Source organism: Paraburkholderia sp. BCC1884 (assembly GCF_900996225.1).
Taxonomy (GTDB): domain Bacteria; phylum Pseudomonadota; class Gammaproteobacteria; order Burkholderiales; family Burkholderiaceae; genus Paraburkholderia.
On sequence record NZ_CAAJGL010000156.1, the window covers coordinates 115,343 to 230,685 of the forward strand.

Genomic DNA, 115,343 nt, shown 5'->3' on the forward strand with positions numbered 1-115,343 from the left:
GCATGGCCCGCTCGACCGTCTCACCGTCGCCGTGCGCCGACATGAACACAACGGGGATCGCCCGATGCTCCGCATTCAATTGCCGTTGCACATCGAGGCCTTGCATGCCGCGCATCCGGATGTCGAGCAACACGCACAGCGCATCGTCGATCTCGGGCGAAGCAAGAAACTCTTCGCCCGAAGAAAAGGTCATGGTTGTGTAACCCACGGCCTTGAGAAGGTTGCCGACGCCACTTCTTACCGAGGCGTCATCGTCGACGATGCACACAAAACTCATAGCTGCCATTACTCCAATTGCGCCGGCCACTTAACAGAGAAAAAAATCCGGCGCGATATTTACTGCGTCCGCAGACTCATCGCGTTCGACGAATCAACTCCCACATCTTCGCCAGTTCGATCAGCGTTTTGGCCTGCATCTTGCTCATTACGCGACGCTTGTGAACTTTCACGGTCACTTCCTGCGTGCCCAGTTCATGGGCGATCTGCTTGATCATCTTGCCTTCCACCGCCAGCTCGCCCACTTCCATTTCGCGCGGCGTGAGCAAGGCAGCGCGCCGCACCACCGCCGCGTTGAACTCGCGCTCGGCGAGGTTGGCTTTGTCCTGCGCGAGCGCTCGGCTGACGGCGGCGAGCAGTTCTTCGTCGTCGGACGGCTTGGTCAGGAATTCCTGCGCACCTGCCTTGATTGCCCGCACCGACATCGGGATGGAGCCATGACCGGTCAGGAAAATGATCGGCACCTGCACCCCTTTCTGCGCCAACTGATCCTGTACGGCAAAACCATTCGTGGATTGCAGGTTCATGTCGAGCACGATACACATCGGCACATTGGGCAATTCCTGGGACAACACTTCCGCCGGCGACGCGAACCCCTGCGCCTCGAAACCGGCTGAACGCAGCAGACGCACAAGCGCATGACGCACGCTTTCTTCATCGTCAATCACATACACCATCGGTTCGATTTCCGAAGGACCGGGCATTGCAGTTTCCAGAAAAAATGGGGAGTCTTGGGTGCCGTCATGGTACCTGATGCCCACCTCTGGATTCTCGTTCCAGCCCGTAATCCACGCCTTTTCTTATTGGGAAGCGAACGCTTCGACTGCCGTCTGGGCGGCGAGTCCGGCGAGCCTGAAAGTGCGTCCAGGCCCGGCTTGCCCCGACGCATCCAGGACAGCCTTTCTCGCCAGGACCTCGTCGGCGTCGTCCGACTCGTAAAGCCTGCGCAAGGCGTATTCCCGGCATGTCTCCAGCAGAAAATACTCCTTCGTCCTGCTATCGCAGGTCGTCATGATGAAGGACTTGGACGCCAGCCCGACGATCGCCTCGGTGACCTCGTTGCGCGACAACTGATCCGAGGTGGCGACCGCGCACACCGCCTCGAGCGAGAAGCGCGTGGGGAAAACACCTAGCCTGTGCAGCACCGTTTTTTCCGACTCGTTGAGAAGCGCATAGCCCCAGTCGAGCGACGCCTCCAGGGTCTGCTGACGGCGCGGCGCGGTACGGCGCCCGCCGGTCAAAAACTGGAACCGGTCGTCGAGTTCCGAGACCAGCTTGCGGATGCCGAAGACCGCGGCGCGCGCGGCCGCCAGTTCGATGGCAAGCGGCACGCCGTCGAGGCGGCGGCAGATCGTCGCGATCATGTCGAGGCCGGCACGATCGATGGTGGCCGTGGCATTCAGCGCGTTGAGCTGGTCAAGGAACAACTCGACCGAGCCGCAGGCGAGAATCTCCTGCGAGCCGGCACCCGCTGCGGGGACGTCGAGCGCGTTGACCCAGTACGATTTTTCGCCGCGGGTTCGCAGCGGTTCGCGGCTGGTGACCAGGATCCGCAGCTCCGCGCTCGCCTGCAGCAGCGCATCGCAGACGGTCGCCGCGGACTCGATCACGTGCTCGCAATTGTCCAGCAGAACGAGCAGCTTGCGCCCGTGGATCGCCGCAGCGATGGACCTGAGTTCGACGTCGCTCGTGCCTTCGCCACGCGTGACACCCAACGCGTCGGCCACGGCGCCGACAATGCTTTGCTCGCGCGCGACCGATGCCAGGGTGATAAAGCACACTTGCATACCGGACGCATTCGCAATCGAACGCGCGATCGCAATGCCGAGTTGCGTTTTGCCGATGCCGCCCGGGCCGAGAAGCGTGACGATGGAGGTGTCGTCCAACGCCCGCGCAACTTCGGCAATCGTGTCGTCACGCCCGATCAGCGGCGCGTGGCACACCGGCAAGCCATTCGGGCCGCCGCCAGCATACGGAACAGGCGCGGGCGCCCGCGCGACGACCGGCGTACCAGCGGCCGATGTACCGGCTGCAGGCGTATCGGCTGCAAGCATCGCGGCCGGATCGACCGACTCGGGCGCCAAGGTCAGCCGGTAGCCACGTCCGGAAATCGTGCGAATGGCCTGCGCGCCGTCACCGAAAATCTTGCGCAACGCGGACAGCTGCACGTGGATATTGTTTTCTCCAACCACCGAATCAGGCCAGACATGGCGGAAGATCTCGTCCTTCGTCACCGTCTTGCCCCCGGCTCCGATCAGCAGTTCGAGAATGCCGAACGCGCGCGACCCAAGCTGGAGCAACTGTCCGCCCTCGTACACCTCGCGCATCTCCAGCGACACTGTGATTCGACCGATCTTTATCATGCTGGACTCACGCCTGGTTGATTAGCGGGACGGGCGAGTTCATCGACTTCGCGCCCTGTTCACTAACGCAGCCAGTACGAGGCTAGCGTCTAACAGGCATGGTAGAGGGGAACGTCATCTGAAACTATTATCCATAGGGATACGTCGATCATCGCTTCGGCAAGCGGCGGGCGCGACCGCATGAGCCCCCGTCCGGCGTGGCGGGGCAGGCGCATCACACTTTGGTATGAAACCGTCATGCCGGCGGATGGTCGACCGCCCGCGTGCAAATCGGCAATCGAACGTGCAACGGCGAAAGCTCCTTTCTCCCAAGACCGCGATACTGTCTTCGACAATCCGTTTTGCAGGTGTCCCATGGTCGATCAAACGCACTCGCCTGAAGCGCGTCACAATGCTGTTCTTGCCGACCCGAGGATCTGGCGCTGGTATGCCGATCTGATGGGGAATCGCCGACTCGTTTGCGAGCATGACGGCGCCAGCTGGATCGTCGCCGTGGACGGCCGACTGCTCGCGGCCGAAAGCGCCTTCGAGTCGGCAGTGCTCGCCGCCTACGCCATGACGCGTGCGCTCGTCGCACTCGATCCGACGCGCACGGTCTGACGCCGCGCGGCGCGCGGCAGCTGCGTCGCGGCAGCTACTCTTCTTCCGGATACACGCCGGCGGACACCAGGCAAACGAACGCGGTCGCCTTCAACACGCACTCCACCGAAGACAGCAGAAATCCCAGCGGAAACACGCGAAATTCCGCCGGCAGCGCAAACGCCACCGCCATCAGGCCGATCGTGCAAAGAAAGCCGTAGGCCACCCGCGCAACGCGACTGCCCGCCAGGGCGAAACACACGAGCGCGATCCACAGCAGTTTGCCGAGGATGCAGGCCGCCATTTCCCGAGGCGTCCGGCTGATCCAGATCTCGAAGGGCAACTCGCACGCCGACCAGATGGCGGTCGCGACGATCACCCGGCGCGTCCATGGCCCGAGTGCCGTCTCACTGGGCGCGGCAAACTCCGGCGCGTCCCATTCCGCGCGTTCGAGCGTGCGGACCACTTGAGCGTCGGACAAAAAGCCCAGATCGCTGTTGCCCACGTTACGCAGTGAGTCGTCGAGATATCGCATGATGCTCCTCCAGATGTCGCCGCAAGGTGGTTGCGGTGGCCGCGGCCAGGCCGTTCCAGAGTTCCAGACGCGCGGCCGGGTTGAACGCATTATTCGGCGCGCGGCCGCGCCGGTCTTTTCAGATCGCCGCCGGGGTTTAGAAAACGCACGGTGCGATCGAGCGTCTGCGCAACCCGCGACGCGGACCGCCCATGCCGAGATCGACGTGCGAATATGAAACGGACGGGCTTTTGAACAACTGACGTCCTACGCAGCACGCCATGCTTCGCCATGCCCTCAACAAATTGGTGGGAAATGGACATGGCTAAAGAAAAAGTAATCCGGATCTACAGCGAACCCGCAGGTGGCTGGGGCGCGCTCAAGGCAACCGGCGAAGCGCTCGCATTACAGGGCATCACCGTCTCCGGCGCGAAGACCCTGTTGCGGATGAACCAGCCGGACGGCTTCGATTGCCCCGGCTGCGCGTGGCCCGATGCGAAGCACACCTCGTCGTTCGAATTCTGCGAGAACGGGGCCAAAGCCGTCGCGTGGGAAGCCACCGTCAATCGCTGCACGCCGGAATTCTTCGCCGCGCATAGCGTCACGGAGTTGACCGCCTGGGACGACTACGATCTGGAGATGGTGGGCCGCCTGACCCATCCGATGGCCTACGACGCCGCCTCCGATCGTTACCTGCCGATCGCCTGGGACGACGCGTTCGCGCTCGTCGCAAAACATCTGAACGATCTCGACCACCCCGATCAGGCGGACTTCTATACCTCGGGACGCGCCTCCAACGAGGCGGCCTTTCTCTACCAGATCTTCGTACGCGAATTCGGCACCAACAACTTCCCCGACTGCTCGAACATGTGTCACGAGGCGACCAGTGTCGGTCTGCCCGAATCGATTGGCGTCGGCAAGGGCACGGTGCTGCTGGAGGACTTCGAGCACGCCGACGCGATCTTCATCTTCGGCCAGAATCCGGGCACCAACAGCCCGCGCATGATGAGCGATCTGCACAGCGCCTCCCGGCGCGGCGCGAAGATCGTCTCGTTCAATCCGTTCCGCGAACGGGCGCTGGAGCGCTTCGCCTCGCCGCAAAATCCGCTGGAAATGGCGACGCTCGGCTTCACGCAGATCAGTACGTTTTTCTATCAGCTGCGGGTGGGCGGCGACGTCGCCGTGCTCAAGGGCATGATGAAAGCCCTGATCGAGGCCGACGACGCCGCGCTCGCCGCCGACCAACCCCGCATCCTCGATACCGGGTTCATCGAAGGACACACGCACGGCCTGGACGATCTGCTCGCCGATCTGCGCGCCACCCAATGGGATGCGATCGTCAGCCAGAGCGGCTTGTCGCGCGACGAGATCCAGAACGCCGCCAATATCTATATGCAGGCGAAAAGCGTAATCCTCGTGTACGGCATGGGGCTCACGCAGCATCATCGCGGCACCGAGACAGTTCAGCAGGTCGCCAATCTCGCCCTGCTGCGCGGCAATGTCGGCCGGCCCGGCGCGGGCGTGTGCCCGGTGCGCGGCCATTCGAACGTACAGGGCAATCGCACGGTCGGGATCACGGAGAAACCTTCGGCGGCGCTGATCGACGGCATTGAACGGGCCTTCGGTTTCCGGCCGCCCGCCGCGCACGGCCATGACGTGATCGCCTCGATCGATTCGATGATGCGCGGCGACGCCAGGGTCTTCATGGGGCTCGGGGGCAATTTTGCCGCGGCCGTGCCGGACTGGGTCCGCGTGCAAGCCGCCATGCGCAAGCTGGACCTGACGGTCTACATCGCCACCAAACTCAATCGCAGCCACCTCGTGCACGGCAAGCAGGCGTTGATCCTGCCCTGCCTGGGCCGCACCGAGATCGATATCCAGGCCGACGGCCCGCAGTCGATCACGGTCGAAGATTCGATGTCGATGGTGCATGCATCGGGTGGCCGCAACGAGCCGGCCTCGCCGCATCTGAAGAGCGAACCGGCGATCGTCGCCGGCATTGCGCGTGCGACCATGGGTCCCGGCTCGCACGTCGATTGGGAGCATCTCGTCGCGAGCTACGACCGCATCCGCAACAAGATCGAAATCGTCTATCCGATCTTCCAGGCCTACAACCAGCGCATTCGCGTGCCGGGTGGCTTCCATCTCGCTTCGAGCGCGCGGGAGCGGGTCTGGGCGACGGCCACCGGCCGCGCCAATTTTCTCGTCTTCAAGGGCCTCGACGAAGATCCGGTACAGAACGATCCCGACGCGCTATGGCTCACCACCATGCGCAGTCACGATCAGTACAACACCACCCTCTATTCGCATTCGGACCGCTATCGCGGCGTGTTTGGCCAACGCGACGTGGTCTTCATGAACTCGCACGAGTTGCAGAAGCGCAACCTGCATGCAGGCGACCGCGTCGATATCTACGCGTTGTCGAACGATGGTATCGAGCGCGTGATTCGCCACTTCAAGGTGGTCGAGTACGTGCTGCCCGACGGATGCTGCGGTGCCTATTACCCGGAGGCGAATCCGCTGATTCCGCTCTATGCCTTCGATCAGAAAAGCCGTACCCCCTCCTACAAGTCCGTCCCGGTCAGGATCGTGCCGGCCGCGACGGGTGACGCCGACTCCCTGCAACAATCGGCCAGGCTCGCTCCTGCGGGGGTTTCACATGCAGCTCACTAACGTGCTCGATCTGTCTCGCGCCCAGTTCGCGATGACGGCTATTTTTCACATCTTATGGCCGATTCTCACGATCAGTTTGTCTGCCTTCCTCGTGCTGGTCGAGGCGCTGTGGCTGCGCACCGGTAATCACGCTTATTACCGGCAGGCGCGCTTCTGGGGCAAGCTGCTGGTGCTCAACTTCGCCGTGGGCGTGGTGAGCGGCATTCCGATGGAGTTCCAGTTCGGCACCAACTGGGCGGGCTTTTCCCGCTATAGCGGCCAGTTCTTCGGCAACATCCTCGGCTTCGAAGGCGCGATGGCCTTCATGCTCGAGGCGGGGTTCATCGGCGTGATGATGCTGGGCTGGGGACGCGTGCCGCGCGGCGTGCATCTGTTTGCGACCTCGATGGTCGCGCTCGGCTCGAGCATCTCCGCATTCTGGATCATGGTCGCCAATTCGTGGATGCAGACGCCGGCGGGTGTGACGGTCGAGAACGGCAAGATCGTCGTCACCGACTACGCCGCCGCCATTTTCAATCCCGACATGGTCTGGGGCGTCACGCACATGTGGCTCGCGGCGATCGAGACCGGCATGTTCGTGATCGCCGGCATTTCGGCCTGGAATCTGTTCAGGCGCCGCAACGTCGAATTCTTCGCGCACTCGTTCAGGATCGTGCTGCTGATTCTGGTGTTCGTCGCACCGATCCAGATCTGGCTCGGCGATTCGAGCGGCGGCAGCGTGTTCAGGACACAACCCGCCAAGGGCGCGGCGATCGAAGGGCATTGGGTCACCAATGCGCCGGGCACGGCTGCTTCGTGGTCGCTGCTCGCGTGGCCGAACCAGAAGACCCAGAGCAACGACTGGTCACTCGAAGTGCCGGGCATGTTGAGTATGCTCGCCACCCACACGCTGCATGGCGAGGTCAAAGGGCTCAAGGATTTCGCCCCCGCCGACCAGCCGCCGATGCTGCCACTGCTCTATTACGCGTTCCGCGTGATGGCCGGCATCGGCTTCCTGTTCATGGTGCTGGCCCTCTGGAGCGCATACGTGTTCCGCAAGACGCGCGGCAATCTGGAACAGCTGCTCGCGCAACGCAAGCTGCTACTGGCCTGGGTGCTGTGCATTCCACTGCCCTATGTCGCCGTCGAGGCGGGCTGGATCGTGCGCGAAGTCGGACGCCAGCCCTGGGTCGTCTATGGCCTGCTGCGCACCCGGGACGCGGTCTCGACGGTTGCGGCGTCGTCGGTGACCCTGAGCATGGCCATGTTCTTCGCTTTCTACGTGGTGCTGCTGATCACCTTCTTCGTGCTTGCCCGCAACTGGCTACGTGCCGGTCCCGACCCGAGTCCGACGCCGCCTTCGACGATCGAGGCGGACGTCGCTGCTACTGTCACCGAGTACTAAACCATTCCCTCTGCGAGGCTATTTCATGAACAGTTCGACTCACACGATGCTCGCCTTCACCTGGTTCGGCGTCATCGGTCTCATGCTGGTGTTCTACGTCATCACCGACGGTTTCGATCTCGGCATCGGCATTTTGAGCCTGCTACGCAAGCGCCGCGAAGATCACGACGTGATGGTGCAAACGATCGGCTCCGTCTGGGACGCCAACGAAACCTGGCTCGTGGTGCTGGGCGGCGCCCTCTTCGGCGCGTTTCCCGATGCTTATGCGCTGCTTCTGGAGGATCTCTATCTGCCGATCATGCTGCTGATCGCGGGGCTCATCATGCGGGGCGCGGCGATCGAGTTCCGTCACAGCGTGAGCCACGGCCCGCTATGGGACAAGGTATTCGGTGTCGGCAGTCTGGTGGCGGCGATCGCCCAGGGCATCGTGCTCGGCAAGGTCATCACCGGACTGATGCCTGGCGCTCTGAGCGACGTGTTCGTCGCGGTCTCGGCGGTCGGTGTCGTGGCGGGTTATTCGTTGCTCGGCTCGACTTATCTGGTCAAGAAAACTGCCGGGACAATCGAACAATGGTCGCGCCGGCTCGCGTTGCTGAGCGCGCTCGTGACCGTTGCGGCGGCGGTCATTCTGAGCGCTGCCACCTGGTTCGTCAGCGAGGTGGGACACGACCGCTGGAGCCAGCCCGGCGTCTTCCATCTGCTGATGGCGCTCGGTCTTGCAGCGGCGCTGGCGTTTGCGTTCATCGCGGCCTCGCTCTATCTGGGCAGCTCGCGCGGCCCGTTTCGCGGCGCCGTGGCGCTGTTCGTGCTGTCGTTCGCAGGCCTCGCGATCAGCCTCTTTCCCGACTTCGTGCCGGGCAAGCTCGGCATCGTGGAAGCGGCATCCGATTCGTCGACACTCGTCTTCATGCTGATCGGCATCGGCTTCCTCTTGCCGGTGATGATCGGCTACAACCTCTATCAGTACTACATCTTCCGCGGCAAGGTGCTGACCGGCTCTCACGCCGGGGAATGAATCCCTGCGCAAAAGGGCGGTGGTGATATCAGGCAACGCTGCCCCTATCACCACCGCCCGTCATTCAAGCTACGACAACGACGCTCCGGTCACATCCCGACGGCGTTGTTGAGCACGCTGCCGAGAATCATCGCGCCGACATTCAGCGGCGCGGGCCGGCAAGGACGCGGCTTGTAGATCGCGTCGCCGCGTTTGATCGATTGTCCGCTCAAGGCGCACACACCCGTTACGCGTGCCCGGCTCGCATGCCAGACCTGATCGCCATAGGAGCAGTGCGTCGGGTCGCGCCATGCCACCGTCGCAGTGGACTGCGTGGGCCGGTCGATCACGCGGACCTGAACCTCGAAGCGTTGTCCCATGACCGGTAAATGGCAACCCCAAGGCTCCTTGCGCGCGATGGCCGCCTCGACGGCGTGGTTACCGACCTCCGCGTCGCCGGACAATACGGATAGCAAACCAAGCGTCCGCAACCACGGATCGGTGAAATGCGCTTTCTCCAGCATGGTGACACTCCTGTTTCAGGTACTCCGGTTGATCAACGGGCGGCGTCATAGCCGTCGCCGGCGATTGCCTCGAGAGCGTGCAACGCGTACGGCATGTAGAGATGGCCGGGCGCATCGCCTGCTCGATTCATCGGCAGCCATTCGTCGCGCGCTACGCCGACGTCGGACTGCCGCAGGAAAACTGCACTGACTTTCAGAAACTCGCCAACCTGGCTAGCGATCGACATTCGCTTTCATCCTCCAGCAATACGGGGTTTCGCCAACGAGGCGTTTGAACACGGTTGTAAAGTGAGCCTGGGAGCGAAAGCCGCAGCTCAGCGCCACATCGAGCACGTTGTGTCGCGACTCGAGCAGGAGCTGCTGGGCGTGGTCGATCCGCCGGCGTAAAAGGTATTCGTGCGGGCGCATGCCGGTTGCGCGACGGAATTGCGACGCGAAGTGCATCCGCGTCAATCCCGTGCTATTGGCGATGTCGGCAAGCCCGATCGATTCGGACAGGTGCGCGTCGATATAGTCGATCGCGCGACTGAGCCGCCACGAAGGCAAGGCACTCGCTTCACGCGCTTTGCGCTCCGTCACCGTGAAGTGCCGAGCAATCACGCGCGACACGATCGCGAGACTCACGCTGTCGGTGAAGACCTTGCCGAGCGTGGCGTCGTCGGACTGCGAGACGGCCAGCGCCTGGCCCAACCGTTCGAGTGCGGGATCGCGCACGAGCTTCGGATCGTCGATACGGATGTCGCCCGTGTGCGAGCGGCCGAAAGTGTCCTCGAAGCATTCGCCCATGACCTGCTGCGAGACGAACAGATGCAACACGTCCGCCGCGGACTCGAACACCGCGCTGCACGGCACGCTCGGCGCGGTGATCTGAATCGCACCTGCCGTGACGCGTCCGCGAACCAGGGTGCGCCCGGCATGCGCGAAGCTGAGCGACGTGCACTTGAGGTTCATCGCGATGCAATGATGCGCGGTGTTGCCGGGGTTGATGACTTCGAGAGACCCGCCGTCGTTGCGTATCCACCGCGACACGAGGATGTTGCTACGCTGAGATGCGGCGGCGTGCCCCTCGTGACTCGGGTCGCGCCATGCATGCTCCATGCCGATCGAGCTCACGCGACTTCTATGGATAACGTCGAGGGCGGGTTCGGGAGACGAAGAGAACGAACTGATCATGATCGGTCTTCCTGAATGAGTGATGTGACGGTGCGGCTTTGAACAGGCACCGCGATGACTCCAAGGTAACGCACCGCAAACACGTCAACTAGCCCTACATACGGTTGCCTGGAATGACCAATGGTTCGATCCACTCATATGCAGGTTTAGTCTCGCAGAGCGACGCGCAGGCAGTACGCAGCCGTGCCTGGCGCGGACTGGCGGCAGAACCGATGAAAAAAAGTGGGATTTGGAGCGCGTCTCTGAACCGAAACGGTGGTCGACTCATACGAACGTATGAGCCGGATCGTGCCTGGGCCGGGGCGGCCCGCCTTCGACGATGACAGCCTGCAGCCGGGTTCGCTCAGGCGCGCGTGCCGCGCGCCGCTACCGTCGCATTGCTTTGCGGCGGCTTGACGCCAAGCGCTTCGGCTTTCAGCACGAAGTCCGCCAGCGAACGCGCGCCCATCTTGCGCATGGCCTGTCCACGGTGAATCTTGACGGTGATTTCGCTCAGATTCATTTCGCCGGCAATCTGCTTGTTCATGAGGCCGGCAGCGACAAAGGCCATCACTTCGCGCTCGCGCGCCGTCAGCGAATCGTAGCAACGACGCAAATCGCCGACGACACGGCTGACTTCGCGCCGCTCTTCGTCTCTCGCGAGCGCATGCGTGACAGCGTCCAGCATGTCCTGATCGCGAAACGGCTTGGCCAGAAAATCCGTCGCGCCCGCCTTCATGGCCTTGACGGTCATCGCAATGTCGCCGTGCGCCGTCATGAAGACGATCGGCAAGCCCAGCTGGCTCTCGGCAATCTGTTCCTGGACGGCGAGTCCGCTTTGCCCTTTGAGGCGGACATCGAGAATCAGGCAGCTCGGCACGTCGGGCATGTCATAGGCGAGAAACTCCTGCGCGGTGCCGAAAGTGGCAACGGCCAGCCCCACCGAACGCAACAACATGCTGACGGCCTCGCGCATCGATTCGTCGTCATCCACGACATAGACCATGGTGGTGAGCGCCGCGTTTTTATCGTCCTGGCTCGTAGTGCTACTGCTCATGACATCTCCCTTCATCGACTGGCAGGATGAACTGCAGCATCGCGCCGCCTGTTTCCGGCGATTCGGCCCAGATACGGCCACCGTGGGCCTCCACGATGGAGCGGCAGATCGACAGACCCATCCCCATCCCCTCGGCCTTGGTCGTAAAAAACGTACTGAAGAGCCGGTCCGCATTCTCTTCGCCGATGCCCGTGCCCGAGTCCTGCACGACGACCTGCGCATGCTCCGGGTCGGCCAGACGCGTGGCGAGACGCAGCTTGCGCGCGCCGCCGACGTCGGCCATTGCCTGCACGCTATTCATCAGCAGGTTGACCAGCACCTGCTGCAATTGCACCCGGTCGCAACATACGATGGCCGACGGCTCGTCGAGTTCCAGTTGCAACTCCACCCGATGACGTTCGAACTCGCGCCGCATCAGCTCCACCGATTCGCTGACGATCCCATTGAGATCCACCGAAGTCGGACTACGGTCACGCTTTTTCGCCATTGCGCGGATGCGCTGGATGATTTCACTGGCGCGCTTCGCGTCGCGAATCATTTGCGTGACCGACTGCTCCACTTCCCCGAGTTCGGGCGTGGGACGATTCAGCCAGCGCAACGCCGCGCCGCCGCAAGCCGCCACGGCGGCGATCGGCTGCGTCACCTCGTGCGCAATCGACGCGGCGAGTTCTCCGAGCAGGGTAACGCGCGTCACGTGCGCGAGTTCGGCGCTCGAACGCGCGAGCGCTTCCTGGGCAAGCTTTGTTTCGGTAATGTCCATTAGCGCGCCGACGTATTCGGAGCCGCCGGATCGCGGCGTATTCAGATGGGCGACATAGTGAACATATTTGACGCTACCGTCCGGCATTGCAAGGCGGTGTTCCACGTCGACCAGCCCGGCCCCGCCATTTCCCTGTTCAAACGCGCCACGCACCAGCGCGCGATCGTCGGGATGCGTACGCGCGAGAATTGCCTCGATCGAAGGCTCGACTTCGGGCGGGTAATCGAAAATCCGGTAGGCCTCGTCCGACCACCACATCGACGACTCATCGGCAAAGTGGGTGGCGATACTGCCGGTACGGCTCAGACGCTGCGCATCCAGCAGAAACGCCTCGCTGCGTTCGAGCGCCTGCTCGGCCTGCTTGCGCTCCTCGATATCGGTATTCACGCCGTACCAGCGCAAGATCATGCCGGCCTCGTCGCGTAACGGTTCCGCACCGAGGTGCATCCAGCGATAGACGCCTGGGCGCGTGCGGATACGCGAGACGTTCTCGAACGATGTCCCCGCCGCGATCGCCGTTTGCCAGTCGCGCTGCATCTGCGGCAGATCGGCCGGATGCACGATCGCCGACCAGACATCGGTGCCGTTCTCGCCCTCTTCGAGCGTCACGCCCATATCGTTCCAGCGGCGATTGATGAAGGTGAGCCTGCCGTCGCCCGAACAACTCCAGACCATGCCGGGGATCGCGTCGATGGTCGCGCGCAGTTCTTCCTGCTGACGCTGAAGCTTGGCCTCCATCTCCTTGCGCTTCGTGATGTCGTTATTGGTGGCCAGCACCGCGCGCGGCGCGCCGGTGGCGTCGCGCCATAGCGCCGAACGGCTCGAAATCACCACGACGCTGCCGTCGTGCCGCACTCGCTGCAATTCGCCATGCCAGCGGTTGGTGCGCAGCAGTTCGTCGCGAATCTGTTCGACCGGCACCGCCGACGAGGTCTGCGTCAGCGTATGAATGGATTTGCCGAGCGCCTGTTGCGCCGTCCAGCCGTATAGGGCCTGGGCACCGTGATTCCAGAATGTGATGCGGTCGTTCATGTCGTGCACGACGATGGCGTCGTGCGCGAGATTGAGGAGTTCGACCTGCTCCTGCAGCGTCGTGGTGGCGGCCTGGTTGCGCAGACTCAGAAAGGAGGTGGTGCCGATCGCCACCAGACTGACCAGGCAGCGCGCAATCGCACCGCTCGTATAGCCCGAGTCGTGCGACATCGCGAAGCCGAGCAAGGTCAGCGCCACACATCCCAGCGCGGCGGCGAGGGTGGCCTGGCGATTATTGGTCGAGGCGACCAGCAGCACCACCACCACGTAGAACACGGCGACTGCGATATCGAGCGGCGTCAGCGCGTCGATGCCGAACACGACCAGCGCAATGACGGCGGCGAGCGTCGTCACGAGACTCGAGTCGCGGTTCGCGATGGGCAGGGCGCGCGGGAACGTTTTCATGACGGCCGGATTAATGCACGACCGAACGAAAAGCGGACATGACGGGACGCAAAGGCGTGGACATAAGGCTTTCGACACAGGCGTGGGTGAGCAAATACCGGTAGCCTGCCGCCAGGAAAACAGCCGGGTTGGCTGTCCGGACACATGACACTCAGACCTACCGGTGACCGATAGCTTTCAATCTGATTTGCATCATGCGCGAGCCCGCGTCGATGGTGGTACTTATTTTTCCTTAAACCTTCAAAAAAACCGGCCCTGCCCGCACCCCGGCGAACAACCCCCGGTGGGCCTGACCACGGGGGTTCCGGGGAAGCCGGCGGCCTTAATGGTGGCCGTAGTCCTTACGTGCGATGGGAACGGTGCGCACCTTCGTGTACTGGAACACCGGCATCGCCTTGACCACGTCGCGCGTGGCGCCGGCCCAGACGAGCTTGCCGTCCACATAGTCCAGTTGCGACATGGGAATCGCCACGTCGTGCTGGGACACGCCCAGGAACTGGTGCGCCGCCACGATAGCGAACGAAACGGCGTTATCCGGCGCGATGATGATGTCGTGCAACACGCCGACCTTCTCGCCGTTGTCGTTGTAGATGGTCTTGCCCAGCAGACTTTTCTTGGTGCTCCAGCCTTCCACGATCAGTTGCGCCTGCTCCACGCTGACGCCGATGGTCTGCGCGCCGGCAACCTGCGCGCTCGCGGATTGGCCCATTGCGCCCAAGGTCGAGGCGGCCAGAAATACGAGTGCCCACTTCAGCTTCATGATTTTTACTCCAGAGAATGAATCGATTAAAAATGCCCGTTTGCAAGCCGGGGACGGCGCCGCGCCGCGGCTGCCCCAGGTCGCGCTGACCCACACTTTGCACGCATCGCAGCGAGTCCGTTTTCCAATTCGCACGATGACGTCAAGGTTCGCCGCGCGGCTGCAGCGTCACCGTGCAGGTCATGCCCATGGCGAGCTTCAGTCCGGCCGGAATCTGGTCCAGATGCACCCGCACCGGCACGCGCTGGGCAAGCCGCACCCACGTGAAAATCGGGTTGACGTCCGCGAGGAGGTCGCCGCCGGTCGGGTTGTCGCGGTCCGCGATTCCGCTCGCAAGACTTTCGACATGGCCCACGATGTCCTTGCCGCCCGACAAGAGCCGCACCACCGCCCGGTCGCCCACCTGCACGTTGGGCAGCTTGGTTTCCTCGAAATAGCCGTAGACCCAGAACGAATGGGAGTCGATGAGCGCCATGCGCGCCGTACCGGCCGTGGCGAAGTCGCCGGGATAGAGGTTCAGATTGGTGATGAAGCCGTCGGACGGCGCGCGCACCTCGCTGCGCGCCAGGTTCAGCGCCGCCGTCTGCTGCGCGACCACGGCGGCTTTGTAGGCCGCTTCGGCCGCGCTATAGGCGGCCTGGTCGGCGGCATACGACGCGGCCGACTGCCTGGCGAGCGAGGCCGAATCGGCGCGGCTTTCGTCGGAGATCACGTCGCCGGCCAGGTTGGCGCGGCGCGCGGCCTGGGCGCGCTTCATGGCGAAGCCCGACTCGCTGCCGGCCATCTGCGCTTTGGCTTGCGCCACCTGCGCCTGGGCTCGCAGCAGATCGGCGTCGGCTTGCGCGAGGGCGTAGTGGAAGCGCGCCGGATCGAGCACGAACAGAATGTCGCCCTTGCGCACCAGCTGGTTGTCCTTCACGCGCACGTCGGCGACCAGACCGGAGACGTCGGTGGCGACCTGCACCACGTTCGCCCGCACCCGGCCGTCGCGGGTCCAGGGCGAAAACATGTAGTCGACCCATAACAGGCGAACCAGCGCGATCGCCACCACCAGAAGGGTAAGCGTGAAGACTGCGCGCAGGATGGATTGCTTGGTCATCGTCATTTAACGGGGTTGGCGGTCAGTGAATTCAGGAGTGCGGGTTTGGCGCGCGCGTCATTGCCAGAAAAGCAGCGAGGCGCCGCTGAACATCGCCGCGAACAACGCAACGCGAAACAGGCCAGGGTGCCAGGTCAGTCGATAGAAATCGAGTCTCGCGAGGATCAGGTCCAGTACGACGAACACCACCACGCACTCCGCCAGGATCGGCAGCAGGCCGGGCACGAGCAGCGAAAACAGATCAATTTCGCGCGGCATCCGCTGCTCCTGGTCGTGCTCCCGGTGTTGCTCCTTGCGATGCCCGTTCGGAAATCCGCTCGGCCTGGTCAGGCGCAAATCCGCCGCCCAGTTCCTTCATCAGGAGCGCCCAGGCGTCGAGACGCTCGGCCTGGATGCCCGCGAGGCTCTCCTCCTGCTGCAACTGAACGTTCTGGGCCGCCAGCACGTTGAGGAATTCGGTGATGCCGCTGCGATAGCCGGTGTCGGCCAGCCGGAACGAGTTGCGCGACGACGCCAGCGTGCTTTCGACCGACGCCTGCTGCTGGTCGAGCGAGCGCAACGACACCACCTGCACGGCGACCGCCTGCATGGCGCCGATGACGCTCTGGTTGTAGGCATCGACCGCTGCATCGCGCGACGCCACGGCCACGCCGTACTGGCCGCGCCGCCGGCCGCCATCGAAGATCGGCAGCGAGATCGCCGCGCCGACGCCGTGGCCGACGCCGTCGCTGTTCAGAAAATTGAAAAAGCCGCCGAAGGTCGCCGCCGAGCCTAGCGACGCGGTCGCGACCAGGTTGATGTCCGGATAGAAATCGGCGTGCGCGGCCGCGATGCCTTTATCCGCACCCAGCACCCGCCAACGCGCCGCCACCACGTCCGGTCGATGCCCGATCAGTTCGGCTGGCAACGACGCCGGCAGCGCCACCGGCACGCTCAGCGCAAGCCCGGGACGGCGCAGTGCATCACCATAGCCCGGCCCCTTGCCGGCCAAACCGGCAATCTCGATGCGGGTCAGCGCCAGTTGCTGCTGCGCCTGCTGAACCCGCGTGGTGCTCGTCTGGAACTCGGTCGACGCCTGACTGACCTCCAGCTGGCTGCCGACCCCCGCGCGCCAACGGCGGGTCGCGATGTCGAGCGTGTGCTGCTGCTCCTGCTGAACCGCGCGATACACGTCGAGCAGCGCATATTGCAGCGACAGATGCACGTAGCTGCGCACCATGGCGGTTTGCAGTTCGACTTGCGCGAAGCGCGCGTCCGCAGCGGCGGCCTGCACGTTGTCGAGCGCACCTTCGCGGATCGCGCGCGTCTTGCCCCATAAATCCAGATCGAACGAGAGGTCCGCCTGCACGCTGTTGCTCCACACCGTGGTGCCGCCCGGCGGCGCCGGCGTCGTATAGCGGGCGTAACGGCGGCGCTCGAAACTGCCGCCGGCATCGAGTTGCGGCAGCAGACCCGCACCGGCGATCTGGGCCTGATAGCGGGCCGCCTCGGCCCGTTCTTCGACCGTGCGCAAGCCGGGGTTGTCGGCGGTGGCGTCCTGCACCAGCGAGTCGAGTTGCGGATCGTGCCACTGCTGCCACCAGTGGTCGGTGGGCCAGTTCGCGTCAGGCTGGGTGGCGCGCAAGGCGGTGCCCGGATCGAGCGACGCCGGGTCGAGCATCGACTCGTGCGAATGGACGCCGCCACTGTCGATACAGCCGCCCAGCAGCCACGCCGAGGCGAGCGCGGCCAGCAGCGGACGGCATGCGGCATACGCCGAAACACGGCGTGTTTTCCAGTCTGAAAAGCGATGCCGTGTCATGCTGCGTTCCCCGCCGTGCGCCACAGCGACAAGGTGCCGTCCTGCAGCGTCAGCTCCGTGATGTGCAGGAGCGCACGCATCCGGCAGCGCGTGAGCATCGTCGCGTCGACCGTGATGTTCTGCGCGAGCGACAACACGTCGAGCGCCTGCTGGGTCGCCGCCAATGCGATGTCGGCCGACTTCTGCGTGGACTCGGCGAACACGTTGGCGAGCGCCGCCAGCCACGCCTGCTGCGCGCCGGCCCATGCGGGCGGCAGCGCGGCGCCGAGCTGTTCGGTGTCGAGCCGCACCTGGATCATCGCCCGTCCGATTTCGAGCGCCGCGAACGCCCAGCCGATCAGATGATTGCGATCCACGTGCGCGTCCGTCGGCGCCGCCGCGATTTCGATGATGAAATCGCGCAGGCTCAATTCGAAGCTGAACAGCAGATCGTCGAGGTCGCCGTCGCGCGCGCCGTTGGCGACCAGCGCGCGGACCTGCTTCAGATACTGCGCGGTGACCCAGTCGCCCGCGCGCGGCACGATCACCGAGAACGCCACGGCGGCCGTAGCGATGCCGCACAGCAAGGCAAAGCCGGTGTCGAGATAGGCGCTCGGGTTATAGACGGCAGGATTGGCAATGCTGACGATAAAGCAGAAATAGATGCTGAAACCAAGTCCGAGAATCCCCGTTTTGGGGAACGTGTTGAGGTAGCTTCCCACCATCACGAAGATCGCAATCGACAGCGCGATCAACTCGAACGTATCCAGACGCGGCAACAAAAAGAAATTGAAGCCGAAGCCGGCGAGCCAGCCGAGCAGACACCCCACGAAAATCTGCCAGCTCGCGACGGTGGGGTTGGGGGCGAGCGCGAACAGCGCACTGGTGATCGCCACCGCGACGATTGCGCTCGAGCCGCCCACCCAGCCCGACGACAGCCACGCCGCGCCCACCAGCAGGATCGCCACGAAAGCGCGGACGCCGGCGATCAGGGCGGCGATGCGATTGGCCGTCGCGCGGGTGCGGCCGAGGCGACTGACAGCCTCGATCACCGAGCGCGACCACGAGCGCCGATCGTTCGTGCGTATTTCGACGTAGCTGCGGCACAGCACGCGCAGGTCGGCGATCGAGAAAAACAGCGCGGCCCCCGCGGTCGCGACGAACTGACGTTGATGAGGCGACAGGTCCGCCACCGATTCGAGCAGCGTGCCGAGATGCGCCGGCAGCGCCGTCTCGAACGTCTGAAGGCGGCCGCACAAAGCCTCGACCTGTTCCAGCGTGACGATCTGCGGCTGCACGGGGTCCGGCACGATGGCGAGCAGGCTGTCGATCAGTTCTTCGACGGCCGCGAACGCGCGGGGCTCGGCGTTGGCGGCGGCACGCGTTTTCAACTGATGCAGCGCGTGAATCCACGCCACCGTGTCGAGAAAACTCCGGTCGAGATCGAGAAACACAGGGTTGTGCAAGCGAATCGACGGGTCCTCGAACATCGCGCCGCTGCGCAGGCTTTCAATCCCGGCCCGTTCGGCGATCAGTTCGACGAAGGTCTTGAAGCCCGCGCCGGCGGGCGTGCGTTGCAGGACTGTATGGAGCGCCTCGAGCAGATCGGTGAAATTGCGGCTGCCCGACGCATACAGCGCCGGCGCGACCCGCTTCGGAAATACCAGCGCGCTCACCAGGCAGGCGCAGACCACGCCGATCACGACTTCGCTCACCGTGTACACGACGTTGTCGAACACGCCATACGGATTGGACCAGGCCGGCATGGCCGTAATCGCCGTGCCGTAACCGGTCAGCACGAAACCATACGATTGAAAGTTGCGGTAGTACGAAGCGCCGAACACACACGCGCCGATCCACGCCGCCAGCGCCAGGAAGAACAGCAGCGGCTGCTGCGGAAACAGCGCGATGATGACGAGCCCGGCGAAACTGCCGCACACCATGCCCAGCCCGCGATAGAACCCGCGCGCGATGACCATGCCGCTTTGCTGATGCATCATCACGATGACGCACGACACCATCGCGGTGCCCGGCGTACGAAGCTCCAGCCGCATGCAGAGACCCATCGCGAGCGTGACCGCCGCCGCAACCTTCGCGATGTGCAAAAAGCGCGGTCCGTCCGCGTTCCAGTACGTCGTCAATTCGTCCCGCCATCGCGGAAGGGCGGCGCTGTCCGGTTGCAAGTTCATAGGGGCTCGTGGGGGCGTGGCCATCAATCGGGGCGGTGGCGCATGGCGCCAGGTCGCGCTACGCAGGACCGTCTCACGCTTCCAGATTGCGATAACCACGCTGGGGGCTTTTGCGTAAACGCACTGTTTTTCCAGATGTGACGCGCAACGCGAAAGCGGCCGGTTCCCCGGCCGCTTTCTTGCTGGCTTCTTCCCCGCGTCCGACTAGCGCAGATTGGTGCGCGCCAGTTCGACGATCTCGTCGCCGCGCCCGTTCAGAATCGCGCGCATCATGTAGAGACTGAAGCCCTTGGCCTGGGCAAGCTCGATGGTCGGCGGCATCGCGAGTTCATGTTTGGACACGACCACGTCGACCAGCGCCGGTCCGGCATGGTCGAACGCCTCCTTCAGCGCGCCCGCCACGTCTTCCGACTCTTCGACCCGGATGCTGAAAATGCCCGCACCCTTTGCAATCGCCGCAAAGTCGGTCTTGCTGAGGTCGACGTTGGTGTCGAGATAACCGCTCGCTTTCAATTCCATTGACACGAAGCCGAGCAGGCTGTTGTTGAACACCACCACCTTGATCGGCAGGTCGAGTTGACGCGCGGTGAGCAGATCGCCGAGCAGCATCGAGAGGCCGCCGTCGCCCGATAGCGACACCACCTGGCGTCCCGGCTGCGCGCCCTGTGCGCCGAGCGCCTGCGGCATGGCGTTGGCCATCGAGCCGTGATTGAACGAGCCGTGCAGCTGGCGCTTGCCGTTCATCGTCAGATAGCGGGCCGCCCATACGGTGGGCGTGCCGACGTCGGCGGTGAAGATGGCGTCTTCGCTGGCCGCCTCGTCGATCATTTTCGCGAGGTACTGCGGATGAATCGGCCGGCCCGCGCCGGCCGGCGTAGCGAGGTCGTCCAGTCCTTTGCGTGCCGACACGTAGTGCTTGCGCGCGTTGTCGATGAAACCACGGTCCGTTTTGCGCTGCAGCTTCGGCAAGGTGGCGGCAACGGTTTCTTTCACTGTGCCGACGAGGCCCAGTGCCAAGGGTGCCCGGTGGCCGAGTTGCGAGCCCTTCCAGTCGATCTGGATGATCCTGGCGTCGGCCGGATAAAACGGCCGGTACGGGAAGTCGCAGCCGAGCAGGAGCAGCGTGTCACACGACATCATCGCGTGATAGCCGGAGCTGAAACCGATCAGCCCCGTCATGCCGACGTCGTAAGGATTGTCGTATTCGATGAACTGCTTGCCGCGCAGTGCATGGACGATCGGTGCGCCCAGCACGTCGGCAAGCGCGACCACTTCGTCGTGCGCGCCCTGTACGCCGCTGCCGCACATGATCGTGACCGCCTCGGAGCCGTTCAGCATCGCGGCGAGCCGGTCGAGATCGGCCTCCGCCGGCAGGATTCGCGGCGGCGCGCTGTCGAACCACGACGGCGCTTCCGCCGGTCCCTCGCTCAGCGCCACGTCGCCCGGCAATACGATCACGGCCACGCCGCGTTCTTCGACCGCGGTGCGCATGGCGCGCGCCAGCACGCGAGGGAACTGTGACGCGGACGAGACCACCTCCACGTAATGGCTGCACTCCTTGAACAACTCCTGCGGATGCGTTTCCTGGAAGTAGCCGAGGCCGATTTCCGTGGACGGAATATGCGCGGCGATGGCCAGCACCGGCTGATGATTGCGATGGCAATCGAACAGGCCGTTGATCAGATGCAGGTTGCCCGGTCCGCAACTGCCCGCGCATACCGCCAGGCGTCCGGTCGTGGCCGCGTCCGCGCCGGCCGCGAAAGCGGCGGCTTCTTCGTGGCGCGTGTGCATCCAGCGAATTTCGCCGGCCTGCGCCAGACTGTAGGCGAGCCCGTTCAGACTGTCGCCCGTCACGCCCCAGATCCGTTCGACGCCCGCGGCAGCGAGCGTACCTGCGAGGTATCCGGCAATGGTGTTGCTGGCCATGCTTGACTCCTTTTCGGAAGATGAAGATCGGCCGGGCGCCGACGAACCGGAAACGCGTCCGGACTGACCGGTATGCACCGTCGCCACCAGGTGGCGCGGCGTGTACTGCCTCACTTCGCTCAGACTATTGAAGTAGCGAGGAAATGTCCTGAATTCGGCCTGAAAACTACTTAATGAACTTGACAGGCACGCAAGTATCGCCAAGGGGCATCATGCCGGAAGAAGTGCCGCAGGCGCGCTCGAGCAAGTCGCGCGCCGCTTTGTAATCTTCCCAGTCGAGCCCCTCTCCCAGTCTGGAACAAGCGGATTTCACCAATTGCGCGGCCTCCTCGCTGCGGCCTTGTCCATGCCAGAGCCGCCCCAGGCTGGTCGCCGCCCGCAGTTGCAACGAGCGGTTGCCTTGCACGAGCGAATCTTCCAGGGCAGCCAGCAGACAGGCCTCCGCATCGCGGGCTAGCGCACTCTGAGAGGCGGCGGTGCTTTGATCCATGAGCAACAACTCGCCGTGAATGCGCCGCAGCTCGCCGACATACCAATGATCGCCGGTTTCGTCACAACGGCCGAGCGCGGCGACCACGGCCGCTATACCCTGCTCGCGCTGGCCTGCATGGCCGAGCGCGAGACAGTATTGACCGACCAGCAGGGCACGGGGCGCCCCGAATTCGAGCGACTCCAGGTCGTCCAGCGCAGCACGGAAGCCGGTCAGTCGCGGCGCGTCGCCCGTGTCTTGCGAGCGCAGATACTCATCGAAACAACGCGCACACACCTGCGCCACGTTCAGGCCGGCGCGCGCCGACACATCGTGCAGCAAGGCAATCGCCCCGGCTGCCAGCGCGCGTTTGTCCGACAGCAGGAGCAGCGGAATCAGCGCTTCCACCAGCACATAACTCGCGACAATCGCCGGCTGTTGATGGCATGCCTCAGCCGCGCAGTCCTGCGCCATCTGCAAGGCCTGATCGCGACAGCCCTGCAACCAGAGCACTCGCGCGAGCGTCGCTCGTCCGACGATGCGCTGATCGACGGACTGGCCGAGCGGCAGCCGGTGCTGAAGATTTTCCGAGTGCACCAGCAGTTGTTCCAGCGAAGCGCGGGCTCGTTGCTGATCTCCCGCGTAATGCGATGCAATGCCCAGCAGCCGGTAGCCGAGGACCGCGCCGCTCGCATCGTCCATCTCCGAGGCAAGCGAGGCGAAGCGCCTGGCAAAGGCCAGTGCGTTACGCGCCGCGCCCGACGATTGACTTGCGTTCCACATGCCCCATAACGCGCGCGCTTCGAAGGCATGGTCGCCGAGCGCGATCGCCGAGCCGAGAATCTCCGACCAGATACCGACCGTCTCACGATTCGGTCCGTTCACGTACACGAGCGCGGCGGCCAGCGCCGCCTGCAATTGCATGCGCACCCGCAAACAATGGGTGGAACGCGCGCCCTGCTGCGTGCCGACCACGCTTTCGAGAGCACGTCGTGCCCACGTGCAGCATTCGTCGACCAGCGACAATTCGTAGAGCAGAAAGACCACCTTCACCGCGAGCTTTTCACCCAGCGCTTCGTCACCCTTCGGCGACAACGCCCACGCCAACGCCGCGCGCAAATCGTCGAGCAGTTCGTGCATCCGCAGATGCCAGCCGTCGGAAAAGGAGCGCGCGACGTTCCGGCGATTCGACTCGTCGCGCTCGAGCAGACTGAGAAAATAGCGCGCGTGATGCAGCGTGACGAGACGCCGTTCGCCGTTGTCGTCGAGCCGCTGCATTGCGTAGTCGCGCGTAGTTTCGAGCAGACGGTAGCTCGTGCTGCCACCCTCCATGCGCACCACCACGAGCGATTTTTCCACTAGCCCCATCACTGCCGCGATCACGTCGAGCTCGCGCAATGCGCCATCGCCGACGATAGCGATCGCCGCTTCCATCGTGAAGCCGTTCACAAAAATAGCGAGCCGGCGCAAGGTGGTTCGCTCCGCTTCGTCGAGTAGACCGTGACTCCAGTCGAGCGTCGCTTTGAGCGTCTGGTGACGCGGCAGCGCCGTACGATTGCCGCCGGTCAGCATATTGAAGCGGTCGTCGAGATGATCGGCCAGCGTCTGCACGCCGAGAATCGCCGCGCGCGCCGCCGCCAGTTCGATCGCGAGCGGTATGCCGTCGAGCCGTCGGCAGACCGTCGCCATGAGTTGCACGTTACTTTCGTCTGAAGAGAAACGGGCATCGATTGCCCGTGCCCGTGCGATGAACAGTTCGACCGAACTGCAATTCAACAGCGCGCTACTCGTATCGTCTTTCGCGGGAAGCGCCAGGGACGGTACCCGATAGAGATGCTCGCCCGTCACGCGCAGCGGCTCGCGGCTGGTGGCGAGCACACGCAAATCCTCGCTCACGCCCGACAGGGTTTCGGCGAGTTCGGCGGCGGGACCGAGTATATGTTCGCAGTTGTCGAGCACGAACAGCACACGCCGTCCGCTGAGTTCGTTACTCAGACGCGCGAGCGTCAACGGGCCGCTCGATGGATCGAGCCCGAGGCTCGCGGCGAACGCCGCGAGCACACTGTTCACGTCGGCCGTGGAGGCGAGCGACACCAGATGCACGCCGTCCTCGAATGCGTTCAGCAGACCGCGCGCGACCTCGATGGCCAAGCAGGTTTTGCCGATGCCGCCCGAGCCGACCAGCGTCACATGGTGCGCCAAAGCGAGGGCGAGCGAAACGTCTTCGATTGCTTTGGCGCGGCCGATCAGCGCCGGGTAATGGGCCGGCAGGTTATTCGGCACGCGAGAGCGCGGTGCGAATTCGTCAGGCTCCAGCGCGGGCCGCGGCGGCACCGCAATCGCATCCGGCGCCCCGCCTGACAACAGCCGGTAGCCGCGCCCCGATACTGTCTGAATTAGCCCGCGATTCTCGCCCAGCAGTTTGCGCAGCGCGGACATCTGCACCTGCAAATTGCTGTCGTCGACGACGGTGTCGGGCCAGACTTTCTTGAGCAATTCTTTTTTCGACACCAGTTCGCCATTCGCCGCGATCAGCACGGCCAGCATGTCGAAAGCACGACTGCCGAGACGTACGGGCGCGCTGTCGAGCAGCACTTCCCGAGCGCCGATGTCGACCTCTAGCGGACCTATCCGGATCATCGAACGTAAATCCCGAAAACGCAGTGTATTGAACGAGCGCCGCGCAATCGCGGCCTGGCTTTGCACCCCCGAAGTCTAGAACAGGCACGACGTCGGATGCACGAAAAAGAACCCGACTGATCGTATCAATGCCGTCTCCCGTTCAACCGAACTGCAGTCATCACACTCACCGTACCCGGCCGTCACGCCCTCGCCTAGCCAGACCAGGCTAATCTTTGTATGATGCGTCCCAACACACTGGGTATCCAACTAGCCATGCCGAGAAAAGTACGGACTGACGACACCGCAGCGCGCAGCGAAGTGCACGACATCCCGAAAGGAACCACGCGGCGTCTGGCGCCCGAAGTGCGTGAACGTCAGATTCTCACCAAAGCGATCGACCACTTCGCCACCCACGGTTTCTCCGGCAGCACGCGCGAACTCGCCCGCCAGCTCGGTGTTACGCAGCCCCTGCTCTACCGCTATTTTCCCAGCAAGGAAGCCTTGATCGACCGCGTGTACGAAGAGGTCTATCAATGGGACTCGAGCTGGGAGAACCTGATCAAGGACCGCAGCGTCCCGATTCAGGAACGCATGGTCCGCTTCTACTCGTTGTACGCCGATGTGATTCTGCGACGCGAATGGATCCGCATTTTTATCTTCGCGGGTCTCACACGCGAAGGCATCAATTCGAAGTATCTGTCGCGCCTGCGCGAACGGGTGTTTCTGCCCGTCATGGCGGAAATCCGCTCGGCCTACGATTTGCCGGCCGCCACCAGCCCAAGACAGCGCGAGGTCGACCTCGAACTGATCTGGAGCCTGCACGCGAGCATCTTCTATCTGGGCGTGCGCAAATGGATCTACGGCCTGCCGGTTAGCGACGATGTCGAGGACCATATCGCGCGGCACATCGACGCCTTCCTCAACGGCGTGCCCAAAGCGCTGAAGCAAGGCTCCAAAGAGCCCGCCAAGGCCAGATCGCGAGCGAAATCGGCCGCCTGACAGGGGCCGGCCGCCCGGCCCGCCCGCCGTTTCGCCTCCTGCTGCGCCCCCCTCCAGTCTCCCATCAGGTTCACGTTTTTCAGGGTAAACACCGGCGTCATGCCGCTTTCTCCGTCATCTGCATTCGCCTACAATTTATCTAACGATCACTAATCGATCGATAAATAGCGTTGCAGGAGTTTCAGATGCCCATTTCAAAGCTTGCTCACTACTCGATCCGCACCACCGATCTCGAGAAGTCCTGCCGGTTCTACGAACAGATCCTCGGTCTCAAGCGCGGCTACCGGCCGCCCTTCGACTTTCCCGGCGCCTGGCTCTACAAGGGCGGCGACGAGGCCGACTTCGGCACGGTTCATATCATCGGCGTCGATCCCGACAACCCCGACGGACTCGCCGCTTACCTCGGCGACAAGACCTTGCCCGCCACCGGAACCGGCACCGTCGACCACATCGCGTTTCTCGCCACCGGTGTTGAAGAAATGTGGCGGACCCTGAAGGCCGAAGGCATTGCTTACCGCGACCGCACGGTGCCGAGTCTCGGCTTGCATCAAGTGTTTATCGAAGATCCGTCGGGCGTGACCATCGAACTGAATTTCCCCGCTGAGGAAATCATCCGGCTGGCGGGCACCGCCCTGGCCCAGGTTCAAACCACCGTCGCTGGAGAATAGCCATGACGAAAACTTCTGCACGCTCAAAGGCGATCATCGTCGGCGGTTCGCTAGGCGGCCTGTTCGCGGCCAATCTGCTGGTGCGTAACGGTTGGGATGTCGACGTGTTCGAGCGCGTGCCCGACGAACTCGCCGGCCGCGGCGCCGGCATCGTCACCCACCCCGAGTTGTTCGAGGCAATGGCCGCGGCCGGCATCGACTTCGACGAGTCCATCGGCGTCAAGGTGCAATCGCGCGTCACGTTCGCACAGAACGGCGCGGTCTTGTCGGAGCGCGAGTTGCCCCAGACGCTCACTGCGTGGGGCAAGATGTATCACGTATTGCGCGCCGCGCTGCCCGACGTCCACTATCACGCCGGCGGCTCGGTCGTCGCCGTGCAGGACGGCGCCGATCAGGCCACCGTATCGCTCAGCGACGGCACCGTCGTGCAGGCGGATCTCGTCATCGCGGCGGACGGTTTCAAGTCGGCCATTCGCGAGCAATTCCTCCCTGACGTCAAGCTGCAATACGCGGGTTACGTCGCATGGCGTGGTCTGGTCGACGAAGCCTCGCTGTCGACGCAAACGCGCGCAGCGCTGTTCGAAAAGTTTGCCTTTTGCCTGCCGCCGCGCGAGCAGATTCTCGGCTATCCGGTCGCGGGTCAAGGCAACAGCACGACGCCCGGCGAGCGCCGCTACAACTTCGTCTGGTATCGCGCCACCAGCGAAGACACTCAACTGCCGGATCTGCTGACCGACGAGTCCGGCAAACGCTGGGTCGGCGGTATTCCGCCCACGCTGATTCGCCAGGACGTGCTCGCCGATATGGAAGACGCCGCCCTCACCCTGCTCGCGCCGCAATTCAGCGAGGTCGTGACCCGGGCAACCCTGCCGCTCTTTCAGCCGATTTTCGATCTCGAAGTCCCACAGATGGCATTCGGGCGCGTCGCCCTGCTCGGCGACGCCGCGTTCGTCGCGCGCCCGCATTGCGGCATGGGTGTCACCAAGGCCGCGAGCGACGCCATGGAACTGGTAAAGGCGCTGGGCGCTCACGGCGACGTCAGGCAAGCGCTGGCGCACTACAGCCGCGTGCGCACCCAGGTCGGCGCGGCCATCGTTCAGCACGCACGCCACCTTGGCGCGTACATGCAGGCGCAGCTGAAAGACGAAGTCGACCGTGAAATGGCGGAGCGCTATCGCACGCCCGACGCCGTCATGCGCGAGACCGCCGTGCCCGCACGCTTCTAGCCATTGGCACGCAAACGGCGGGTTCGCCGTTTGCAGTGTTACGTTAAAGAACCGACTCGAAGCCGGTTAGAAAGGAGACAAAGTGGAACATGGCGCCCCAACCTGCCTGATGAGCGATCAATACGTCGCCGCCGAGCCGCCGCCAGCGGCGAATCCCCTACTCGATGACGCGCGCTTTATCGCCCTGGTGCGCGCGCGACGCCGGTTCTCGTGGAGGCTCACGATCCTCATGCTGACCGTGTACTTCGCCTTCATCCTCACCCTCGCATTTGCACCGGCGCTGCTCGGCCGGCCCATCGTCGACGGCTATCCGGCCACGTGGGGCATTCCGGTCGGCTTCGGCATGTTCGTCTTCACGTTCGTGCTGGTGGCCGTCTATGTCGTGCGTGCCAATACCACGTATGACCGCGCCGTCCATGAAATCCGGCAAGGAGTCCAGCCATGAACACCCCCTTCCGGCTACGCCTCGCGCGGCTCGGCGCCTCGATGTGCGGCGCACTCACGGCGTTGCCCGCCGTCGCGGCTCAAAGCGCGACGGCAACGGCAACGGCAACGACAGCGCACGCGCATAACCCGATCGCCATCGGCATGTTCCTGCTGTTCGTCGCGTCGACGCTGTTCATCACGCGCTGGGCGGCTAAAAAGAACCACAGCGTGTCGGACCACTACGCGGCGGGCGGCAAGATCACCGCGTTCCAGAACGGCTGGGCGATCGCCGGCGACTATATGTCCGCCGCTTCGCTGCTGGGTATTTCCGCGCTGGTCTTCACGAGCGGTTATGACGGTCTGATCTACTCGATCGGTTTTCTCGCCAGTTGGCCGATCATCCTGTTCCTGATCGCCGAACCGCTGCGCAATCTCGGCCGCTACACGCTCGCGGACGTCGTCTCTTACCGCCTGCAGCAACGGCCGATTCGCGGCTTTGCAGCGTCCAGTTCGATCGTGATCGTGCTGCTTTACCTCGTCTCGCAGATGGTCGGCGCGGGCAAGCTGGTCGAATTGCTGTTCGGCTTCAACTACACGATCGCGGTCGTACTGGTGGGCGTGCTGATGGTGGTCTACGTCTTCTTCGGCGGCATGCTGGCCACTACGTGGATTCAGATCATCAAGGCGGCGTTGCTGCTCGCGGGGGCGGCGTTCATGGCTTTCATGGTGCTCAGTCGCTTCGGCTTCAGTCTGAATGCGCTGTTCGCGCAAGCCATCGTCGCGCATCCCAAACATGCGGCAATCATGAGTCCGGGCGGCCTCGTGTCGGATCCGATTTCGGCCGTCTCGCTGGGTCTCGCGCTGATCTTCGGCACGGCCGGCTTGCCGCACATCCTGATGCGATTTTTCACCGTGCGCGATGCAAAGGCCGCTAGAAAAAGCATTCTGTACGCAACCGGCATCGTCGGCATCGGCTACGCGCTGATCATCATCATCGGCTTCGGCACGATCGCGCTGGTAGCGACGGACCCGCAGTATCACAGTGCCTCGGGCGCGGTGCTCGGCGGCGTGAACATGGTAGCGATCCACCTCGCGCATGCAGTGGGCGGCAATGTGTTCCTCGGCTTTATCTGCGCGGTGGCCTTCTCGACCATTCTCGCCGTCGTGGCGGGCCTGACGCTCGCGGGTTCGTCGGCGGTCTCGCACGATCTCTATGCCAACGTGATCCGCCGTGGCACGGCCACCGACCGCGAAGAAATGCAGGTCTCGCGCATCACCACGCTCGTACTCGGCGTGCTTGCGATTCTGCTCGGCATCGCCTTCGAAAAGCAGAACATCGCTTTCATCGTGAGCCTGACGTTCTCGATCGCGGCCAGCTCCAACTTCCCGGTGCTGCTGCTGTCGATTTACTGGCGAGGCCTCACCACCCGGGGCGCGGTGGTCGGCGGCTCGCTCGGACTGATCTCGGCGGTCACCCTGACCATTCTTAGCCCGACGGTCTGGGTTCAGGTGCTGGGCCACGCGCACGCGATCTACCCGTACGAATATCCCGCACTGTTCTCGATGATCGTGGCCTTCGCCGGCGTGATGGTGTTCTCCGTCACCGACACGTCCGAGCGAGGCCAACGCGAACGCGCCCTGTACGGCAACCAGCTCGTGGACTGCGAACTCGGCATGGTGAAGCAGGGATAAGTGCATTACACCAGGAATTAATTACGGAGACAGACTCATGGATTGCACGTGTTGTGTTTCGCCCAAACGCCGCCGCCTGCTCGGCACAATGGCTGCGCTGGCAGGGGGTCTTGCATCGAGCGCGGCGAGTGCGGCGGATAGCTCGGCTGCTGCAACACCCGCTGCCGCAGCCGGCAGTGCCGGCAAAACCCGCTCGATCGACATTCACGCTCATTACTACCCCGAGAGCTATTGCGATCTGGTCGGCAGTGAAGGCCAGAAGTTCGGCGGAAAATTTACCTGCGACGCCAGCAGCTTCAGCTTCCAGACGCCGGCAGGCGGCCTCGGCCCGCTGCCGCTGAAGTTCATCAACATCGACGAGCGGCTCGCCGATATGGACGCCTCCGGGGTCGACATGCAAGCGCTCTCGCTGAGCGTGCCGATGGCCTATTGGGCCGACCGCGCCTTCAATGCGAAGCTCGCGACGACGTGGAATGCCTCGGCGTCCAAAGTGCATCTGCAGTACCCCACACGCTTCGTCGTATTGGCGACGCTGCCAATGCTCAACCCACACGACGCCATCGAGGAACTCGAACGCGCGGCGGAGTTGCCGGGTGTGCGCGGCGTCTACATGGGCACCAATATCAACAATCGCGATCTGGACGACCCGCTGTTCGAACCGACGTTCGCGCGCATCGAACAACTCGGTTTGCCGGTGTTCCTGCATCCGCAACAGACGGTGGGAGGCGCGCGGCTGAACGACTTCTACCTGAGCAATCTGCTGGGCAATCCGTTCGACACGGCGATCGCGGGTTCGCATCTGATTCTGGGCGGCGTGATGGATCGCCATCCGGCGCTCAGCGTGACCTTGCCGCACGCGGGCGGCGCCTTGCCGATTCTCATGGGACGCATCGACGCGGGTTGGAACGTGCGGCCTGAAACCCGCCGGCTCGCGCAGAAACCGAGTAGTTATCTGCGCCGCTTCAACTACGACACCGTTTCGCATTCCGGCCCGGTGCTGGACTTCCTGATCCAGAACGTCGGCGTCGACCGGCTCGTGCTCGGCAGCGACTACTGTTTCGACATGGGCTACGAGCAACCGGTTACCTTCCTCGACCGCCTCGCCCTCCCCGCCGACCAGAAGAGCATGGTGCTGGGCGGCAATGCCGCAAAACTGCTGAAGATCTGACGTGAATCGCCGTGCGCCGCGCTGGACGGCATTGCGCTCATCGACATCACCTGAATGAAGATTGGGGAATGCTTCGACGCAAACCACAGTGAATATGTCGCAACCGTTCGGCCTCGGCTATCCGTAAAGACAGGTCGTACGGCACTACTTGCCGTCGTCTTGCTGCGCACGAACCTATACTTCCGGATTAGATTCCTGAATGCTTTGATAGCCTCGGCACCCGTATGTAGGGATAGCGGCCGGCTGCCGTAGATCGTATTGTTCTCTCAACGGGCAGACGTGATGCCCCTGCTCAACCGGATCGAGAGGTCAAAGCGACTATGGACAAAATCTTCAGCATGCGCGTGTTCTCGCGGGTCGCGGAGACCGGCAATTTCAGTGCGGTGGCCAAATACATGGACTGCAGCGCCGGCAATATTTCGCGCGCCGTGGTGTCGCTCGAAGCGCACCTTCACACGCGGCTTCTGCAGCGCACCACGCGCAGCGTGTCGCTGACCGAATGCGGCGAACGTTACTATCATCGCTGCAAGCAGATCCTCGCGGAGCTCGACGCGGCCGACGCCGAAGCCAGCAATGCCCATACGCTGCCACGCGGCCGGCTGCGGGTGCATGCCGTGCCCGACATCGGACTGAAGCAGCTGACCTCCACGATCGTCGAATATCGCGAGGCGTTTCCGGCTGTCTCGGTGGACCTGAAACTACTGCCGCGCATGCCCAATCTGGTTGAAGACGAGTTCGACGTGTCGATCGTCTCGGCCTCGTCGTTGCCGGACTCGCGCAATGTCAGCAAGCTGATTGGACGGTGCGAGCGCATTCTCGTGGCCGCGCCGGACTATCTCGCGCGCCATCCCATCGTGGCCGTGAGCGATCTGTCGAATCACGCGCTGATGCAGGTCAACTCGTCATTCGATCCGCCGTCCGAGTGGCCCGAGGGGGCATCCGGCGAGGTCGACGGCGGCACTGGGCTGGCCGGGCATTTCGTCGTCAACAATATGCAGGCGCTCAGGGTTGCACTGCTGGAAGGCGCGGGTGTGGGCGCGGTGCCGACCTATTCGGTGATCGACGATATCCGGGCCGGCAGACTGGTTCAGTTATTTCCCGACTACCCGCTGCAAAACACCAACGTGTTCGTCGTCTATCCGTCGCGCCAGTATGTCGATGCGAAACTCAAAACCTTCGTCGATTTCCTGACCACCTCGTTACGCCAGAAACTCGATTTGCGCATCGCGAGCTTCACGCCGGGGCGCCTCGCGCAAAGCCTCGCTCAAAGCAGCTTTGCTGCTTCGCGCAGCCTCGTGGACGCCAATTGATCGCCCGCCACGAGGCGCGGTAAATTTTTCTTCAAAACTTCGTACTAACGTGCAAGACGTGTGTTTTCACGCGCGTTATTTTGAGGCGTGCCATAGCCCGCGCGCACTCGCCTGGTCGGTTCGGGCGCCCGGTCGCAATTCCGCTTTCCGGCCACTGCTTCGGAACCTGACGACGTCATGATCGAACTCGGCAGCTTTCAAATCGATCGAAGCATGCGCGCGTTGCGGCGCAACGGCAGACTCGTGCCGCTCGGCTCACGCGCCTTCGACATCCTCGCCGCGATCGCGACAGCCGACGGCCGCCTCGTGACGAAAGAAGCGCTGTTCAAGGCCGTCTGGCCCCACACCGTGGTCGACGAGAACAGTCTTCATGTCGCGCTCTCCGCACTGCGAAAAATTCTCGGCCCGGAGCGGGACCTGATCGTCAACGTGCCCGGTCTGGGCTACCGGTTGCGCAAACGGGCACCCGCTGCGCGCGGCGCAGAAGCCGCTGGCCGCGCCATCGACGCGAACTGCCTTGCGCCGCCCAGATGCGGCCTGCTGGGGCGCGCGGCGCAGGTGCAATCGATCCGCGCGATGCTCCCGCGCACCCACGTGCTGACGCTCGTCGGCGCGGGCGGCATCGGCAAAACGAGTCTGGCGATCGAAGCGGCGCGCCATGCCGCAGCGGATTTCACCGAGCCGGTCTGCTTCGTCGAACTGGCCGCACTGACCACGCGGGACTGCGTACTCGACGCGATCGTCGCGAGCCTGGGACTGCCCATCGGCGGACCGCCATTCGACGTGGGGCACGTCGCAGCGGCGCTCGGCGGCAAGCGTCGGCTGCTGGTGCTCGACAACGCCGAGCATGTGATCGGCGACGTGGCGCACACCGTCGACGCACTACTCGCGTACGACGATACGTTGCGCGTACTCGTGACGAGCCGGGAGCCGCTGCGGATCCGGGTGGAGACCGTGCTCCGGGTCGATCCACTGGACCTCCCGCCACCGCACTCCACCGACGCACAGATTCTGCAAAGTTCAGCGGTCGATCTGTTCCTGCTGCGCGCCAGTACGCTACAGGCAGCGGTGAGCATGGACAGCGCCACCATCCAGCTCGCCGGCGAGATTTGCCGGCGCCTGGACGGCATTCCGCTCGCGATCGAACTGGCGGCGGCTCGCGTCTTCGCACTGGGTGTAGACGGCGTGCATCGGCTCCTCGACGATCGTATGGCGATGCTGGGCGGCGGCTACCGTAATGCCTTGCCGCGTCATTGGACGCTGCGGGCGACCTTCGACTGGAGCTTCGCGATACTCGACATGCCGAGCCAGCTTATTTTCCGCCGGCTCGCTGTGTTTAGCGGCAGCTTCAGCTTCGAGGCGCTGTGCGCGGTCGTGTGCGACGAAACCTACAGCGTGATGGACGCGATCAACGGTGTCACCGAACTGGTGGCGAAATCGCTGGTCTCGGTCGAGCTCGTGGGATCGGTGGCGCGCTATCGCCTGTCGGAATCGGCTCGCGCCTACGCGATGGAAAAGCTGTGCACCGAGGGCGAGCACCAGCAGATAGCCTCACGCCACGAGTGCTATCTCTCGAGCCTCGATCCGCGCGGCACGAACGACGAACTGGAGCGTGATCTGCATAGCGTCACCGGGTAATTCCTCCGTCATGCGCAACGCCGCCCGCATCCCCCCGAATGAGGTGACGGGGCGGCGCCGATCGGGCAGATCGAGCCGCAGCCGGATTACGACTGAAGGAACTCGAGCAGATCCGCGTTCACCTTGTCGGCATGCGTGGTGCACATACCGTGCGGCGCGCCTTCGTAGATCTTGAGCTTCGCGTTCGGCATGATCTTCGAGGACAGCATGCCGGAGTCTTCCAAAGGCACGATCTGGTCAGCGTTGCCCTGCAGAACCAGCGCCGGTACCGTGACCTTCTTCAGGTCTTCGGTGAAGTCGGTTTCCGAGAAGGCCTTGACGCAGTCGTATAGCCCTTTGATCGAGCCTTGCATGCCGAGAAACCAGAACCAGTCGATCGTGCCTTGCGAGACTTTTGCGTCCGGTCGATTGAAGCCGAAGAACGGCACCGCCAAGTCCTTGAAAAACTGCGAACGGTTGTTCTTCACGCCGTCGCGAATGCCGTCGAACACGGATAGCGGCAGGCCGCCCGGATTAGCGTCGCTTTTCACCATGACCGGCGGCACGGCCGAGATCAACACCGCCCTGGCAACCCGCTTCGTGCCGTGGCGGGCAATGTAGCGGGCCACTTCGCCGCCACCCGTGGAGTGCCCGACCATCACGACATTGTTGAGATCGAGCGATTCGATCAGTTCGGCCAGATCGTCGGCATACGTGTCCATGTCATTGCCGCCCCAGGTCTGCGCCGAACGACCGTGGCCACGGCGATCATGGGCGATCACACGGTAGCCGCGCTCAGCGAGGAACATCATCTGCGAATCCCATGCGTCCGCGTCGAGGGGCCAGCCGTGCGAGAACGTAATCGGTTGGCCCGTGCCCCAATCCTTGTAATAGAGTTCGGTGCCGTCCTGGGTCGTGAAATATGCCATTGCTCTTACTCCTTGAGAGGTGGTTCGCCAACTGACACCGTTGTGTCATGCGTGCAGCGAGTATTGGCCAGCGCTTCCCGCAGTCCTTTTCCGATTGCCCGGACTTGTCCGATCTGCACGCTCACCGCCGCTCGAATTTCGCCATGATCCGGACACTCGCGCTCGTCGTGCGATTCGGAAATACCGCTCACGTGGCCTTTGCGACACTCGATACGGGCGAACGCGAATTGCGCTCTATCGACCGGCTGGCACGCGCGGCGGCACTCCCGCCTGTCGCCGTGCCGGACCGCATGCAACCAGGCATCGTAATGACCACCCATGAGGCGAGCTATGAATCAGGACAGCACTGTTGTTTCAACCTTCACGAGCCACTCGGCCGCTGACGAGGCCATCAAGGAACTCAGCCGGAACGGCTTCGATATGACCCGGCTCTCGGTAGTCGGCAAGGGCTATCACTCCGAAGAGCACGCGGTCGGTTTCTACACCGTGGGCGACCGCATCCGATCGTGGGGCGCGACAGGCGCGTTCTGGGGCGGCATCTGGGGTCTGCTGCTAGCGCCGGCCGTTTTCCTCGTGCCGGGTCTGGGGCTCGTCGGCCTCGCCGGACCGGTCGTGGCGGCGGTGATCTCCGCGCTCGAAGGTGCCGTGATCGGCGGCGGCGTGACCGCGCTCGGCGCCGCGCTAGCGCAACTCGGCGTGCCGCAGGACGACGCCGTCAAGTATGAAACCGCGATCAAGGCGAATGGCTTTCTGCTGATCGTTCAGGGCACGCCGGAAGAAGTGGCACAGGCCCGCAGCATCCTCGATCGCATGGCCACCCCCGCTGAAGCGGGTAGCGCGCCGGTGGCCTGAGCGTGCGGCTTTTGATCCCGTCCGATTCCGTTTGATTCAGGCGACCTCTGTGCGGCCCGACGACCGTTCAGAGGTTCGCCTGCTCCGCTTTCGCGCGCAAATCACCGGCCGGTCGAGGCGCGGGCTCGACAATCTGGCGCACGCCTCCCGAAGCCGCAACCGAGCCGGCCACGGCAATCAGCACCGGGATCAGAAACGCGGGCGACGGCTGGGTAAATTCAAAGATCAGTGCGATGGCCGTCAACGGTACGCGCATCGACGTGGCCAGAAATGCGGCGGCACCGATCACGGCGAACGCGCCCAGCGGCGTACCCGGCCACAGGACCGACCAACCCCCGCCCAGCAGAATGGCGAGCAGCGCGCCATTGCACAAGCCAGGTGTCAGAAGACCGCCGGCGGCACCGGCGCGCAGACTCGTCCACGTGATCAGCACGCGCAACCCGAGCAGAACCGCAGCAAGCTGCAAGGTCAGCGAACCGTCGAAACCGACCTGGGCGGGTCCCTTGCCATTACCCAGCAACATGGGGAGTCGAGTGGCGAGAAGACCGATGAAGACGAAGTTCACGCAGCACAACGGCAGCAAGCGGCCATCGCGCGGCGCATGAGCGCGCGCGTTGTCGGTGAGCCGGGTGAACTGCCAGGCCGCGAGACCGATGAGCGGACCCGCCACGAGCGCCCAGACGATCAGTGAGGGCGTGCACGCGTAGTGAGGCACATCGTATTGCGGCAGATTGCCGAGACCGATTCGCGCGATGAGGGCTGCGATCACGGAGGTCACGACGGCGGGCACCACGGCCCGCCAACCGATACTGACGAGCAATCCTTCGAGCACGTAAATCGCGCCCGCCAGCGGCACGTTATAGACGGCGGCGAGACCCGCACCCGCGCCACACGCGACCATCACTTTCGATTCATCGACCGTGAGCCGCGCATACGACGATAGTTTGCCGGCCAGCATCGCGCCGATTTCCCGCGGCGCGACCTCGCGTCCCAACGGCGAGCCGAGCGCGACGGTAACGATCTGCAGTAAAGCATGGAACGTCGTGGCGAAGCCCGGCATGCGTAGGTCGTCGCCACGCACGGCCCTGGAAATGCTGACGAGCGGCTTGCACCAGCGATACACCGCCCACCATCCGGCGCCGGCCACCACGCCGCAGAGCGCGAGAATCGCCACTCGCCGCGGCCGGCTCGCTGCCGTCACGCCGGCCTCGAAGCTCTCCTTGCTGAAGATCGTATCGAGGCTATACCCGTATGCGACATGCTGGATCGCATGCAGCAAGGTGGCGAGGCCCAATCCTCCCAGCCCGCCGGCCACCCCGGTCAGAACGAGGACGAGCGCCCAACGTAGGGCGTGGCCGACAGCGCGCGATTCGATTTGAGGATGCATGTCCGGGCCAGATCCTGGTTTCGGCCAGCCGAGCAAACCGGCCGCTATGGCGTGTCCTGCCTGCTGATCGGCAGATTGAAAACGAACACCGTGCCGCCGGGATAGGCCGGCCCGGCAGTCAGCGTGCCGCCGTGCGCCTCGACGATGGATTTGCAGATGGCGAGTCCCATGCCCATGCCGGTCGCCTTCGTCGTGAAGAACGCATCGAAGATACGGGCCAGGGTCGTCTCGTCGATGCCGGCGCCGTTGTCTTGCACTGACACGATCACCGAGCCTTGATCGCTGACGCACGATGTCACGCTCAGCAAGCGCTGCTTCGCGTCGAGATGACTCATCGCATCCGCGGCATTCATCACCAGGTTGAACAGCACCTGCTGCAATTGCACGCGATCGGCCATCACGGGGCAGTCTGCGGCGAGGTCGAGCCTGACGACCAGTCCACGTTGCTCCACTTCGACCGCCGCGAGGTCGAACACTTCGCGAATTACACCGTCGACAAAAGTCGGCACGTAGCTCGGCGTGGCTTCCTTCGCCAGAGATTGCAACGCGCGGATGATCTCGCCCGCCCGCTTGCCGTCTTTCACGATATCGCGCAAGCCGGCCAGCGCCTCCCCGATGTCCGGCGCCGTGCGATTCAGCCAGCGCACACTGGCGCTCGCATTCGACACGATCGAGGCCAGCGGCTGATTGATCTCGTGAGCGATCGAGGCCGCCAACTCGCCCATGGTGCGAGCGCGCGACGCCTGGGTCAATTCGGTCTTCGCATTCTGCAGCGCCAGTTCGGTGACATGGCGATCGGTGATATCCGTGACCACGCCGACGAAATTACTCATGCCGGACGGCTCGCCCAGCACCTCGAGATGTTTGATCGTCCCCTCCGGCGTGACGACACGGAATTTCTGCCTGAAGGGCGTGCGATTACGCGCTGCCCGCCCGGTTGTGTCCTGATAGGCGGCGACATCTTCGGGATGAATCCGCTCGAGGATCGCGTGAGTGCCTGGACTGCCGCTTTGCATCGGTATCGCGAAGACGTCGTACAGCTCTTTGGACCAGTAACGCTCGCCGGTCTGCGTATTCCAGATGTAGCTTCCCGAGCGGCTGATTTTCTGACCCAATGCGAGCGCTTCTTCGCTCATCCGCAAGGCCATCTCGGTTTCCTGGCGGCGTTTGTTTTCCTCCATGAGTTCCGCGTAAAGCCGGGCGGTCTCCAGAGAAATGGCGGCCTGCGAAGCCAGCAATTCGAGCACGGAAGTACGGTTTGCCGTGAACACGCCCGACGCCAGATTGTTCTCCAGATACAGCGCACCCACTACATGACCCTGTTTGACTAGCGGCAGACAGCACACGGAGCGCACTGCACGCCGCACGAGCGAGGCGTCGAACGAGAAACGCGGATCGCGTTGCGCATCGTCCACCACGACGGGTTTGCGCGTGCGCAATGCCGTGTAGAACACCGAAGCCGGCATGTCGTCGCGTGTCACCTTGTCGCCGCCGAGCGTCACCTGCACACCGCTCTTCTCCTGGCTGCCGCTCGCTTCGACCATCGGTACGTTGCGCTTCATCAGGATCAGCATGGCGCTCTGTGCCCCGGCATGAACGATCGCCAGCGTGACCAGTGTGCGGATCAGTTTGTCGAGGACGATCTCCTCGGAAAGCGCTTGCGAGGACTTGATCGCAGCCATGAGATCGAACTGCTGCTGCGCGTCGGGAATCTCGATGGACGGCCGGGTCGCGGCGGGCCATTCACGTGGCAGCGACGCAGGCCGGCTGGTCTGCTCCAGGCGATCGACCATGGCAAGCGCGCCCCAGCGCGTATAGCCGTCGATCGCGCGGCGGCCGTGATGCCACGCCGCACTGAGCAAACCGTTTTCCCGGCAGTATGCCGAGGCCAACTCGTGCGCGAGCGCATTACCCTGATTGAAGCCGTTCTCCGACGCCACCACTGCGGCCTGCTCGTAGAGTGCGAGAGCCGTGAGCGTCGCGCCGTTGAGGCGCGCCACTTCGGCCTCCACGATCAGCAACTTGTCCTTGAAGGTCGCCGGATTGAGCTGCGCCCAGGTCCGCAGTTTTGCCAGATGCGGCTCGATCATCACGACCGTGGTAGCGGAATGCTCGGCCTCGTACGCCCTGGCCAGCGTGAGCGCGGTGTAGAAGTGATAGTCCAGCAGATGAATGTGCGCCGGCGTCGACCACTTCAACTCGCCGGCCTCGGCCAGACAGTCAAGCGCGCTCTGGTAGTCAGAGTGGAAATAGCAGGAGATGCCCTTGAACAACCAGACCCAGAAGCGCAGCGTGCCCATCTGCGTATCCAGCAGGTTGTTGTCGAACCTCATTCGTCCGTCGACCAGCACGCCAAAGGTGTCGGGCAATCCCGGGCCGCCGGTCAGGCTATGCACGAAACGCTTCTGCAATTCGAGAATATCTTCGACGTCCTTGAACCGTACGCGCCGGGCGAATGAAAGGCCGACGTCGATTTCCTTGTCGACCTGTTCGAGCGGCGCGCCCATGATCAACAGATCCGACACGATGTGATTGCACGAATAGCAGCTCATCACCAGATCGCCGCTCGGGCGCGCGGACTCGAAGGCATCGCGCGCGCATTCGAGTGCGTAGGAGAGCGGGCGGGTCCAGACGCTCACGGTGTCGAGCGCGACCAGTGTGCTGGTCGCCATTGCGTGGTAACCCCGCTCTTCGACCAGGGTTCTGGCTAGCTGGGAGAACTGGAGTCCCTCTTCGTAACGGCCAAAGAACTCGGCAACGCATACCCCAAACCACGACATACAATGCGCCGAAGCCGCCGTGATCCCATGATCGATGGTGAGCTGCAGCATGTGGCACAGATGCAGAAAACCGAGCCGTTCGTTGACGAACGAGGCGGGCGCGTAAATGCTCGCCAGCAGATTCATTTCCGCTTCGATCGCGGGATCGCGAAGCGGCGGCAATTCGGCGAGCGATGCGATGCTCCGTGTCTGGAGGGATCGGTTGAGTCGTGCATAAGCGGCCTCGATGTCCGACGCTTCCGGATGACGGGGCAAAAACGTGCCGAACAGTTGCGCGCCTTGAAGCGCCGTGTCGACCGCAGCCTCGTAATCCGACAAGTGCTGGTGCATGTCGACCTTGAGCTTATAAACCGACGCCCGCGCCACGATCGACAGATCCTGACCCAACAACTGCGCGATCTGTACCCCGGCGGAATCGAAGTCCGCGTGATGGATGTGACACTGCACCCGCAACACGGTGATCTCGTAACCCAGCGTTTGCGTATAGTCGCCATCGCTCGCATCGAGCAGGCTTTGCGCTACCGCCAGATAGTTCAGGGCCGACTGGATCGCGATCGCCTCTTTCGCATGACGGGCGGCCTGCAGACAGATCCCCGCGAAGGCAATCGTCTCGCTGGCAGGCAGATTGCACAATGCGCCCGCTGCCTGCGCGCGCTCGACATGGAGCGCCACCTCGAAGGCCGACTGGCGGCCGGTCTGCATTTGAAACTCTTCCAGCAGGATGCGCGCAATCCGTGCGTGTTCGACCCCGTAGTCATACGGGGCGCTCAACGCGTAGGCGGCCTCCTGCACCCGGTCGTGCGAAAACGCAAAACCGGTACGGTCCGCCACCACCAGGCCCGCGTCCACGGCGGGCGCGAGACGGCGCTCCAGTTCGGCGCCACCGTTGTGGTCGATCCGCGTCAGGATCGACCGGTCGAGACGCCGCCCCATGAACGCCAGCAGCCGGAGTACGGCTTGCGCCTCGCCGGGGAGTCGGGACAGGCGCGCCACCATCAGGTCGATCACGTTGTCCGACGATTCGTATTCGGCGATACGCTCGATTTCCCATGTCCAGCGGCCCGCAATGCCGTCGTAGCAAATCAGTTGATGATCGGCCAGGGTGAGCAGCAGTTGCTTGACGAAAAACGGATTGCCGCCGGTCTTTTCGTGAACCACGACGGCGAGCGGATAAACATGGACGGCGTCGGAATGCAGCGCGTCCGCCAGCAGCGCGGTGACATTCGCGATGTCGAGCGGCGTGACGGCAAGTTTGGTGACGCGCGCATTGCTGACCGGCAGCGAATCGAGGAAAGCCTTGAACTTGGGCGAGCGATCGACCTCATTGTCGCGGTACGCGCAGACCAGCAAGACGTGGCGGAATTCGACCGTGGCCACGAAGCTCGAAATGAAATTCAACGTGGCGTCGTCGAACCAGTGCACGTCGTCGAAAAACAGAACCAGCGGGTGCGCTTTCGTCGCGAAGGCGGACAGCAGCCGCGTGATGAGCGCCTGGAAGCGCAGTTGCGCTTCGACCGGCGGCAAATCCGCGACCTCCGGCTGCACCCCGAGAACGAGTTCCAGCTCGGGAATGAATCCGGCCAGCAGCTTGCCCTGTTGGCCCACCGCCGCGCGCAGCATCTCGCGCCAGTCTTCGAGCTCGCTGTCGCTTTCGCCGAGAATGCGTTGGAACAGCGAGCGCACGGCCTGCATCAGCGGCGCGTACGGCGCGTTGTGGCCATACTGTTCGAGCTTGCCGGCGGCGAACAGCGTGGGCGTCTGCGCCGTGGCGCGATGCACGCTGCGCACCAGCTCGGATTTTCCCACGCCCGAATAACCGGCGACGAGGAACAGTTCGGGGACGCCGTGCTCAGCGTTGCGCGAGAACGCGGCGAGCAGCGCCTCGTATTCTTCCGCACGCCCGAACAGCCGGTGCGTCACGCTCAGGTTGCGGACATTATCCTCGGCGGCCGGCTCGAACGGCACGATATGCTGGATCTCATTCCAGTCGGCCAGACAGCGCCGCAAGTCGGCCTCGAGGCTGGAGGCGCTTTGATATCGCTCCGCCGGACTTTTCGACAGCAGCTTGAGCACGATGGCGCCCAGCACTTCGGGTGCCGACGGGCAATGCTGGCGCGGGTCGTCGGGTGGGCGGGCAACGTGGTTATAGACCCATTCGATCGCGTCGGCGGCGTCGAACGGCAAGTGACCCGTGAGCAGTTCGTACAGGGTGACGCCGAGCGAATAGAGATCGCTTCGCTCGTCGGCCTGCCCCTCCGCACGGCGCGCCTGCTCCGGCGACATGTACGCGAGCGTGCCGTACAAGGTATCGGGCAGTTCCGCGGCCGGATCGCCGAAGAGGCTGGACGTGCCGCGAAAACCCAACAGGCGGATCGCGCCGTCCGGCCCTTCCCATAGGTTCGACGGCTTGATGTCGAGATGCAGAACGCCGCGCAGATGCGCGAGACGCAGGGCACGCGTGGCGCCGATCGCAATCCGCAGAAAGCGACCCACCCCGATCGTGCCGTCCGCCGGCGGCAGCACCAGCGCGCCGCCATTGTCGTCATAGACGAGCACCGGGCCGCGCGCCAACTGAGCCAGCGCAAGCGGACGCACGGCCCATGCCGCATCGAGCCTGTCGGCCGGTGCGAACTCCTGCTGCAGACGCCGGAACACGGCCTCCGAAGACGATTCGCCCGGCACCGCGATCAACCACGATTTCTTCGCCTCCTGCGAGTACGCGCGATAACGCACGATATCGCCGTCCACCAGCAGCGCTTCGAGCGCGAGCTGGTCGAACCACAGCTGGTCGAAATGCACGGCGCCGGCGGTGTCCTGTGACGCCTGGCGACTTCCGTCGATAAACGCGTCGGTACTCAATCGTCCGCTCCCTTCCGGCCGGCGGCGAGCGCAATCAGATCGAGCAGCGCGTCTTCCGGAAAGGGCTTGTGCAGAAACCCGGATGCCCCTTGGGACAAGGCCTGCCGGACAATCGTTTCGTCGCCATGGGCCGACATGATGACGATGGGAACCGAACGTTGCTGCTGATTGAGTTGACGTTGCACGTCGAGTCCTTGCATGCCTTGCATTTTCAGGTCGAGCAGAACGCATAGCGCGTCGTCGATATCGGAAGCCGCCAGAAACGCCTCCCCTGACGAGAAGGTGACAGTCGCGTAACCGGCCGATTTCAACAGGTTAGCCAGAGCACTTCGTATCGAAGCGTCGTCGTCGACGATACAAACAAAGCTCATGGCTTTCGAAACTCCCCGTGCTTCAACGTGACACCCGGGCGTCGATGTCCGGTGCGCCGTCCGATGTGAAGAATTAGCCCGCGTCAGCCGCGCGGTTGCACGAGCCTATCCAGTTCCATATTAACGGCGCTCGTCGAGGCGCGACATCATACATAGGTATGTCGCCGGCAAGCGGCCGGCCGTGGGTTCGAGCCGCTCGGGCAATGGCCGGGCAATGCGGTTTCTTCGAGTTTATGGCATCGTTCTATTTTTCGACCGAAAGACTCGCCATGCCGACCGGAATCGAAGATGAATCAGGGCCTGCTGCGCTGCCGTTGCAAGACCACCTGCGATTTCAGCAGCCGCACGGGCATCTGTCGAGCGTATTCGGCAACGACTGGTTCGCCCTCAAAGCCGAAGCCTTCGCGCGCTTCTTCGGCACGCCCACGTTCCTGATCGCCCAGACTGTCATTGTAGGTGTGTGGATTGCGCTGAATCTGCTGCGCGTCTTTCGCTTCGATCCGTATCCATTCATTCTGCTGAATCTGGCTTTCAGTCTTCAGGCCGCCTACGCCGCCCCGCTCATCCTGCTCGCGCAAACGCGTCAGGCCGATCGCGACAAGGCGCTGACCGAAGCGGATGCGCATCATCGCGAAGACATTGCGCAAGCCTGCCAGATGCGCGAAGCCGACCTCGCGCGCCAGAACGCGCAAATCGCCGAACTGCTCAAGCAGAACACCGATCTCACCGAACTGACGCGCCAGCTGGCCGAGCGTATCGAAACGCTCACACGCGATCTTCACGAAACGCTGACCCGGCAGAAACAGAACCCGCTCTAGGGCATCACCTGGTCTGGCAGGTCGGCGCATGTCAATTTTGCCAGTCCGACCCAAGCACCAGTCCGCAGAAATTCAGCCGTCGGTAGTTCGGGTCCCAGCGGTCCAGCACGTCGGCATTCACGGTGCCAAAAGTCGTGTCCGGACGATGCTCCATTCCGTGCGCATAGGCCTGGATGATCTTCTTCTTGAAGGCGGATTCGCGCGGATAGACCTGCAGGATTTCATCGCGCTGTTGCGCGGTGAAATCGTCGTAGCGGGCACCGCGAACATCCATCTGCACACCGGCGCTGGTCAATGCGACGAGTGGTGACATATGCTCGGGAATGCCGGGCGTGGTGTGCAATGCCACGGCGGCCCACACCTCGTCGATCGCGCGATCGGCGAGCGCGTATTGACACAGAAAATCGCGCACGGCGTTGGCGCTATCGATCTCGAAGCGATTGGCCGAGTGCGCATAGATCGCATTCAGCCCCACGTTATGGAACATTGCGCCGACATACAGCAGCTCGGCGTCGAAACTCAATTGCTGCCGCAAGCCGGTGAGCGCGCCGAAAAGAAATGCCCTGAGCGCGTGATGAAACATCAATGCCGACTCGGTGGTACGAATCCGACGGGCGGCCGCCTGGGCTATCGGCCCGTCGGGAATGTCGACCCCCGCAATGGTTTGCCTCATATCCACTCCTCTGTGTTCAGCTCTTGTCCCGGTATCGTCAGGCTCATGTGCTCGCCCGCAAGCACGCTGACCGGTCGGCGTCGAAGGATCACCGAAATCCACAAGATCCGTTCGAGTGGAGAGTAGCGAATTAAAACTTTAAAGACTTTAGAAGATTCTAAAAAACTCTAAATAGGCGCGACTCGTTTGCGCCGGCGCCCGGATTGCACAGAAGTGTGTTTCGGGAGCGCGCGCGTTGTCTTTATGGGTCGATTCAATTCCGCTAAGAAGTTTTCATATTTTCTGCAGGACTTTATGAGCAAGGCATTCCTACACTGCATTGGATCTGCAGTGGGCCACAAAGGCGACGCGCGTCGCTGTTCAGCCTTCGAGCGCCGGATGAAGCCGCGCTTCGAGGAACTGCACGAGCGCGCGCACCTTGCTGGAATGACGGCGATTAGGCAGATACGCGGCATAGACGATGGCATTGCCTTGGTGCGGACTGGCGTCGACATTCTCGAACAGGCGCATCAGATGGCCGGCGCGAATCTCCGCGCTGACCAGCCATTCCGGTAGCAAGGCGATGCCGCGTCCGGCGAGTACCGCTTCGTGAAGGATGTCGAGACTGTTCGACAGCAGATGGCCGCGCACTTCGACACGCTCTTCGACGTGCCCCGCTGCGGACTCGCTCCGGAAGGTCCAGATCTGGCGCGTGCGGTAGCTCCCGCCATAGGCGACGCGCAGGCACTCGTGCGTGCCGAGCGCCTGCGGATTCTGCGGCGTGCCGCAGCGTTCCAGGTAGTCATGGCTGGCCACGACGTAGCGCGGATTGTCGGTCAGTTTTCGCACGATCAGATTGGCATCGCGATCGGGCAGACCGATGCGGATCGCCACATCGATGCGATCGAGCGCGAGGTCGGCGAAATGATCGGCGACGACGACGTCGAGAAACAGCCGGGGATTGGCAGCGAGAAACGCCGCGAGATGCGGGGCGAGCCGCAAGCGGCTGTACGTGGACGGCACGGAGATGCGCAGCGTTCCGACCGGCGACGCGCCGCTGTCGACGATGCTCTCGTCGGCCTCGGCCAGATCGTCCAGCACCTTGCCGACCTGCTCGACGTAAGCGATGCCGGCGTCGGTCAGACTGACCTTCCTCGGCGTACGGGTGAGGAGAGCCGTGCCCAGCGACGCTTCGAGCGAATCCATCAGCCGCGTCACCGAGGAAGTCGCCACACCGAGCCGTTGCGCGGCTTTTGAAAAGCCGCCGGCATCGGCGACTTCCAGCAGGGTATTCAGCGCGAGGAGTTTGTCCATGGTCGACCCTGACAGCGATTTGGTTGCGTTCAATGCAACGCCAGATTGCATTTTAGCCCCATTCTACGACCGTTTCGCAACGTATAAGCTTCATGCGTTACCAAGTGAGGGGTGCAACATGCAAAAGATTCACGTTGAGGTCAATTACGATTTCATCTGTCCGTGGTGCTGGATCGGTCAACGCAACTTCGCCGCTGCGCTTGCGGAGTCCGGCGCGAGCGGCGAAGTTGCGGTTCGCTACGTGCCGTTCGAGTTGAACCCGTCCATGCCCGTCGACGGGATGGATCGGCGCACGTATCGCACACAGAAGTTCGGCAGCTGGGCGCGCTCGCAAGCCATGGATGCCCAGGTCGCAGCCGCCGGTCTCACGGCAGGCGCGCGGTTCAACTACGGCCTCGTGGTGCGCACTCCGAACACGCGTCTCGCGCATCGGTTGATGCAGTTCGCTCAGGAGCGCCATGAAGCGCACCAGACGGCGGCCCTGTATCAAGCCATTTACGCCGCCTATTTCTCGGAAGGCCGGGACATCGGCGCGCTGGACACGCTGGTGGCCATCGCCCTCGCGCAGGGTTTCGACGCCGACGCAGTGCGTGCCTATCTGCTCTCCAACGCAGGTGAAGACCAACTCGACGTGGCTCGCCGACGCGCGGACAAGCTGGGCGTTCAGGCCGTTCCCACCACCGTGATCGACGGAGAAATCATCAGCGGCGCGCAGCCTCCGGTCGTCTTCACGCAAGCGCTGCGTTCCGCCGCGCTGAGGAGCGCAGCATGACTGCATTCGAACCACGCCGCGCGGTCATCGTCGGCGGTTCGCTCGGCGGACTGCTGACGGCTGCCACCTTGCGCGCGGCCGGCTGGCAGGTCGACGTCTTCGAGACTTCGCCGAATCAGCTCGAAAGTCGCGGCGGCGGCGTGGTGCTTCAGCCTGACGTGCTGGACGCGCTGCAGTTCGCCGGCATCGAATTGCCGAATCCGCCCGGCGTGGCGTCGGGCGATCGCATCTATCTGGACCGCGACGACAGGCGCGTCGAAGAACTGTACATGCCGCAGATGCAGACCTCCTGGAGCCTGCTCTACCGCGCCATGAAAAACGCGCTGCCGGCCCAGCATCTGCATGCTGGCGAAACCTTCGTCAACTTTCGCAGCGACGGCGAGCGGGTGACCGCGCTGTTCGAAAGCGGACGCACTGAAGAAGCCGATCTGCTGGTCGGCGCCGACGGCATCCGCTCGACGCTGCGCAGTCGCCTGCTGCCGGAAATCGTGCCTGTCTATGCCGGTTACGTGGCGTGGCGCGGCCTCGTGGACGAAGCCGGTCTGCCGTCACACGCCGCCGACATGCTGCGCGAACGCTTTTCGTTTCAGCAGGGCGACGGTCATTCGGCGCTCTCCTACCTGATCCCGGGCGAGAACGACTCGACTGTTGCCGGTCAGCGTCGCTGGAACTGGGTGTGGTATCGCAAGTACAGCCGCGAGCAGCTCGATCAATTGCTGATCGACCGCCATGGCGTGGCGCGGCCGTTTTCCTTACCGCCGGGTTCGACCAAATGGGCCGACGTCCTCCAGCTTCGTCAAGACGCGAAGCTGATGATGGGACCGACATTCCGCGCGCTAGTCGATGCCACCGAGGACCCCTTCATGCAGCCGATCGTCGATTTGCGCTCGCCGAAGATGGTGTTCTGCCGCGCCGTGCTACTCGGCGACGCCGCCTCGGTGCCGCGGCCGCATACCGCGGGCAGCACCGCAAAGGCCGCCTCCAATGCGCACACGCTGGCGCTCGCGCTGCTCGCCGCACAACGCAGCGGTGAGACGATCGATTCAGCGCTCAAGCATTGGGAAGGCCAGCAGTTGCAACGCGGCAAGCTCATGACCGAGATGGGCATGTCGCTCGGCAACCGTCTGATGAACATCGCCCGCTGAGGGTGCGAGTTTCCGTTTCTCTAGTTCAAGGAGTTGTCATGTCAACCCAGGCATCGATTACGACCGGCGGCACCAGTCCGGTCAAGCTAACGCGCGGTCTGATTGCGCTATTTGCATTCTGCTGCGGCGCCATCGTCGCCAACCTGTACTACGCGCAGCCGATCACCGAATTGATCGCGCCCGACATTCGCATGTCGCCGGATACGGCCAGCCTCATCGTGTCGCTCACGCAGATCGGCTATGCGTTGGGCCTGTTCTTTCTCGTGCCCCTCGGCGATCTGCTCGAGAACCGCAAGTTGATGATCACCACCGCGCTCGTCTCGATTGCGAGTCTCGCTGCAGCCGCTTTCGCTCATCAGCCGGGCTGGTTTCTCGGGATCTCACTGCTGGTCGGTTTCAGCTCGGTGGCCGTGCAGATCCTGATTCCGCTCGCCGCGCATCTCGCGCCGGACGAGTCGCGCGGCAAGGTGGTCGGCACCATCATGAGCGGCTTGCTGCTCGGCATTCTGCTGTCGCGTCCGATCTCCAGCGTGATCGCAGGACACTTCGGCTGGCGCGCGGTGTTCGGCTGCGCCGCCGTGCTGATGGCAATCGTGACCAGCGTGCTCGCACTGACAATTCCACGTCGTCAGCCGGAACACAAGGCCACGTATTTCGAACTGATCGGCTCGCTCGGCCACCTGCTTCGCACGATGCCGGTTCTGCGCCACCGCTCGCTGTATCAGGGCTTGATGTTCGCTTCGTTCAGCCTCTTCTGGACGGCTATTCCCGTCGAGCTGACGCGACAGTTCGGGCTGTCGCAAACCGCGATCGCGATCTTCGCGCTGGTCGGCGCAATCGGCGCGACCTCCGCACCGGTCGCGGGGCGTCTCGCCGACGCTGGCCACACCGTGCGCGCCACCCTGATCGCACTCGTGGTGGGCGCACTCGCCTATACGCCTGCGTTGATTCATCCGGCGTGGGGTGTCGTCGGCCTGGTCGCGACCGGCATCGTGCTCGACTTTGCCGTGCAGATGAACATGGTGCTGGGTCAACGCGAAATCTATGCGCTGCATGCGGCAAGCCGCAACCGTCTGAACGCGCTGTATATGACGAGCATCTTCGTGGGCGGCGCCTTTGGTTCAGCGCTCGCGAGTCCGCTCTATCAGCACGGCGGCTGGACGCTGGTCGCGGGGGTTGCCACGGCGTTCCCGCTGCTTGCATTGCTTCACTACCTGGCAATCGGCCGGCCGCACGCTGCGCGGATTGCCTGAGCACACTGTCGATTCGTGAGCCGGGCGGCCACGCCGCCTGGCTTAATAAAAATTCAGCGTCGATTCAGGAATAAACGTAGCGCTGGCGATAGGCTAGCCAGCACGTCTCGACCTGGCCAGCGCTCGCGCGCGGCGCATGCGTGCGACCTTCCTGATCGAGACATCTGAAAAAGGTGCGTGAATGACTCTCAAGCCCAGATTTCTATGGGGCGGTGGCGTGGTCGTGGTGGCCGCGCTGGCCGTCGCCGTGGCGCTGATGTGGAAACCCGCCATCGCGCCGATCACCGCGCCGCCGCCGGCGTCGTTCGACGCGCAAACCCGGCTCGCCGGCGCGCGTGTCGTGGCGCTCGGCGACTGCATCGTCTGTCACACCGCGAAAGGCGGCCAGCCGTTTGCCGGCGGCCTGCCGCTCGCGACACCGTTCGGCACGATCTACGCGACCAACATCACGCCCGATGTCGAGACGGGGATCGGCAGCTGGTCGCTCGAGGCCTTCACACGCGCGGTGCGTCACGGCGTGGCGCGCGACGGCCATCTGCTCTATCCGGCGTTTCCGTATATCCACTTCACCCACATGTCGGATGGCGACATCTCGGCCGCCTACGCCTATCTGATGACGCGCGAGCCGGTCAAGGCAACCGCACCCGCGAACGAGCTGATCTTCCCGCTCAACTTCAGGCCCTTGCTCGCCTTCTGGAACGTGCTGTTTCTGCATCCCGGCGCAGATGTCGCGGACGCTTCCAAAGACGCGCAGTGGAACCGCGGCAAGCTGCTGGTGGACGGCCTCGGCCATTGCGCCTCGTGCCATTCGCCGCTCAATCCGATCGGCGGCGAAAAGCTCGGCCATGCATTTGACGGCGGTGTCGTGGACGGCTGGGAAGCGCCGCCGCTCAACGCGCTCGGCACGGCGCCAAAACCGTGGACTCAGGCGCAACTCGTCACCTATCTGCGCACCGGCCGCGCCAGCGAGCACGGTGCCGCTGCGGGCCCGATGCTGCCGGTTACGCGCGATCTCGCCACGGTGCCCGAAGAAGATGTGCAAGCGATCGCCGCGTACATTCTGTCGATCCAGAAGCACGAGCCCGTCGCCACCCGTGCGCTGACGACCGACGCCACGCTCTCGCCCGAAGCGCAAAACGGCGCGCTGCTGTTCGCCGCTTCGTGCGCGCAATGCCACGGCCCGCACGCGCCCATGCAATCGATTGGCGAGCGCCCTTCGCTCGCGTTCAGCACGGCCGTGAACGCGACGACGCCGCGCAACGCGATCCAGATGATGCTCAACGGTATCGACTGGCATGGCGAAGACACGTTGAACTACATGCCGGCCTTCAGCCAGGTTTATAGCGACCAGCAAATCGCCGATCTGGCGTCCTACATTCGCGCCGCCTATTCGCAGCGCGGCCCGTGGCAGGACGTCGAGGCGACGGTCGCCAAAGTCAGAAAGGAGAACGACGCGCGATGATTACTCTGACCGTCAACGGCGTGCAGCACGCCCTCGATATCGATCCGTCGACGCCGCTTCTGTATGCGCTGCGTAACGACCTCCATCTGCATGGCGCGAAGTTCGGCTGTGGACTCGGACAATGCGGCGCCTGCACGGTGATCGTGGGCGACAAGCCCATGTTCTCCTGCCTGATTCCCGTGTCGTCGATCGGCACGCGTGCCGTGCGCACGATCGAAGGCCTCGGCACGATCGAGCATCCCAGTCCGCTGCAGAAGTCGTTTATCGATCATCAGGCGGCCCAGTGCGGTTACTGTATCGCCGGCATGATCATGCGCGCCCAGGCGCTGCTCGATCGCAATCCACGCCCGACCGAGCAGGAATTGCTCGACCATATGGAACCCAACCTGTGCCGTTGCGGCACGCATCTGCGGATTCTCGCCGCGATTCGTGAGGTCGCGCATCTGCCGGCTGGCGACACCCTATCCAACGAACCGATGGAGATGGCGAGTCTCGGAGGCGCGCAATGAGCGACGTCGACGAAACAATCAACGAGGGGCGCCGCCGCTTCATGGTGTCCGGCGCGCTGGTGGTGAGCTTTAGCCTGTTCCCCGGCGTCAAGGCGATGGCCCAGGAGGTGATCGCCGACGAAGGCGCTGCCGTTCACATCGGCAAGGCCACGCAGATGCTGGCCGGCAGTCTGAAGACCAACCCTTATCTCGACGCGTGGATCAAGATCAATGCGGCGGGTAAAGTCACCGTCTATACCGGCAAGGTGGAACTCGGCACAGGCGTGCGCACGGCGCTGCTGCAGGTCGCGGCGGAACAACTGGACATGGCGCCCTCGCTCATTACGTTTCTGATGGCAGACACGGGCGCCTCGCCGGACGAAGGCCTCACGGCCGGCAGCCATACGATCGCCGACAGCGGCAGCGCGTTGCTCAACGCGGCGGCTCAGGTGCGCGGCCTGCTGGTCGATGCGGCGGCGAAACACTTCGGCGTGAACGGCAGCGAACTGGTGGCACACAATGGGGTCATCAAGGCGCCGGATGGCCGCAGCATGACGTATGGCGAAGCGGTTGGTCTCGTCGATCTGCATCGCATGGCCACGCCGACTTCGCCCCTGAAAAACCCGGCCAGCTTCGACATGATCGGCACCTCGCTGCCGCGCGTGGACATACCCGGCAAGGTCACGGGCGGCCCGAGCTACGTTCAGGACATGATGATGCCGGGCATGCTGCATGCCCGCGTCGTGATGCCGCCTGTCTACGACGCAAAGCTGCTGGAAACCAACTCGGCCGATGTGCTGAAGATGCCGGGCGTGCTGAAGGTGGTCCGCAGCGGCAGCGTGCTCGCCGTCGTGGCGAAGGGCGAATGGCAAGCGGTGCAGGCGCAACGCGCGCTGTCGGCGGCCAGCAAGTGGACTGCCGGGCGCACGTTGCCCGACCCGGCCACCGTGCACCGCGATCTCAAGCAGATCTCCACCCAGCACATCGAGATCGCGAACACGCATGAACCAGCCGGCACGCCGGTCAAAACACTGAGCGCGAAGTACACCAAGCGCTACATGATGCATGGTTCGATTGGTCCGTCCTGCTCGATCGCGCTGTTCAAGGATGGCGAAATGACGGTCTGGACACATACGCAAGGCGTCTATCCGTTACGCGACGGGCTGGCAGAAATGCTGTCCATGCCGAAGGAAAAGATCCGCTGTATCCACGTAGAAGGATCGGGTTGCTACGGCCACAATGGAGCGGACGACGTCGCCGCGCACGCCGTGCTGATCGCCCGCGACCTGCCCAACGCACCGGTTCGCGTGCAATGGATGCGCGATCAGGAACACACGTGGGACCACTTCACACCCGCGATGGTCACCGAGGTCAGTGCCTCGCTCGACGCGAGCGGGCGCATCGTCGACTGGAACTATGCGCTGTGGAGCAGTTCGCACAACGAGCGGATCGTCAACGCCGGACGGCTGCTTCCGGCACGCATGCTGGAACCGCCGTTCGTATCCGCCCCCTCGGTGCCGATGGTGCAGCCTGAAGGCGGTGGCGATCGCAACGCGATTCCGCTCTACGCATTGCCGAACCTGCATGTGATGAACAATTTCTCACCGACCATGCCTTTGCAAACGTCGGCGATGCGCTCACTCGGCGCCCACATGAACGTGTTCTCGATCGAAGCCATCATGGACGAACTGGCCGCTGCCGCCGGCGCCGATCCGGTGGCATTTCGGCTCGAGCATATGCAGGACCCGCGCGCGCGTGACGTGATCCAGCTGGCCGCGCGCAAATTCGGCTGGCCGAGGCCGCCACGCAAGCGCAATCACGGTGTCGGCTTTGCGTTCGGCAAGTACAAGAACCTGATGGCGTACGTGGCCATGGCGGTCGAGATATCCGTCGTGCCGGAGACCGGTCAGGTAGTGCTCGAGCGCGCCGAAGTCGCGGTCGACTCCGGGCAGATCGTCAATCCGAATGGCATTCGCAACCAGATCGAAGGCGGCGTGGTTCAGGCGGCCAGCTGGACGCTCTACGAAGAGCTCAAGTTCGACACGTCGAGAATTCGCAGCTTCGACTGGAGCAGTTACCCGATCCTGCGTTACTCCGCTGCGCCGCGCAGCATCGACGTGCATCTCATCAACCGGCCGGGTGCGCCGTTTCTCGGCGCGGCCGAAGCGTCGATGGGGCCGACCGCGGGCGCACTCGCCAATGCGTTGTTCGACGCGACCGGCAAGCGGCTGCGCGACATGCCGCTAGCCGGCGAGCGACTGCGGAAGATGATCGACGTATAGCGCGACATGGCAAAAAAACGGCGAGGCCGGATGGCCTCGCCGTTTTCGATACTGCGGAAAATTCAGGCGCTCCGAATCGCCGCGCGCAGGGCTGAAATCAGGGTATCCGCATCGCGGTCGCCTTCATAACGGTGACCGTTGATGAACAACGTCGGCGTACCGTTCACGCCGCTGCGCAACCCGCTGTCGAAGTCTTTCTGAATCGTCTCGTCGTACGTACCGGAGAAAGCGCTCGCCAGGTCGCGAGTGTGCAGTCCGAGTTCGGCGCCGTAGCGGCCCAGATCGCTGTCGGTCAGGGCGGTCTGGTTTTCGTACAACGCATCGTGCGCCTCCCAGAATTTTCCGACGGTGGCTGCGGCTTCCGAAAACTCAGCGGCATGCAGTGCGTGCGCATGCATGTCGGTGAGCGGAAAATGCCGGAACACGAAACGCAACTGGTCGCCCATGGACCGCTGCACGGCTTTGATCACACCGTACATCGCGCCGCAGTAGGGACATTCGAAGTCGCCGTACTCGACGAGCGTGACAGGTGCGTCGGCGGGTCCTTGTGCATGGTCGGCGCTGCCAACCGGCGGGGAAAGATGGCTCATAAGGTTTCCTGTTTCGTCGAAGGATTGATCTGTTCGAGCGCGCTCAAAATGCCATCGACGCCCGGATTCACCGTGATCGGCGACACGTAGGCCCAACGCACGATGCCGTGTTCATCGAGCACGAACAATGCGCGTTCGCAAACGCCGTCGGCCGAACGGTACACGCCGTAGCGCCGCGCGACCTCGCCCTTCGGTTCGAAATCGGCGAGCAGCGGGAAGTGAAACTTGCGTTGCTCGGAGAAGGCCGAGTGGCTCCACACGCTGTCCACGGAAATGGCGATCAACTGTGCTTTGGACTGGTGGAACGTGGGCAGCGCAGCGTTGAAGAGACCCAGTTCATCGCCGCAAACCGGACTCCAGTCCGCCGGATAGAAGGCAATGATGACGGGCGCGCCGCGCAACTCCGAGAGCGACATTCTCTGGTCGGGGGTCGCCAGCAAAGTGAAATCCGGCGCTTCCATGCCCACTTGAAGCATGGGGATCGTAGGTGAGGACTGCGTGGTCGTCATGGTCGACGGTTCTCCTGAAGGGCGTCGGGCAAAGGGCGCGAGATCGCCGCGTGAATCATCAGAATAAGCTGCCGGGGACCACCGGAATAGTTATGCATTGGGTTTGCCTACCCAAAGAATCAGAAGGTTATCTAATACCAAGGTATAAGAACCCGAAGACATGCGGCGCTCTGCGTAGCAGTGAACGCAATGCTGCGTTGCTTCTGGACCCGGTTTATCAATTATTTTGGCGTGAATAAGCTGTGTCTTGAGTCCAGAGCGCGGTTCACCGCCGGTTCCACGGCTGACCGAGCCGACCCGTTGACCCTCCTGATTGCGGATGTCGAAACACGATTCCGCTACGATATTAATCGAAAGATAATTTATCTTTCGCTTCTTTGAGTTCCTCGATGAACAAACTAGCTGAATTTAGACGCGGATGGATGCAGTTGATCGGATCGACGCTGGGTCTCGGCATCGGCGTGATCGGCTTGGGCTCCTACAACCTCGGACTGTTTGCCAAGGATTTGCAGGGCGCGATCGGTCTCACGAAGACCCAGTACGGGGCCGGTTACCTGGCCTTCACGCTGGGACTCGCGCTCGGTTTGCAGATGTGGGGGCGCCTGCTATCGCGCTTCGGCGCAGCGCGCACCGCCGCAGGCAGCGCGCTTGCGCTCGCCGCGTGTTTCGTCGCGATGGCGGAGCTGATTTCGACGCCGACGGCTTACATCCTACTGGTCGGTCTGGCTGGTTTCTTCGGCGGCGGTACGAGCGGCCTCACGTTTACGCGCATCGTCAGTGGCTGGTTCGATCGGGGCCGGGGCTTTGCGCTCGGGCTGACCCAGGTCGGCCTGGGATTGTGCGGCGCGATCCTGCCGCCGATCGTCGCGGCCACGATCGTCAAAAACGGCTGGCACTCCGGTTACCTGATGCTGGCCGCCATCGCAGCGGCGGGCGCACCGATCGCCCTGTTGATCTTGCGCGACAGTCAATCCGCGGCCACGGCGCAACCCGACCCAGCCGATGCGCCCGACATGCAAGAGCTCGCCAGGGAGTTCGCGGCCGTCAAACGAACCCGCACGTTCTGGATCATGTTCCTCGCCTTCACCCTGTCCACTCTCTTCGTGGCGGGCAGTGCCCAACACATGGCGCCGATGCTTCGCGAACTGGGTGCGAACGCCACCTCGGCAGCCAAATACATGAGCCTGCTCGGCATCGGCACAGTCTGCGTTCGCCTGATCGTGGGATGGCTGTCCGACTATGTGCATGCGCCGCGACTGATGGCCTTCTCCTGCCTGGTCGGCATGGCCGGCGTGCTGACGCTCAAGCTGGGCGGCATCCATTACGCCCCTTTGTACGCGTTCACGGTGGGCTGGACATTCGGCGGCGAAATCGATCTGGTCGCGCTGATGTGCACCCGCTACTTCGGCCTCCGGATGTTTCCCCGTGCCTACGCGTTTCAATACGGCGCACTGTGCATCGCTGCCGGCGTCGGCCCGCTGGGGATCGGCTGGCTGGCCGACAGGCTGGGCAGTTATCAACCGGGCCTTGTGCTGAGCGCCGTGCTCGCCGCCGCTGCGGCTTTCGTCTTCCTGCTGCTGCCCCGCTACGACGGTCGTGCCAACGAGCCCAGCTCGGCCGGACGCCTCGGGCTGCCCACCATCGATTAATGCGCTTTACCCCGTAGCCCACTGTTATCAGGAATGTATCAATGATCCATTTTGACCACGTCTGCCTTGCGGCACAAAACGTCTATGAAGCCACGTTCCGACTGAGCCGCGAAACCGGCTTCGGCAATTACGACGGCGGCTTCTTCCCGCTCTACGGGATCGGCCACAAGGTCGTGCCGCTGGCCCCGGATATCTATATCGAAGTCGAAGGCATTGTCGATCACACGGTCCTCAAGCGAGGTCAACCGCTTGCGACGTTTTTCGAGCAGCAGACGCGGGAAGGCGATTGCTTCGTGGGCTGGTGCCTGCGCACCGACTCGCTGGACGAGTTGAAGGCATTCGCGAAGCATCACGGCACGGTCGTCGACGAGAGCACCACCGGCAAGGACGCCGGCCGCCAGATGATGAACGGCAACCGCGGCTTTGCGCTGCAGACACCGAGCGCGTTGACAGCGTGGCCGATCGGCAAACCCAACCTGTACTTCAAGCCAGGCAATGGACCGCATACCGCCAGCCTGCCGACCGAACCGGGGACCGGCTCGGTGCAGGGCCAAGGGCTCAACTGGATCGAGATCGGTGAAGACGAAGCGGCGTTCGCTGCGTGGCTCGGCGAGATCGGCCGTCCGTCGGACTTCCCCTTCGAGATTCGCTACAACAGGAAGACCTCGGGCCTGTACGCGATGGGCGTGAAGACCAGCGAGGGTGAACGGGAAATTCGCCGCGCAGCGGTCAGGATCTGAGTTGCCGGGAACGCTGCGGGAACGTGTTGAAAAGGCAATCCCAATGCCGTTACGTTGGAGAAAGTATGGACAAGCTGTTAGCTTTGCGAACGTTGCTCACCGTTGCGGAATCGGGCGGTTTTACGGCGGCCGCTCATGAGCTCGGCAAGACCACTTCGTCGGTCATGCGGCTCATGGACGGGCTGGAAGCGTCGCTTGGCACCTCGCTGCTGACACGCACCACGCGCAACGTCTCGCTCACCGACGCGGGCGTGACCTACGTCGAACAGGTCCGCCAGGTGCTGACCGACCTGGCGGGCGCCGACGACAGCGTGATCGATAGCGGCATCGACCCGATGGGTCCGCTGCGCGTAAGCGTGTCCGCCACGTATAGCCGCCTGCATATCGCCCCGCACATCGCGACGTTCCTGAAGCAGAATCCGCGCGTCAACCTCGAGCTGGTGGTATCGGACAGCCATCTCGATCTGGTAAGCGAGCGCCTGGATCTCGCCGTACGTGTCGGGGTGCCGACCGCGGACGATCGTCTGATCGTCAAGCGGCTACGCCAGAGCGAACGCTTTGTCGTAGCCAGTCCCGAGTACCTGAAAAGAAAGGGCACGCCGCAGACACCCTCCGACCTGATCGGCCACGAATGCCTGCGCTTCATCTACAAACCGGGCAACCGGCAGAGATGGGTGTTTCGCTATCCTGGCCGATCCGAATCCGTGGACGTGAATGGCCAACTCCTCACCAATAACCTCGACATGCTGTCCGGCGCGGCGCTGGGCGGCCATGGCATCGCTCTCCTTCCGCAATGGCTGGTCGGCGCCGACGTGACTGCCGGCAAATTGACGGCGCTATTCACCGACGCGCAGGTGACGCCCGAAGGCGGCGATGCCTTCGTCTATGCCACTTACCTGCCGAATCGCCGTCATTCGAGAAAGGTGCACGCGTTCATCGATTTCGCGGAACACGCGATTGCCGTGCCCACCTGATCCCGGTTTTCGACCTGCTGCGGAATTGCCGGACGGCGTCGAAATAGTGTCGTGCGAATTTGAAAAGCGCACCGCTGGTACGCAATCGACGAGCGCGCAACGCGTCCAAGCTGGTCCAAACCCCCATCACGTTTTTCTCTTGCTGGAGATGAAGCATGACATCCACACTCTTTTCACCCGTCGCGGTCGGCCCGGTCACATTGCCAAACCGCATTGTCGTCTCGCCGATGTGCCAATACAGCGCTGATGACGGCTGCGCCAACGACTGGCATCTGATGCATCTGATGCAGCTGGCCATTTCCAACGCAGGGCTGATCGTCCTCGAAGCCACGGCGATCGAGCGGCAAGCCCGCATCACGCACGGCTGCCTCGGCCTCTACAGCGACGCCAACGAAGCCGCCCTTGCCCGCGTGCTGGCAGCGGCGCGCCGCGTGGCGCCGCCGCAGACGCGTTGGGGCATCCAGATCAATCACGCGGGACGCAAGGCATCGGCGCAGCGCCCCTGGGAAGGTCGCGCGGCTTTGGGCCCACTCGAAGATCCGTGGCCGACCGAAGGTCCGTCAGCGGTCGCAGCAGGCGAGCATTGGCATACGCCGAAGGAAATGACCGCCGCCGACATGACCCGCGTGCGCGACGGGTTCGTGGCGGCGACCCGCCGCGCGTTGCGCCTCGGTTTCGACGTGATCGAGATCCACGCCGCCCACGGCTATCTCATGCATCAATTCCTTTCGCCCCTGGCCAACCGGCGCACTGACCAGTACGGCGGGTCGCTCGAGAATCGCATGCGCTTTCCGCTGGAAGTGGCGGCGGCGGTTCGCGAGGTAGTGCCCTCCACGGTGTGCCTCGGTCTGCGGATCACGGGGTCGGACTGGACGCCTGGCGGCATCGAAGTGGCCGAGACCATCGCTTTCGCGGATGCCCTGAAAGCGCGCGGTGCCGACTATGTGTGCGTCACCACCGGCGGCGTGGTCAATGCCCGTATCGCCGTGCAACCCGGCTATCAGGTTCCGTTCGCGGCCGAGGTCAAGGCAAACGTCGATCTGCACACGCGCGCAGTCGGCATGATCGCCGACGCGCAACAAGCCGAGGCGATCATCGCCTCCGGTCAGGCAGACACCGTGGCGCTCGGCCGTGCTTTTCTCGACGATCCGCGCTGGGTGTGGCACGCGGCTCAGACCCTCGGCGCCGAAGCGTCGATCACCTTTGCGCCGCAATACGAGCGCAGCAAGCCGGCTTTGTGGGCAGGCGCTCGACTCGCCCGTCCGGCGACGGCTAACGCGTCCTGAACCGGAACTGCTGGACAGGTACTCGTTTTTCTATCGGCGTCGAGCGTGAGTCAGCGCGATTTGCCCGCGCGCCTGCAACCACAACAGTGAAGAAGCGCAGACGCCAGATGGACACGCTGTACGCCACGAAGGTGTTCGTGCGGATTGTCGAGGCGGGGAGCCTGACGAAGGCGGTCGGCTCATTCGACTCGACCGCGCCGAAAGTCTCCGGGCTTCTGCAGGCGCTGGAATATCGACCGGGTTGCAGACGGTTGCAGCGAACGACCCGCAAGATCTCGCTGAGCGAAGACGGGCGCCTTTAATACGAGCGCTGCATCAGCATGCTCGACGAGATCGGCGAACGGTTGCGGCTACTGAAGGCAAACATCGTCGTAGTCGACGGTGCGCCGCACGACGTAGTGACGGCACACGGGGGCAAGCCACGGATCGATGCACAGGATCTCCAGGTACCCATTGGCCAGAAGAGCAATTGACGTCGACATGTTCCACTCCACAAACAGTTAATGCCGGAACAACGAGACGAGAAACTTCAGCGCGTTTCTGTCTTTCTTCGAGCATGCTTCAAAGGTAGTGGCCAACCCGGCCAAGCGCCATCCTACGATCGGATATCCCGTATCTCCTCTCATATTGGGGCGCCATACCAAGGTTTAAAGATTCACGTCCGACTCAATGGGATATCGGCGCAATCTGTCGAATCGTCATCGATCAATGACGATACGCAACGAGGAAAATACCTTGTTCGCCTATGGCTCGATCAAGCTCACCCGCGCTTGCCGACGAAGCGCCGCGCCAGCCGGGCGAGACGCGGCACCGTGGTGGGGCGCAGCAGGCGTGCGCCGTAGCCCTCCATGCGCCGGTAGCCTATCGAGACTGTGTCCTGCGGCAACCCGGCGCCGATCTACGCCAGTTCGAGCCGATTGCCGCCCAGCGACTTCGCGTTGTACAACGCCTGGTCGGCGGCCGCCAGCAGTTCAGTGAGCGTGGACGCCTGGCGTCCGGACTGGGCGAGACCGATGCTCACGGTCGCCTGGATTTCGATGCCGTCGATCCGATGCGCGACCGTACCGGCAAAGCGACGCACCACGGCCTCGCCCACCGCCTGGGCGTGCAGATCATCATGGTCGGGCAGCAAAGCGGCAAATTCTTCTCCACCGATGCGGCAAAGAATCGCCTCCGGCCCGACCACGCTTCGAGCGACCTCGCCAAACGACTTCAGAACCTTGTCACCCGTCTCATGACCGTATTGATCGTTGATCGACTTGAAGCGATCGAGGTCGAAGGCCAGCAGCGACACCGGCCGCGATGCCCCAACGTTGCCGAGCACGCGCGAACCCTCCTCAAAGAACCAGCGGCGATTGCCGAGACCGGTCAGATAGTCCGTTTGCGACGCCTGCAAAAGCTGGCCATGCGATTCCTCGCGGATGAGCGTCAGCAGGGTCATGGGCAACACGACCGAATATAGAACGCCCTCGTACATCGTGAGTTGGCCCGCGGCCGACAGCACGCCGTGGCCATACATGCTTGCCAGCCAAGGGAGGATGAATGTCCGGAAGGCATAAAAGAGCGCGTGGACACCCGCCACGATCACGGCGATGTACCTTGATTTGAGCCCCTTGAAGCCGTCGCTTCGCAACAGCTCGAACGAGGTCAAGCCGGAAGCCACGGCAATCGGCAGCGCGCTCGCGTAGTTCCACAAGATGTCCTGCCGGCGCGCGCCAAACAGCACCCAGGTCAGCGCCACGACGAACAGTATGCCGATCGAGACCACCCGATGTTGCCGGCCGTTCAGCGCGGCGACGCCGTGCAGGATCAACAGATAACCGGTAACAATGACGAAGTTGCTGAGGCCGGCGCCACTCGCACCCGGCAGGTCGCGCCGGAACGCCGCCGCAGCACAGCCGATGGCGAGCGTGGCGTAACCCGCGGCCAGAATCCTTAATTCCTTGCTGCGCCTGGGATGCGTTCGGTGCTCCCACAACGTCAAGCCGGAACTGGCCAGCAGCGTTCCGATGGCGAGGAGATAAAGGGTAATTAGATCGACGTGCATTGCTAACTGGAAAAATCTACACCGGTACTTCGCGGCGGCAGCCGCATTTTACGCTGAAAATTTTGACAACCCGGTCACGCGGGCTCGGCGCGTCGAAGCGTGGCCTGGCGTGGCCGGCCGCCCGGCCCCTAACATGCGCATTTGATATGTTTATCTGAATTTACTATTTAGTGTGCGCATAACCCGGTGATAGCCTGCATTGAATCTGCAGGCGCGGATCTCCGCTGCCCTGCTTTGCCAACCCGTCCCGCTTGCCGGGACCGAGCGCACTCAGGAGCCAACGTGAGCGTCGAATTCATCGGTATGATCCAGCAGCGCAAGGTATCTGAAACCCATGCCCCCACCGGACCCGCAATCGACGTCGATTACGTCCGCGCCTTCGCCCAGGCTCACGAAAACGCAGGCTTCGATCGTATTCTGGTCCCTCACAGCTCGAGTAGCCCAGACGCCACGTTGACCATCGCCTATGCGGCCAGCGTCACCTCGCGCGTGAATTTCATGCTCGCGCATCGTCCCGGCTTCGTCTCGCCGACGCTGGCGGCGCGGCAGCTCGCGACCCTCGATCATTTCTCGGGCGGCCGGCTCGCGGTGCACTTTATCTCCGGCGGCAGCGACGAGGACCAGCGGCGCGACGGCGACTATCTCAGTCACGACGAGCGCTACGCCCGCACCGACGAGTATCTGCAGATCCTTCGTCGCGTCTGGACGGAGCATGAACCGTTCGACCACGAAGGACGTTTTTACCGCTTCGAAAAAGCCTTCTCCGAGGTAAAGCCCAGGCAGTCGCCTCACGTGCCAATCTACTTTGGCGGCGCATCGGCGCCCGCCCTGGAAGTTGCAGGCAAACACGCGGACGTCTATGCGCTCTGGGGCGAATCGAAACAGCAGGTGCTGGAGCAGATCACGCGTGTGCGTGCCGAAGCCGCGAAGCATGGCAGAACCGTGCGTTTCTCGGTGTCGTTCCGCCCGATTCTCGCTGCGACAGAAAAAGCGGCGTGGGAACGCGCTGAGCACATTCTCGAGGAGACGCGCCGCCTGCGCGTCGAACAGGGCTTTGCACGAGGTGGGCCGCAACAGAGCGAGGGCGCGCGGCGTCTGCTCGCGGCGGCCGGCGACGGCGTGCGCGTCGACGATCGTCTGTGGACTGCCGTCGCCAGGGAAATCGGCGGACGTTCGAATTCGACCGCGCTGGTCGGCACGCCCGCACAGGTCGCGCAAACGCTCGCCGAATATCGCGACCTCGGTGTGACGACTTTCCTGATTCGCGGCTTCGATCCGCTCGAAGACGCCATCGACTACGGCAAAGAGCTGATTCCCGCCACGCGCGAACTGACGTCCCGCGCGCGACAAGCCGCCTGAGCGCGAGGAAACCGAACCATGAGTACCGTGCTCTCACCCACTTCAGCTCTGTCGCGTCGCGATACGCCCGTGCGCAAATTCTGGTTCGACGACGACGCATCCGCACGAACCGTAGCCGGGGAACGCCGCCATCGTCAGGAGCGACTGGCGGGCGCATTCCGTCTGTTTGCGCAATACGGCTTCGCGCAGGGCCTCGCCGGTCATATCACCGCGCGCGATCCCGAATGGACCGATCATTTCTGGGTCAATCCGCTCGGCCGGCATTTCGGACGCATGCGCGTGTCGGATCTTCTGCTCGTGAATAGCCAGGGCGAGATCGTCGTCGGCGAAGGGCCGCTCAATCAGGCGGCCTTCGCGATCCATGCAGCGATCCACGAAGCACGCCCCGATGTCGTCGCCGCGGCGCACACGCATTCGCTCTACGGGAAGGCATGGTCGACACTTGGCCGCACACTCGATCCACTGACCCAGGACTCATGCTCCTTCTACGAGGACCACGCGCTGTTCGACGACTTCCAGGGCGTCGTGCTCGATACGACCGAAGGCGCGCGCATCGCCGCCGCCTTGCGTCAGTACAAGGCGGTGATCCTGAAGAACCACGGCATCCTCACGGCGGGTCCGACGGTCGAGGCGGCGGCCTGGTGGTACATCGCGCTGGAAAATGCCTGTCACGCACAACTGCTCGCCGAAGCGGCCGGCACACCGCAGCGGATTGCCCACGACGTCGCGGCACTGACGCATGCACAGGTCGGCCGGCCTGGCGGCGCGCAACATTCGTTCGAGAGCCTCTACGAAGGACTCGTCGAAGCCGAACCGGCACTGCTCGACTGATGGCCATTCACACACTCCGGCACTTCGTCGGCGAGATGGCGGGCCTGGTCGATAGCGTGACCGATGAAACCGATCTGCTCGAACGCGGCGGTACGGCATTGCGCGAATTGATCGCGATCGACGACTGGCTGCCCGAAGCCTACGCGCAAGCCTCGCCGGATCGCTATCAACAGTTTCTGTTGTACGCCGACGTTCGGCAGCGCTTCTCCGTGGTCAGCTTTGTCTGGGGACCGGGCCAGCAGACGCCGGTGCACGATCACACGGTATGGGGTTTGATCGGCGTGCTGCGCGGCGCCGAACTCGCGACCTCTTTTACGCGCGACCCGGACGGCACGCTGCGCCAGACGAGCGAAGAAGCGCGACTCGAACGCGGCGTGGTCGAAGCCGTATCGCCGACCATCGGCGATATCCATCGCGTGCGCAATGCGTATGACGATCGCGTGTCGGTCAGCATTCACGTGTACGGCGCGAACATCGGCGCGGTGCATCGCTCGACCTATCCGCCCGACGCACCGCCCAAGCCCTTTATTTCAGGTTATTCGAACGAAACCGTCCCGAACCTCTGGGACCTCAGCAAGGAACGCCGTCTTTCATGAAGTCATATCCCGTGCGCAGTGACGAGGACGTCCGCGCAGCGTTACTCGCCAAACGTGAAATTGCCTTGCTCGACGTGCGCGAGGAAGACCCCCACGCGCAGTGTCATCCGCTGTTCGCGGCCAACTTCCCGCTGTCGAAAATCGAGCTGGAAGCCTACACACGTCTGCCGCGCCGCGACGTGCCCATCGTTCTGCTCGATGCGGGCGAAGGTTTCGCGCAACGCGCGGCCGCCCGCCTCGATGCGCTTGGTTATACGGACGTGGCGTTGCTCGCGGGCGGCTTGCAGGGTTGGATCGACGCCGGCGGCGAAGTCTTTCGGGACGTCAACGTGCCGAGCAAGGCGTTCGGTGAATTTGTCGAAACACAGCGGCACACGCCTTCGCTATCGGCGGAAACCGTCGACGCGCTGTTAAAGAACAACGACGATGTCGTCGTGCTCGACGCGCGCCGCTTCGACGAATATCAGACGATGAACATTCCGGGCAGCATCAGCGTGCCCGGCGCGGAACTCGTGCTGCGTGCGCGTACCCTCGCACCGAACCCGACGACGCGTGTGATCGTGAACTGCGCGGGGCGCACGCGCAGCATCATTGGCGCGCAGTCGCTGGTGAATGCGGGCTTGCCCAATCCGGTCGCGGCATTGCGCAACGGTACGATCGGCTGGACGCTTGCAGGGCAGACCTTGCAGCGCGGCAGCGATCGCACCTTCGATCCGCACGCGGCCCACGACGCGGCGAACCTCGACGCGTCCCGACATGCGGCACTCGCGCTCGCGCAACGCGCGGGCGTCGGCCGAACGTCGCTTGAAGAAGCCGCGCGCTGGGCAACCGACACGACGCGCACCACGTATCGCTTCGACGTTCGAACTCCGGCCGAATATGAACAGGCCCACGTGCCCGGCTTCCAGGGCGCACCCGGCGGCCAGCTCGTCCAGGAAACGGAAATGTTTGCCCCGGTGCGCGGCGCGCGTGTCGTGCTCGTCGACGACGACGGCGTGCGCGCCAACATGACCGCATCGTGGCTCGCGCAGATGAACGTCGAGGTGTATGTGGTCGATGGTGCATCGTCCGCGGATTCGACCGCGAGCGGCGCATGGCAGGCATCGAAACCCACTGCGCCGACCACGCCGTCCCTCTCGGCCGATGAACTCGCGGCGTTGCTTGCCGACACGAAAAGCCAGACCATCGTGCTCGATTTCACGTCGAGCGCGAACCACGTCAAGGGGCATATTCCCGGCGCACGCTGGGCGTTACGCTCGCGCCTTACGAGCGACTTCGACGATCTGCGCAACCTGCCGGACGCAAAGCGCTATGTCGTCACCTGCGCGACGAATGCACTTGCGCCGTTCGCCGCACCCGAGGTCGCGGCACTGACGGGCAAGCCCGTGCATCTGCTGGAAGGCGGCACGTCCGCATGGATTCGCGCGGGCTTTGCCGTGGAGACGGGCGACGCCGGGCTCGCCTCACCTCGCATCGACCGCTATCGACGACCCTATGAAGGCACCGACAACGCGCGCGAGGCGATGAACGCCTACCTCGAGTGGGAATACGGCCTCGTCGCGCAACTCGAACGCGATGGCACGCACGGCTTCTTCGTGATCTGAGCAGCAACGGTCAACGCGCAGCACGCGCCAGTCATGCGGCGCGCGCGGCGCGTGCGGCCTTGAAGCTTCGCTCGATACTGTGCGATAGCACGGCAAGCGCCGACTGCATTTTTCCAGGCGCGCGCGAATGGACTAGCCACACAGTGATCTCGGGTTTGAAGTCGCTGACTGCTACTACGTCCAGTTGCGATGCGTGCGCACTGCTGTTGAGCAACGGCATGGGGACAAGTCCGAGACCCACGCCATCCGCGACAAGGCCCAATTGCAACTCCATGCCCAATGTTTCCAGATTGAGCTTCAACGGATAGCCCTGGGCGGCGAGCGCATGCTGGAGACCGGCCCGGAAACCGCAGCCGTCCGGGTTGAGAACCCAGCCGACCGGTTGACACTCGGCGAGCGAATGCGCGCGCTTCTTCATGCTTCCCTTGCGGGCGACAACGGCCAGCTTGAGCGTGCCGAGCGATTCGCCCAACAACGTCTCGGGTAATGCACGATTCGCGGGCAACAGCACGACTGCCGCATCCAGTTGCCCGTCTTCGACCTTTTGCAGCAAAGGACTGCCCCACCCGGTCGATACACGCGGCTGCAACTCGGGGTGCGCGTTTCTCAACGCGTGCAATGCCGGCAGCATGGCGACATCCGCGACCGTTTGCGCAACGCCGAGCCTGAGCACGCCGGCAAGCGGCGCATCGTCCGTCACGAGATGGCGAAGCGTATCGACTTCACGCACGATCGCGCGACACTGCTCGTAGACCGCGCGCCCCATTGGCGTGGTCTTCAGGGGTTTGGTGTTGCGGTCCAACAGTTCGACCCCGAGTGCTTCTTCGAAATTCTGAATACGCCGCGTCACGGCAGGCTGCGTGAGCGCCAGCGATTCGGCCGCCTGGCTCAAGGACTGACTCAGCACGACTGCAACAAACGCCTCGATTTCATCGAGTTTCATTGATCTATTCCGCTTCAGAGGAAGTTATTTGACGCACGGCGGATTGCACTGCGCCGGTTCGATAGGCCCGAGCTTAGCCACTTCGGACGGCTCGCTCAAGCCTGCCACTGCATTTCATCCTCGCATATTAGCAAAGCAGAACAATGCGTTTGCGTAATAACAGACCCAACCGTATCGTGTGTTTTCGTGCCTTCACCCTCTCTGCTAAAGCTTCCCTATCCATGCAACGATTACTCGTCCGCTTGCTGCTCGTGACCCTGACTGCTGCTCCCGTTCTGGCGTCGGCCGAAACGACCTTGAAGGTCGGCGATCAACAACTCCAGACTCGCGGCGTTCTTGAGGCATCCGGCCAATTGAAGGATCTGCCGTACAAGATCGAGTGGTTCAACTTTCCGGCCGCGCAGCCGCTCGGCGAAGCGCTGAATGCCGGTGCAATCGATGTCGGCGGCCTCGGCGACGCGCCGTTGATCTTCGCCTATGCCGCCGGCGCGAAAGTTCGCGCGGTCGCTGCCACGCGCTCGCAACCCGTGGATCTGGCGATCATCGTTCCGGCGAACTCGCCGATCAAGACCGCCGCGGACCTGAAGGGCAAACGCATCGCCACGACACGGGGTTCGATCGGCCATTACCTTGCCATCGCCACGCTCGAACGCGCCAACCTCAAACTCACCGATGTATCTTTACGCTTCATGCAGCCCGCCGATGCCAAGGCCGCTCTGGCGACCGGCAATGTCGATGCATGGTCCACGTGGGACCCGTATGTCGCGCTGGCCGAGCAGCGCGACCATGACCGCAGTATCGCCAACGGAATCGGTCTGTCTTCCGGATTGAGCTTCGAGGCCGCCACCGACGACTCGATCAAGGCGAAGCACGCGGAAATCGCCGACTTTCTGAAACGGGTTGCCGTGGCCCAGCGCTGGGCGCTGTCGCATCCCGACGAAGTCGCGGCGATCCAGTCGCGCGTGACAGGCCTGCCGCCCGACGTCCTGAAGATCGTCTATCAGCGCGCGCAAATTCACCCTGTCGCCATCGACGACAACCTGATCGCCGAGCAACAGAAGACGGCCGACCTGTACCACCGGGTCGACGTCATCAAAACCCGACTCGACATCGCGCCGAGTTTCGACAGGCAGTTCCCGCTCGCCGCGCCCTGACATAACGGAATCCACGCATGACCAGCCGACACCCCGAGACCGCCCTGATCGATATTGGGCGCGACGCCGAACGTGACGCCGACGCGCTCTCGGCGTTGTCCGATCTGGACAGCGCGAACGCCGACCGCTGGCTCGCCTCGCTGAGCGCGGCGTTCGCCGCCGGCGCCGCCGCGCTCGACGACGGAGCGCATTTCCCCCACGACAATCTGGCCCGTCTGCGCCGCGCGGGCCTGCTCTCACTCACGGTGCCGCGCTCGCTCGGCGGCCATGAGGCGACCCTTGCACAGGCCCTCAAGGTAATCCGCGCGGTAGCGCGCGGCGAACCGTCGACCGCGTTGATCCTCGTGATGCAGTGTCTCTACCATCTTCGACTGCAAGCGAACCCCAACTGGCCAGTTGCGTTGAAGCAGCAGATCGCGCGCGACGCGGTAGAGCGCGGCGCGCTTATCAATTCGCTGCGCGTGGAGCCGGAACTCGGTTCCCCCTCGCGTGGCGGTTTGCCTGCGACGGTCGCCACACGCACGGGCGACCACTGGATTCTGAACGGCCGCAAGCTGTATTCGACAGGCAGCCCCGGGCTCACCTGGTTCGCCGTCTGGGGTCGCACCGACGAAGCCGAGCCGCGCGTCGGCACATGGCTCGTGCATCGCGACACGCCGGGCATTCGTTTCGGCGAGCGCTGGAATCATCTCGGCATGCGCGCAACCGGTAGCCACGAAGTGATCTTCGACAACGTCCGGGTGCCGGCCGACTACGCGGTCGATCTGCAGACGCCCGGCCCGAGCAACGGCATGGACCCGGTCACGGCGCTCTGGATGAGCGTGCTGCTGCCGGCCATCTACGACGGTGTCGCGCGCGCGGCCCGCGACTGGTTCGTCCAGTGGGCCGCCGGGCGCGTGCCGTCCGGGCTGAGCGCGCCGTTATCGAGTCTCGACAGTTTTCAGCAGACGGTGGGGCGGATCGACTCGTTGCTCCTCAATAACCGGGTATTGCTCGACGCGGGCGCGACCGGACAGATTGCAACGAACGAAGCCGCAACCGTTAAGTACCTCGTCAGCAAACACGCCATCGAGGCCGTCGCGCTGGCATTGGAGGCGAGCAGCAATCCGGGCCTGAGCCGCAACAATCCGCTGGAGCGCCACTATCGCGACGTACTGTGCGCCCGCATTCACACCCCGCAAAACGACACCGTGCTGGGCAATCTCGGGCGTAGCGCTTTCGCCGCGCGCTGCACGCACGCCATTTCATCGACAGAGGAGCAAACGCCATGAGCGTCGAATTCATCGGTTATGTCAGTCATCAGGAATCCAGTGAGATTCATCTACCGCACGGGCCGGCCGTCAATCCACCTTATATCGCGGCCGTCGCGCAGGCGCATGAGTATGGCGGCTTCGACCGCGTGCTGATCGCTCATTCGAGCGCCTCACCGGATGGATTCCAGATTGCGTCGTTCGTCGCGCAACAGACCAGGCGCCTGGGCATCCTGTTGGCGCATCGGCCCGGCTTCGTCGCGCCGACCCTCGCCGCGCGCCAGCTCGCGACACTCGATCATTTCAGCTCGGGACGCTCCGCCGTTCACATCATCTCGGGCGGCGACGATACGGAACAACAGCGCGACGGCGATTTTCTCGCGCACGACGAACGATATCGACGCACCGACGAGTATCTCGATGTCGTCAAGCGTTCATGGACCAGCGAGACGCCGTTCGATCACGAGGGTGAGTTCTACCACGTGAAGGGCCATAAATCGCAGATCCGTCCGCTGCAGAAACCGCATCTGCCCGTGTACTTCGGCGGCTCGTCGGAGGCGGCGATCGAGGTTGCCGGCAAGCATGCCGACGTCTTCGCGCTATGGGGCGAATCGCTCGCCGCAGCCGAAGAGACCATTGCCAGGGTTCGTGCGTCGGCCGCACGTCACGGACGCGCCGACGCTATCCGCTTCAGTCTGTCGCTGCGCCCGATCATCGCGCCCACGGAAGATGCAGCGTGGGCCCGCGCCGAATCGATTCTGCAACGCGCGAAGGATGTCGTGTCCGCGTCGCCCAATTTCACACGTCGGCCGAAAGACCCGAAGAATGTCGGCGCGCAACGTCTGCTTGCCGAGGCGGATAAGGGCAGTATCGTCGATAAGCGATTGTGGACCGGCATCACGGCCTTGACGCGCGCCGCCGGCAATTCGACTTCGCTCGTCGGCACGCCTCAGCAAGTCACGGACGCGCTGCTCGAGTATCACAAGCTCGGTATCACGACGTTCCTGATTCGCGGCTTCGATCCGCTCGAAGATGCGCTGGCGTACGGGCGAGATCTGTTGCCGCTCGTGCGTGCCGCCGTCGGCCACCGGCAAGCCGACGGGCACGCGCGCGAAAAGCAGGTCGCCCTCGCCTGATACACAGCAGAACCACCGACAACGCCCGACGTGCTCGCGTCCAATCAAAGGACGCGGACATGTCGGACGTTTTGTTTGCGCTATGCCTTCACCAGATAATCCGCAACGGTAACCGGCTGCGGCGGCACCTTGCTCAGGCCAGTACTTCCGAAAAGACGCGCGTCGCAAACCGGTCTGAGTTCGTGCCGGCATTCATCACGCCGACCGATTTCAGGTCGTCCGCATACAACGCAATTTCCTTCCTGAATGCCTCGCCCACCGGATGGTGATGATCGGTATGGCTCTTCAGCATCGCGGTCAACTGAGCGACATCCGCGCCGGGCGCGTAGGCCGAGAAGATCGACGCGGCGTCGGCGGGACGATTAGCGGTCCATTCGGTCGCTTCCAGCAAGGCTTGCGTCAGAGCCTGTGCCGTCGCCCGGTCCTTGCGAATCAGCGACCCGCGCACGCCCAGCACGCAGCACACGCGGTTCTGATACTCGCCGCACAGATTGTTCGAAACTTCCTGCAGATGGTCCGACTCACGTAGCGTCCAGATGGTCGGATCGCCGTCCGCGATCGCCTGCACTTCGCCCTTCTTCAATGCCTCGCCTAGCAGCGTCGCCGGGTACTGCCGCCAATGCACCTCGTTGTCCGGGTCGATGCCGAGCTTCTTCAGCGTGATCGCGAAGAAATTCTTCGCGGGACTCGCCATGTCGCTCACGCCCACCGTGCGTCCCTTCAGGCCTTGCAGATCGACGATGCCCGAGGTTTTCGTCGCGAGCAAGCGCATGCAGCCGCCATGAATGCCCGCCGTCAACTTGACGTCGAAGCCCTGCTCCAGCGGCTTGATCCAACGCAGCGCCATGCCGACACCGGCGTCCGATTTGCCCGTTGCAATGGCTTCCAGTAATTGATCGGTCGACCCGGCGAAGTTGATCAGTTCGACCTGCAGCCCGTGTTTCTCGAAGATGCCCTGCTTGAGCGCGACCGGCACGGGTGCCGTGCAGATTGCGCCAGCGTTCCATGAGAGCTTGACAGGCTTCAGGTTGCTCTGGGCAGCGGCCCGCAGGCTCGGCAACACGAAAGACGCGCCGCCCAATGTCGCCGCGCCCGCGGTCCATGCGGTCTTGCGCAGCCACGCGCGCCGCGCGAGGTCCGGCGCCGCCGCGTTGTGGTTGGAATCCATATCGTTGCTTCCAGTTCGTTGTGTGATGGTTGGTTGGTCGGTCGACACGGCGCGCTCAGACATCCATGCCGAGTTGCCCGAGCACTTCGCGACGCAGCGCGACCAGCTTCGGATCATCGCGATGACGCGGATACGGCGCATCGTTACGCACCTCCGCGACGATGCGCGCGGGACGCCCGCTAAACACGATCACGCGGTTGGCGAGATACAGCGCCTCCTCGACATCGTGCGTAACGAGCAACACGGAATAGCGTGCCGCCTGCCAGAGACGCACGAGCTCGCCCTGCATACGAATGCGCGTGAGCGAATCGAGTTTGCCGAACGGTTCGTCGAGCACCAGCAATTGCGGATCGTTGACGAGCGCTCGCGCCAGCGCCGCACGCTGCGCCATGCCACCCGACAGTTGATGCGGAAAGGCGTCGGCAAACTTCGATAGTCCGACGAGTTCGAGCGCCGCGTCGACGCGCTCGCCGACTTTCGATTCTTTGTTTCCAGGCCTGATCCGACTGGTGCGTTGCGCCTCGGGACCGAGGCCCACGTTGTCGCGCACAGTGCGCCAGGGAAACAGCGTCGGGTCCTGAAAGACCACGACGCGCGAAGGATCGGGACCGTCGATCGGCAGGCCGTTGGCCTGCACACTTCCTTGCGTCGGCTTGTCGAGACCCGCGACGAGTCGCAGCAACGTGGATTTACCGCATCCGCTGGGCCCGAGCAGAGCGACGAACTCGCCGGGTTCGACCGAAAGGCTGATGTCCTCCAGCACCGGCAGTCCTTCACCGCGGATCGCAAAGCGGTGACTGACATGACGCACGTCGATGCGCGCGCCGTCGCGGGATCGGTGCAGATCTGGCGTAACGCGGGACGAATGATCGAGTGGAGCGGTGATTACCATTTGAGCAATCCTTTTTGCCAGGCCAGCAGCCGGTCGCGGAACAGGAAGAGCAGCGAGATCAGCCCCGAGCACATCAGCGCCATCACGAGCAGCGCGGCGTACATGTTCGAATAGGCGGCCCAACCTTGCGCCCATTGCAGATACCAGCCGAGCCCGGCCTTGACGCCCATCATCTCCGCGACGAACAGCACGGAAAACGAAGCGCCGAGCCCCATGAACAGTCCCACGAAGACCGACGGCAACGCGGCGGGAATCGCCACCTTCAGAATCAGGAACGAGGGGCGCGCGCCGAGCGTGCGCGCGACATCGTAGTACGCGGAATTGACGCTGGCCACGCCGGACCACGTCAGTACTGCAACGGGAAACGCACTCGCCAGCGCGATCAGGAATACGCTCGCGCTGAAGCTCGACGGGAAAAAGAAGAACGCGAGAGGCAACCAGGCGGTCGCGGGCAGCGGACCGATGAAACGCAGCACAGGATGAAGCCAGTAGCCGACCGCCCGCGACCAGCCAATACTCACCCCGACGCTAAAACCGGTGAGCGCACCGAGCGCATAGCCGTAGACGAGCAAGCCAAGCGAATGAACCACGCTTGTCCATAGTCGCGGAAAATCGTCGAAGTACACGGCAATCAACGCCTGCGGCGGCGCGAAAAATGGCCGGGGCAACCACTCGAGTTTCGCGGTGACGATTTCCCATCCGCTGATACCGAGTGCGAGCGCAAGCAGCCAGGGCGCGGCCGCCAGCCATCGATTCGTGCGCGAGTCGTCGGTCTGGGTCGACGCCCGTTGGCGCCAGCCGCCAAGTACGATCAGCGCACAGAATGCCGCGAGCGCGAGTTTCAGAATCAGTAGCTCACGCGTGTACGGCCAATCGTCGAGATCCGGCCACCACTGCGTGATGGCCGCGCCGCCCAGCCACGCCGCTGAAGCCAGCGTTGGCGCGATGAATCGTGCGGTGTCGCGGCGCGTCACTTCGGCCGTATCGTGCAGGCCGGGAACGTCGAGTAATTGCGGATGTGAAGACATGTCGATGTTTCCAACAGGAGGAGGCTCACGCGCCGGAAATATGGGTATCGCTGATGGCGCGAACATCGATGCGGCGAGGCAGGATCGCATCGTGGAATGCGCTGTCGGCGACCTTTTGCAGCGCACCGATATCGGCGTCCGCAACGAAGCGTTGCCTGAGTGCCGAGCGCCGGGTGATTTGCAACGCAGCCGGCACGGGTACGTGTGTCAGCGACGCATAAACATGCGCATAAGCATCGGGATTGGCGAGCGCCCAATCGCCGGCCCGCTGCAATCGCAGCAGGACATCCGCGATCGCGGCGCGCTTGCGAGCGTCGGTCACGGCCGCACCTGAGGCCGTGATGAAACCCAGCCCGCTATTGATGCCCGTGCCGTCGCGCAGAATCCGCGCGCCCTTTTGTGCGGCAATGCCAAAGTACGGGTCGAAGGTCGCCCAGACGTCGATCGATCCGGAGGCGAACGCGGCGAATGCATCGACAGGCAGAATGAAGCGGACCGACACGTCGTCTTTGGTAAGGCCGGCTTCGGCCAGCGCGCCGTATAACTGGAATTGTGAAATGCTGCCGCGCGCGGACGACACGAAGACCGTTCGCCCTTTCAGATCCGCCACCGAGCGAATCGTCGAGTCAGGCTTCACGAGAATGCCGAGTTGCGCACCCGAACCGACACGCGTGGCGACGATCTTCAGCGACGGGTCGCCGACCGCTGCCGCCAGCACCGGCAGATCGCCCGCCGGGGCAAGATCGACTGCGCCGGCGCGTTGCGCTTCGAAAAGAGGAGCCGCGCCCTGAAAGTTGGCCCAGCGGTACGCGTAGGGCGTGCCGTCGAGCACTTTCGCCGCTTCGGCCAGCGCGCGGGTACCACCGGCCTGATCGCCGAGCACGAGCGTCACCGACGCAAGCTCTGCGGCGCTCGCGCCACTGCTTTTCAGCGCGCCGAACGCGGCGATCGCGGGCGCAGCGGCAATGAGTCCGAGCGCGCGTCGCCGCTTCGAAAAAGACGTTGAAACAGATGCGGTCATAAGTCCTCGCTTGCGGTATGCCTGCAAGCGTAGCGACGAAGAACCGCCATGAGAATTATTCTATTTCGATATGTTTATATCGAAACAATATTTATCCTTCGCATATCTTCGAACGACCCGGCCGTGACGATCGAGATCATCGCCTCGTCTCAATGGTAGGTTGTCGTCGAAGATTGGAGCTTGGTCACCTCGCCGCGCGTGAACCGGAACCAGCCTTGCGAGCCTTGCATGACGACTTCGTCGCCTTGCCAGAACACGCGCCTGACCGACATGCGTTTGCCTGAGCGCTGCACAAGCGGCGGACGACGACGAAAATCGTAAAGCACCGGACCGGCTTCGGTCTGCACGAGAGTCCGTGTGACCGTATCGTTTGCGCTTATGTCGTCGAAATGGGCGAGCGTGTTGGCGCTGAAGCGGTCGAAGCTTTTCTGGTCCAGCGTTGCCACGAAATCGCGATCCTCGCGCACGAACTGCAACTGGCCCGCGACCGTCGCGAGCGGGCCGGACGCGGTGCTTTGCGCCTGAGCGCAGGTCACGAACGAAGTGGCGACGATTGCAACGAGAAGCCATGTCTTCACGTGACGGCTGAGATTGGATGCGTGACTCATAGCTGCGCCTCGATGGCGACTTTATCGATAACCGACCGCACCCGCTGAATTTTTCCTCCATCGAACTCGTAGAAGACGTTTTCGGCAAACGAGATTCGCCTACCGTTCACGTTAAGTCCGAGAAATGTGTTCGTCGGCGTGCAGTCGAACTGCAGTCGACTCGCAACGAAAGGAGGCTCGCAGACGAGCATCTCGATCTCGAAGTGAAGGTCCGGTATCTCACGAAAATCTTTCTCCAGCATCTGGCGGTAGCCGGCCAGCCCAAACTCGTTACCGTTGTGACTCGCCTTATCGCCGACGAAGCGGCCCAGCTCTGCCCAGTCTTGCCGGTTCAGACAGGCTATGTAGCTGCGGTAGATTTCAGAGAGCGTGGTCTTGTCCATGGCAATCGTCCCTCGCGCGTTGACGGATCAGCAGATTGTCGACGAACGGAGAACGATTGTCGATGAGCCTTTTCAAGGGCTATTCTTTCGACGCCTGCACTACTTCAGCCACTGCGCCACCAGCGTCGGATTCTTGCCGATCCAGGCCGTCACGCCCTTCTCCGGCGTGGCCTCGCCGTCGGCCCGGATATCGTTCATCAGCGAGCCCAGCGTCTGGTCATCCATCTTCCATTGATGCAGCCAGCGCGAGGCGTCCGGATAGTCATGCGTGAAATTCGACGCGGCGATACCGTAGATCGCGTCCGGCGTGCCGAACGTGCCTTTCGGGTCCTTCAGATAGTGCATCGGATATTTCGCCCACACCCAATGCGGATTCCATAGCGTGACCACGATCGGCTCGTGACGTTGTTCCGCGCGCGTCAACGCAAGCAGCATGGCCGCCTCAGACGACGGCAGCACCGAGTAATCCAGGCCGTAGTCGGTTTTGGCCTTCGCCGTCAGCTTCATCAGGCCGCTGCCGGATTCGATGCCGAAGATCGTGGCCTTTCCGTCGTGCGCGAATTGCGCGGCTTGTGTGTTCAATTGATCGACGTTATCGACCTTCACGTAATCCGGCACGGCGAGGCCGAGTTGCGCTTTATCGAACCAGGGACCGATCCTTTCCACGTGTGCTTTCACGTTGTCGTAAGGCGCGGCATCGGCGGACGGAAGCCACACTTCAAAGGTCAGATCCAGTTTTCCCTGAGCCACGCCGCTGTAAATCAGCGCTTTGTCGCCCGGCTGAAGATTGACCGTGTAACCCTTCTTCGCGAGCAGGACCTTCCACAGATTCGCGACCGCGATGTTCTCGGCCCAATTGTTCACGCCGATCGTGATCGGCTTGTCCTGCGGTGCCGCCAACGCTACGGGGATGTAGCACGTCAAAAGGAGCAGACGTGCCGCGTTTAGCCACTTTTTCATGGAGCCTCCTGAGTCGGGGGAGCCGCCGGCGTGTCGACCGGCGGCCATGCATACCTGGGCAATCAGGCGAGAAGCCGCGCTTCGAATGGATAGTCGGACAAGAGTTCGACCGAGCCGTCGTCGCGCACGTAAAGTTGCTCTTCCAGTTTCACCCCTTCGCCGCCGGCCTCGTGCCCGATGTAACTCTCGATGCACAAGGTCATACCGGGTTCGATCACGCCGTCATATCCCTTTGCCGCGTTGTCTTCCCGATGGACAATGTAGGGATACTCGCCGGTCATCCCCACGCCGTGCGCCAATGCAAAGTAACGGCGCGCCTCGTAGGGTGGCGGAATCTTCCATGCCCTGGCGATGAACTCCTGAAAAGTCGTTCCGGCGCGGACGTTTTCCATGTTCGAGTGGACCTGTTCGTACGCGAGCCTGTAGAGGTTTTTCTGCGCCGCCGAAGCGGGCGAATCGCCGCAAAGAAAGGTGCGGGAGAAGTCCGCGTAGTAGCCGAAGCGTCCCACCACGTCCGTATCCAGTCCGACCAGTTCGCCCGCCTGAATCTGGCGCGGGCTGCTTTCCTGAAACCACGGATTCGTGCGCGGCCCCGAACTGATGAGGCGCGTCTCCACGTAATCGCCATCGGTTTCGATGATGTGCTTGTGCAGAAACGACCAGAGTTCGTTCTCGCTGATGCCCGGCACGAGCGCCGCTTCGAGCTTGCGCACACCCTCTTCGGCGGCGCGCAACGACGAGCGGATCATCTTGATCTCGTTAGGCACCTTGATCGCGCGCGCCCTTTCGAGCGGCTCCTGCGCGTCCGAGACGATGTAGCCGCGTGCCTGCAACGCAAACGCCGCCGCCGATGTCGCGCTTTCGATCGCGATGCGCTTGCCGCCGCCGCATCGCTTCATCAGGTCATCGATTTCGTCGGCCCATCGCTCGGTGACTTGACCCAACATGTCGTCGCAGAAATAGTAGGAGATCGCGGTTGCCGGGCGCACTTCATCGACGGTGTCGAGCCCCTCGGCGAGAAAATCGCAGCCGGCATACTCGAACAGCACGACCTTGCCTTCGGCCGGCACGAATGCGTAACGTGCCGGGTTGCGCATCGAATAGACCTGCATGTTGCGCGAGCCGGTTGCATAACGCATGTGCGTGGGGTCGAACAGCACGGCGGCGGTAATGTCGCGTTTTTTTAACTCGCGGCGCACGGCGGCGAGCCGGTCACGCTGAATCTGTTTGATCTCTTCCGGCGTCGGCTCGCAATCTTCCGGACGATGAGTGGGACGAATGATGGACATGTGGGGGTTCTTTTTTTGATGAGTGAGTAATCTAGTCGACCAGACCGTCGGCGCGGACCAGTCGCTGCTCGGCTTCGAGGTGCGCTTCGGACACCCGTCCATACAACTGGCGTGTGCGTTCGAGCCGGCCGATCACACCCGGTTTCTGCGAGTAGGCAAAAATCGCCGTATGACGTTCGACTTCGCCACCGACCTTCGTTACGCGATGCAGCGAGAAGCGCCCCTTGAACAGTTGCAGGTCGCCGGGCCGCAGCGTGATGACATTGACCGGCGCCCGCGACTCCCCGCCTATCACCCGCCCCACGCCTTCATAGTTCTCGCCGTGCGGGGAACGAATATTCGGGCAGTACTCGAAATCGCCGCCGGCGCTCGGCTGCTGCGTCATCATCGATACGATGAATTCGTTCGTGTCGTAATGCCACGGTTGTTCGGTGCCCGGCGGCATCACGTTCTGCACCAGACCGGCGTACGGATCGGCATATTCCCAGACACGTGCTTCGTCGAGACACGCGGCAATGAAGCGCTTCATCGACTGGGCAACGTAGATGCGATGCACGATGGCATCCGCCGGAATCAGATCACGTGTGACGAAACCGCTGGTCCGGTCCATAAACATGCGGCGCGGGTCGGACGCGGGCAGCGCGGGGTCGTCCGCCGTAAAGTAGGCATTCACCTTACGGGTCGAAAAATAGGTCTTGGCGGCCAGCGCACGCCCTTCGAGTTGGGCTCGTTCGAGCGCCTCCGGGCGCAGGAAATCGTGCAGCACTGCGCTGCCGGTCGCGGCCAGTTGAGCGCGGCAAGCGGCCACGAGATCTCGCAGGGCCGGATTTTCCGGCTCGTGCAGGGGATAACGGTCAGTGTTGACGATGTCGCCGAGATCGAGGCATTCGGCATCGGCAAGTGAAACACAGAGAACCACGGCAAGCTCCAGGTCGGTATTTTGGCGAGTGGATCAAAGGGCTGAATTCGAGAACAATCAACGCACTACGGCCCGATCTTTTGGCGGCCAATTTCTTTTGGAAAGCGAGGATTTCCGATGGATGCCATGAGTAAATCCGATGCGAGCGCGCTGGGACACCCTCCCGCGCATCCCGACACCGATCCCGACTGGTCGAAAATCGCCTCGCTCGATGCCGAACTGGTTCGCGCTTTCGTGGTCGTCGCCGAAAGCGGCGGCTTCACGGCCGCCGCGCGACAACTGCATCGCACGCAATCCACGATCAGCCTGCGCATCCGGACGCTCGAAGAGCGGCTTGGAGCACACCTGTTCCTGCGCAACAGCCGCCGTTTCGCGCTTTCGGGCGATGGTGAAAACTTCCTGATTCACGCGCGGCGCATTCTGCAAGTGCAGAACGAGGCCATTGAAGCGCTGACGCGCGGCAGCCGCGGCAACATGATTCGTTTCGGACTGCCAGAGGACTATGCCGAGCTCTGGCTACCTGAATTGCTGCGCGCCTTCTATGATTTGCGGCCCGGCGCACGCCCGCATATTCATTGCCGGTCGTCACTGGAATTGCTCGAAAGACTGCATGCCGGCGAACTGGATATCGCGCTCGTGGTTCGCCACGGGGAGCGCACGGGCGGCAAGCCGCTTGGGCGTCAGGAACTGGTCTGGGCCGCGCATCGCGATTACGTGCCGTGCGAGGACAAGCCTATTCCGCTGGCACTTTTCGATGAAAGCTGCACTTACCGGCAGCGTGGCCTGCATGCGCTGACTGCGATGGGCCGCGCTTACGAGCTCGTCTATACCAGCCAGAGTCCGACGGGCATCCGCATCGCCGTGAACCATGCGGCGGCGGTGACTATCATCGATCGGCGCACGCTACCTTCCTCGTGGCGAACACTCGGACTTGACGATGGCTTGCCGCCATTGCCGCCCGCCGAACTCGAACTGCATGTCGCACCGACCATGCGCAACGAGGCGACGCGCGATCTGAGCGACATGATCGAAGCGCTGGTTACGCAACACAAGGCAGCGGTCTACCTGCAGGCAGTGGAAGCCTAGAGAGAAGGCCGTCTTGAACCGGCTGAAATAATCTTTTTGCAGGCCACAATATTCACGCTCCTGATACGTCTCCAGACGCATGAAGCCGCGCCCCGCCCCGGCGCGCGGAAGAGTGAACATGCGAGAGAAATCAATGGCCGACTGCAAACAGAAGCCGGGTGTGATTGCACCCATCGTCGATCTGAAGCGTTGCGAAGGTAAGGGCGACTGCCTGGACGTCTGCCCCGAGAATGTGTTCGAGATCCGGCGCATCGACGAGGCCGACTATCTCGCCCTTGGTTTGATGCATCGCGTCAAGCTACGCGTGCACGGCATGAAAGTCGCCTACACACCGAATGCGGATGCCTGTCGGTCATGCGGTCTGTGCGTGACGGCCTGTCCTGAACGCGCGATCAAGCTGGCCCGAATCGCGTGAGACGACTAGCGCATGAAGGGCCTCTCTGCGCTGCTTGCCGCCTCGTCGCCACGATGTTATAAAGCGGTGTCGGAAAAGGCAGACTTGGTTTGGTAAGCCCAAGTCCTTTCGGTAACGAAAGCTCTGGTCTTTGGCCTCGTGCACGAGATCCCCACGACGAACCTATGACGCCGTCCAGGCGTCGGAGCGTTCGTCCGTGTGGTTCTCAACTGAGGAACGCTCCGGTCGGACATCGACACAGGAGTAGTTCATGCACAAGCATCATCCGATCATCCATGACGTCGTGATTGTCGGGGGCGGCCCCGTCGGTCTGTTTCTCGCCTGCGAACTGCGCCAGTTCGACCTCTCGGTCCTGGTGCTGGAGCAAGCCGAAGCCCCCCACTCCCCCTTGAAACGCCTTCCATTCGGAATGCGCGGCCTTTCGGTCCCTACCCTCGAAGCGTTGTATCGGCGCGGACTGCTGGACGAAGTAGTCACGGCCCAGCGGGCGAGCGATGCCGCAAGCAGGACGGCGACGACCGCGCATTGGATGGGCCAGTCGCGTCGGCCAGGGGGTCACTTCGCGGGCATCCAGTTCTATCTCGACGATATCGACGCCTCGAAGTGGCCGTATCGCCTGCCGAGCCAGGCCGACGCCAGCATGGCAGTCACATTGGAGACGCTCGAAACCGTCCTGGCGCTCCGCGCCGGCGCGATGGGGGCCGACATCCGACGTGACTGCGACGTGGACCAATTTCACGTGTCGGACGAAGGCGTGACCGTTCACGCCGGTCAAGAGTCTTTTCGCGGACGCTGGCTCGTCGGCTGTGACGGCGGCCGCAGTGCGACGCGCAAGGCAAGCGCTTTCGAATTCACCGGCACCGATCCCGAGTTCACCGGCTATTCCGTCGAAGTCGAGATAGCCGACCCGGAAACGCTTCGCCCCGGCCGGCACTACACGCCGACTGGTATGTACACGTACGCGCCGCCTGGCACGATCGCGATGGTGGACTTCGACGGCGGCGCCGCGCACCGTCTTCAGCCGATCACGCTGGAGCATGTGCAGGCCGTATTACGCCGCGTGTCCGGCACGCAGATCACATTGACGGGGCTGCGGCTCGCCACCACCTGGACGGATCGCGCTTTCCAGACAGCAACGTATCGCAAAGGACGCGTACTGCTCGCGGGCGATGCCGCGCACATTCATTCTCCAATTGGCGGTCAAGGGCTCAATCTCGGGCTTGGCGATGCGATGAATCTGGGTTGGAAGCTGGCGTCCACGATCCGTGGCGATGCGCCGGCCGGTCTACTCGACAGCTATGAACTGGAGCGGCATCCGGTGGGAGCGAGCGTACTCGATTGGTCGCGCGCGCAAGTCGCACTCATGCGACCGACCCAAAGCTCGCGCGCGCTCGAAGCGATCATCCGCGATCTCATCGGGACTCGCGATGGAGCGACATACTTCGCCGAGCGCGTGTGGGGCGTTTCGCTTCGCTATGATTTTGGCGGCAAGCATCCGCTGGTAGGTCGTAGCGTTCCTGATTTCGAACTGGTCGATGGAACCAGGGTCGGCAATCTTCTGCGGGGTGGGAGGGGTCTTATCCTCGACTTCGATGCAGATGCGTCGCTGCGAGCAATTGCAAGTCCCTGGCAAGCGCGAGTCATGTATGTCGCGGGCGACGTCAAGGATCGGCTGGGACTGCGCGCTGTGCTGGTGCGTCCAGATGGGTTCGTCGCCTGGGCGAGCGACGCTGACTCCGCAGAGTCGGAGCTTGTCGAGGCGTTGGCGCGATGGTTTGGTACATCTGAGAATGCGGTCGAATCGGCTGACTGACAGGGACATCGACGTTGCCGCTTTCGCGGGTAGAACGGCAGGTTGCGATCGACTGCACCGTTTTCCCCGCTAGGTAACGGCAGCTTGAGAATCCACTGCATCAGGCACACCATCATGCGACATCAAAATCGCTAGCCAGCGGGTACTTTGAAACTGAGCCGCTATCACCATCATCAGCACGGTCAAGGGCGTCGCGAGAATGGCGCCCGGCACACCCCACAAAAGCGTCCAGATCCCCAGAGCAAATATTCCAATCAGCGGATCCGTATTCGTGCTTTTGGCCTGAACCTTCGGCATGATGAGATTGTGTGCGATCTGGAAGACGGCCAGGATAATCACGAACACACCGAGCGGCAAAGCGATCGATCCGCTATGGATAGCAGCGAATAATGCGGGTACGACACTCGCGACGAAAGGCCCGACAACGGGCATGAATGCCAGAAGGAACACCGTCACCGACCAGAACGCCGTGTCGGGCAATTGGGCAAAGCGGAAAACAGCGGCGGAAATCGCGGCAATTGCGAGGTTGATTGCCGTTTGAGAAATCAGATAGACCTGCACTCTGCGTGTGATCTTCGATAGCACGACGCGCTGGGAGTTCGCTCGTGCTTCGCTAGTCGTGCCCTTGAATATCTTGGGATCGGTATCTGCCCCCGGCCCCAGCAACATGAAAACAAAGAAAAACAACGTAAGGAATGCTTTCGATACGGCGTCGCCCACTCCGGACGCCAGACTGTGCTCCAGGGTACGGAAATCGATCAATCCAAGCACGGTCGCCAGATCGAACTTTCGTCCAAATCCCACGCTGACCGATCGAATCAGGCTGTCGAGTCGAGCCGGCAACGCGGGCGCCTGCATGACGAGATCGCTCATGCCCTGAAGGATGACAATAAAAATACTATAGGCACTAAATCCGACGATAGCGGCGGTCGCAATGAGTATCAGCCATTTAGGCGCACGAGGTAGCACCCGCACTACCAGCGAAACGATGCCGGCGATAAGGATTCGGAGCAACACAGCCAGAAAAAAAGGTACTAGAACCGGGCGCAAAAAATACAGAATCGCCAGACCCGCCGCCACGCCGGTGGTCGTCTGTGCGACAGACGCTGGTGTTGTCGTCATGTTTAATTCTCGAGAGGTTCGAGCCGGCAAGCTCGCTACAGATGGTGCGTCTTTCCCGTCGGCGAGGATAATCGAGCACCGCCAAAACCGATTTCAATTCCGGCTGTTCTCTTCGCAATCTTCCCAATAACGAAGCGGGTCGCGATGTTCTGGATAACGCAGACTGAGCCACTGTGACAGCCTCGCCCAATCCGGATGATTGGTACCCGTCTGAGCCGACCAGATCGACGACCGTTCGAGAATCTGACCGTTTCCACGATCTCGGACCAGCAAGCTGCCGAGTCCGTTTGTACTGTTCGCCTGCGATTCGACCAGGTACCTGGGCAGAATCCTGAGCTCCGCATCCTCGGCCCATCCGTACAACGCGCGGACGACGCCCGAGGGATCCCGCAGTTCAATGGGTCCGCTCTTGGGCCGGATCGCGGCCCACCCTTCCGGGAAATCGGTGACCACCTCGTTTTTCCCTTCCCTCATCCACTTCACGCGCCATGCCCGCACCATTGCTTCGCGCATGCGGTCCACCGACTCGTAGCAAGCCGGCAGCTCGATCGCCATCGGCAGCGTGATGAGGTTGTCTTTCCAGAGTTTGGTTTCGTCGTCGACGCGTTGGACTTCGTCGAATATGCCTGCTTCAAAGGGGTTCACGGGCCGGCTCGATACGTTCGCCTTCCCTGCGGGCAATCCCTCGAAAAGGCGCTCAGCATCTTGCCGGGTAAGTTTCGTCTTTCCTTTTTTCATTTTGTCTCTCTGTACCAAGATTGTCGCTAATGTCTGGCTATGCCGACCGGAATGAGGTGCCACGTCCTCTCACGCTTGAGCATGCCGCGATTGCATTTTGCGCCATTTCGCAGGTAAGTGGCCCGTGCGGCCATGTTGGCTCAGCCGATTACGCCCGCTGTTAGAATGATTGCAATTTTATAGGAGTGGCAAATGTCCTGGTTCATCTATGAAGTACCCGAATACAACGAGGACGGTGCGCGCATCGAACCCTTCAGCGACCTGCGTAGCCGCGTCCTCAAAGTAAGTGGACAAGCAATGGCCGACGAACTGGAAAGCGTCCGCGACAATGCTGCGACGACGGCGGACACGCCTGCTCGCCCGCTGCGCTCGGTGGAAAATCCCCACGTGTTCCCGATCCCTTATGCCGACTCCATGATCCTGGTCGGTTTCATTTTCGAACTGAAACGCGAGTTCCAGCAATTGGTGGTGTCGCCCGTGGAAATGCCCTGGCTTAAAGATGCGTAAAGCAATGCGCGAATACATCCAGTCATAAACTTCCGGCGTCGTCGGGCCGACAAAGCCGGGTTCCGGAAAGTCTCCGGGCGATTCGACCCGGCGATCCGTCGAATGCAATCATCGGTTTTTGATTCCGTCGAGATAAGCAGCGGCGGCCTCCGTCAGCGCCATGCCGCGCAGCGCCTCCGGCGACACCAGTTGCGCGGCGATAATCTCGCGATTATCGAGCCGCAACTCGGGTAGCCGATCGAGGTGCAACTCAAAGAAATGCACCTGGTCTTGCCGGCCGTCCCAGATGCCGCTGGCACGCCCTGCGGGAAGTAAGGGATACGCCGGAAGACCGAGTTCCTCCTCCAGCTCGCGCTGCGCCGCGATCTCAGGCGCTTCGCCGGGCTCGACACTACCACCCGGGAAATTCCATTCGCTCCGATACGACGACTTCAGCAGCAACAGCGATCGGCCGACGTAGATCGCTACCAGCGCGCCCTCGTGATGAGGCCGCCGAAGATGCCACCAGGCACGCGCAAGCGGGAAGCCGACGCGAAGCGCAAAACGCCAGACAGAATCGATAAACATGATCAGTGTCCGTCCGCCAACTCCATCCCGCGAAGAATGAGATCGATCCCGGCGAGAAAATCGACACGGTCGTCGTGAGCGCTCAATTGGCCCGCTACGCTGCGGGTGAAAGGGTACTCGTTCTGATCGAGCTCAGACCACATCGTCGACACCTGCTCCAGAAAACCGACTCTGTCGGCGCCCTGCTCCCGGGCGATATGGGCATTCGCTGCGTTCTGCCCACTGACGCCGAGGATATAACTCAACAGCGCGGAGACGGCGCCCCATTGCGCCGACTCCGCTACGCCAAGCATCCGAACCTGCTGGCCGATGCGCTCGAAGATGCGCACCATCGGCAACTGTCCGGGGGCACGTGTGAGCGCCGAGCCGATCCACGGATGGGCGTCGATGGCGTCGAACATGCTCAGCGCGAGCGCGCGAATACTGGCTTCCGGCGTCACACCGACCACTGGTGCGCTCAGCGCGCGGGCAATGATGGCGTCGCAGGCAGCGGTCAGCAAATCGCTTTTGTGATCGATGTGCCAGTAAATAGCGCCCGGGCCGGTGGCGAGTCGTTCGGCCAGGGCGCGAAACGTCAGGCCACGCTCCCCGCTGCTGTCGAGAAGCGCGATCGACGCCTCGATGATTCGGTCCCGCGACAGCGACTCTTCCCGACGTGGACTGGTGTTCGCTTTCTTTGTCATGCCTCGTGTTGACAGATCTGGAATGTTGTTCCAAGATTATCATGGAATGACGTTCCATAAAGTCGCTGCAAAATTGTGTCGCGACCTCACTTGAGCCAGGAGCAGATGAACACTTCAATTGCAATCGTCGGAGCGGGGCTCGGCGGATTGACGCTCGCCCGCGTTCTCCAGGTGCACGGCATTGCCGCGACGATCTACGAAGCGGAGCCCTCGGCGGACGCGCGAGCGCAGGGAGGCATGCTCGACATTCACGAAAACAACGGGCAACTTGCACTCAAGGCAGCAGGACTCTTCGACCAGTTCCTCGCGATCATCCACCCAGGCGGTCAGGCAACACGGGTGCTCGACAAGAACGGCAAGGTCCTGCTCGACCATCCCGACGACGGCACAGGCGGTCGGCCCGAGGTGCCTCGTGGCGAACTTCGCCGGATTCTGCTCGACTCGCTTCCCGCCGGCACGGTCCGCTGGGGACACAAGGTCACCGCAGTATCCGCACTCGGCGACGGACGGCATACGTTGACCTTTGCGGACGGCTCGACGGCAACGGCCGGCCTCCTGGTGGGCGCCGACGGCGCCTGGTCGAAAGTTCGCCCGCTCCTCTCCGATGCAAAGCCGCAATACACGGGCACGGCATTCATCGAGACCTATCTGTTCGACAGCGACACGCGTCATCAAGCGAGCGCGCAAGCGGTGGGCGGTGGCGCGCTATTCGCCCTGATGCCGGGAAAAGGCATTCTCGCGCACCGTGAGCCGAATGGCTCGCTTCATACGTATGTCGAGTTGAACAAGCCTAAGCACTGGTTCGACAACATCGACTTCTCCGACCAGGCCACGGCCCTGGCGCGCGTGGCCGGCGAGTTCGACGGTTGGGCTCCGGCGCTGACAGCGCTCATCACGGACGGTGAGACGCCCCCTGCGCCGCGCGCTATCCATGCGCTCCCCGTCGAACATCGATGGGCTCGGGTACCCGGTGTGACGTTGCTCGGCGATGCAGCGCACCTGATGATCCCTTCGGGTGAAGGCGCCAACCTGGCGATGTTCGACGGCGCCGAACTCGGAAAGGCCATCGTCGCCAACCCTGGTGACGTTGAAGCGGCGCTCGTCGCGTATGAGAAAGATCTTTTCCCGCGCAGCGCAGCCGAAGCCGCGGAGGCAGAACGCGTACTCGACGTGTGTCTCGGCCCGGATGCGCCTGGGAGCCTGGTTGATTTCCTGAGCAACCCCTAAGCGGTCGCCAACATTACGTCTGTCACGACAATCTCCTGCATGCGCCCGGCGTGGAGGATTTCACAGCTCCGTGCTGTCCAGACGCACCACCTCCGGACCTGAAGCGCACCGTTCAGGCGCAACCGCGCCCCATCGCCGCCCGCCCGTCAGCCGGCGTCGCATGCACGGGTAATGCCTCCATCACGACCGTTTGATACGGTTCGCGCAGATCCGGCCACCCAGACCCACCGATCGCGCCAACAATGGCGCCGACCAGGACAGTCGAACAAATGCGGCCCGGAAGTCGCTTTAGTGCATGCCAACCTCACTCGTATCAGCCCGCAAAATTCGCGCTCTGAACGATCGGCAAACACTAAAGGACGGCAGCAATGCGACTCGGAAAAATACCCGTAACGGTCATTACCGGCTTTCTCGGCGCAGGCAAGACGACACTCGTGAATCACATTCTCGATTCGACTCGTCCGATGCCGATCGGCATCATCGTGAATGAATTCGGCGAGGTGGGGATAGACGGCCAGTTGATCGTCGCCGACGAAGAGGCCGTGGTCGAGATCAGCAACGGCTGCGTATGCTGCACCGTCCGTGCCGATCTGGTGGCCAGCGTTCACGATCTGCTCGCGCGATACGGCGAGCGGCTGGAGCGTCTGATCGTCGAAACCTCCGGACTCGCCGACCCCGCGCCGGTCCTGCAAACTTTTCTCGCCGATCCCGACCTGCGCGACCGGGTCGAACTCGAAGCCGTGGTAGCGGTAGTCGACGCGTGCCATGCGCTCGCTCAACTCGGCGACGACATCGCGCGCGAGCAGATCGTGTTCGCCGACCGCATCGTCATCAACAAGACCGATGCCGCCACGCCCGCTCAACGCGCAGCGCTTGTCGACGCCATCTGCGCGCTGAATCCGACCGCAAAGCTCGACTTCACGACGCACTCCGCCGTCGACGTCAACGCCTTGCTCGGTGTGCGCAGCTTCTCGCTCGACAACCTGCTCTCGATCGAACCCGACCTGCTGGACGAAGGTGCACACGATCACGAACACGACGACTCGATCGGGACATGCGCATTCGTCGTACCAGGCGAGGTGGATGCCGAACGTTTTAACCGCTGGGTCAACCAGCTCGTGCAAACCCATGGACAACGACTGCTGCGCATGAAGGCCGTACTCAACATGCGTGGTGAAGGACGTCGGCTCTATTTTCACAGCGTGCACATGTTGATGGACACGCGCTTTGGAAAAGCCTGGGCACGCGACGAGGTACGCGAAAGCCGCTTCGTCATGATCGGCCGCGGCATCGACGCCGCCGCCATGCACGAAGCTCTGCTCAACTGCATCGACGAACCGGTACACAGTTGAACGTCGCCATTTTTCTATCTTTCTCTGCATCACCACTCTTTCCCGTCTTTCCTCGAGGAGCAAGTAAATGAAGAAGCCAGAAGCGTACACATTGAGCATCGGCGTTCTCGCTGTCGTCGACACGTGGATCACCGGCACCATTTTTCCCGTGCCGGTATGGGTGACCTTCATCGCGTGGGCGTCGTTTTTCGTCCTCGGCGGCGGAAAGGTCGGGTTCATCAAAAGCGTCGCGTCGAATCTGACCGGACTCGTGATCAGCTCGCTCGCGTTGCTCGGCATCGCCACGATGTCCAGCACCCCGTTCGGCGCCGCGGTGGCGGTCGGCATCGGCAGCGCGCTGATGGTCCAGGCGTCGAAGATCAGGCTACTCGACGTACTCCCGGCCATCGTCTGGGGCTTCGCCTCGACAGTCGGCACGACCGTGGCCACCGGCAAAGCCATCACGACAGTCGGCCTCGGCAACCCGGCACTCGTGGCCGCGGCCGCGCTCATCACCGGCGCGGTATTCGGCGTCGTATCCGAATGGCTGGGCGACGCGCTGGCGTTCAAGCGCGCGCCGCAATTGAACTAACCCGATCTCTACCTGTTTGCGGAGCGTATCGTGAAACTACAGCACCACCTCGGTGGCATTGAAAACCTCGGGCCTGTCAGCACGGAAACACGCGTGTTCGTCGAACCGTGGGAAAAGCGGATCTTCGGCATTCATACGGCAATGATGGCCGAGAGCGCGCACCTGTCCGACGCACTCCACGCGTATCCGGTGCAGGACCTGCCGACGTCGTTCAGGAACGACTGGACATGGGCTTCGCTGCGAACAGGCGCGGAAGACATGCAGCCGTTCGAATACTTCAAGTATCGCTATTACGAAAAATGGCTGGGCGGCATTTCGCAGTTCTTCGTCGATCAAGGCTATATCAGTGCCGAGGAACTCGCGGAGAAAACCGCCTACTTCCGCGCCAATCCGGACGCCATGCTGCCGGAAAAACCGAATCAGGCGATCAGTCAGCAGATCGACGCCTATTTGCAGAAGGGCGATTCCGGCGCTCATGCGCTCGAAGGCGTTACGCGCTTCAAAGCCGGCGAGACCGTGCGTATCGCCGATCCGGATGCAGTCGACCACACGCGCCTACCTGGCTATCTGCGCAACAAGAGCGGTGTGATCGACCTCGTTTATCCAGGTACGTTCTCCTATTTCGTGTCGACCGGTCCCGACGGCATTGGTGAGCCGATGCCCGTGTACCGGATCGCATTCGACGCGGCCGATATCTGGGGTCCCGGCAAAAGCGAGGCGCGCACGACCCTCTACGCCGATCTCTACGAAGCGTACATCCTGCCTTCCCCCTGATGTCTTCGCTGCGAAATCCGACTGCACTACGAGAGAAAACGACATGAGCAACCTGTTTCAGTTTCCAGACGACCGTGAAGCATCGAGCGCCGCCAAGGTGCGTGCCCTCGAAGCCCTGTTGATCGAAAAAGGCGTGATCGGCAGCGACTCCGTCGACACGGTCCTCGAACACTTCGAGACGATGGCGGGACCGTTCAACGGCGCGAAGATCGTCGCCCGCGCATGGGTCGATCCGGCATTCAAGCAACGCCTCGTCGCCGATACGCCGGCGGCCATCGCCGAACTCGCACTGCCTCAGGGCATGGCCGGCGCGGAAGGCGAACACATGGCGGCGGTCGCCAACGGCGAGGACGTCCACAACCTGATCATCTGCACGTTGTGCTCCTGCTATCCGTGGCCGGTGCTCGGCTTGCCGCCGTATTGGTACAAGGACCCGGTGTTCCGCGCGCGCGGCGTGCGCGAACCGCGTGCGGTGCTGAAGGAATTCGGTGTCGAGGTGCCTGCGGCCAAGGACGTGAAGGTGTGGGACAGCAGTGCGCAGATCCGCTGGTTCGTGGTACCGGAACGGCCCGCGAACACCGGGCACATGAGCGAGACGGAACTGGCCGCTTTGGTCACCCCGGAATCGATGATGGGCGTGGCGCTCGTCGCGCCGCCGGCCTCCGCCTGAGCAGGAGCACGCAATGTTCACACGCTTCGAGGAATACGCCGCCGCGTCGATGCTCGGCGCCACAGACTCGCCGCCCCGACTCGACGGCAAACTGCTCTTCACCAATCGCTGGGAACGGGACGTATTCGGTCTCGCGTTGTCGCTGTCGAAGGCGGGCTGTTTCGAGTGGGAGGATTTCCGCCAGAGCCTGATCGCTTCCATCGCGCGTTGGGAAAAGGCGCCCGCCGATTGCGCCGGTCAGCCACGCTGGGATTACTACGAGCGTTTTCTCGAAGCGTTGCTGAATGTAGTCGAAGCAAGCGGCGTGCTGTCGCGCGACGAACTCGCCAGGATCATGATCGCGCGCCGGCCCATCGAGCAAGGCGTGCCGCTCGCACAAATGGAAACGCCATGAACGGCGTGTTCAGTTTTTCACCGTCTATTCAATCTTCAACTCTCTATTTCGAAGGATGCCTGTCATGAGCGATGCTGTCCTCCATCCCACGACTGAATTAACACCGATCCCGCTGCGCGAGTTGCTTCCGTGGATCGTCTTCGGTGGCCTGCTGATGTTGCTCGCACTGTATTTCGTCGGCGCTGAAGAGGGCGCGACGTCGATCGTTCCCGGCATGTACGTGCATGAATTCGTCCACGACGGCCGGCATCTGCTCGGCTTCCCCTGCCACTAACCCGCGAGATCACCATGGTCAGAAAACTGTTGATACGCGGCATGCTCGCGGGCATCGTCGCCGGATTGGTGACGTTCGGCTTTGCAAAGATCGCGGGCGAACCCCGCGTCGATCAGGCGATCTCGTTCGAAGAGCACGCGGCCGCCGCGCGGGGCGAAGCGCCCGAGCCCGAACTCGTGAGCCGCGCAACGCAGTCCGGCCTCGGCCTGCTGACGGGCGTAGTGACCTATGGCGCGGCATTTGGCGGGCTGTTCGCGTTGACCTTCGCCTATGCCTATGGCCGCGCGGGAAAATCCGGAATTCGAACGCTGTCGGCCACGATCGCGGTGGCTGCATTTGTCACGCTTTGCGTCGTGCCGAACCTCAAATATCCGGCGAACCCACCGTCGGTTGGCGACCCCGAGACAATCGGTTATCGAACCGGACTGTACTTCCTGATGATCGCCATATCGATTGCCGCCCTGGTGTTGTCGCTGCAGGTGAGACGCTTCGCCTATGCCAGGCTGGGTGCGTGGAATGCGTCGATCGCGGCGGGCGCGGTATTCGTCGTCATCATCGCGGCGGTGCAGATCGCCTTGCCGACGATCAACGAAGTGCCCTCGACCTTTCCGGCTGCCTTGCTCTGGCAATTTCGCGTCGTGGCGATCGGCATGCAAGCTATCTTATGGACTACCATCGGCCTGGCGTTCGGCGCGCTGGCGGAACGCTGCTTGCCGGCCACGCAGAAAGCCGCTGTACGCGCATCGGGGGTCTTTATGGCCAATGGCCGGCTCTGATATTTGCGGATAAACTGGGCTTGCGCACAACCCTCCTGGGCTGCGCCGTCTCCGGGAGCGCGTGACGGACATCGCGAGCACGATGTCTCCCGACGCATTGCCAAACTGTCCGCCACAACGGAGATGGGGTAATGAAACGTATAAAAGTCGGCATGGTGGTCTTTCCGGGCTTCCAGTTGCTCGACATCGCCGGTCCGAAAGACGCCTTTGCCGAAGTGAAGATACTCAGCAAGGGCGAATCGGAATACGAAATGTTGACGGTCGGCACCACGCGCGGCAGCGTGCTGTCCTCGAGCGGGCTGACCGTCATGCCGGACCGTACTATTTTCGACATCTGCCCCGAGTTCGACACGATCATCGTGCCCGGCGGCCTCGGCATTTTCGAGGCATTCGACGACCCCGCGCTCAGCGCCTGGCTCAAAGACCAGCACAAGCGTTGCCGGCGCATATCGGCGATCTGCAACGGGCTATTCGCACTCGGCTCGGCGGGTCTGCTCGACAACCGCCTGGTCACCACGCACTGGATGGACGTGCAGCGGCTCGCCACGGCTTTTCCGAAGGCACGCATCGAGCCCGATCACATCTATGTTCAGGATGGCAGCATCTTCACGACCGCCGGCGTAACGGCGGGTATCGATCTTTCGCTGGCCATGATCGAAGCCGATTTCGGGCGGCAAATGGCGCTCGACGTGGCCAAATATCTCGTCGTGTATCTGCGCCGTGCAGGCGGCCAATCGCAGTTCAGTCCGCTGCTCGAAGTTCAAGCCTCGCCTTCGTCGCAAACGCTCTCACTGCAGCAGTACATGCTCGACAATTTACATGTCGACCATACCGTGACCACACTCGCCGAGCGCGCGCATATGAGCGCCCGCAATCTTTCACGGACCTTCGTGAAGGAATGCGGCGTTACGCCTATGACTTTCCTGAGCCACGCACGCATCGACGCGGCGCGGCATTATCTCGAAGCAACTGCGCTACCGTTACGCGAAATCGCACGACGCTGCGGCTTCGACAACACGGATGGCTTTCGCCGCATCTTTCAGAAGCGCCTGCAGATCAATCCTGCCGACTATCGCGAGCGCTTCAGGTCGAGCGGCAACGCGTCGTTGCCGCTCAGCAAACAACTGATCGAACACGACGCGTGAGCAGGCAAGCAGTGAGATCTTTTGAAGCACGACCGACCTTCGGCAAATCGCTCAGATAGCGCCGTTCGGCCGATGCTCATCGGCATCGACGCAGCACACCAACACGTCCGCATCGTCCTGACTGAGGCTCAGGTAGACATGTCCGACTGAACTGTCGAAATACAGACTGTCGCCGGGCATCAGCCTGAACGACTTGCCGCTTTCAAAGCGCAATTCCAGTTTGCCGCCCAGCACGAACACGAACTCCTCGCCTGAATGCCGGATGTACTCCGGGAAGTCGGACACGGCACGCGCGCGAATGTGCGCGCGCATCGGCACCATGCGTTTGCCCGTCAGGCCGTTCCGGGTGGACCGGTTCTAACCGCTTGAACTACTGCTTGCCCGACGCCAGATCCTGATTGCGTCCGGTGAGAAACTGGATCAGACCGTCTACACCGCTTTGCTGGATCTTGTCGCTGAACTGTTGACGATACGTCTGGATCAGCCAGACACCGAGCACATTCAGGTCATACAGGCGCCAGCCTTCCGGCGTGTTGTACAGACGATAGTCGATCTCCGCCGGCTCGCCGTTTCGGGTTGCGATCGTGCGTATCACGACGTCGGTATCGGTCGGCGCGATGTGGGTCGGCGGATAGTCGATCTGCTGGTCGGGACGCAGCTGCGCGATCGCGCCCGAGTACGTATGAATCAGGAGCATCTTGAACTGATCGATCACTTGCTGCTGCTGCGCGGGTGTCGCCGTGCGCCAGTAGCGGCCCATCGTGAGCGACGTGGTGCGGCGAAAATCGGTGTAGGGGACGATGTCGCGGTTCACGATATCCATGATGCGAGGGAAATCGTCCGGCGCGATCGCGCGGGTGCGCACCTCGTCGAGTATCTGCTGGGTCGCGGTTTTGATGAGAAGCTGTGGCTTCGATTGATCGACTTGCGCCTGCGCGGCGGCGCTGAATGAAAACAACGAAGCGCAACGAGTCAGTAGACAAAGAGTCTTCATGTGCGGTATTCCGGGCTGTATGCGTTGGCGTGCTACGGACAAGTATGCCCCAAACTCCGCACGTACCGCTTCGCAGCTGCCAGGCACCCGCTCGTGCTGGATTATTCCAGCGAGTGCACGTCATCGCGCTGTTGCCGCAGGCAAGGCGAATATCGCATCGTGGCGATGCAGGCATTCGCGAGATATTCCGCGTCCATGCAAGCCGCCAGCGAAGTGACGATGGCGATCGCCACTTCGCTCTTCATCGCATGCCACGATGAGGCATGCCTACCAGCATTCAGAATTCGACGCTGATATCGACATGTAAGAAACAGCACGGCGGTGCGCTTCATAACGTCTTACCGCGCCAGACCTGGCCTTAATCCGGCATTCCGTTATGGTCACCCAGTGGGCGAATCGGCCAGTCTGCCCAGCGGTCTTCACGTTTCGATTCATGCGCTTCGTTGAGCGGATACCGGATACGGTTGTCATCGCGCGGTCGTTCACCGACCACCATCAATCTGACTTCATCTTGCGTGTTGTTGATAAAGGTGTGACAGATTCCGGTACCGGCTGGAAATGCCACCGAGTCACCCTCGGCGAGGCTGTGCAGCACGCCGTCGATCCAGACGTCGGGCTTGCCATGAAGCACGTAGACGAACTCCTGCTCAGTACTCTCGGCGTGAGGATAGGAAGTTCTCCGAGCGGGCAACAGTCTCACGTGATGAATGCCGATCCGCGTAATACCCAATGCGGCCGAAAGCGGCGCATCGAATCCCATTGTCTCGGAGTCGCCGCGATAAGAATGCGCTTCGGGTTCTTCCAATTCGGTCCAGTGTTTGATGAACTCTGGTCTGTGCATCGTTTTCTCCCTAGGGGACGAGTGACAAAGGTAGCGGTTCCGCGTTGGCATCCTGGATGCTCTCGAACGCTGCTCAATGCAGATACGGTTCGAGATCCTCATCAATGGGACGACGACCCGGCCGATTCGCGATGAGGTGAGCAGTTGCAACTAAAGCGTATCGTCTGCGGACAAAAGCGAATGGCAGAGCATCCGCGGCCCGTCAACTACTGAAAGAGGGAAGAACCCGTCGCAAGTCGACGCGAGGGTGGCGCGCGATAATCGAGTGATTGTCGCGCGCCTTTGCAGCACTTAGAACTGCTCGATCCATGTGGCCAGACGATCGGCCGGAAACTCCGTTCCGTGTTGAGTCGGGCGGAACGCAATGGCGCTTCCCTCGCGCACCGGCGCGAGCGCGACGTTATTCCCGTCCAGCCAGAGAAGACTCGCCAACCATGCAGCATGCCGGGTCGACACGGCCTTGTTAGCCGGTTCGCCCAGGAATTCGACCAGTTCCGCGGGCTCGTTCCAGACTAGCGCATCACCTTCGCGCCGCACCTTGATGCCCGCCTCTTCCAGCGTCTCAGCCAACGTTGCCACCGCGTTGCTCGCATTCGAACCAGCATGCCGATTGCGCAACGTAGCAAGGTTTGCCGTCACTGTATGGCCAAACGTCCCGGCCCGGCTGCTCTCGGCCGCAACCAGATCGGAGTAGTCCATCAACAGCCAATCCACTTCAGAACTCTGCACGTTGGCGAGTACTGCCGCGGCGAGGTACGTCTCAACGGGCTGAAACCGCTCGGGCCCAATCAGCGTCGCAGACAACGTGCGGATCAGACCAACGCGCGTGGCAAGCGTCTGCTTTTGCAGTACCGCGAGTTTTTCGCGCAGCAACTGGTCCCGCTCCTTGCGCAGGTCGGCCAGTTCGAGCGCCTGTTTCAACTCCATGCGCAGCGCGGTAATGTCCCACGGCTTCTTGATATAGCGGTGGATATGACCGAGGTTGACGGCCGCCACGGTCTGGTCGATCTCCGAATAGGCCGTGGTCAATATCCGCACGACATGCGGAAAGCGCTCGCTTGCGTAGCGCAACAATTCATTGCCGAATTCGCCCGGCATGCGCTGGTCGGAGACAAGGACCCCCACCTTGTGACCGTGCTCGTCCAGCAGCGCCTTGCCTTCTTCTACGGAGCCGCCGGTCAGGACCGGCGCAAGACTTCCGATTGCACGCTGGAAGTACTTTACGGCCGTGGCTTCGTCATCGACGAAGATGATCGCCAGTGGCGACTCGGGTGTGTCATTCGATTCGCTCATCAACAACTCCTGTGCGTTTGACCTTTAATTTGGGGGAAATCCAGCATCACGGTGGTGCCCTTCCCGGACGTGGACTCGATCCGGATGCTGCCGCCACAGGACTGCATGACACGGTTGCATAGAATCAGGCCCAGGCCGTTTCCACCGGATTTCGCGTGTGTTGTAATCGGGTCCGTCAACAGGCGGGCTTTCACCTCGGGCGGTATGCCTGGGCCGTTGTCGCTAATGCGAATGCAAGGGTTGGGTTCTGCTATCACGGTAAAGCGCACCGACGGCGCGGGCACATCCGCCAGCGCACGCAGCGCGTTGGACAACAACGAAGAGAGCACCAACGCGACGCAATTCGGTTGCGTCAGCACGGCGAAGTCGCCAACGACCTCCACCTGCACCCATGCGCGCTGCGCCGTTGCAAAGGGATAGGTATCGAGCAAAGCCGAGATCAATCCGTGCGCCGTCACCTCGCTGCGGGCATCGCTCTCCGCGAGCCGCCGGCGCCCATTGTGGACCGAGCGCCAGAACGACGAGACCACCGCGATACAGTACTGTGCGCTCTCACGCATCGACCGGGCGGCACCGTTGATATCGCTGTCCGAATCCGGCTCCATGTCGGCACGATTTTCGATGCTGCGGGCGTTCAACGCGATGGTGGCAAGCGGCGTGTTCAGCTCATGCGCGAGAAAGGCCAACGTCTCGTCGATTGCCAGCAAGCGCTGATTCTGAATGGCGCGTTCGCGGTAGCGCTCGAATGCCATTTGCAGCGTCTCGCGCACGGAGGCCGACGTCAGCGGCTTTTCGAGGATACGGAACACTTCGCCGCTATTGACCGTCTGCAACAGCACGTCTTTGTCCGCGTAAGCCGTGACCAGAATGCGGACGATGTGAGGATAGTCCTGCGCCACCTCGCGCAGCAGATCGCCGCCATTGCGGCCCGGCATACGAAAATCCGTGACCAGCACGGCAACGCGGGCGCTTTCACGTCGCAGAATGGCGATCGCCGCGTCACTGCTCGTGGCGAGCAGGACGTCGTAATCCGCACCGACTGTGCGAGCGAAATATTTGCAGGCCATCTCTTCGTCATCGACGTAGAGAAGAGTGGGCCGCGCCAATGTCATGTCGTTCATTGCATTCTCAAGCCACGCGCGACAAATCGAAGCTGAATGCCGCCCAGCTTCCCAGTTCGCTCTCAGCGTACAGCAGGCCGCCATGACGTTCGATGACGGCATAGCTAATCGATAACCCCAGACCTAATCCTTGTCCGATATCGCGGGTCGTAAAGAACGGCTCGAACACGCGCGCGAGATTCTCAGCCGCAATGCCGGGCCCGTTGTCCCGCACCGTCACATTCAGGCGCTCCTCCGACCATGCCACGGCGATGTGAATCGCCGGCTTGGGCGTGCCCGCTTTGCGCATGGCCAGAACCGAGTTGGAGAGCAGGTTGATCAATACGCCGATGATCGCCGCTTCGTCGCCCTGCACCAGCGTATCCGCCGGCAGATCGCGCGTGACGGCGACGCCGCGCAGTTCATGCGCCACGAGCCGGATGGCAGAGTCCAATGCTTTTTCGAACAGGAAGGGGGTGCCCACTTCCGCCTCGGCGCCCGGCTTGCGGTAGGCGAAGGTCTTCAGGTCCGACACGATATGCTGGATTCGCTGCATGCCCTGCCGCGCGTCGACGAGACATTCCTGCAGCGCCGGTTCGGTTTTGGCCACGGGCTCCTCCAGGGCGACCTCGATCGCCATCAGGCAAAAATTCACCGGGTTGTTCACTTCATGCAGCAAGCCCGCAGCAAGCGTACCGATTGCGGCCATTTTCTCCTGCTGGAGCAATTGGCCCTTGATGTCGAGCAGCTTGCGGTTGATCACCTCGAGCTGCGCATTTTTCTCGGAGACTTCTGCCTTCAGGCGAAATAGCATGAAGCGCACCCGCTCATTGAAGAAGGTATAGACCGCGCTGGCGGAAGCGGCAAATAGCAGGAGCAAGACGTTGACGGTCATCGTGCCGGTCAGCCCGACGCCATTGGCATGCAGCAGGCAGGCAAGCAGATACAGGACGCAGGACAGGATGCCGAAAACCAGGTTTTGCCACAAGCCGAATGGTAACGCAATGCCGGAGGCGAAAATGGCCAGATTCAGACCCATGTAGTACGGCGACATCACCCCGTCGGTCTGCCAGATCATCCACGAAATCATGATCTGCGGCAGCAGCAGCCACGACAGGGTCAACCACGGGGCAAAGCGGCGCCCCGCCGGGCCGTTCAGCATGACCACGATGCCGCCGATCAGCAGCGAGACGACGAGGCGCGCCGCGCCGAAAGGGATCAGCAGTTGCGGATACTGCGCGTAGTCCAGTCCCACGCCGAGCAGGACGAGCACAATGGCCGTATAGGCGCCGCCGCGACTGAAATTCACGCGGAAGTCGGCCAGTTCGGTCTGATAGCCGGAGTGCAGTTGACTGATACTCATGGATGGAATGTCTGCTGACGTTTCAGAGGATCGTGACTTCCGCGAACACATTGACCCCGGTCTCGTCGACGTAGAGCTTATGTCCCTCGGATTGTTCAGGCAGCAGCGAGCTCATTCCGCTCTCATTCCGATAGATCAGGTACCACTCGAGCAAATGCTCCATACCGAACTTCTCGGGATTCGCCGAATGGACGTTGGTCACCAGCAATTGGCCGCCGGGTCGCGTTCGTGCAGCGAAATAACTCAACAGGCGTGCACAAACCTTGTCCGACAGGTAGTCGAACAGGCCCGCGCAATACACTGCGTCGAATTCCCGCAAAGACGGGTCGGGCGTAATCTTGCGTTTGAGCAGGTCATGCACCGACTGATGCACCGTTTCCACCGAAACCTTGTGGCCCGCTTCGCGCGCCGCACTTTCGATCGAGGCCTTCGTGAAGGCCAGCGTCTCCTCGCTGAAGTCGACTAGCTGGAACGACAGCAGTTCGGGCTGCGAGTATTCGCGCACGAAGCGCTGGATCTCGAAAGCGGGTCCGCAACCTACGTTGAGTATCCGGAAGGGTCGGCCGGCAGTGCGCGCGCGCTCGGCCTGCCGTGTCAGAAAGTCGATCAGCAGCGTGATCCGGTTTCTATGCGCGGTTGCCACCGCAGCCTGGAGGAACGCCGTATTGACGATCTGGAAGTAAGTGGTCGGCCCCTGCTGCGGATTGCTCAGGATCTGGTTGACCATTTCGTAGTCGCCGGCATAGCCCAATGGCTTGGTAAATGTCCGGTACACGAACGGCGCGCGCAGCAGCAGCGGATGCAACGCCGATTGCGCATAGGTACGATGCACCGGTGCAATTTCGGCGTCGACGCGCTCGGCCTCCTCCTCGAGTCGGACGAGGTAGGATTTGACCTTGTGCATGATGGGAGTGGCGAGCTCGTAGAACAGATCCTCGCGCAGCCTGCCGTCGGTCTTGGGCAGACTCTCGGTCAGATCGACCTGCTCGACCCAGCGCGACACTTCCGACAGGAACGCGCGCATCTCGTTCACCACGATCTGATAGTCGCGCCGGATGTTGAAGCGCGCGTCCCAGTCGCTGATGAAGAGTTCCGCTTCGCGACCGACCGATTTGGCCTCGTTGGGAAGCACGCTGAGCTCGCGCCACTCGTCGATCAGTGCCAGTGAGACCACCGCGGTAAGACCGGTGTTCACCAGACTGACGACCACCGCCTTACCCATATAGGCATTCTTGCTGCCCATACGCACGCTCAGGTCGCTTAACACTTCACTGACCTGCACGATGGAGTAAGGGTTATACACCTCCATGACCAAAGATTTTCTCTGGAGGTTAATGATTGTGCCACGCACGTGCTCGCGCTGCGAGTTGCGGAAGCTAACTACCGGATCGATTTGCGTTTGAGAGTACACGGTATAAGAACCTGAGGAATCCAGAAAACGCAGTGGGTGTTCGAAGGAAGTCCAGTCAATGTCCCGCACGTCCGGCATAAAATACGAGCCGCGGACGTGGTTCAAACCAGTGTTGCACTTGAGAGACCCAAACCCTTTGCCAACAGGATCCGGCGCGGTCGAGTGTAACACCAACAAGGTCAATCCTGAACTGCGTCAAATCGAGAATTAAGTCTGCATGCAAAATTCCCTTACGAACACCTACGGGCAGAAGAAATTGGATTGTATGGCGGGAAAAAAGATTACGCTTTATGTGCAAGGACCGGTAATCTTCAACAGCGGGTGACACTATGGCTGACGGCGGCCGGCCGGACATGTGCTTTAGCGCACACTCCCTTTGTAAAGCGATGCAATTTCATTTGTCGCCACTCCCCTCTTTTCATCTGCTGCAAATCTGTTGATTCGTAGCAGGCGCAAGCCTGGCGGAATTGAAATCGCAATCCGATCCAGGACATTTTGTGGTGTCGGCACGAATCCGTTCTATCGACCGCCTTTCCAGATCTTCAGCAGGATCCGCTCCGAAGCGCAGTTTCCCAATCGGGCCGCTCATTCAATCCCGCCACTATTGCAGCCTGCTCCCAATCATATTCAATGGCGCGAAACTCGACTTCCCACCCCAACGCGCCCTTTGTCGCGATCGCGTAACGAGCATGGGGAGAACCCATTTCCATTCGATGCGGAAACGGATGATCGTCATAGTACGCCGGCAATCCGACGCTACCAGGATTGGCGACCAAACGGCCGTCGTCGAGTTTCATCGACCGTTGCAGATGAGTGTGTCCGCAGAGAATCAAATTTGCGCGTGTCTCTCCCGCGCGCTCTTTGACTTCATCGTGAGTCGCAACGCGGCATCCAGTCTCTGTCACGGTTTCGAGGAAATAGTCTAGATCGCTGCCCGGGGTGCCATGCACGAGCAATACCTCGTCGCTCAGCCTGAGCGTTGCCGGTAATGCGCGGATCCAGGCGATCTGATCCTCGCGTAGAGAATCATGTGCGAAACGATCGGAGAGTCTCATACGTGAAGGATCGCCGGCAAGCAATTGCCTTTCATGGTTACCCTTGATCGTCGGCAATCCGAGGGGCATCAACCGATCCGCCGTTTCGGACGGGTAAAGCGCACCGGACAGAATGTCGCCGAGATTGACGATCACATCCACGCCCTGCCTGGCGATGTCATCCAGAACGCAGTCTAGTGCTGCCAGGTTGCCGTGAATGTCCGAAAGGGCTGCGATCCTCATAGTGCAAAAGGCCTTGTTTTTTGTCGACGGTCGACGGATTGTCGGCGATTCGACAGCACGTGTCCAACGATCGCTTCGCGCCGCAGTTGAGTCGGTCGCCAACAGCACGCTAGGCAGGAGAACGGCTAAACTGTACCGATCCGCGTGTCGACACAACCTTGAAGGCTGCACAAACGTTTTGTCCCTCTGGGAGACATCATGACTACTGCTTCGAATGCACACAGTACTGACAACGGGATCGTCACGGTTGAAAGCGCGCACTCCGGTGCCGAGACTGTCGGTCGCCTGCAGGCGCTGGTGAAGGAGCGAGGACTCATGCTTTTCACCTGTGTCGATTTCAGCGGCGACGCCGAACGGGCCGGACTCACACTACCATTCAGTCAACTCGTGGTCTTCGGCAACCCCAAGGCGGGCACGCCATTGATGCAATATGCACCGACCGCCGCGCTGGATCTTCCGCTCAAGGTGCTGGTCTGGGACGACGACAGTGGCCATACGTGGCTCTCATTCAACTCCGTCGAGTATCTTCGTCAGCGACACGGTCTTCCTGAAGAGTTGATGAAGCCGGTCAGTGGCGTCATCGCTCTGGTCAATGCCGCCGCGCTTTCGCCGTAACGAGTCGTTGTCCCCATCCGGTTCGGATGCGTCCGTCATGCTCCTGCACTTCGACGAGCGCAGCCAAAAATCTCTCACGAAGTGCAGCCCGACCGCTCACCGATAGCCGGTCCACGTCATACGTCGTCGACAGTGACTCCCACAGTTCGCCCGGCGACGGAGTCCAATCCACGTCGACATCCGTACAGGCGACTTCGTGAAAGGATCGCGAGAGCAACGCCGCCCAACAGTCTTCCAGCTGGGTTCTCGGGTCTCCGAAACGAAGCTGCGCGCCTTCGTCTTTCGCAATTGGCCGAAGCGCGTCTACGTACAGTTGCTTGACCGGTCCCGACAAAAACGAGCGCCCCACAATAAAAGAGACCGTGCCACGCGACGACAATACGCGGCGAATCTCCGAGAAGACCTGCTCGATGTCGTCCATTAACATCAAAGCCATATGACTAAGTACAAATTGGACGCTGCCCGACTCCACCGATAAATGCTGTGCGCGCTCGTTCAGCAAGGCGACGTCGCCGGGCAAGCTTGCTCGAGCCGCCTCGAGCTCGGCACGACTCATGTCTACGCCAATAAGGTCGAGCCCCGGTTGCCTGCGATCAGCAAGCAATCCGAGTAGATGTCCGTCGCCACAACCGAGATCGAGGACGGTAGCCGATCTCGTTTCACCTGGAATCAGAGAAGCCAGAACATGATAGGAAGACGCATGGATCACGCCATTCGCTTTGGCCGGAAGTTTGCTGAAGGCCGCTGGCGTGGACCCGACTATGCGTTGATGAAAATCCTGCAAGTAGCATTCGACCGCGGAAAGTCCGTTCAACCGCATGCTCCCAATGAATATCAAGCCTTGTTGTCAGCCAGCACGCTACGCGAGGTGTCGCCCAACAGATATCGGGCGCCAGTTCCGCGTCGCCTGGCAAGGTCTTCCGGATTGTAGAGCGAACACGATTTCAGCGACAAACATCCGCAGCCCACGCACGACGCAAGCTGATCGCGTAACGCAATGAGTCCGTCTATACGCGCCTGAAGCAAAGGCTGCCAGGCGCGCGAGAGGCGCTCCCAGTCCTGTTTGGTTGGCGTGCGCTGGCCAGGCAACGTGTCCAAAGCAGAACGGATCTCCGAAAGATTCAGACCCACCGCCTGTGCCGCACGAATAAACCCTACCCGGCGGAGTATCTCTCTGCGGTATTGCCGTTGGCCGCCTTCCGTGCGGGTGCTGCTGAGCAGCCCCTGTTCCTCGTAAAAGCGGATCGCGCTGGCGGCAACGCCAGAACGCTTCGCAAGCTCACCTATCGTGATCGTCGCTTCTTTCACGCGCCCTCCGGCTATGCCCTCTTGACTTCAAGTTTACTTGAACTTTCACAATGGACGATCTCATTTCTTCAGCGGCGAGATCGCACTATGGAAAACGACTCGATTCACCTCAAACTGCGCGAACTGCTGGATGCGAACGCACGCTTCGGGCTGTCGGCTAGAGGCACGACTAATCACTGTCCAATGGCGCTTATTGCACTGGCCGGAATGGGCGCGTCGCCGGCCCGGCTGCAAGCGTTCTTCGATAGATGGGAACGCGAGTACGCCTTGCGTGCCGCTCCTGTAGACATCGTGATTTCTCGCGGTGAATGGTCGCGCTATCTCGGCAATCCTGCCGCTTTTGGCGTTTTGCGTGTTTGCTTTCTGGACTGGATCACGAATGTGGGACCCATCGCGGTGGTTACGGAAGTACTGCGAGAGGTTCCATTCGCCCCGGCCACGCAGGCCTTTCACGGAATCATTCGGCTGGCATATGGCATCGAGGTACGGCATGCGGGTGAGATTGCCTCGGGGCTGGCGTCGTTGATCTCGTCGCATCTTCCAGTGGACGCGCTCATCAATGAAAACCGCGCAGCGCAAAGCATCGACGCGGGATTCGATCACGTCGTCCGGGCGATGAGCGGCGTGGATCTTCAGGGCAGTTCGATCACGTCTCGCCTGCGCGCCGTGGCGACCGATGAACGCTTCGCGAGCGCGGTGCTAGCGCCTCCGCCCGATGCACCCCTGCTGGACACATTGGCACAGGCGGCGATCGAAGCGTACTGGCGCCACGCCGACTTCACGATCCTCCACATGGTCACGGCTACGCGCGCTGCTCGCATCGTCTTCGATGAACTGCCCGACACGCTGGTCGAGCAACTGCTGCCGCGCTTGTGGATTGCATTATGTGCGGCCTACGTAACGGTGGGCGGCCGGAAAAACGGGAGCGCTGCTTCACCCGATACCGCGCTGGATTGGATCGACGTGTGCAAATTGGCGGTCGATTCGAACGACGATCACGTCATCAAGATGGCCTACACGTGTCTTTGCGAAGATCGCCGTCGACCCTCGCCGCTGTATCTCGCGTCGGCCGCGAGATTGATACAGCCACGCGCCAGCTAGCAAACCGACTCGCCGGTTCGATCACCATTCAGAAACCGTCTCGCGCCAACACCGCATCGGCGGCCGGGCGACGTGGCCGAAATCGCAAATTAATTGTCTGGATCGAATCACTACACAGGCTGCCTGCGGCATATGCTAGCTCCTATCAAAACCGACACGGAGACAACCATGCCACTGACAATCGACGATTTGCCGGGCGCCATCCGGCAGGCAAAACGGGAACTGCGAGAGCGCTTGCCGAACTACCGCGAAGTATTCGCCGAAGTCGAAAAAGCTATCAGCACCGAAGCGAAACATATCGCCCAGCAACGCGATCGCGGTGAGTGCGTTATCCCCGAAATTCAATTTTCCGACATCACGGCGAACCGTGTAACGGCGGACCAGGTCGCCCTCGTGAAGGCGCGAGGCGCATGCGTGATCCGCAATGTATTCGACCGCACGCTAGTAGAAAGTTGGGATCGGGACATTGCCGACTATGTCGAACGCAATGACCTCGACACACGACTGCAAAACCGTGCAGAGGACAAATACTTCGGCCAGTTGGCATCGGGCAAACCGCAGATCTACGGCGTGTACTGGTCGAAGCCGCAGGTACTGGCTCGCCAATCCACTGCGCTCACCGCGGCGCGCGTGTTTCTGAACCGGCTGTGGCGTAATGAAAGCGAAGGCCGCATGCACTTCGATCCGGACCATGTGCCCGTTTATGCCGATCGTCTGCGCCGCAGGCCTCCTGGCTCGGAATCACTTGGCCTGTCGGCGCATTGCGACGGCGGCTCGGTCGAACGCTGGATCGAAAGCAATTTTCGCAAGGTGTACCGGCATGTGTTCGACGGAAACTGGCGCGACTACGACGCGTTCGACGCTGCATTCCGGCCTGATGTACAAGAGATTCCGTCGCCGGCAGTGTGTTCGATGTTCCGTACATTTCAGGGCTGGACTGCGCTGACGCCTCAAGGCCCCGGCGACGGCACGCTACAACTCGTGCCGATCGCGAACTCGATGGTCTATATCCTCCTGCGCGCACTTCAGGACGATGTCGCGCCAGACGATCTCTGCGGCGCCATGCCGGGACGCGCGCTGTCGATCAAACCGCAATTCCACGCGCCCCTGTTCGAGGCGCTCTCGTCGATCCCCAACATGGAAGCCGGCGACACTGTCTTCTGGCACAGCGACGTCATTCACGCTGTCGAAGACGTGCACCGCGGTAAGGGTTACAGCAATGTGATGTATATCGCGTCGGCGCCCGCATGCGCCAAGAACGACGAGTACCTGAAGCGTCAGTTGCCGAGCTTCCTGAAGGGCGAAAGCCCGCCCGATTTTCCGACCGATCACTTCGAAGTCGACTTCACGGGACGAGCCACGACCGACGACCTGACTTCGCTCGGCAAGAAGCAACTCGGCTTCGACCTGTAAAGCGACGACATGAGTGCAACGGGCGCGTGCACGCCCGCATGGATATACCGTAGGAATTCTGGGTTGAACTGAAACGGCGCGAGTTATTCGCGAAGATGCGCCCACGCCGTGATAAAGCGCGCGGCCGCCGGGCTTTCATGTCCGGCGTCGACGACCCCGGTCTGAAGCGCGCTGAGTCGCAGCACGTTTGCTCTCGAGCGACGGCGGGCGCTCCGAAAGAGCGTGCGTCACCTCATCTTCGCCGCGCCGGGCGCCGGTGAACTGTTGCCGGTAAGCCGCGGGCGTCAGCAGCTTGGTGGCCTTGAATTGCCGGTTGAAATTGGCCACGTTGGAAAACCCCGAACGGGCGGCCACCAGGGATATCGGCAACTGAGTGTCGGCAAGCATGCGGCAGGCGTGCCCGATTCGGACCCGCGCAATGTACTGGCCGACACTCTCGCCCAGGTGCTGCAAGAAATGTCGTGTCAGTGATCGCTCGGAAAGACCGGATGCTTTAGCAAGTGTCGCGAGACGCAGTGGTCGTTCGAACTGGGTTTCGATCAGCGACAGTACGCGATTGAGCTGTTCCGGCTCATAGCCCGACGGTGCACCGACACGCCCTTCGAAGGCACTGGGTGACGCGAGCGGCGTGGCCGGCAAATCCGCCAGCCAGACGAGAATATCCAACACCGCCGCGAGACGCTCGCGTGCATTCTCCGAGAGCAGGCGGTTCAGATACTGGCGCATGTGCGCGCCCGCACCCTCTTCGAACACGAGACCGCACACAGCGCGTCGCAAAAGACTGCGCAGATCGGAATATTCCGGACAGAGGTCGGCGAGGCGGCGCACCCAGGTGTCGCCGAACCAGATGACGATGGCGACCTGCGAGTTCGATGGATCGATCGAGCGATTCGACGCCCAGGTGTGCGGCATGTCTGGCGGGACCAGTACGAGGTCGTCGGCGCCATATAGCGCGACTGAATCGCCGATATACCGTTTCCCCTGACTGTTCATGGTCAGGGTCAACTCGTACTCGGGATGATGGTGCCATTCGAACGGGATTCCAGGCAGCCGCCGATGATAAATCCTTACCGAACAGCTCGCGCCGAACTCAACATGCTCGTAAGCTGCTTTCATGGCCGGATGCGCGAAGAGATTGACCTGATCTTATCACTCGACATAACGATGCGTTCCACGGCGCACATCACCGCCTTTGCCGCATCGCTGAGCCTCCGTGAAGCACTCACGTGGCTATTTTCAAGTTCCCATTGCAGAGAATGCAACGCCACGTTGCATTTGCACCCCGTATATCTATATTTTTGGCCTGAATAACCTGCGAACGAGCTCAGCAGTTTCCCACCCGAAACCGCGCGACCAGGGGCCGCAATCCACGAGGCGGCACCGTCGCTGACGCGAGCCCGACGCGAGGCGGATCGATTTTCTCCCTTGAACGGCTGTCTTGAACCTGCGGTCGGCTAACCGTCGCATCGGCGACGTGTACCACGACACTATTTATCGATTGATATTTTGATTCGGATAAAGAAATGAAAATTAAAGTATCGCTTCTGGCCTGCGGCCTTGGTCTGGCATCGCTCTGTTCGGGTGCGTTTGCGCAGAGTAGCGTCACGCTTTACGGTTTGATCTCCGGCGGCTGGGCTTATTCGACCAACCAGGGCGGCCACCACACGTATCAGGCAGTCAGCGGCACGAATCAGTCGCCGCGCTGGGGATTTCGCGGCAAGGAAGATCTGGGCGGCGGGACCAGCGTTATTTTCACGCTGGAAAACGGCTTTAATATTTATAGTGGCAATGCTTCTTTCAACGCTCGCGAATTCGGCCGCCAGTCCTATATCGGCCTGGCCAATACGAAATGGGGGACGCTCACGTTCGGCCGGCAATACGACCCCGTGGAAGATCTGCTCGGTCTCAACACCGCGTACAACTGGAACGGCACGATCGGCGACAACGACAACACGTACGCCAACATCCACGTCAACAATTCGATCAAGTACACGACCCAGAATATCCATGGTCTGCAGGCTACTGCGCTGTACGGATTCAGTAACTCGACCAGCGGCTTCAACGACAACCGCACTTTCGGTATGGGCGCGACGTACAACTACGGCAGTTTGAACTGGAACGTCGCGTACACCGAGTTCGACTCGCCATACAGCGCGACCAATCCGACCGGCGCTATCGATACAGACTATTCGCCCACCTATCTCACCTTCGATCGCAGCGGATTGAGCACACACGCCTACGCAAAGAAGCAGAGAATCTTCGGGACCGGCGGGTTTTATAGCTTTGGCTTGTTGAAGCTTGGCGCGCTCTACACGGACGTCAACTTCAACTATCTCGACGGTCAGCATCTGAATATGCAGAACTTCAGCCTGAGTGCGAATTACTATGTCCGCCCCTACTTTCTGCTCGGCGCGGCATACGTCTACACGACGGGACAGTACACCGTCACCGGGAAAAAGCCGCGCTGGAATGAACTCAACCTGGTTGCGGATTACTACCTGTCCAAGCGAACGGACATCGCCCTGATGGTCTACCTGCAACAGTCCGGCGGCGGTGCACTCGCGGATATTCAGGGCTACACGTCGTCTTCCACGAACCGTCAGATGGTGACGACGCTGGGTATGCGTCACACGTTTTGACGCGGCGGGTGAGCAGTGGCCCGGCGACAGGTCAGCCACGCCGCCCGGCAACGCTTTGCAGCGCCGCCGGGCAGTTCATCATTGCTGAGCGTGCTTCGCTGCGTCTTCGATTACAGCAGCCACTTCCTTCGGACGTGATTCGTAGACCGAGTGACTTGCACCCGCCAGCACCGTGGTGTGGCTATGCGCGCGCTGATAATAGAAACGTTCGAGATCGGGGTTGATGATCTTGTCGTCGCCGGCGACGATGCCCCAGCTCGGCTTGGTGGTCCAGGCCGCCACCGTCATCGGCTGCGAGAACACCTTCGCTGCCGTCAGAATCTGCGAATGCGACTCGAATTCGGCCTGCTTGAGCGGCAGATCCGCTGCGAAGTCCTTCGGGAAATCCACCGGATTCAGGTACGTGAAACCGTCGTCGGTCTTCTTGATCGCGCCCGCTTGCTTCGAGGTGTAGCTCGGCATCTTCTTGCCGAGATCGCTTTCGTCTTCGCCGACAGCCGGTGCATGCGCTGCGACATAAACAAGCCCGGCCACCTTCGGATCGACGCCCGCTTCCGTAATCACCGAGCCGCCGTAGCTGTGCGCGACCAGGATGGTCGGGCCATCCTGCAGGTCGATCACGCGCCTCGCTGCGGCGACGTCGTCGTCGAGCGAGGTCAGTGGTTCCTGCACCATCGTGACGTGATAACCGTCTTTAGTCAGGATGTCATAGACCGGCTTCCAGCCCCCACCGTCCACCCACGCGCCATGCACGAGAACGATGTTTTTGATCGGCGCGGTGGCCGGTTTGGCATCCTGGGCCATCGCACCAGCGGAGGCGAACAGGCATACGGAAAGGGAAAAAACCGAAGCGGCGAAAGGCAAGATCTTCACGGCGAAACTCCATGGATAAGAATTGGAAAAACGGTTTGATTGATTAACGACCCGAGAACACAGCCGATCCTTGTCGGCGGCGATCTTTGCTTCAACGATTTCTTGCGACAGGTGAATATTCGCTTCATCGCCCGGCCATCTCCAGCGCGATGCGACCAGTTGCGTCTACGCGTCGTGAGATGCGTCAGGCCGTCGCGAAGCGCGCCGACCCAGCCAATGGGCGGCGGCATTGCATTCGGTTTGGCTAAGCGAATCACCGTGCGCGCGGCCGCCTGCAGAGTCCGTCGCGACGTGTGCGAGGGTCGGGCGCGGTGGCTCGGGCGACGAGGCGAGAGTGACCGGCGTTCTAGCGTAGATTGCGACGGCTGGCGGGACTGTCTGAACCGACCAGTCCATGGCGCCACGCAAATGCGACCGCCTGAGTGCGATCGTGAAGATTCAGTTTCGCGAGCACGTTGCCAACGTGCGTTTTCACGGTGCTCTCGCTGATGGTGAGCATCGCCGCGATCCGGCCGTTGCTCGACCCTTCTGCCAGCGCGCGCAATACATCGAGTTCTCTCTGGGTCAACAGCACGAACGGGTCGGCCTCCGGTTCTCGCGCGCTGCGCACGCTCCGCAAGATACGATGCGCGATGTCCGAGTGAATCACTGCTTCACCATCGACGATACGACGCATTGTTTCCAGCAAGGCGTCGCCGGACATCGACTTCAGCAGAAACGATTGCGCACCGGCTTCGATCGCGGCGAACGCGAGATTGTCGTCGTCCGATGAAGTCAGGACCGCGATCTGGGAATTTGGGCTCGCCAACCTCAGCGCGCGAATCGTCGTGACGGCGTCCATGCCGGCCATCAGGAGGTCCAGCATGATGAGATCGGCCTGGTGTTCGCGAGCAAGTTCGACAGCGTGCGCGCCGTCGCCGGCTTCCCCCACCACCGTGAAGTCGTCGGTCATCGCCAGGATATTCACCAGACCTCGCCTTACCACGGCATGATCGTCGACAAGCAGGACAGTAAATTTCATCGCATCCTTAACGCGTTGTTTGAAACGAGACCGTGATTTCCGTGCCGTTTCCAGTGCGGCTCACCAGAGATAAACGCCCATGCGGCAGGCTGTTGGCTCTCAGCCGCATATTGGACAGTCCCATTCCCAGCACCTCGCCTCTTCGCACGTCGAAGCCCCGGCCGTCGTCGACGATCTTCAGGTGATAAGTATCGTCGACGCGTGTGAATGCCACGTCCACGCGGTTAGCGTCGGCGTGTTTCAACACGTTCGCACAGGCTTCGATCGAGATCAGCAGCAGCTGACGCGCGACATCCGGTACGGCCTCGAGCGCCTGTTCGTCGCTGTGGCTTAGATGCAAGGTCCAGCCCGCGCCGGAGCCGGCGAGCAGCGCGTCGATACCTTCGCTCAACGCGCGGCGCAGGCCCAGCTCCGCAATCGTCGGTGCCGACAGGCGTCGGATGATGTCGGCCAGGTCTTGCTGAAGATGCGACACCAGCGCGAGGGCGGCCTGGGTGAGGTCCACTGAACGGGTACTCGTTGAACCCAGTGTTTTCAACGCCGTGATCTGTAGCCCGAGAGCAAACGCGCGTTGCTTCGCCGTATCGTGCAGGTCGCGTGCAAGCCGGTTCCGCTCTTCCGATGCCGCCAGCGCCAGCTTCATCTCGATCATCGCCGACAAGGCGTCGGCCATGTCGTCAAAACTGTTGGTGAGACGGCCGAACTCGTCTTTACCTGCATCTTCGATACGCGCCGTCAGATCGCCATCGGTCCACGCGGACGCCGCGCGTTCGGCCTTCTTGATCCGCTTGACCAGCAACGGCACCAGCACCAGCACCGAGCAGAAATTGATGACGAGCACGTATAGCCAGATCACGGCCCACGACACGTCATCGCTGTGCAGGAGCGAGGCAATCGGAGACAGGACAACCATGCTCACCGTCAGCGTTGCGCCGGAGTCGGTGGCCGGATGCACCGTCAGCGTCGTCATCTTGCCGTTCTCCTGCGCTGCGACCGCGCTGCGCGGGAAGAGGCAGGTTTGGCCATCGGCCCAGCGATACTTGACCGCCACCCTGCCGCTATCGAGTGCCCGTTCGATGTGATTCGGGCCTTTGATATCCGGCAGCCAGCCACTCAGCACTTTCGCCGACAACTCGTGCATGGCCAGTTCGCAGAACGTCGTCGAGCGACGCGCCTGGGCGAGCAGCGGCGCATTCGCCGCCAGTTGATCCTCGAACGCCTGCGCAAGTGCCGGTGACGACAGCGCTGCCGTCACGCGCCGGTTGTCGAGCACCGCATTCGCCAGCACGGTCACGATCACGCCCGCGCAGGAAGCCAGCATCATGGCGCAGAGGAATCGCCAGAACAGGCTGTTGCGCCAGTTTCTGACGATGGCAAATGGAGAGCGTGCGCGTTGCGCTATGTCGTTCACCCGTGTTTCAGCTTCTGAAGAAGGAAAGAAAACCGCTGCATCAGAATGTATAGGCGCCGCCTATCCCACCGAACAGCGACGTACTGTGTTCGACCACCGGACTGTTCTTCGCATCGCCAAGCAGACGGTCCAGCCGAAGCGTGCTGTCAACCGACCAGTGGCGGTTCAACAGGTGCACCCATGTCGCCGACGTGCCGACATTCCTGAACCCTGCCGAAGGCGAATAAGCCGGCAGCCCCGCCTCACTGTTTGCCGCCTGTCCCGGCGTGACCCCGAAGAAAGTCTGTTGCGAACTCCGGCTGGCCCACGTTGCCGAATTGCCGACCGTCACGCTATCACGCTCGCTTAATTGAAATTTATATTTCGTGTCCAGCGTCAGCGTTGCGCCGTAACCCGAATGCAAGGACTGGAAAAATTTGAGCGATGCGTCGAACGCGCCGGGATGCCAGTCCAGAAACGGGCCGAATGCGGCCGTGGTGTCGATGTCGCCGAGACCGTTCAAACGATCCCCGTCGCTTTGATCGCGGCCGAATTGCGTCGACAGAACGAGGCCGGTCTTGAGATTGCCGCCCAGCGGGATCGCGATGCCGCCGTCGAGTCCGTCGATGAAGAAAATGCCGCGCGATGCCGACAGAATGGGAAACGGTTCGAGGTGGAACGTGCTGCTTCCTTCGTAACGCGGGGCGACGGCGATGCCGATACCCAGCGTCGTCGGACTCGGGTTGGCTCGCGCACCGGGCGTAGTCAGGACAAGTGTCGCCATGCCGATGCTCACCAGACCGCACGCTCCCCTGAGCGCTCGCCAGCGGGCCGCCGCGGCCCGCTTGAAAATCAATGCCAATCCTTCGTGTCGATGCTGCAACGTCATTCTCCTGTTCGTTCCATTGATCGGCTCGCGGCTTCGTGTGACATCACGCGCCGGCACTCGAACCATCCGGTGCATGGTACGCAGAGGCAGCTGGCCTGAAATCAGCCAAGTGGATCGAATCGGCTCATCCAAAAGTATGAGATGACGGGCTCGACGAAGCGAGTTCGACAGTGTCCCCTTAAGGGGGACACTCGGACGCACCAAGGCTGGCGGGCCATGCCTGATCAGGCGAGCATCCTGCGGCCATCCCAAACCCCTGCCATACTTGCCAATCCCGACACCCACCTGTCAACGACCGTGATACCTGCTTCTTCCGAGTCCATCGGTTTCAATTTCAATCCGCTCGACCGCCGCTCCGACAAACGCAACGACGAGTCATTCATCGAGCGTCTACGCAGCGACCCGGCAGCGCGCTTTCTCGTTTTCGACGGCGACGTGCCCTTGTTCAAGCGGGGCAACGGACATGACCCGTGGTTCCACGCCAGCGAAACTGCTGCGTTCGGCGCACCGCTTCATAGCATCTTCCTCGGCGAGGAAAGCGACGGCAGCGGACGCTTCGCGCTCGGCGTGAAGCTCGACCTCGGATCGGAGGGGCCAGCGCCGGACGCCACCTATGAGCGCATCGACCTGCGCTCGCTCGCGCTGCAAGGCGTCGTCGGTGACGGGGTGCTCGGCATACTGGCCGAGGCAAAGTCGATGCTCGACTGGCACGCCCGCCACTCGTTCTGTGCGAACTGCGGTAACGCGAGTCGCGTCACGGCCGCGGGTTGGCAACGCATCTGCGATGTTTGCGGCGCACGCCATTTCCCACGCGTCGACCCAGTCGCGATCATGCTGGTGATCGATGGCGAACGGTGTCTGCTCGGACGGCAGCGTCATTTTGCGCCTGGCATGTACTCGGCCCTTGCCGGTTTCGTTGAACCGGGTGAGACCGCGGAAGACGCAGTGCGCCGCGAAGTGATGGAGGAAGCTCACATCAGCTGTGCACAGGTTGTCTATTTCGCATCGCAACCATGGCCGTTTCCTTCATCGCTGATGATCGGCTGCTTTGCCCAGGCGAGTGACACCGACGTCGTCATCGACATGACCGAACTCGAAGACGCCCGCTGGTTCACGCGCCAGGAAGTCGCGACGATGCTCGCGGGAACGCACATCGACGGACTGTCGGCGCCCAAGCCGTTCGCCATCGCTCATCATCTGCTAAGGGCATACGTCGCGAACGGCGACTCGGTGCTGAAGGGCTGAACCGCCGTCACGGAGGACCGTGCCGGACCCGTGTAATCGACGCCAGGCGAGCGGCGCTCGCCTGTGTCTCCCTCAGCGGTGCCGCACGCGCCTCGCAATGTTGCAGCGTAGCAACATCGATCTTCTCCAGTTCGCAAAGGGTGAGTTTCCCGGAGAGTGGCCTCCGAAGTTCACTTTGCTTTTTATTCGGACTACACTGAATTCAGGTTTCCTCCAGGCTCCACCCTGCAAGTCTTCGGTAATACATGCTTTTGTCGTGCTCCGCGAGCCGAAGCAAGCCGAGTCGGTTCGTGCCAAACACCATTTGAACGGGACGACTCATCATGGCTGATACGAGCTACATGGCACGGAAATCCGTCGCCGATATTGTGGGCAGCGCCGATGCGGAGGGAGGCCACTCATTATCGAAAACGCTTGGCGCCACCAGCATCACGGCAATGGGCATCGGGGCCATCATCGGCGCAGGCATCTTTGTCCTGACCGGCACGGCCGCAGCGCAATTCGCCGGTCCCAGTATCATTCTGTCCTTCGTGCTCGGCGGGATTGCGTGCGCCTTCGTCGGCCTCTGCTACTCGGAACTGGCGGCCATGCTCCCCGTATGCGGCAGCAGTTACACCTACACGTATGCCACACTCGGCGAGATCTTCGCGTGGATCATCGGCTGGGACCTGATCCTCGAATACGCGATGGGCGCGGCGACCGTTGCGGTCGGCTGGTCCGGTTATATCGTGAGCCTGCTACGTAACGTAGGAATCGACATCCCGGCCGCCCTGTCCGCCGCGCCCGGCACGGTCATCAAGCTCGCGGACGGTACAACGGCCACCGGCATCGTCAATCTGCCGGCGATACTGATCGTGGCGATCCTCACCATCTTGCTCGTGCTCGGTACGAAAGAATCCGCGCGGCTCAACAACATCATGGTGGCAGTCAAGCTGGTGGTCGTGGTGGCCTTCATCGCGCTCGGCGTGTTTTTCATCAAACCGGCGAACTGGCATCCGTTTATTCCCGCGAATACCGGCGAATTCGGCAACTTCGGCTGGAGCGGGATTCTGCGTGGTTCGGCTGTCGTGTTCTTCGCGTTCATCGGCTTCGACGCTGTCTCCACCGCCGCGCAGGAAGCGAAAAAACCACAGCGGGACATGCCGATCGGCATTCTGGGGTCGCTGGTCATCTGCACGGTGCTGTACATCCTGGTTGCAGGCGTCCTTACCGGCCTCGTCCCTTATGCCGAGTTGAATGTCCCTGATCCGATCGCAAAGGGCGTCGATGCGATCGGACTCAACTGGTTTTCCATCCTGATCAAGATCGGTGCGTTGACAGGACTGACCACGGTGATTCTCGTGCTGCTCTACGGGCAGAGCCGCATCTTCTTCACGATGTCGCAAGACGGCCTGCTACCGGGTCTTTTCGCGCGGGTTCATCCGCGTCTGCAGACACCCCACTTGAGTCAGATGCTGATCGGCACGATCGTGGCAATCGTGGCAGCTCTTACCCCGATCAGCGTACTCGGCGAGATGGTCAGCATCGGCACGCTGTTCGCGTTCATCCTCGTGTGCGGCGCCGTGATCTATCTACGGCGTAGCGACTCCGACGCTTCCCGCCCCTTCCGCGTTCCTGGGGTGCCGATCGTGCCGGTTCTGGGAATCCTGTTTTGCCTGTTGCTGATGGCAGGACTGCCGCTCATCACGTGGGTGCGGCTCGTCGTTTGGCTAGTGATCGGCATGGTCATCTACCTCTCGTACGGCCGAAACCATTCGAGGCTGCGCCATCCCGAGCGGCATTAACACGCGCTCGGCCCCGGATTGCCGTTATTGCAATATTTCTCACATACTGTCGAAAAATGCTCGTTTGTCGCGTCAGGTCCGACTCTCTATCCTGAGGATAGGGAGTGGAGCCATGGCGCGGCATTGTTTCGCCGTGGCGACACTCGCACTATGAGGAGTGGCTCGTGAATATGACCTTGTTTGAGATTCCTGCGGTGGTGGTTGTTTTGAGTGTCATTGCTGTGGTGGTGATGCGGGCGTTTGCCTCATCGCGCACGGATGGCATTGATGCATTCATGAGACGCGGTATCGCGGACGAACGCGAGAGGAATTAGCGGTGTCTGGATTCGCTCACCCGGTCGTGCGTGGAAAAGGATCTGCCGCGGGCGCTGCGATTCGCGTACCTCGGGCGCATTTCGATCATCCCGCCGCGTCCGGCGGCGCATCATTCAGCCAGTCCTGCACTTCGGGCCTCATGCTGAATTTGGGCGCCTCGATCCACTGCGTCAGGTACTCGCGCCATTCGTCCCAGGAACGACCGCCGAGATCGAACTCTTCGTCAATCAGACCGCTATCGTCATCCAGATAGCAGTAAACGACCCGGCGCCCATCCCAGTACGCTATCGCGGTATCGGTCAAATCCGCTGTGGTGCAGGGCATAAGGTCTCGAAGCAACGTTGATAACTTCGTATTGAACTGGTCAAAAGTCAATTTCATGCTCACGTCTCC

The 115,343-nt window shown here is 62.3% G+C and carries 108 protein-coding genes and 1 pseudogene (1 of these 109 cut by a window edge); 52 read left to right on the top strand and 57 right to left on the bottom strand.

All coding sequences use genetic code 11. From position 1 onward, the window contains the following. The 3 genes from FQ705_RS32990 to FQ705_RS33000 form a co-directional block, all read right to left on the bottom strand. On the bottom strand, positions 1-277 hold the 5' portion of the coding sequence (locus tag FQ705_RS32990) for a response regulator transcription factor (protein WP_144149107.1). The gene continues 98 nt to the left of window position 1, outside the view; the window shows 277 of its 375 coding nt (coding positions 1-277); it begins with the start codon at positions 275-277; its stop codon lies off the left edge, out of view. Between the two features lie 76 nt (positions 278-353). Further along, positions 354-980 carry a response regulator transcription factor gene (locus tag FQ705_RS32995; RefSeq protein WP_260854702.1) on the bottom strand — a complete coding sequence of 209 codons (627 nt, stop codon included), beginning with the start codon at positions 978-980 and terminating at the stop codon, positions 354-356. 96 nt (positions 981-1,076) lie between these two features. After that, positions 1,077-2,639 carry a winged helix-turn-helix domain-containing protein gene (locus FQ705_RS33000; RefSeq protein ID WP_144149109.1) on the bottom strand — a complete coding sequence of 521 codons (1,563 nt, stop codon included), beginning with the start codon at positions 2,637-2,639 and terminating at the stop codon, positions 1,077-1,079. 354 nt (positions 2,640-2,993) lie between these two features. Between FQ705_RS33000 and FQ705_RS33005 the strand changes: the two genes are divergently transcribed. Next, positions 2,994-3,239, top strand: a complete 246-nt coding sequence (locus tag FQ705_RS33005) for a hypothetical protein (protein ID WP_144149111.1) — start codon at positions 2,994-2,996, stop codon at positions 3,237-3,239. A gap of 34 nt (positions 3,240-3,273) precedes the next feature. Here FQ705_RS33005 and FQ705_RS33010 read toward each other — a convergent pair whose 3' ends face one another. Beyond that, positions 3,274-3,753, bottom strand: a complete 480-nt coding sequence (locus FQ705_RS33010; RefSeq protein WP_144149113.1) for a hypothetical protein — start codon at positions 3,751-3,753, stop codon at positions 3,274-3,276. 300 nt (positions 3,754-4,053) lie between these two features. Between FQ705_RS33010 and FQ705_RS33015 the strand changes: the two genes are divergently transcribed. From FQ705_RS33015 to FQ705_RS33025, 3 genes are read left to right on the top strand one after another with little or no spacing between them, the layout of a single operon-like run. Beyond that, positions 4,054-6,405: an FdhF/YdeP family oxidoreductase gene (locus tag FQ705_RS33015; protein ID WP_144149115.1), complete on the top strand. Its 2,352-nt coding sequence runs from the start codon at positions 4,054-4,056 to the stop codon at positions 6,403-6,405. After that, on the top strand, positions 6,392-7,789 hold the full coding sequence (locus FQ705_RS33020; RefSeq protein ID WP_144149117.1) for a cytochrome ubiquinol oxidase subunit I: 1,398 nt from the start codon (positions 6,392-6,394) through the stop codon (positions 7,787-7,789). The genes FQ705_RS33015 and FQ705_RS33020 overlap by 14 nt, the downstream gene beginning before the upstream one ends. A 25-nt stretch (positions 7,790-7,814) precedes the next feature. Then, positions 7,815-8,804: a cytochrome d ubiquinol oxidase subunit II gene (locus tag FQ705_RS33025; protein WP_144149119.1), complete on the top strand. Its 990-nt coding sequence runs from the start codon at positions 7,815-7,817 to the stop codon at positions 8,802-8,804. 89 nt (positions 8,805-8,893) lie between these two features. Here the strand turns inward: FQ705_RS33025 and FQ705_RS33030 are convergent, their stop codons facing one another. The 12 genes from FQ705_RS33030 to FQ705_RS33085 form a co-directional block, all read right to left on the bottom strand. Then, complete coding sequence (locus FQ705_RS33030) at positions 8,894-9,307, bottom strand: DUF3331 domain-containing protein (protein WP_144149121.1); 414 nt, start codon at positions 9,305-9,307, stop codon at positions 8,894-8,896. A 32-nt stretch (positions 9,308-9,339) separates the two neighbouring features. Further along, entirely contained in the window at positions 9,340-9,534 is a 195-nt protein-coding gene (locus FQ705_RS33035; protein ID WP_144149123.1) for a hypothetical protein, read from the bottom strand. After that, entirely contained in the window at positions 9,521-10,480 is a 960-nt protein-coding gene (locus tag FQ705_RS33040) for a helix-turn-helix domain-containing protein (protein ID WP_144149125.1), read from the bottom strand. Before FQ705_RS33040 ends, FQ705_RS33035 begins: the two co-directional genes overlap by 14 nt. Before the next feature lie 343 nt (positions 10,481-10,823). Continuing rightward, positions 10,824-11,516: a response regulator transcription factor gene (locus FQ705_RS33045; RefSeq protein ID WP_144149127.1), complete on the bottom strand. Its 693-nt coding sequence runs from the start codon at positions 11,514-11,516 to the stop codon at positions 10,824-10,826. Continuing rightward, positions 11,506-13,713: a PAS domain S-box protein gene (locus tag FQ705_RS33050; protein WP_144149129.1), complete on the bottom strand. Its 2,208-nt coding sequence runs from the start codon at positions 13,711-13,713 to the stop codon at positions 11,506-11,508. The genes FQ705_RS33045 and FQ705_RS33050 overlap by 11 nt, the downstream gene beginning before the upstream one ends. Positions 13,714-14,035: 322 nt before the next feature. Further along, on the bottom strand, positions 14,036-14,473 hold the full coding sequence (locus tag FQ705_RS33055) for a PRC-barrel domain-containing protein (protein ID WP_144149131.1): 438 nt from the start codon (positions 14,471-14,473) through the stop codon (positions 14,036-14,038). A 142-nt stretch (positions 14,474-14,615) separates the two neighbouring features. Continuing rightward, positions 14,616-15,572: an HlyD family secretion protein gene (locus FQ705_RS33060; RefSeq protein WP_186308104.1), complete on the bottom strand. Its 957-nt coding sequence runs from the start codon at positions 15,570-15,572 to the stop codon at positions 14,616-14,618. Between the two features lie 57 nt (positions 15,573-15,629). After that, positions 15,630-15,830, bottom strand: a complete 201-nt coding sequence (locus FQ705_RS33065) for a DUF1656 domain-containing protein (protein WP_144149135.1) — start codon at positions 15,828-15,830, stop codon at positions 15,630-15,632. Then, positions 15,814-17,373, bottom strand: coding sequence for an efflux transporter outer membrane subunit (locus FQ705_RS33070; protein ID WP_144149137.1), 1,560 nt, complete (start codon positions 17,371-17,373; stop codon positions 15,814-15,816). Before FQ705_RS33070 ends, FQ705_RS33065 begins: the two co-directional genes overlap by 17 nt. Then, complete coding sequence (locus FQ705_RS33075; RefSeq protein ID WP_144149139.1) at positions 17,370-19,541, bottom strand: FUSC family protein; 2,172 nt, start codon at positions 19,539-19,541, stop codon at positions 17,370-17,372. The genes FQ705_RS33070 and FQ705_RS33075 overlap by 4 nt, the downstream gene beginning before the upstream one ends. Before the next feature lie 204 nt (positions 19,542-19,745). Next, the gene (gene poxB / locus FQ705_RS33080; protein ID WP_144149141.1) at positions 19,746-21,467 is read right to left on the bottom strand and encodes a ubiquinone-dependent pyruvate dehydrogenase; all 1,722 of its coding nucleotides are present in this window, start codon (positions 21,465-21,467) and stop codon (positions 19,746-19,748) included. A gap of 166 nt (positions 21,468-21,633) precedes the next feature. Next, complete coding sequence (locus FQ705_RS33085; protein WP_144149143.1) at positions 21,634-24,576, bottom strand: ATP-binding protein; 2,943 nt, start codon at positions 24,574-24,576, stop codon at positions 21,634-21,636. Positions 24,577-24,831: 255 nt separating this feature from the next. Here FQ705_RS33085 and FQ705_RS33090 point away from each other — a divergent pair, with 255 nt between their 5' ends. The 8 genes from FQ705_RS33090 to FQ705_RS33125 all read left to right on the top strand — a co-directional run bounded on the left by FQ705_RS33090 (position 24,832) and on the right by FQ705_RS33125 (position 33,685). Next, entirely contained in the window at positions 24,832-25,557 is a 726-nt protein-coding gene (locus FQ705_RS33090; protein ID WP_144149145.1) for a TetR/AcrR family transcriptional regulator, read from the top strand. A gap of 185 nt (positions 25,558-25,742) precedes the next feature. Next, entirely contained in the window at positions 25,743-26,225 is a 483-nt protein-coding gene (locus tag FQ705_RS33095) for a VOC family protein (protein ID WP_144149147.1), read from the top strand. A 2-nt stretch (positions 26,226-26,227) separates the two neighbouring features. After that, positions 26,228-27,451 carry an FAD binding domain-containing protein gene (locus FQ705_RS33100; protein WP_144149149.1) on the top strand — a complete coding sequence of 408 codons (1,224 nt, stop codon included), beginning with the start codon at positions 26,228-26,230 and terminating at the stop codon, positions 27,449-27,451. 82 nt (positions 27,452-27,533) lie between these two features. Then, complete coding sequence (locus tag FQ705_RS33105) at positions 27,534-27,896, top strand: DUF485 domain-containing protein (RefSeq protein ID WP_409934758.1); 363 nt, start codon at positions 27,534-27,536, stop codon at positions 27,894-27,896. Then, positions 27,893-29,569 carry a cation acetate symporter gene (locus FQ705_RS33110; RefSeq protein WP_260854703.1) on the top strand — a complete coding sequence of 559 codons (1,677 nt, stop codon included), beginning with the start codon at positions 27,893-27,895 and terminating at the stop codon, positions 29,567-29,569. Before FQ705_RS33105 ends, FQ705_RS33110 begins: the two co-directional genes overlap by 4 nt. A 37-nt stretch (positions 29,570-29,606) precedes the next feature. Next, positions 29,607-30,737, top strand: a complete 1,131-nt coding sequence (locus FQ705_RS33115; protein WP_144149151.1) for an amidohydrolase family protein — start codon at positions 29,607-29,609, stop codon at positions 30,735-30,737. Positions 30,738-31,057: 320 nt separating this feature from the next. After that, positions 31,058-32,047 carry a LysR family transcriptional regulator gene (locus tag FQ705_RS33120; RefSeq protein ID WP_144149153.1) on the top strand — a complete coding sequence of 330 codons (990 nt, stop codon included), beginning with the start codon at positions 31,058-31,060 and terminating at the stop codon, positions 32,045-32,047. A 177-nt stretch (positions 32,048-32,224) separates the two neighbouring features. Further along, complete coding sequence (locus FQ705_RS33125; RefSeq protein ID WP_144149155.1) at positions 32,225-33,685, top strand: ATP-binding protein; 1,461 nt, start codon at positions 32,225-32,227, stop codon at positions 33,683-33,685. Between the two features lie 86 nt (positions 33,686-33,771). Here FQ705_RS33125 and FQ705_RS33130 read toward each other — a convergent pair whose 3' ends face one another. Continuing rightward, positions 33,772-34,593, bottom strand: a complete 822-nt coding sequence (locus FQ705_RS33130) for an alpha/beta fold hydrolase (protein WP_144149157.1) — start codon at positions 34,591-34,593, stop codon at positions 33,772-33,774. 330 nt (positions 34,594-34,923) lie between these two features. Between FQ705_RS33130 and FQ705_RS33135 the strand changes: the two genes are divergently transcribed. Continuing rightward, on the top strand, positions 34,924-35,445 hold the full coding sequence (locus FQ705_RS33135; RefSeq protein WP_144149159.1) for a general stress protein: 522 nt from the start codon (positions 34,924-34,926) through the stop codon (positions 35,443-35,445). Between the two features lie 67 nt (positions 35,446-35,512). On the opposite strand, the gene FQ705_RS33140 is transcribed toward FQ705_RS33135, so the two are convergent. The 3 genes from FQ705_RS33140 to FQ705_RS33150 are packed head-to-tail and all read right to left on the bottom strand — an operon-like array spanning position 35,513 to position 42,842. Further along, positions 35,513-36,832 carry a chloride channel protein gene (locus FQ705_RS33140; RefSeq protein WP_144149161.1) on the bottom strand — a complete coding sequence of 440 codons (1,320 nt, stop codon included), beginning with the start codon at positions 36,830-36,832 and terminating at the stop codon, positions 35,513-35,515. A 44-nt stretch (positions 36,833-36,876) separates the two neighbouring features. After that, positions 36,877-42,471: an AAA family ATPase gene (locus tag FQ705_RS33145; RefSeq protein ID WP_186308106.1), complete on the bottom strand. Its 5,595-nt coding sequence runs from the start codon at positions 42,469-42,471 to the stop codon at positions 36,877-36,879. After that, positions 42,468-42,842 (bottom strand): response regulator transcription factor, encoded by a 375-nt coding sequence (locus tag FQ705_RS33150; protein WP_144149165.1) that lies wholly within the window; start codon positions 42,840-42,842, stop codon positions 42,468-42,470. Before FQ705_RS33150 ends, FQ705_RS33145 begins: the two co-directional genes overlap by 4 nt. Before the next feature lie 269 nt (positions 42,843-43,111). On the opposite strand from FQ705_RS33150, the gene FQ705_RS33155 reads away from it, so the two are divergent. Next, positions 43,112-43,660 (top strand): DUF1003 domain-containing protein, encoded by a 549-nt coding sequence (locus tag FQ705_RS33155; protein WP_186308108.1) that lies wholly within the window; start codon positions 43,112-43,114, stop codon positions 43,658-43,660. Between the two features lie 31 nt (positions 43,661-43,691). Here the strand turns inward: FQ705_RS33155 and FQ705_RS33160 are convergent, their stop codons facing one another. Together FQ705_RS33160 and FQ705_RS33165 are read right to left on the bottom strand one after the other, a co-directional pair. Beyond that, positions 43,692-44,333, bottom strand: coding sequence for a phosphohydrolase (locus tag FQ705_RS33160; protein WP_144149169.1), 642 nt, complete (start codon positions 44,331-44,333; stop codon positions 43,692-43,694). Positions 44,334-44,693: 360 nt separating this feature from the next. Next, positions 44,694-45,626: a LysR family transcriptional regulator gene (locus FQ705_RS33165; RefSeq protein WP_144149171.1), complete on the bottom strand. Its 933-nt coding sequence runs from the start codon at positions 45,624-45,626 to the stop codon at positions 44,694-44,696. 118 nt (positions 45,627-45,744) lie between these two features. On the opposite strand from FQ705_RS33165, the gene FQ705_RS33170 reads away from it, so the two are divergent. From FQ705_RS33170 to FQ705_RS33195, 6 genes are all read left to right on the top strand, one after another. After that, a complete protein-coding gene (locus FQ705_RS33170) occupies positions 45,745-46,398 on the top strand; it encodes a DsbA family oxidoreductase (RefSeq protein WP_144149173.1) in 654 nt (217 codons plus the stop codon). Beyond that, positions 46,395-47,543: an FAD binding domain-containing protein gene (locus FQ705_RS33175; protein ID WP_144149175.1), complete on the top strand. Its 1,149-nt coding sequence runs from the start codon at positions 46,395-46,397 to the stop codon at positions 47,541-47,543. Before FQ705_RS33170 ends, FQ705_RS33175 begins: the two co-directional genes overlap by 4 nt. Positions 47,544-47,581: 38 nt before the next feature. Further along, on the top strand, positions 47,582-48,796 hold the full coding sequence (locus FQ705_RS33180; RefSeq protein WP_144149177.1) for an MFS transporter: 1,215 nt from the start codon (positions 47,582-47,584) through the stop codon (positions 48,794-48,796). Positions 48,797-48,977: 181 nt separating this feature from the next. Next, positions 48,978-50,258, top strand: coding sequence for a c-type cytochrome (locus FQ705_RS33185; protein ID WP_144149179.1), 1,281 nt, complete (start codon positions 48,978-48,980; stop codon positions 50,256-50,258). After that, positions 50,255-50,767 (top strand): (2Fe-2S)-binding protein, encoded by a 513-nt coding sequence (locus tag FQ705_RS33190; RefSeq protein WP_144149181.1) that lies wholly within the window; start codon positions 50,255-50,257, stop codon positions 50,765-50,767. Before FQ705_RS33185 ends, FQ705_RS33190 begins: the two co-directional genes overlap by 4 nt. Further along, positions 50,764-53,028, top strand: a complete 2,265-nt coding sequence (locus FQ705_RS33195) for a xanthine dehydrogenase family protein molybdopterin-binding subunit (protein WP_144149183.1) — start codon at positions 50,764-50,766, stop codon at positions 53,026-53,028. Before FQ705_RS33190 ends, FQ705_RS33195 begins: the two co-directional genes overlap by 4 nt. A gap of 62 nt (positions 53,029-53,090) precedes the next feature. On the opposite strand, the gene FQ705_RS33200 is transcribed toward FQ705_RS33195, so the two are convergent. Then, positions 53,091-53,618 (bottom strand): DsbA family protein, encoded by a 528-nt coding sequence (locus FQ705_RS33200; RefSeq protein ID WP_144149185.1) that lies wholly within the window; start codon positions 53,616-53,618, stop codon positions 53,091-53,093. After that, the gene (locus FQ705_RS33205) at positions 53,615-54,127 is read right to left on the bottom strand and encodes a redoxin domain-containing protein (RefSeq protein ID WP_222105690.1); all 513 of its coding nucleotides are present in this window, start codon (positions 54,125-54,127) and stop codon (positions 53,615-53,617) included. Before FQ705_RS33205 ends, FQ705_RS33200 begins: the two co-directional genes overlap by 4 nt. 389 nt (positions 54,128-54,516) lie before the next feature. Here FQ705_RS33205 and FQ705_RS33210 point away from each other — a divergent pair, with 389 nt between their 5' ends. From FQ705_RS33210 to FQ705_RS33230, 5 genes are all read left to right on the top strand, one after another. Next, the gene (locus tag FQ705_RS33210) at positions 54,517-55,776 is read left to right on the top strand and encodes an MFS transporter (RefSeq protein ID WP_144149187.1); all 1,260 of its coding nucleotides are present in this window, start codon (positions 54,517-54,519) and stop codon (positions 55,774-55,776) included. A gap of 41 nt (positions 55,777-55,817) precedes the next feature. Continuing rightward, the gene (locus tag FQ705_RS33215) at positions 55,818-56,516 is read left to right on the top strand and encodes a VOC family protein (RefSeq protein WP_144149189.1); all 699 of its coding nucleotides are present in this window, start codon (positions 55,818-55,820) and stop codon (positions 56,514-56,516) included. Between the two features lie 65 nt (positions 56,517-56,581). Further along, positions 56,582-57,490 (top strand): LysR family transcriptional regulator, encoded by a 909-nt coding sequence (locus tag FQ705_RS33220; protein ID WP_144149191.1) that lies wholly within the window; start codon positions 56,582-56,584, stop codon positions 57,488-57,490. A 155-nt stretch (positions 57,491-57,645) separates the two neighbouring features. Continuing rightward, positions 57,646-58,776, top strand: a complete 1,131-nt coding sequence (locus FQ705_RS33225; RefSeq protein WP_144149193.1) for an NADH:flavin oxidoreductase/NADH oxidase — start codon at positions 57,646-57,648, stop codon at positions 58,774-58,776. Between the two features lie 107 nt (positions 58,777-58,883). Next, a complete protein-coding gene (locus FQ705_RS33230) occupies positions 58,884-59,078 on the top strand; it encodes a LysR family transcriptional regulator (protein ID WP_144149195.1) in 195 nt (64 codons plus the stop codon). 48 nt (positions 59,079-59,126) lie between these two features. Here the strand turns inward: FQ705_RS33230 and FQ705_RS34745 are convergent, their stop codons facing one another. Continuing rightward, positions 59,127-59,258 carry a hypothetical protein gene (locus tag FQ705_RS34745; protein ID WP_260854704.1) on the bottom strand — a complete coding sequence of 44 codons (132 nt, stop codon included), beginning with the start codon at positions 59,256-59,258 and terminating at the stop codon, positions 59,127-59,129. A gap of 416 nt (positions 59,259-59,674) precedes the next feature. Next, positions 59,675-60,823 carry a sensor domain-containing diguanylate cyclase gene (locus FQ705_RS33235; protein WP_144149197.1) on the bottom strand — a complete coding sequence of 383 codons (1,149 nt, stop codon included), beginning with the start codon at positions 60,821-60,823 and terminating at the stop codon, positions 59,675-59,677. 282 nt (positions 60,824-61,105) lie between these two features. On the opposite strand from FQ705_RS33235, the gene FQ705_RS33240 reads away from it, so the two are divergent. Genes FQ705_RS33240 through FQ705_RS33255 form a run of 4 tightly spaced genes read left to right on the top strand, consistent with a single transcriptional unit; the run spans position 61,106 to position 65,213 of the window. Then, positions 61,106-62,182: an LLM class flavin-dependent oxidoreductase gene (locus tag FQ705_RS33240; RefSeq protein WP_144149199.1), complete on the top strand. Its 1,077-nt coding sequence runs from the start codon at positions 61,106-61,108 to the stop codon at positions 62,180-62,182. Positions 62,183-62,200: 18 nt separating this feature from the next. Beyond that, complete coding sequence (locus FQ705_RS33245; RefSeq protein WP_144149201.1) at positions 62,201-63,013, top strand: class II aldolase/adducin family protein; 813 nt, start codon at positions 62,201-62,203, stop codon at positions 63,011-63,013. Beyond that, positions 63,013-63,609, top strand: coding sequence for a cysteine dioxygenase (locus FQ705_RS33250; protein WP_144149203.1), 597 nt, complete (start codon positions 63,013-63,015; stop codon positions 63,607-63,609). Before FQ705_RS33245 ends, FQ705_RS33250 begins: the two co-directional genes overlap by 1 nt. Then, a complete protein-coding gene (locus tag FQ705_RS33255; protein ID WP_144149204.1) occupies positions 63,606-65,213 on the top strand; it encodes a rhodanese-related sulfurtransferase in 1,608 nt (535 codons plus the stop codon). Before FQ705_RS33250 ends, FQ705_RS33255 begins: the two co-directional genes overlap by 4 nt. Before the next feature lie 31 nt (positions 65,214-65,244). Here the strand turns inward: FQ705_RS33255 and FQ705_RS33260 are convergent, their stop codons facing one another. Continuing rightward, the gene (locus FQ705_RS33260; RefSeq protein WP_144149206.1) at positions 65,245-66,156 is read right to left on the bottom strand and encodes a LysR family transcriptional regulator; all 912 of its coding nucleotides are present in this window, start codon (positions 66,154-66,156) and stop codon (positions 65,245-65,247) included. Positions 66,157-66,377: 221 nt separating this feature from the next. On the opposite strand from FQ705_RS33260, the gene FQ705_RS33265 reads away from it, so the two are divergent. From FQ705_RS33265 to FQ705_RS33275, 3 genes are read left to right on the top strand one after another with little or no spacing between them, the layout of a single operon-like run. Next, entirely contained in the window at positions 66,378-67,310 is a 933-nt protein-coding gene (locus tag FQ705_RS33265) for an ABC transporter substrate-binding protein (RefSeq protein ID WP_144149208.1), read from the top strand. Positions 67,311-67,327: 17 nt separating this feature from the next. Beyond that, a complete protein-coding gene (locus FQ705_RS33270) occupies positions 67,328-68,581 on the top strand; it encodes an acyl-CoA dehydrogenase family protein (protein ID WP_144149210.1) in 1,254 nt (417 codons plus the stop codon). Then, a complete protein-coding gene (locus tag FQ705_RS33275) occupies positions 68,578-69,696 on the top strand; it encodes an LLM class flavin-dependent oxidoreductase (protein WP_144149212.1) in 1,119 nt (372 codons plus the stop codon). Before FQ705_RS33270 ends, FQ705_RS33275 begins: the two co-directional genes overlap by 4 nt. A 133-nt stretch (positions 69,697-69,829) precedes the next feature. Here the strand turns inward: FQ705_RS33275 and FQ705_RS33280 are convergent, their stop codons facing one another. The 9 genes from FQ705_RS33280 to FQ705_RS33320 all read right to left on the bottom strand — a co-directional run bounded on the left by FQ705_RS33280 (position 69,830) and on the right by FQ705_RS33320 (position 77,964). Next, on the bottom strand, positions 69,830-70,864 hold the full coding sequence (locus FQ705_RS33280) for an ABC transporter substrate-binding protein (protein WP_144149214.1): 1,035 nt from the start codon (positions 70,862-70,864) through the stop codon (positions 69,830-69,832). 55 nt (positions 70,865-70,919) lie between these two features. Continuing rightward, entirely contained in the window at positions 70,920-71,756 is an 837-nt protein-coding gene (locus tag FQ705_RS33285) for an ABC transporter ATP-binding protein (protein WP_144149216.1), read from the bottom strand. Continuing rightward, positions 71,750-72,784 (bottom strand): ABC transporter permease, encoded by a 1,035-nt coding sequence (locus tag FQ705_RS33290; protein ID WP_144149218.1) that lies wholly within the window; start codon positions 72,782-72,784, stop codon positions 71,750-71,752. Before FQ705_RS33290 ends, FQ705_RS33285 begins: the two co-directional genes overlap by 7 nt. 25 nt (positions 72,785-72,809) lie before the next feature. Further along, positions 72,810-73,805 (bottom strand): ABC transporter substrate-binding protein, encoded by a 996-nt coding sequence (locus FQ705_RS33295; RefSeq protein ID WP_144149220.1) that lies wholly within the window; start codon positions 73,803-73,805, stop codon positions 72,810-72,812. Between the two features lie 149 nt (positions 73,806-73,954). Further along, on the bottom strand, positions 73,955-74,383 hold the full coding sequence (locus tag FQ705_RS33300; RefSeq protein ID WP_144149454.1) for a hypothetical protein: 429 nt from the start codon (positions 74,381-74,383) through the stop codon (positions 73,955-73,957). A gap of 26 nt (positions 74,384-74,409) precedes the next feature. Beyond that, complete coding sequence (locus FQ705_RS33305) at positions 74,410-74,796, bottom strand: ester cyclase (RefSeq protein WP_144149222.1); 387 nt, start codon at positions 74,794-74,796, stop codon at positions 74,410-74,412. Positions 74,797-74,895: 99 nt separating this feature from the next. Then, entirely contained in the window at positions 74,896-75,756 is an 861-nt protein-coding gene (locus FQ705_RS33310) for a glycine betaine ABC transporter substrate-binding protein (protein ID WP_144149224.1), read from the bottom strand. A 62-nt stretch (positions 75,757-75,818) separates the two neighbouring features. Further along, entirely contained in the window at positions 75,819-77,045 is a 1,227-nt protein-coding gene (locus FQ705_RS33315) for a M24 family metallopeptidase (RefSeq protein WP_144149226.1), read from the bottom strand. A gap of 31 nt (positions 77,046-77,076) precedes the next feature. Next, positions 77,077-77,964: a hypothetical protein gene (locus tag FQ705_RS33320; RefSeq protein ID WP_144149228.1), complete on the bottom strand. Its 888-nt coding sequence runs from the start codon at positions 77,962-77,964 to the stop codon at positions 77,077-77,079. Positions 77,965-78,090: 126 nt separating this feature from the next. Between FQ705_RS33320 and FQ705_RS33325 the strand changes: the two genes are divergently transcribed. From FQ705_RS33325 to FQ705_RS33335, 3 genes are all read left to right on the top strand, one after another. Then, the gene (locus tag FQ705_RS33325; RefSeq protein ID WP_144149231.1) at positions 78,091-79,050 is read left to right on the top strand and encodes a LysR family transcriptional regulator; all 960 of its coding nucleotides are present in this window, start codon (positions 78,091-78,093) and stop codon (positions 79,048-79,050) included. A 118-nt stretch (positions 79,051-79,168) separates the two neighbouring features. Continuing rightward, the gene (locus FQ705_RS33330) at positions 79,169-79,465 is read left to right on the top strand and encodes a 4Fe-4S dicluster domain-containing protein (protein ID WP_144149233.1); all 297 of its coding nucleotides are present in this window, start codon (positions 79,169-79,171) and stop codon (positions 79,463-79,465) included. 250 nt (positions 79,466-79,715) lie between these two features. Then, entirely contained in the window at positions 79,716-81,278 is a 1,563-nt protein-coding gene (locus FQ705_RS33335) for an FAD-dependent monooxygenase (protein WP_144149235.1), read from the top strand. 69 nt (positions 81,279-81,347) lie between these two features. On the opposite strand, the gene FQ705_RS33340 is transcribed toward FQ705_RS33335, so the two are convergent. Further along, entirely contained in the window at positions 81,348-82,400 is a 1,053-nt protein-coding gene (locus FQ705_RS33340; RefSeq protein WP_144149237.1) for an AI-2E family transporter, read from the bottom strand. Between the two features lie 93 nt (positions 82,401-82,493). Next, positions 82,494-83,138 carry a hypothetical protein gene (locus FQ705_RS33345; RefSeq protein WP_144149239.1) on the bottom strand — a complete coding sequence of 215 codons (645 nt, stop codon included), beginning with the start codon at positions 83,136-83,138 and terminating at the stop codon, positions 82,494-82,496. A gap of 192 nt (positions 83,139-83,330) precedes the next feature. Here FQ705_RS33345 and FQ705_RS33350 point away from each other — a divergent pair, with 192 nt between their 5' ends. Then, complete coding sequence (locus FQ705_RS33350; protein ID WP_144149241.1) at positions 83,331-83,645, top strand: helicase; 315 nt, start codon at positions 83,331-83,333, stop codon at positions 83,643-83,645. 108 nt (positions 83,646-83,753) lie between these two features. Here the strand turns inward: FQ705_RS33350 and FQ705_RS33355 are convergent, their stop codons facing one another. After that, positions 83,754-84,212 (bottom strand): NUDIX domain-containing protein, encoded by a 459-nt coding sequence (locus tag FQ705_RS33355; protein WP_144149243.1) that lies wholly within the window; start codon positions 84,210-84,212, stop codon positions 83,754-83,756. A gap of 2 nt (positions 84,213-84,214) precedes the next feature. Further along, positions 84,215-84,895 (bottom strand): TetR/AcrR family transcriptional regulator, encoded by a 681-nt coding sequence (locus tag FQ705_RS33360; RefSeq protein ID WP_144149245.1) that lies wholly within the window; start codon positions 84,893-84,895, stop codon positions 84,215-84,217. A gap of 105 nt (positions 84,896-85,000) precedes the next feature. Here FQ705_RS33360 and FQ705_RS33365 point away from each other — a divergent pair, with 105 nt between their 5' ends. From FQ705_RS33365 to FQ705_RS33405, 9 genes are all read left to right on the top strand, one after another. Then, positions 85,001-86,122 (top strand): FAD-dependent oxidoreductase, encoded by a 1,122-nt coding sequence (locus FQ705_RS33365; protein ID WP_144149247.1) that lies wholly within the window; start codon positions 85,001-85,003, stop codon positions 86,120-86,122. A 368-nt stretch (positions 86,123-86,490) separates the two neighbouring features. Further along, entirely contained in the window at positions 86,491-87,474 is a 984-nt protein-coding gene (locus FQ705_RS33370) for a CobW family GTP-binding protein (protein WP_144149249.1), read from the top strand. Between the two features lie 67 nt (positions 87,475-87,541). Then, positions 87,542-88,045 (top strand): DUF1097 domain-containing protein, encoded by a 504-nt coding sequence (locus FQ705_RS33375; protein WP_144149252.1) that lies wholly within the window; start codon positions 87,542-87,544, stop codon positions 88,043-88,045. Positions 88,046-88,075: 30 nt separating this feature from the next. After that, on the top strand, positions 88,076-88,819 hold the full coding sequence (gene nthB, locus FQ705_RS33380; RefSeq protein ID WP_144149254.1) for a nitrile hydratase subunit beta: 744 nt from the start codon (positions 88,076-88,078) through the stop codon (positions 88,817-88,819). Between the two features lie 43 nt (positions 88,820-88,862). Further along, positions 88,863-89,489 carry a nitrile hydratase subunit alpha gene (gene nthA / locus FQ705_RS33385; protein WP_144149256.1) on the top strand — a complete coding sequence of 209 codons (627 nt, stop codon included), beginning with the start codon at positions 88,863-88,865 and terminating at the stop codon, positions 89,487-89,489. 13 nt (positions 89,490-89,502) lie between these two features. Then, entirely contained in the window at positions 89,503-89,883 is a 381-nt protein-coding gene (locus FQ705_RS33390; RefSeq protein ID WP_144149258.1) for a nitrile hydratase accessory protein, read from the top strand. 64 nt (positions 89,884-89,947) lie between these two features. Then, positions 89,948-90,157, top strand: a complete 210-nt coding sequence (locus tag FQ705_RS33395; RefSeq protein ID WP_144149260.1) for a CbtB domain-containing protein — start codon at positions 89,948-89,950, stop codon at positions 90,155-90,157. Between the two features lie 14 nt (positions 90,158-90,171). Then, the gene (locus FQ705_RS33400; RefSeq protein WP_144149262.1) at positions 90,172-90,933 is read left to right on the top strand and encodes a CbtA family protein; all 762 of its coding nucleotides are present in this window, start codon (positions 90,172-90,174) and stop codon (positions 90,931-90,933) included. 131 nt (positions 90,934-91,064) lie between these two features. Continuing rightward, a complete protein-coding gene (locus FQ705_RS33405; RefSeq protein WP_144149264.1) occupies positions 91,065-92,078 on the top strand; it encodes a GlxA family transcriptional regulator in 1,014 nt (337 codons plus the stop codon). 51 nt (positions 92,079-92,129) lie between these two features. Here FQ705_RS33405 and FQ705_RS33410 read toward each other — a convergent pair. The 9 genes and pseudogenes from FQ705_RS33410 to FQ705_RS33445 form a co-directional block, all read right to left on the bottom strand. Then, positions 92,130-92,420, bottom strand: a pseudogene (locus tag FQ705_RS33410) (cupin domain-containing protein); the annotation flags it as partial. 28 nt (positions 92,421-92,448) lie between these two features. Next, entirely contained in the window at positions 92,449-93,072 is a 624-nt protein-coding gene (locus tag FQ705_RS33415) for a phospholipid-binding protein MlaC (protein ID WP_144149265.1), read from the bottom strand. A 101-nt stretch (positions 93,073-93,173) separates the two neighbouring features. After that, positions 93,174-93,317: a hypothetical protein gene (locus FQ705_RS34280; RefSeq protein ID WP_186308110.1), complete on the bottom strand. Its 144-nt coding sequence runs from the start codon at positions 93,315-93,317 to the stop codon at positions 93,174-93,176. Between the two features lie 113 nt (positions 93,318-93,430). Next, complete coding sequence (locus FQ705_RS33420) at positions 93,431-93,913, bottom strand: cupin domain-containing protein (protein WP_144149268.1); 483 nt, start codon at positions 93,911-93,913, stop codon at positions 93,431-93,433. Positions 93,914-94,204: 291 nt separating this feature from the next. Then, positions 94,205-95,206, bottom strand: a complete 1,002-nt coding sequence (locus FQ705_RS33425) for a response regulator (RefSeq protein ID WP_144149270.1) — start codon at positions 95,204-95,206, stop codon at positions 94,205-94,207. Further along, positions 95,206-96,327, bottom strand: a complete 1,122-nt coding sequence (locus FQ705_RS33430) for a hybrid sensor histidine kinase/response regulator (RefSeq protein WP_144149272.1) — start codon at positions 96,325-96,327, stop codon at positions 95,206-95,208. Before FQ705_RS33430 ends, FQ705_RS33425 begins: the two co-directional genes overlap by 1 nt. Before the next feature lie 7 nt (positions 96,328-96,334). Next, positions 96,335-97,669, bottom strand: coding sequence for a sensor histidine kinase (locus FQ705_RS33435; protein WP_144149274.1), 1,335 nt, complete (start codon positions 97,667-97,669; stop codon positions 96,335-96,337). Between the two features lie 22 nt (positions 97,670-97,691). After that, positions 97,692-99,080, bottom strand: a complete 1,389-nt coding sequence (locus FQ705_RS33440) for a class I SAM-dependent methyltransferase (protein WP_144149456.1) — start codon at positions 99,078-99,080, stop codon at positions 97,692-97,694. Between the two features lie 542 nt (positions 99,081-99,622). Next, the gene (locus FQ705_RS33445) at positions 99,623-100,357 is read right to left on the bottom strand and encodes a metallophosphoesterase family protein (RefSeq protein ID WP_144149276.1); all 735 of its coding nucleotides are present in this window, start codon (positions 100,355-100,357) and stop codon (positions 99,623-99,625) included. Between the two features lie 198 nt (positions 100,358-100,555). Between FQ705_RS33445 and FQ705_RS33450 the strand changes: the two genes are divergently transcribed. Then, entirely contained in the window at positions 100,556-100,972 is a 417-nt protein-coding gene (locus FQ705_RS33450; protein ID WP_144149278.1) for a DUF302 domain-containing protein, read from the top strand. On the opposite strand, the gene FQ705_RS33455 is transcribed toward FQ705_RS33450, so the two are convergent. Next, positions 100,947-101,786 carry a class I SAM-dependent methyltransferase gene (locus FQ705_RS33455; protein WP_260854706.1) on the bottom strand — a complete coding sequence of 280 codons (840 nt, stop codon included), beginning with the start codon at positions 101,784-101,786 and terminating at the stop codon, positions 100,947-100,949. The genes FQ705_RS33450 and FQ705_RS33455 overlap by 26 nt on opposite strands. A gap of 20 nt (positions 101,787-101,806) precedes the next feature. Continuing rightward, positions 101,807-102,280 carry a redox-sensitive transcriptional activator SoxR gene (gene soxR, locus FQ705_RS33460; RefSeq protein WP_144149282.1) on the bottom strand — a complete coding sequence of 158 codons (474 nt, stop codon included), beginning with the start codon at positions 102,278-102,280 and terminating at the stop codon, positions 101,807-101,809. Between soxR and FQ705_RS33465 the strand changes: the two genes are divergently transcribed. Both FQ705_RS33465 and FQ705_RS33470 read left to right on the top strand, forming a co-directional pair. After that, positions 102,161-103,381, top strand: a complete 1,221-nt coding sequence (locus FQ705_RS33465) for a questin oxidase family protein (protein ID WP_260854707.1) — start codon at positions 102,161-102,163, stop codon at positions 103,379-103,381. The genes soxR and FQ705_RS33465 overlap by 120 nt on opposite strands. Positions 103,382-103,549: 168 nt before the next feature. Then, complete coding sequence (locus tag FQ705_RS33470) at positions 103,550-104,794, top strand: DUF1479 domain-containing protein (RefSeq protein WP_144149286.1); 1,245 nt, start codon at positions 103,550-103,552, stop codon at positions 104,792-104,794. Positions 104,795-104,929: 135 nt separating this feature from the next. Here FQ705_RS33470 and FQ705_RS33475 read toward each other — a convergent pair whose 3' ends face one another. Then, the gene (locus FQ705_RS33475) at positions 104,930-105,910 is read right to left on the bottom strand and encodes a helix-turn-helix domain-containing protein (protein WP_144149287.1); all 981 of its coding nucleotides are present in this window, start codon (positions 105,908-105,910) and stop codon (positions 104,930-104,932) included. Between the two features lie 407 nt (positions 105,911-106,317). On the opposite strand from FQ705_RS33475, the gene FQ705_RS33480 reads away from it, so the two are divergent. After that, positions 106,318-107,433 (top strand): porin, encoded by a 1,116-nt coding sequence (locus FQ705_RS33480; RefSeq protein ID WP_144149289.1) that lies wholly within the window; start codon positions 106,318-106,320, stop codon positions 107,431-107,433. 78 nt (positions 107,434-107,511) lie between these two features. On the opposite strand, the gene FQ705_RS33485 is transcribed toward FQ705_RS33480, so the two are convergent. The 4 genes from FQ705_RS33485 to FQ705_RS33500 form a co-directional block, all read right to left on the bottom strand. Continuing rightward, entirely contained in the window at positions 107,512-108,237 is a 726-nt protein-coding gene (locus FQ705_RS33485) for an alpha/beta hydrolase (RefSeq protein WP_409934760.1), read from the bottom strand. Between the two features lie 415 nt (positions 108,238-108,652). Further along, positions 108,653-109,327 carry a response regulator gene (locus FQ705_RS33490; RefSeq protein ID WP_144149293.1) on the bottom strand — a complete coding sequence of 225 codons (675 nt, stop codon included), beginning with the start codon at positions 109,325-109,327 and terminating at the stop codon, positions 108,653-108,655. Positions 109,328-109,334: 7 nt separating this feature from the next. Further along, positions 109,335-110,651: a HAMP domain-containing protein gene (locus tag FQ705_RS33495; protein WP_144149295.1), complete on the bottom strand. Its 1,317-nt coding sequence runs from the start codon at positions 110,649-110,651 to the stop codon at positions 109,335-109,337. A gap of 127 nt (positions 110,652-110,778) precedes the next feature. Next, entirely contained in the window at positions 110,779-111,600 is an 822-nt protein-coding gene (locus FQ705_RS33500) for a MipA/OmpV family protein (protein ID WP_186308112.1), read from the bottom strand. Positions 111,601-111,906: 306 nt separating this feature from the next. On the opposite strand from FQ705_RS33500, the gene nudC reads away from it, so the two are divergent. The 3 genes from nudC (at position 111,907) to FQ705_RS34285 (ending at position 114,949) form a co-directional block, all read left to right on the top strand. Further along, complete coding sequence (gene nudC, locus FQ705_RS33505; protein WP_409934761.1) at positions 111,907-112,851, top strand: NAD(+) diphosphatase; 945 nt, start codon at positions 111,907-111,909, stop codon at positions 112,849-112,851. Positions 112,852-113,174: 323 nt separating this feature from the next. Beyond that, on the top strand, positions 113,175-114,635 hold the full coding sequence (locus FQ705_RS33510) for an amino acid permease (protein WP_144149301.1): 1,461 nt from the start codon (positions 113,175-113,177) through the stop codon (positions 114,633-114,635). A 164-nt stretch (positions 114,636-114,799) separates the two neighbouring features. Further along, on the top strand, positions 114,800-114,949 hold the full coding sequence (locus FQ705_RS34285) for a hypothetical protein (RefSeq protein ID WP_186308114.1): 150 nt from the start codon (positions 114,800-114,802) through the stop codon (positions 114,947-114,949). Between the two features lie 85 nt (positions 114,950-115,034). On the opposite strand, the gene FQ705_RS33515 is transcribed toward FQ705_RS34285, so the two are convergent. Next, positions 115,035-115,331, bottom strand: a complete 297-nt coding sequence (locus tag FQ705_RS33515; protein ID WP_260854709.1) for a hypothetical protein — start codon at positions 115,329-115,331, stop codon at positions 115,035-115,037. Between the last annotated feature and the right edge of the window lie 12 nt (positions 115,332-115,343).

Coding starts and splice junctions, on each gene's coding strand:
- FQ705_RS33155 (WP_186308108.1), top strand. CDS start 43,112: ATGCCGACCGGAATCGAAGATGAATCAGGGCCTGCTGCGCTGCCGTTG.
- FQ705_RS33365 (WP_144149247.1), top strand. CDS start 85,001: ATGAACACTTCAATTGCAATCGTCGGAGCGGGGCTCGGCGGATTGACG.
- FQ705_RS33120 (WP_144149153.1), top strand. CDS start 31,058: ATGGACAAAATCTTCAGCATGCGCGTGTTCTCGCGGGTCGCGGAGACC.
- FQ705_RS33485 (WP_409934760.1), bottom strand. CDS start 108,237: ATGGCCCAGGATGCCAAACCGGCCACCGCGCCGATCAAAAACATCGTT.
- FQ705_RS33260 (WP_144149206.1), bottom strand. CDS start 66,156: ATGAAACTCGATGAAATCGAGGCGTTTGTTGCAGTCGTGCTGAGTCAG.
- FQ705_RS33140 (WP_144149161.1), bottom strand. CDS start 36,832: ATGCATCCTCAAATCGAATCGCGCGCTGTCGGCCACGCCCTACGTTGG.
- FQ705_RS33115 (WP_144149151.1), top strand. CDS start 29,607: ATGGATTGCACGTGTTGTGTTTCGCCCAAACGCCGCCGCCTGCTCGGC.
- FQ705_RS33025 (WP_144149119.1), top strand. CDS start 7,815: ATGAACAGTTCGACTCACACGATGCTCGCCTTCACCTGGTTCGGCGTC.
- FQ705_RS33330 (WP_144149233.1), top strand. CDS start 79,169: ATGCGAGAGAAATCAATGGCCGACTGCAAACAGAAGCCGGGTGTGATT.
- FQ705_RS33310 (WP_144149224.1), bottom strand. CDS start 75,756: ATGAAAAAGTGGCTAAACGCGGCACGTCTGCTCCTTTTGACGTGCTAC.
- FQ705_RS33185 (WP_144149179.1), top strand. CDS start 48,978: ATGACTCTCAAGCCCAGATTTCTATGGGGCGGTGGCGTGGTCGTGGTG.
- FQ705_RS33215 (WP_144149189.1), top strand. CDS start 55,818: ATGATCCATTTTGACCACGTCTGCCTTGCGGCACAAAACGTCTATGAA.
- FQ705_RS33175 (WP_144149175.1), top strand. CDS start 46,395: ATGACTGCATTCGAACCACGCCGCGCGGTCATCGTCGGCGGTTCGCTC.
- FQ705_RS33355 (WP_144149243.1), bottom strand. CDS start 84,212: ATGTTTATCGATTCTGTCTGGCGTTTTGCGCTTCGCGTCGGCTTCCCG.
- FQ705_RS33070 (WP_144149137.1), bottom strand. CDS start 17,373: ATGACACGGCATCGCTTTTCAGACTGGAAAACACGCCGTGTTTCGGCG.
- FQ705_RS33255 (WP_144149204.1), top strand. CDS start 63,606: ATGAAGTCATATCCCGTGCGCAGTGACGAGGACGTCCGCGCAGCGTTA.
- FQ705_RS33325 (WP_144149231.1), top strand. CDS start 78,091: ATGAGTAAATCCGATGCGAGCGCGCTGGGACACCCTCCCGCGCATCCC.
- FQ705_RS33295 (WP_144149220.1), bottom strand. CDS start 73,805: ATGACCGCATCTGTTTCAACGTCTTTTTCGAAGCGGCGACGCGCGCTC.
- FQ705_RS33280 (WP_144149214.1), bottom strand. CDS start 70,864: ATGGATTCCAACCACAACGCGGCGGCGCCGGACCTCGCGCGGCGCGCG.
- FQ705_RS33235 (WP_144149197.1), bottom strand. CDS start 60,823: ATGCACGTCGATCTAATTACCCTTTATCTCCTCGCCATCGGAACGCTG.
- FQ705_RS33305 (WP_144149222.1), bottom strand. CDS start 74,796: ATGGACAAGACCACGCTCTCTGAAATCTACCGCAGCTACATAGCCTGT.
- FQ705_RS33350 (WP_144149241.1), top strand. CDS start 83,331: ATGTCCTGGTTCATCTATGAAGTACCCGAATACAACGAGGACGGTGCG.
- FQ705_RS33005 (WP_144149111.1), top strand. CDS start 2,994: ATGGTCGATCAAACGCACTCGCCTGAAGCGCGTCACAATGCTGTTCTT.
- FQ705_RS33265 (WP_144149208.1), top strand. CDS start 66,378: ATGCAACGATTACTCGTCCGCTTGCTGCTCGTGACCCTGACTGCTGCT.
- FQ705_RS33050 (WP_144149129.1), bottom strand. CDS start 13,713: ATGAAAACGTTCCCGCGCGCCCTGCCCATCGCGAACCGCGACTCGAGT.
- FQ705_RS33275 (WP_144149212.1), top strand. CDS start 68,578: ATGAGCGTCGAATTCATCGGTTATGTCAGTCATCAGGAATCCAGTGAG.
- FQ705_RS33225 (WP_144149193.1), top strand. CDS start 57,646: ATGACATCCACACTCTTTTCACCCGTCGCGGTCGGCCCGGTCACATTG.
- FQ705_RS33340 (WP_144149237.1), bottom strand. CDS start 82,400: ATGACGACAACACCAGCGTCTGTCGCACAGACGACCACCGGCGTGGCG.
- FQ705_RS33430 (WP_144149272.1), bottom strand. CDS start 96,327: ATGAACGACATGACATTGGCGCGGCCCACTCTTCTCTACGTCGATGAC.
- FQ705_RS33345 (WP_144149239.1), bottom strand. CDS start 83,138: ATGAAAAAAGGAAAGACGAAACTTACCCGGCAAGATGCTGAGCGCCTT.
- FQ705_RS33125 (WP_144149155.1), top strand. CDS start 32,225: ATGATCGAACTCGGCAGCTTTCAAATCGATCGAAGCATGCGCGCGTTG.
- FQ705_RS33060 (WP_186308104.1), bottom strand. CDS start 15,572: ATGACCAAGCAATCCATCCTGCGCGCAGTCTTCACGCTTACCCTTCTG.
- FQ705_RS33360 (WP_144149245.1), bottom strand. CDS start 84,895: ATGACAAAGAAAGCGAACACCAGTCCACGTCGGGAAGAGTCGCTGTCG.
- FQ705_RS33075 (WP_144149139.1), bottom strand. CDS start 19,541: ATGAACTTGCAACCGGACAGCGCCGCCCTTCCGCGATGGCGGGACGAA.
- FQ705_RS33445 (WP_144149276.1), bottom strand. CDS start 100,357: ATGAGGATCGCAGCCCTTTCGGACATTCACGGCAACCTGGCAGCACTA.
- FQ705_RS33495 (WP_144149295.1), bottom strand. CDS start 110,651: ATGATGCTGGCTTCCTGCGCGGGCGTGATCGTGACCGTGCTGGCGAAT.
- FQ705_RS33420 (WP_144149268.1), bottom strand. CDS start 93,913: ATGCACAGACCAGAGTTCATCAAACACTGGACCGAATTGGAAGAACCC.
- FQ705_RS33100 (WP_144149149.1), top strand. CDS start 26,228: ATGACGAAAACTTCTGCACGCTCAAAGGCGATCATCGTCGGCGGTTCG.
- FQ705_RS33250 (WP_144149203.1), top strand. CDS start 63,013: ATGGCCATTCACACACTCCGGCACTTCGTCGGCGAGATGGCGGGCCTG.
- FQ705_RS33230 (WP_144149195.1), top strand. CDS start 58,884: ATGGACACGCTGTACGCCACGAAGGTGTTCGTGCGGATTGTCGAGGCG.
- FQ705_RS33015 (WP_144149115.1), top strand. CDS start 4,054: ATGGCTAAAGAAAAAGTAATCCGGATCTACAGCGAACCCGCAGGTGGC.
- FQ705_RS33030 (WP_144149121.1), bottom strand. CDS start 9,307: ATGCTGGAGAAAGCGCATTTCACCGATCCGTGGTTGCGGACGCTTGGT.
- FQ705_RS33110 (WP_260854703.1), top strand. CDS start 27,893: ATGAACACCCCCTTCCGGCTACGCCTCGCGCGGCTCGGCGCCTCGATG.
- FQ705_RS33200 (WP_144149185.1), bottom strand. CDS start 53,618: ATGAGCCATCTTTCCCCGCCGGTTGGCAGCGCCGACCATGCACAAGGA.
- FQ705_RS33515 (WP_260854709.1), bottom strand. CDS start 115,331: ATGAAATTGACTTTTGACCAGTTCAATACGAAGTTATCAACGTTGCTT.
- FQ705_RS33470 (WP_144149286.1), top strand. CDS start 103,550: ATGCCACTGACAATCGACGATTTGCCGGGCGCCATCCGGCAGGCAAAA.
- FQ705_RS33210 (WP_144149187.1), top strand. CDS start 54,517: ATGAACAAACTAGCTGAATTTAGACGCGGATGGATGCAGTTGATCGGA.
- FQ705_RS33480 (WP_144149289.1), top strand. CDS start 106,318: ATGAAAATTAAAGTATCGCTTCTGGCCTGCGGCCTTGGTCTGGCATCG.
- poxB (WP_144149141.1), bottom strand. CDS start 21,467: ATGGCCAGCAACACCATTGCCGGATACCTCGCAGGTACGCTCGCTGCC.
- FQ705_RS33165 (WP_144149171.1), bottom strand. CDS start 45,626: ATGGACAAACTCCTCGCGCTGAATACCCTGCTGGAAGTCGCCGATGCC.
- FQ705_RS33370 (WP_144149249.1), top strand. CDS start 86,491: ATGCGACTCGGAAAAATACCCGTAACGGTCATTACCGGCTTTCTCGGC.
- FQ705_RS33450 (WP_144149278.1), top strand. CDS start 100,556: ATGACTACTGCTTCGAATGCACACAGTACTGACAACGGGATCGTCACG.
- FQ705_RS33010 (WP_144149113.1), bottom strand. CDS start 3,753: ATGCGATATCTCGACGACTCACTGCGTAACGTGGGCAACAGCGATCTG.
- FQ705_RS32995 (WP_260854702.1), bottom strand. CDS start 980: ATGCCCGGTCCTTCGGAAATCGAACCGATGGTGTATGTGATTGACGAT.
- FQ705_RS33395 (WP_144149260.1), top strand. CDS start 89,948: ATGAGCGATGCTGTCCTCCATCCCACGACTGAATTAACACCGATCCCG.
- FQ705_RS33400 (WP_144149262.1), top strand. CDS start 90,172: ATGGTCAGAAAACTGTTGATACGCGGCATGCTCGCGGGCATCGTCGCC.
- FQ705_RS33195 (WP_144149183.1), top strand. CDS start 50,764: ATGAGCGACGTCGACGAAACAATCAACGAGGGGCGCCGCCGCTTCATG.
- FQ705_RS33135 (WP_144149159.1), top strand. CDS start 34,924: ATGAATCAGGACAGCACTGTTGTTTCAACCTTCACGAGCCACTCGGCC.
- FQ705_RS33290 (WP_144149218.1), bottom strand. CDS start 72,784: ATGTCTTCACATCCGCAATTACTCGACGTTCCCGGCCTGCACGATACG.
- FQ705_RS33020 (WP_144149117.1), top strand. CDS start 6,392: ATGCAGCTCACTAACGTGCTCGATCTGTCTCGCGCCCAGTTCGCGATG.
- FQ705_RS33335 (WP_144149235.1), top strand. CDS start 79,716: ATGCACAAGCATCATCCGATCATCCATGACGTCGTGATTGTCGGGGGC.
- FQ705_RS33000 (WP_144149109.1), bottom strand. CDS start 2,639: ATGATAAAGATCGGTCGAATCACAGTGTCGCTGGAGATGCGCGAGGTG.
- FQ705_RS33065 (WP_144149135.1), bottom strand. CDS start 15,830: ATGCCGCGCGAAATTGATCTGTTTTCGCTGCTCGTGCCCGGCCTGCTG.
- FQ705_RS34280 (WP_186308110.1), bottom strand. CDS start 93,317: ATGAAGAGCGAAGTGGCGATCGCCATCGTCACTTCGCTGGCGGCTTGC.
- nthA (WP_144149256.1), top strand. CDS start 88,863: ATGAGCAACCTGTTTCAGTTTCCAGACGACCGTGAAGCATCGAGCGCC.
- FQ705_RS33490 (WP_144149293.1), bottom strand. CDS start 109,327: ATGAAATTTACTGTCCTGCTTGTCGACGATCATGCCGTGGTAAGGCGA.
- FQ705_RS33415 (WP_144149265.1), bottom strand. CDS start 93,072: ATGAAGACTCTTTGTCTACTGACTCGTTGCGCTTCGTTGTTTTCATTC.
- FQ705_RS33095 (WP_144149147.1), top strand. CDS start 25,743: ATGCCCATTTCAAAGCTTGCTCACTACTCGATCCGCACCACCGATCTC.
- FQ705_RS33040 (WP_144149125.1), bottom strand. CDS start 10,480: ATGATCAGTTCGTTCTCTTCGTCTCCCGAACCCGCCCTCGACGTTATC.
- FQ705_RS33245 (WP_144149201.1), top strand. CDS start 62,201: ATGAGTACCGTGCTCTCACCCACTTCAGCTCTGTCGCGTCGCGATACG.
- FQ705_RS33035 (WP_144149123.1), bottom strand. CDS start 9,534: ATGTCGATCGCTAGCCAGGTTGGCGAGTTTCTGAAAGTCAGTGCAGTT.
- FQ705_RS33085 (WP_144149143.1), bottom strand. CDS start 24,576: ATGATCCGGATAGGTCCGCTAGAGGTCGACATCGGCGCTCGGGAAGTG.
- FQ705_RS33510 (WP_144149301.1), top strand. CDS start 113,175: ATGGCTGATACGAGCTACATGGCACGGAAATCCGTCGCCGATATTGTG.
- FQ705_RS33160 (WP_144149169.1), bottom strand. CDS start 44,333: ATGAGGCAAACCATTGCGGGGGTCGACATTCCCGACGGGCCGATAGCC.
- FQ705_RS33180 (WP_144149177.1), top strand. CDS start 47,582: ATGTCAACCCAGGCATCGATTACGACCGGCGGCACCAGTCCGGTCAAG.
- FQ705_RS33130 (WP_144149157.1), bottom strand. CDS start 34,593: ATGGCATATTTCACGACCCAGGACGGCACCGAACTCTATTACAAGGAT.
- FQ705_RS33090 (WP_144149145.1), top strand. CDS start 24,832: ATGCCGAGAAAAGTACGGACTGACGACACCGCAGCGCGCAGCGAAGTG.
- FQ705_RS33435 (WP_144149274.1), bottom strand. CDS start 97,669: ATGAGTATCAGTCAACTGCACTCCGGCTATCAGACCGAACTGGCCGAC.
- FQ705_RS33045 (WP_144149127.1), bottom strand. CDS start 11,516: ATGAGCAGTAGCACTACGAGCCAGGACGATAAAAACGCGGCGCTCACC.
- FQ705_RS33375 (WP_144149252.1), top strand. CDS start 87,542: ATGAAGAAGCCAGAAGCGTACACATTGAGCATCGGCGTTCTCGCTGTC.
- FQ705_RS33205 (WP_222105690.1), bottom strand. CDS start 54,127: ATGACGACCACGCAGTCCTCACCTACGATCCCCATGCTTCAAGTGGGC.
- FQ705_RS33220 (WP_144149191.1), top strand. CDS start 56,582: ATGGACAAGCTGTTAGCTTTGCGAACGTTGCTCACCGTTGCGGAATCG.
- FQ705_RS33170 (WP_144149173.1), top strand. CDS start 45,745: ATGCAAAAGATTCACGTTGAGGTCAATTACGATTTCATCTGTCCGTGG.
- FQ705_RS34745 (WP_260854704.1), bottom strand. CDS start 59,258: ATGTCGACGTCAATTGCTCTTCTGGCCAATGGGTACCTGGAGATCCTG.
- FQ705_RS33055 (WP_144149131.1), bottom strand. CDS start 14,473: ATGAAGCTGAAGTGGGCACTCGTATTTCTGGCCGCCTCGACCTTGGGC.
- FQ705_RS33425 (WP_144149270.1), bottom strand. CDS start 95,206: ATGAGCGAATCGAATGACACACCCGAGTCGCCACTGGCGATCATCTTC.
- FQ705_RS33190 (WP_144149181.1), top strand. CDS start 50,255: ATGATTACTCTGACCGTCAACGGCGTGCAGCACGCCCTCGATATCGAT.
- FQ705_RS33405 (WP_144149264.1), top strand. CDS start 91,065: ATGAAACGTATAAAAGTCGGCATGGTGGTCTTTCCGGGCTTCCAGTTG.
- FQ705_RS33475 (WP_144149287.1), bottom strand. CDS start 105,910: ATGAAAGCAGCTTACGAGCATGTTGAGTTCGGCGCGAGCTGTTCGGTA.
- FQ705_RS33270 (WP_144149210.1), top strand. CDS start 67,328: ATGACCAGCCGACACCCCGAGACCGCCCTGATCGATATTGGGCGCGAC.
- FQ705_RS33315 (WP_144149226.1), bottom strand. CDS start 77,045: ATGTCCATCATTCGTCCCACTCATCGTCCGGAAGATTGCGAGCCGACG.
- FQ705_RS33285 (WP_144149216.1), bottom strand. CDS start 71,756: ATGGTAATCACCGCTCCACTCGATCATTCGTCCCGCGTTACGCCAGAT.
- FQ705_RS33390 (WP_144149258.1), top strand. CDS start 89,503: ATGTTCACACGCTTCGAGGAATACGCCGCCGCGTCGATGCTCGGCGCC.
- FQ705_RS33150 (WP_144149165.1), bottom strand. CDS start 42,842: ATGAGCTTTGTTTGTATCGTCGACGACGACGCTTCGATACGAAGTGCT.